A 114330-nucleotide genomic window follows, 5' to 3' on the forward strand; every position below is an offset into this window, starting at 1 on the left:
CCGGCGCGATGCTGGCGGCGACGGTTTCGATGGCCGCCGATTTGCCCACCTTCAAGCTGGAAATGAAGGATGGCGTCCTCAATCCGGCGCGGATCATGGTTCCTGCCGGCCAGAAAATAAAAATCGAAGTCCACAACACCGGACAGTCGGCGGTTGAATTCGAAAGCGTCCAGCTGCGCAAGGAAAAAGTGCTGGCGCCGGGCGCGCAGTCGTTCGTGGTGATTGCGCCGCTGCAGCCGGGCGAATACAAGTTTTTCGATGATTTTCATGCGCAGGCGCAGGGTGTGATTGTCGCTAAATAAGAGGCTGCCGCCGGCCGTTTGCGGCGGCGCTTGTGTTGGTTTGATGGAGTCATAAAAGATGGGGCAGATTTTGTTCATAGTCTGGCGCGAGAGCGTCGAGGCGTTGCTGGTAGTCGGCATTTTGCATGCGTGGCTGAAGAACGGCGGCGAAGCTGCACGCCGCGGCTTGCCTTATCTGTGGAGCGGCGTCGGCGTCGGCATCCTGGGCGCGATCGGCCTCGGTGCGGCGCTGCTGGGTTTCAGCGAGCTGCTGTCGGGAGACGCCCAGGACTATTTCCAGATCGTGATGGTGATACTGGCCGCGATACTGATCGTGCAGATGGTGTTCTGGATGCGCAAGCACGGCCGCACGCTCAAGCGCGAAATGGAAACCTCGCTCAGCGCCAACCTGCAAACCGCGAACTGGTGGGGCGTATTTGCGCTGGCGGCATTGGCGATCGCGCGCGAGGGCAGCGAAACCGTGATCTTTCTTTACGGACTGGGCCTGGCGGACAAGGGTGACTCGGCCGGCGCGATGGTGCTGGCCGCGGCGCTCGGTTTTGCGCTGGCGTTCCTGACCTTCTATCTGTTGCAGCTCGGCGGCAGGATTTTTTCCTGGCGCCGCTTCTTCCAGGTCACCGAAATCATCTTGCTGTTCCTCGCCGCAGGCCTGCTGCTGACCGGCATCGAGCGGCTGATGTCGTTGGATATCATCCCGACGCTGGTCGATCCGGTCTGGGACAGCTCGCGCCTGCTCGACGACACGACGTCATTCGGCAACCTGGTTTCCACGCTGACCGGCTATCGCGCGCAGCCTGCGCTGATGAGCTTGCTGGTGTATGTGGCATATTGGGTGTGTGTATTGTTATTCCTCAAGCGAGCCAGGCCGCAGCCGCAGTCAGTCACAGCCTCAGCCAAATAAACCAATGAATACTTGTGCAATTCCTCAAACGCAAACACGACTTTCCCGCACGGCTGACTGGATGCGGGACCATGCGAAGCTGATTCGCTGGGTGCAGTGGGGGATTGTGCTGGTGTACGGCTTCCTGATCCTGGTGCCGATCTTCCTGCCGCTGCCGGACGAAACCGCGCACATCTGGTCGAACCTGACCCTGATCGCGCAGTTTGCCTTCTGGGGCATCTGGTGGCCGTTCGTGCTGATCAGCATGGTGCTGATGGGGCGGGTCTGGTGCGGCGTGCTATGTCCGGAGGGCGCGCTGACCGAGTTCGCCAGCCGCCACGGACTCGGCAAAGCCATTCCGCACTGGATGCGCTGGGGCGGCTGGCCGTTCGTGGCGTTTGCGCTGACCACCATCTACGGCCAGATGGTGAGCGTGTACCAATATCCTAAAGCGGTGCTGCTGGTGCTGGGCGGTTCTACCGCCGGCGCCATCGTGGTCGGCTACCTGTATGGCCGCGACAAGCGTGTCTGGTGCAAATACCTGTGCCCGGTGAATGGCGTGTTCGGCTTGCTGGCCAAGCTGGCGCCGTTCCACTACAAAGTCAACGAAACCGCCTGGCGCGCTTCATACGGCACCCACAGCCACACCCAAGGACGCACCGTAATTCCCGTCAATTGCGCGCCGCTGGTGCCGCTGCGGGCCATGAAGGGCGCTGCCGATTGCCATATGTGCGGACGCTGCAGCGGGCATCGCGACGCCATCGAACTGACCTGGCGCGCGCCGGCCGAGGAAATCGTCCGCCATGGCGAGCAGCACAACAACCTGTGGGAAAGCGCACTGGCCTTGTACGGCTTGATGGGAATCGCAATCGGCGCCTTCCACTGGTCGGCCAGCCCATGGTTTGTGCAGGTCAAGCAAGCGATAGCAACCTGGCTGATCGACCGCGACATCATGTGGCCCTTCGATACCCATGCGCCGTGGTGGGTGTTCACCAATTATCCGGCGCAGAACGATGTCTTCAGCTGGCTCGACGGCGGCCTGGTGATCGCTTATATCCTGACTACCGGGCTGGTGCTCGGCACCGCGCTGACGTTGCTGTTCGCACTGAGCAGCCGTGTGCTCGGCGGCTGTGACCGCAAGCGTTTCAACCATCTGGTGCAGTCCACCATTCCGCTGGCCGGTTGCGGCGTATTTGTCGGCTTGTCGGCCACCACCATCAGCCTGCTGCGCGGCGAGCACCTGCCAGTGTTCTGGGCCAACGACTTGCGCGCCATCCTGCTGATCGCGACAACCTTGTGGAGCGTGTGGCTGGCCTGGCGCGTCACCGGCCGTTATACAAGCGCGCCGGCACGCCGCCTGCTGAGCATGGCGCCAGTGATTGCCGGTCTGGCCCTGGTCAACTTTGCCTGGCTGCTGATGTTCTGGTTGTGGTGAATTTTCATCATTTACCGGAATTTTGTCGCGGTTTTATCAATTTCCGGTCGGTACCCAGGCGTTAGTGCGTAGAATGAAGGTTGTTGTCCCGTCTATATTTATCTTGCCGCTCACTGTCAAAAGGGGCGGTGACGGCGGCGGGGAAGCTTTCTCCAACTCTAGCCTACGTTTCCTATCATGGTCCGCCCACGCTTTTTGCCCGACAACTTCACGTTGTTGCTGGTTACCACGGTTCTGGTCGCTAGCCTGTTCCCGGCCAAAGGCCAGGTCGCGGTCTCTTTCAACCTGATCACCACGCTGGCCATCGGCCTGCTGTTTTTCCTGCATGGCGCCAAGCTGTCGCGCGAAGCGGTGGTGCAGGGTGCGCTGCACTGGCGCCTGCACCTGACGGTGCTGCTGGCCACTTTTGCCCTGTTTCCGTTGCTGGGCCTTATATTCAAGCCGCTGCTGCTGCCGCTGGTGACGCCGGACCTGTACCTAGGTATCCTGTTCCTGTGCACCTTGCCGTCCACCGTGCAATCGTCGATCGCATTTACCTCAGTGGCGCGCGGCAACGTGCCGGCCGCCGTGTGCAGCGCATCCGCCTCCAACCTGCTCGGCATCTTCCTGACGCCGGTGCTGGTCGGCCTGGTGGTGGTGACGCATGCCCAGGGCAAGGGTTCTTTCGATTCCATCCTGAATATCGTGATGCAGCTGTTGCTGCCGTTTGTCGCCGGCCAGATCGCCCGCCGCTGGATCTGCAAATGGCTGGACAAGCACAAGATCATCTTGAAGATGGTGGACCAGGGTTCGATCCTGCTGGTGGTCTATACCGCGTTCAGCGAAGCCGTGGTGCAGGGCTTGTGGCAGGAGCTGCCGCCGCTGTCGCTGGTCGGCCTGATTGTGGTGGTGGCGCTGCTGCTGTTCGTGATGCTGAGTCTCGCCACCTGGATCAGCCGCCGCCTGGGTTTCAGCAAGGAAGACGAAATCACGATTGTGTTTTGCGGCTCGAAGAAGAGCCTGGCGAGCGGCGTGCCTATGGCGAAAGTCCTGTTTGCAGGACATACCGTCGGCATGATCGTGTTGCCTTTGATGCTGTTCCACCAGATCCAGCTGATGGTGTGCGCGGTACTGGCACAACGTTATGCCGCGCGTCCGATCGAGATCGTCGCCGGCGGCCCGGCGCCGGTCTGGTCCGATGTAAGCCCGGAAGACTGAGCCGCCGGGTTTCAGGGAGCGGGGTTGGGCTGGCTCAGGTGGATTGCTTCGATCTCGCGCAAAATTTCTTCATCCAGCGTGATATCGATGCTGTCGAGATTGCTTTGCAACTGCTGCAGCGTGGTGGCGCCGACGATATTGCTGGTCAGGAAGCCGCGGCTGTTGACGAAAGCCAGCGCCATCTGCGCCGGATCCAGCCCGTGTTTTTTCGCCAGTGCCACGTAATCGCCAACCACCCGGTTGACCTGTGGATTGGTGTAGCGGCTGAAACGTTCAAACAGCGTCAGGCGGCCGCCGGCCGGCCGCGCCCCATCCAGGTATTTTCCCGATAGCACGCCGAACGCCAGCGGCGAATACGCCAGCAGCCCGACCTGTTCGCGGAATGCAAATTCCGAATGGCCGATTTCAAACGTGCGGTTGAGCAGGCTGTACGGATTCTGGATGCTGGCCACGCGCGGTAAATCGAATTTCTCCGAAGCGCGCAAGAACTCCGAAATGCCCCACGGCGTTTCGTTCGAAATCCCGATGTGGCGCACCTTGCCGGCCTTGATGAAGTCGGCCAGGATGGTCAGCGTTTCTTCAATCGGCACCGTCTCTTCATCCGGAATATGGCTGTAGTTCAGCGTGCCGAAACAGTTGACGCTGCGGTCCGGCCAATGCAGCTGATACAGATCGACGTAATCCGTCTGCAGGCGCTCCAGGCTGCCGTGCAAGGCTTCGCTCAATCCCTTGCGGTCGAAATTGTTGATGCCGCCGCGCACGTGGCGCGGATTGTGCGGCTTGCGTGCCGGGCCGGTGGCCTTGGTGGCGATCATGACTTCGCTGCGCTTGCCGGATTTTTTCAGCCAGCTGCCGATATAACGTTCGGTCGAACCCTGGGTCTCGGCGCGCGGCGGCACCGGATACATTTCAGCGGTGTCGATCAGGTTGACGCCGCGCGCCAGCGCCAGGTCGATCTGCGCATGTGCTTCTGCTTCCGTATTCTGTTCGCCCCAGGTCATGGTGCCGAGCGTAATCAGGCTGACCTTGAGCTTGCTGTGTCCGAGTTCACGATATTGCATTGTCGCTTCCTTTGCGGCGGGCGCCTAAAAATGGTGGTGATGGTTTGACGACCTGGACCGCCGTGTGCGGCAACAGGCAATCCGCCCATGGATACAGGACGATTGCCGTTGGCTGCCGAGGGCTAAGAGTATAGCCGGATCGCCGTTTTGCTGCAGAGCGGAGCTCCTCGCCGGACGCCCTGGCAGTCAGGTGGTTGTTGGGGTTGCAGGCGACGGCGGCTGGGCCGGCGGATTTGGCGCGGCAGCAGGATTGACCAGCTTATCCAGGCCGAACAGGGTGGGGAACAGGCGTATCCACAGCAGCACCACGACCACGGTGCCGACGCCGCCCAGCAGCACCGCCGGCACCGGTCCCAGCCAGGCCGCGGTGACGCCCGATTCGAATTCGCCCAGCTGGTTGGAAGTGCCGATGAACACCGAGTTGACGGCGCTGACGCGGCCGCGCATGTGGTCCGGCGTTTCCAGCTGCACGAAGGAAGAGCGCACCACCACGCTGATCATGTCCGACGCGCCAAGCACCACCAGCGTCGCCAGCGACAACACAAATGAACGCGACAGGGCGAACACGATAGTCGCCACGCCAAACACCGCAACCGCAATGAACATGCTGCGGCCGACGCGCCGGCTCAGTGGCCGCCGCGCCAGGAAAATTGCGGTCGACAAGGCGCCCACCGCCGGCGCCGAGCGCAGCAGGCCGAGGCCGAGCGGGCCGGTGGCGAGGATGTCGTGCGCATAGATCGGCAGCAGGGCCGTGGCGCCGCCCAGCAGCACAGCGAACAGGTCGAGCGATATGGCGCCGAGAATCGCCGGCCGGCTCTTGATGAAGGCAATCCCCGCCAGCAAGGAGCTGAGCGTGGCCGGTTCGCGCCGCGGCAACACGCTTTCGATGCGGATCAGCGATACCAGCAGGCTGGCGCCGATGAACAGCACGCTGCTGCTGGTGTACACCGTGCTTGGCCCCAGCACGTAAATGAAACCGCCCAATGCCGGACCGATGATCACCGCCGTCTGCGTGGCCGATGCCGCCCAGGCCACGGCGCGCGGCAGCAGGCGCGCCGGCACCAGGCCGGGCACCAGCGCCTGCAATGTCGGCGATTCAAAGGCGTGGGTGGCGCCGATCACAAACACGATGGCGAAGATGGCTTGCTTGTCGAGCCAGCCGTAAATGCTGCCGATGGCCAGCGCCGCCGCCGCCAGTCCTTTGATGAACAGGCAGATGCGGGCAATCTTGCGGCGGTCGTAGCGATCGGCCACATGGCCGACCAGCAGCGCCAGGAACAGGGCCGGCAGGAACTGCACCAGGCCGACCATGCCAAGGTCGAAAGCGCTATGCGTAAGTTGATAGACTTGCCAGCCGACGGCGACGATCTGCATCTGGTTGGCGATGGTGGAAGCTACCCGTGCGCCCCAGAACAGGGTGAACGGACGATGGCTCAGGACGGATTCGGATGCGGGGCTGGCAGAGGCGGGGGCGGTCATGTGGCGCAGGAAAATCGGGGCAAGGCCATAGAATATGCTTTTCCCATGAAAAAAGCCGCTAACTTCAGCGGCTTTTTTGTAGCGATGTGGCTTATTCAGGATGGAACTGGTAGGCGAAAGTAAATTCGTCGGTACGCGGCGTGTACTTCAGGCCCTTGCGCAGCGCCCAGGTTGCGTATTGATGATACAGCGGGATCAGCGCGTAATCGTTGAGCGCCACCACGGCGCCCTGGCGGGCGAAATCCTCGCGCTGTTTCTGGTCGACCGAAGCCAGCGACGACTGCACCAGCTGGTCCAGTTTCGGATTGGTGTATTTGCCCCAGTTCCACGAACCCCAGCCGGTATCCGGGTTGGTGGTGCCGAGCAGGGTGCGCAAGCCGAAATCGCCGGCCAGCGTGCCCCAGCCCAGCAACGCGGCGCTATATTCGCCGGCGCGCGCCTTGCCGAAATAAACCGCCAGCGGCAGCGTCTCGACCTTGGCCTGGATCCCGACCCGGTTCAGGAATTGGGCGACGGTCTGCACCACGCGCTCATCGTTGATGTAGCGGTTGTTCGGACCATGCAGCGTAATGCCGAAACCGTTGGGGTAACCGGCCGCCGCCAACAGTTTCTTGGCGCCTTCCGGATCGTATTTCTCTACTTTCAGCGTATCGGCATAACCCAGGATGCCGGGAGCGATGATGTTCGATGCCGGCACCGCCAGTCCTTCCAGCGTGCGGTCGACCAGCGCCTGGCGGTTGATGGCCTTGGAGATCGCCTGGCGCACGCGCACATCTTTCAAGGGATTCTTGTCTAGCGGCTTGCCGGCCTTGTCGGTAATGTCAGGCGACTTGTCGCGTGACTGGTCCAAGGTCCAGAAGATAGTGCGCCAGGAAATTTTCTGCGCCAGCTTGAATTGCGGATTGGTCTTCAGCTTGGCCAGGTCGGCCGGCGGCACGTTTTCGATGGCGTCGACTTCACCGGCCAGCAAGGCCGCCAGGCGCGCGCCGTCGGAAGTCAGGATACGGAAGGTGACTTTGTCCCAGGCCGCTTTCTCGCCCCAGTAGGCATCGTTGCGCAGCAGTTCGATACGGTCGCCACGCTTGAAGCTGGAAAATTTGAAGGGACCGGTGCCGACCAGCGCCTTGCCGCTGTTGAAATCGTCGGTGGTGGCGTTTTGCGCCGCTTTCTTGGAAACGATGAAGATGGTGCTGACATCCAGCGCCAGCGGTCCGTATGGGGTGGCGGTCTTCAGGCGCACGGTATAGGGATCGACCACCTGCTTGCTGACGATCTGCTTGGTGTAGCTGGTGAACGGGCCGGGGCTGTTGGTCAGCGTGGCGGGGCGGTCCAGCGAAAATACAACATCTTCCGCGGTCAGTTCTGAGCCGTCGCTGAATTTCACGCCGTGGCGCAGCTTGAATTCCCAGGTGAGCGGATCAATTGCCGTCCAGGAAGTAGCCAGGCCCGGGATCAGGCGGCCATTCGGGTCGACATTGACCAGCGCATCGAACAGGTGCGACGACAGCGAGATGTTCGGTGCAATATTGTTGAAGTGGGGATCCAGGGTGGATACATCGGCAAACAGGCCGATTTTCAGGTCTGCGGCATGGCTGGGCCCAGGCAGGGCGCTCAGGCCCACCGACGCCACGGCGCTCAGGCCGGCAAAAGCCAGGCTCAGTATTTTCTTTCTGGAAAGCTGGAACATGCGATCTCCCAATCGTGGTGAATAAGGTAAAGGTTAATTCTATGGGGGCTTATATAATTATCAAAACACAATAATTGCTTTTTATTATGTGTTTTAGTTATATAGGCTAAGGTAGGGTAAGATGCGTGCCTGAGATAGCAAGCGGCAGGATGGCAGGTTGCACAGTCAAAAATGCAACTCTTTCTCTCGACGCAACTTTTATTTGCGCACCCGGTGTTTTAAATAAAATTATCGGTTATAATGCGACATCGTTTAAGATTCGAGCTAGTAGTGCAGTATTAGTCTGTCATTTCTTTCTTGCTTCAAACGATCTAACGGGCGACAGCCCAACTTAACTGAAATAGGAAATGTAATGGCAACTGGTATCGTAAAGTGGTTCAATGATTCGAAGGGTTTTGGTTTTATTACTCCTGACGAAGGTGGTGAAGATCTGTTCGCGCACTTCTCCGCAATCAATTCTTCCGGCTTCAAGTCGCTGCAAGAGAACCAACGTGTTTCTTTCGAAGTTACTGCCGGCCCAAAGGGCAAGCAAGCTTCGAACATCCAAGCTATCTAATATATAGCTGACGACTCAGTTGAAATAAACTGGGTATCGCAAAAATCCCTGGCTTGCCGGGGATTTTTTTCGTCTGTAGCAAACGCAGCCGCCACGTGTATTCACCATGCGCAGTTATGATGCGCAGTTATGATGATATAAGAGCGGAAAGACGGACTTGTCAGGAAGCTGTAAGGGTGGCCTGAAATGCTGGGGCTGTCTGCATGCCAGATGACATCTGTGCATAAGCGGGGAAAGCGTTTTACACTAAGAATGCGTCTTGGCATCCATGCCGGCGCCAACCAATATAAAAACACGGAGGAGACGACATGAACACAATAATCAAGGCATGCGTGGCAACGGCATTGGTAAGCTGGACGCTGGCGGCGGGGGCGGCGGAGCCGATCAAGATCGGCGTCACCGGGCCATTTACCGGCGGTTCCGCGCCGATGGGCGTATCGATGCGCGACGGCGTCAAGCTGGCGGTGGCGGACATCAACGCCAAGGGCGGCGTGCTGGGCCGCCAGCTGCAGCTGGTCGAACGCGACGACGAAGCCAAGAACGAGCGCGGAGTCCAGGTTGCGCAGGAACTGATCAACAAGGAAAAAGTGGTCGGCACGGTCGGCTTCATCAACACCGGCGTCGCCCTGGCTTCGCAGCGCTTCTACCAGGAAGCCAAGATCCCGGTCATGAACAATGTCGCCACCGGCAGCATCGTCACCAAACAGTTCGTCGGACCGGAAAACAAGGATAACTACGTGTTCCGTAATGCGGCCAACGACACCATCCAGTCGGCCATGATCGTCGACGAAGCGGTGGTGCGGCAGAAACATACCAAGGTCGCGATCCTGGCCGATTCGACCAACTATGGCCAGCTCGGCCGCGAAGACCTGGAGCGCACCCTGGCTGCCAGGGGCATCAAGCCGGTCGCGGTTGAAAAATACAACCTGAAAGACGTCGACATGACGGCGCAGCTGCTGAAAGCCAAGCAGGGCGGCGCCGAAGTGGTGCTGACCTACGGCATCGGCCCGGAACTGGCGCAGATCGCCAACGGCATGGAAAAACTCAACTGGAAAGTGCCTATCATCGGCAGCTGGACTTTGTCGATGGGTAATTTCATCGACAACGCAGGCAAGAACGGCGACGGCGCGCGCATGCCGCAAACCTTCATCCAGGACGCCACTACAGCCAAGCGCAAGGCCTTCATAGAAGCCTACCAGAAAGCCTACAAGATCGACCGCATGCCGTCCGCCGTTTCAGCGGCCCAGGGCTATGATTCGGTCTACCTGCTGGCGGCGGCAATCAAGCAGGCTGGCAGCACCGACGGCGTGAAAGTACGCGAAGCGCTGGAAAACCTCAACGGCACCGTGGAAGGGGTAGTCACCACCTACACCAAGCCGTACAGCCATGACGACCACGAAGCGATCAAGCCAAACATGGTGGTGATCGGCGAAGTCAAGAATGGCCGTGTGGTATTAGCCAAGTGATAGGAGGCTGGCGCGTGGCGATACTGCGCGCCGGTCAAACATCCGTTTGAGCGATATCGGTCCAGTCTGCGCAGGTATACAGGCTGGATTTGTTTCGTCAGACGGCAGCGTTGCTTTGCCATATTTATGGCTGTCGCAGTCTCTTGGATCGATATCATGGAAATTCTGCTGCAACTCGTCTTCAGCGGCATCGCGCTAGGCATGATCTACGCGGTGATCGCTTTCGGTTATCAACTCACGTTCGCCACTTCCGGCACTCTCAATTTCGGCCAGGGCGAGGCATTGATGCTGGGCGCGCTGGTGGGCCTCAGCCTGGTCGGCAACATCCATGGCGGCCCTTACCTGAATTACTGGCTGATGATTCCGGTGGTGATCGTGTTCGGCGCGCTGCAAGGCGCCGTGGTGGAATGGATCGGCGTGCGCCCGGCGCTCAAGATCAAGTCGGAATTCGGCTGGATCATGTCGACCATTGCGCTGGCGATCATTTTCAAGAACGTCGCCGAAAACATCTGGGGCAAGGATGACCTGACTTTCCCTTCGCCCTTGTCGTCGACCCCGTTCCAGGTATTCGGCGCCAATGTCCAGCCGATGCAAGTGGTGGTGGTGCTGGGCGCGCTGGCGATGATGCTGGCGGTCGAATTCTTCAACCGCAAATCGATTTACGGCAAGGCAGTGGTGGCAACCTCGAACGATCGCGACGCCGCCGGCCTGATGGGCATCAACACCAGCATGGTGATCACTTTTTCTTACGCCTTGTCCTCTGCCACCGCGGCGTTTGCCGGGGTGCTGGTGGCGCCGCTGACCCTGACCGGTGCGACGATGGGCGCGGCGCTGGGCCTGAAAGCCTTCGCGGTGGCGATTATCGGCGGCCTGACTTCGGGCATGGGAGCGGTGGTCGGCGGCCTGATCCTCGGCATCGCCGAGACGCTGACCGGGTTTTACATCTCGACCGGCTACAAGGAAGTGCCCGGCCTGGTGCTGTTGCTGCTGGTGCTGGCCGTCAAGCCGGCCGGCCTGTTCGGCAAGACAGCCATCAAGAAGGTGTGAATATGAATAAAAAGCTATTTGCACTGGCGGTAGCCGGCATCCTGCTGCTGCTGGCGTTTCCGCAGGTTTTTCCGAATCCGTATTACATCCACCTGGCCGAAACCATCTTGATCTACGCCATCCTGCTGTTCGGCCTGGACATCGTGGTCGGCTACACCGGCCAGGTGTCGCTGGGGCACGCCGGCCTGTTCGGCATCGGCTCCTACACCACCGGCGTGCTGGTGTTCAAGCTTGGCTGGCCGTTCCTGATCGCGGCCCCGGCCAGCCTGGCGGTGACAGCCATCTTCGGCGCCGTCCTGGCGCTGCCCGCGCTGCGGGTGACCGGGCCTTACCTGGCCATGGTGACGCTGGCGTTCGGCACCATCATCCAGATCCTGATCAATGAAATGAGCTTCCTGACGGAAGGGCCGATGGGGATCAAGCTGAACAAGCCGAGTTTCTTCGGCCATCGCCTCGACGAGGTGGAGTATTTCTACCTGGTGGCGGCGCTGATGGTGCTGTCGCTGATCGTCGTGCACCGGATCGTCAAGTCGCACCTGGGGCGCGCCTTCCAGGCGCTGCGCGACAGCCCGATCGCTTCCGATTGCATGGGCGTCTCGGTGTATCGCTACAAGGTCTATGCGTTCGTGATCAGCGCTGCGCTGGCTGGCCTGGCGGGGAGCCTGTATGCTTATTCGGAAGAATACATTTCGCCGAATACCTATAATTTCGAGCTGACCATCCTGTTCCTGCTGGCGGTCATCATGGGCGGCCGCAAGAGCCGCACCGGCTCGCTGATCGGCGCCCTGATCGTGGTCATGCTGCCGAGCCTGCTGGCAGACATTGAACTGTTCCGCCAGATCGCCACGGTGGCTGCCGTGGTCGCCGTGCTGGCGACGGCCTTCCTGTTATGGAAAAAACGCAAGACCCTGCGCGAGGTAGCGGTGCCGGTGGTGGCGACGGTCGGCATGGCGGTGTTTTCCTATAAGCTGGAAAACATCACCGACTGGCGTCTGACGGTATTCGGACTGATGACGCTGTTCGTGGTGTATTACCTGCAGGACGGCATCGTCGGTTTCGCCCGCGGCCTGCTGGGCCAGAGAGTGCTTGTCCGCAGCGAACCGGCAAGCGTCGCCGCCAGCCCTGAGCGCGCCTGGGCTTCGGTCGGCGGCAGCGTTGCCGCCGGCGCTACCTTGTTGAGCGGACAGAAGATATTGATGCAGTTTGGCGGCCTCAAGGCGCTCAACGAAGTCAACCTGGATATCGTCAAAGGCAGCGTGCATGGCTTGATCGGCCCCAACGGTTCGGGCAAGAGCACCATGATGAACGTGCTGACCGGCATCTACAAGCCGACCGCCGGCAAGGTCGAGTTCAACGGCAAGACCATTTCCGGTTCGACGCCGGCGGCGATTGCGCTGGGCGGCGTGGCCCGCACTTTCCAGAACGTGCAGTTGTTCGGCGAAATGAGCGCCACCGAAAACGTGCTGGTCGGCCTGCATCACACCTTCCGCAGCAATGTGCTGGACGTGATCTTCCACACCCCGCGCTACCGGCGCGAGGAACTGGCGGCACGGGCGCGCGCCGCCAGCATCCTGCAGTTTGTCGGACTGAGCGGACTGGCCGCGGAGGAGGCGCGCAACCTGCCTTACGGCAAGCAGCGCCTGCTGGAGATCGGCCGCGCGCTCGGGCTGAATCCGGAACTGCTGCTGCTGGACGAACCAGCGGCGGGCCTGACTGCGCCCGACATCAAGGAACTGATCGCGATCATCCACAAGATCCGGCAGCATGGCATCACCATCATCCTGATCGAGCATCACATGGATGTCGTCATGTCGATTTCGGATACCGTGACGGTGCTGGATTTCGGCCAGAAAATCGCCGAAGGCAAGCCGGCCGCGGTGCAAAGCGATCCCAAGGTGATCGAAGCCTATCTCGGCGGCAGCGTCGGTGAAGCAGCCGATCATGGCGCCGAGGGCGCGCCGTCAACTTCCAACGCAGCGGGGTCATAAGATGCTCTCGATTTCCAATTTGCATGCAGCGTATGGCAAGGTTGAAGTACTGCACGGTATTTCACTGGAGGTGCCGAAAGGCAAAGTAGTGACGCTGATCGGCTCCAACGGCGCCGGCAAAACCACCACCATGCGCGCCATCTCCGGCATGATCAAGGCCAAGGCCGGCAGCGTCACCCTGGCCGGGGTCGACGTCACCGGCCTGGCTTCGCACAAGATCGCGCGCGCCGGGCTGGCGCATTCACCGGAAGGACGGCGCGTGTTCGCCACCATGAGCGTGGTCGACAATCTGCTGCTGGGCGCATTCCCGCGGTTTACCCGCCTGCGTCCGCGCGGCGACATCAAGCACGACCTGGAGCAGGCGCTGGAACTGTTTCCGCGCCTGAAGGAACGCCGCAGCCAGCTGGCCGGCACGTTGTCCGGCGGCGAACAGCAGATGCTGGCGATGGCGCGCGCCATCATGCTCAATCCAGAAGTGATCCTGCTGGACGAGCCGTCGATGGGGCTGGCGCCGATCCTGGTGGAAGAAGTGTTCCGCATCATTTCCCGGCTCAAGGAGCAGGGCGTGACGATGCTGCTGGTCGAACAGTTCGCCGCCGCGGCGCTGAATGTCGCCGATTACGGCTACGTGCTGGAGAACGGCAGGATATCGGTGCATGGTCCTGCTGAAAAACTGAAAAACGACCCCGCAGTCAAGGCGGCATACCTAGGCGGCGGACAGCATTGATGAACCCCCATTTGTTGATTTTTGGAAATATTTGTTGCGATAAAACGTTTAACGACGATTAATAATCATTAAATAGGCACAAAAAATGGCGTTGTGATTGGGGTTTAGTTTTCTACTCTGTTCCGAACGTGAGAATCTGGCAATACCGTGATGCAGCGCATGCATAAAGCGGTCAACCATGTTTTCTACTTCGGAGCACTCAAATGAAGCAAGACCACACAATCAGCACCTCCAGCCAGGCAGCGGCAGGGAATTTCATTCCCTTATCCTTGTCGACCGCCGCGCTGCCTGAACAGCGCCTGCCGTTCACCATTCGCATCGTCAACGACGAGCAGGCCTTGCAGAAGGCGGTCGGGATCCGCCATGCAGCTTACAGCCGGCACCTGCCCGAGCTGGCGCAAAACCTGCTCCGGTTCGAGCAGGCCGATCTGGCGCAAGATACCATCGTGCTGCTGGCGGAGTCGAAGCTGGACGGCTCGTCATTGGGCACCATGCGTATCCAGACCAACAGTTTCCAGTCCTTGGGACTGGAGCAGTCGGTGACATTGCCGGACTGGCTGCAGGGCTGCAGCCTGGCGGAGGCGACGCGGCTGGGCGTCATTTCCAGCCAGATCGGCAAGATCGTCAAGACCTTGCTGTTCAAGGCCTATTTTTTGTATTGCGTCGAACATGGCATCGACTGGATGGTGATTACTGCACGCTCCCCGTTGGACCGGCAATATGACGCCTTGCTGTTCCAGGATGTCTTTGGGGGGTCGGAATTTATCCCGATGCTGCATGTCGGCAATTTGCCGCACCGTGTCATGGCGTTTGAAGTCGCCACTGCCCGCGAACGCTGGGCTGCCGCCGGCCATCCGCTGTTCGGGCTGATGTTCGAGATGCAGCATCCTGACCTGATTCTCGAGCAGCCGCCCAATGTGCTGGCGGATCAGTTCGAACTCCGGGACAGCCAGGCAGGGGAGCGAGAGGCGCCATTGAAGTAGATGTTTAATCCGGTGTTGCCGAAACCAGATATTGAGAGGGTGTTATTGTTTGTTGTTAAAAGGAATATTGTCTCTTTTTTACAGTACAGTAGAACCCTCTCACTCTACGGATACGATGTCTATGTGGCTATTTCATGCCGATACGTCGAAAAGCTTTAATCACAACCTGAAGCCTCAAGACTGGGCGGTGTTTTATTTTTCGGTCGTATTGGTGCCGGTGCTGGTGATAGTGTTTACGATCGTTGCCTTCGCTACGCTCAACAGTCGCTTCGGTCATAGCGATCCGAGCCCGTCGCCGTTCCAGGTGTTGAGCGACCCTGGGCAGCGCTTGCAGCCGGCGCAGGCATTCCAGGCGCTGGCGGCAATGCCGATGCTGACCTACAGCAGCACGCAATTGCAGGAAACGCCGTTCTGGTTTTCTTTTCTGGTGCCGGCAGCTGCAGATTCGGGACTGACGGAAGTTGAGCTGCCATCGCGCCATGCACAGCAGGTGAGCTGCTGGGCGGGCGCCGGCGAGCGCCTGCTTGGCACGGCCAGCCGCGACGGAGTCGAAGGCCAGATGAAAGCCGAAAAAACCGGTTTCATCTTGTCGCTGCAGGCCGCCGCGCTGCCGCTGAACGTGTTGTGCAAGGGCGTTTTTTCCGGCCCCGCGCGCATCTCGGTGCGGCAATGGACGCGTCCCGATTTTGTACAGTCGCAAAAGGAGTTTTATCGCGGCATAGGTTTGATGGAAGGCGGGCTGCTGACGCTGACCTTGTTCGTGCTGGTGGCAGCATTGATCAACCGCGAATGGATGTACGTCTTGTTTGCGGTGTGGCTGCTGGGGAATCTGCGGCTTGGCGCCAATGCCATGGGCTGGGATGTGCACTGGCTGATATGGACTATCCCGAATCAATGGCTGCCTTGGGTGCGCAAGCTGACGTTCGCTACCTACTACATCGTCACCTTCACCTTGTTCGGCCGCCTGTTCCAGAATGAACTGAAGCAGATCGGCTTCGTTTTCCTGCAAAACGTATTGCGCTGGATGGGGCTGGTGCTGCTGGTGGCCGCCATGCTGCTGTCGTACCAGCATTTTCTTCCGGTGCTATGGTGCTGGACCGTGGTCGGCATCGTGATCCTGGTGTTCCTGCTGGCGCGCATCGTCTGGAAGGCGCGCACCCGCGCGGCGCTGTGGTATTGCGCGTCGATGTTCGTGGTGTTGTTTACGCGGATCGACGAGGTTGTCGCCGCTGCGTTCGGCATCAAGACCCTGGATGAAGTGCCGAACAATGTGATCGTGGCTTTGCTGTCGAGCCTGATGGCGTCGTTTGCCTTTGCTGAACAGATGCGCGCCGGCAAACGCGAACTGGCGATGGTCCAGGCCGAATTGCGGACTACTTATGAAGTCACGCCGGTGGGTTTGTTTACCCTGGCCGCCGACGGCAGTTTCTTGCGCACCAATCCCGCCCTGGAAAAAATCCTGGGCCATGATCCCGGCGCCGAGTCGGTGAAAAAATTTGATGATTATTTTGAAGCCGGCGCCCGCGAAAAACTGCTGCGCATCGGTTCCGGCAGCAGCGGCAACGAAGCGGAATTGCGCGGCGTCGCCGATGCCAGCGGCCGCAGCAATTTTTACCTGGTGACTGCCACTTTCGCCAACGGCCGTATCGAAGGTTCCTTGCAAGACATTACCGACCGTTCCCAGGCGATCGAACGCTTGCGGTTTTTTGCCGAGCACGATCCGTTGACCGGCGTCCTCAACCGGCGCGGCATCGAAATCATGCTGGAGCAGGCGATCGAGCGCCAGGCCGGCGACCGGCCGCTGGCATTGGCCTATCTTGACCTCGACCGCTTCAAGCTGATCAACGACCTGTTCGGCCACCAGTCGGGCGACGAAGTACTGAAGCAACTGTGTTTCCGGGTGCAGCAGCTGCTCGGCGGCGATTGCCATATCGGCCGCATCGGCGGCGACGAATTCATCTTGCTGTTCCAGGATGTCGAGATTGGCGCGGCGACTGCCATCTGCGGCAACATCATCCAGAAAATCAGCTATCAGTCGTACAATATCGGCGCTCGCGCGTTCCAGGTAAAAGGCTCGATAGGACTGATTGAAGTCGATGCCGGCATGCGGGTGCAGGACGCCATCTCCGCCGCCGACCGCGCCTGCCGGGAAGCCAAGAAAGCGCACAACGAACATATCGTGGTGTACCCGAAGAATGCGCCGGTATTCCGCGAGCGGCTGGAAGAACTGAGCCTGATCGAAAGGCTGGGCGGCGAATTCCTGCCGGCCGGCCTGTTTGTCGAAATGCAGCCGATCATGTCGTTGCGCGAACCGGAAGCTTCGCTCAATTTCGAAGTGCTGCTGCGGCTGCGCGACGCCGACAACAAGGTGGTGCCGGCCACCAAGGTGATCGCGGCGGCGGAAGAAAACGGCAACATCGCCGTGATCGACCGCTGGGTCATGAGCACGGTGCTGGAATGGCTGGCGCAGCACCAGGCGCAACTGCCGCTGACAAAGTTCGTCTGCGTGAATTTGAGCGGGGCTTCGCTCAACGATGAGAAATTCATCCAGGATATCTTCGTGATCCTGGCCCGCCATCCGCAAGTGGTGCCGATGCTGTGCATTGAAATCACGGAAAGCGTGGCGCTGCACGACCTCGAACACACCAGCCGCATCATCCAGCGTTTGCAGGCCTTGGGAGCCAAGATCGCACTGGACGACTTCGGCGCCGGTTATACCTCGTTTACCTACCTGAAGAGCTTGTCGGCGGACGCCTTGAAGATAGACGGTGCGTTCATTCAAAGCATGAACACGCATCCAGCCAACGAAGCGATCGTCGAAGCCATCGTCGAACTGGCGCGCAACCTGGGCATGAAGAGCATCGCCGAATGGGTGGAAGACTGCGCCATGATCGAAGCATTGGCGAAATTGGGCGTCGACTACGTGCAGGGTTATATCGTGGCCAAGCCGCAGTCGCCGCAGGCGATACTGGAAGCCAGTTCCGCCGCCAGCTTCATCACCGATCCGGCCTTGGCGCGTTTTGTGGCGAGCCGGCGCGTCGATGGCCGCCCTTGGGTGGGAGCGGGGGATGACTTGCCGCCCGCAGGATTGCATTAAGGTCCCGCTAGCGCTGTGGAAGCGATGGTATGATTTCGATTTCATGACGTATTTATGAACGCTGCAATTTCCGGTTTTTCCCTCGGTCTTTCGCTTATCCTCGCAATCGGCGCACAAAATGCCTTTGTCCTCAAGCAGGGGCTCAAGCGCGAACACGTTTTCCTGGTCTGCCTGACATGCGCCGCTTCCGATGCCATCCTGATCCTGCTGGGCGTGATGGGGCTGGGCATCATCATCGAACAGGCGCCATGGCTGATGCCCGTCATGCGCTACGGCGGTGCCGCTTTCCTGCTGGCGTACGGCGCCAGGAGCTTTATCACTGCCTGGCGTTCGTCGGACGTGCTGCTGCAAGCCGAACATGTCAAAGGCGCTTTGCTGCCGACCTTGCTGACCTGCGCCGCGCTGACCTGGCTCAATCCGCACGTCTACCTGGATACGGTGCTGCTGATCGGCTCGATCTCGACCCAGTTTCCCGGCCAGAGAGGTTTATTCGCCGCCGGTGCGATGCTGTCTTCGTTCGTCTTCTTTTTCTCGCTGGGTTATGCCGCCGCCTGGCTCAGGCCGATTTTTGCCAAGCCGGTCTCGTGGCGCATCCTGGAAGTTGTCGTCGGCATCACGATGTGGGCAATCGCCTATAAGCTGCTGAGTGAATAAGGCGCCCAGCCTGTCGGGCCGCCCGGGCAGGTAAAATAGCGGCTGGCGGCTGGATTGCGCCATTTATTCATTAGCGAACCGAGAACCTCATGAGCGTGACACTGAAACACATCGTATTCTGGAAACTGAAAGAACATGCCGAAGGCGCCGACAAGGCCAGCAATGCACGGCAGCTGAAAACCCTGCTGGACAGCTGCGCCGGTATCGTACCGGGCATGCTCAGGTTCGAAGCGGCGATTGCCCAGCCTGGGCTGGAGGCGACTTACGACGTGGTGCTCAATTCTGAATTCGCTTCGGCGGCGGCGCTGGAGGCTTACCAGAATCACCCGGCGCACCTGGCGATCAAGCCGTTTTTCGGCGCGGTGCGGGAGTCGCGCCAGTGCATGGATTACTTTAGCTGACTGCGGCCATGTTTCCTTCCCATATTTTTCCTATCGATAATCCCTTCCTGACCTACCTCGGCGTCGAGTTCGTCGAGATGGGCGAGGGCGCGGCCGAACTGGCTTTGACTTTGCAGCCGCACCACATGAACAGCTGGCAGGTCACCCATGGCGGCGTGTCGATGACCATGCTGGATGTGGTCATGGCGCTGGCCGGCCGTTCCCTCTATCCGCAAGCCGAAGCGGCGGTCACGGTGGAAATGAAAACCAGTTTCCTGCAGCCGGCCGGGCAAACCGGCGCGCGCATCGTCGCCAAGGGCCGCGCCTTCCACCGTTCCACCACCATGTGTTTCTGCGACGCCGAACTGTGGCACGGCGACCATCTGGTGGCCAAGGCAATGGGCACATTCAAATATCTCAGGCATCACCGGGCCGCGCTGAAAATCAAGCCGGGCTGAGCCAGCAACTTAGAAGAGACAACATGAAATTTCACCTGACGGTCGACAATTGGGCAGCGCAGAAAACCGACGCCCGCGCAGTGCGTTTCGACGTATTCGTGATCGAGCAGAAAATCCCGGTCGAGCTGGAGTGGGACGATATGGATGAGCACTGCCTGCACGCTGTTGCCTATAACGAAGCCGGTTATGCGATAGGCACAGGCCGCCTGCTGCCGGACGGCCATATCGGCCGCATGGCGGTGCGCGCCGCCGGCCGCGGCCAGGGTGTGGGCGCAGCCATCCTGCAAGCCTTGATGGCGCAGGCGCGGCAGCGCGGTGATGGCGAGGTGGTGCTGAACGCACAGACCCAGGCCGAGGCGTTTTACGGACGCTACGGTTTCAGCCGCGACGGCGAGGAATATTACGAAGCCGGGATCGCGCACATTTGCATGCGCCATGTATTTGCCTGAGCTGTCACCAGCTCGGCGCGTCGCTGCCTAAAGGCACGGACGGCCGGCTCCAGTGCGCCGGCGTCAGCGACAGCTTGCCGGCATGGCTTACTGCAGTGAGCCGGCCGAAGCCGGATTCGCTGTGTTCCAGCAGATCCTGGATTTGTTCGAATTCAATCTCGGCCGCCGCCAGGCCATTCTCGACCCTGCCAAGCTGGCGCAGCCAGTGGCCGGTCTGCGCCAGCGATACCCGCACATGCCAGCTGCCGCCCTCGGTGACCCGGCGCGCTAGCGCCGTCATGGCGCCGGCCGCCATCAGGTAGCCGGCGGCATGGTCCAGCACCTGCATCGGCAGCGGTTTCGGTTTGTCGCTGTGCGCGGCCTGTGCTTCGGCATGGTTGAAGCCGCTGGCGGTCTGCACCAGCGAATCGAAGCCGCGGCGCTCGGCCCACGGTCCCACATGGCCGTACGCCGATAGCGATACGTAGACGATGCCGGGACGCTTTTTTGCCGCCGCTTCGGGGCCGAAACCCAGCGCATCGAGGCCGCCCGGACGGTAGCCTTGAACCAAGATGTCCGTGTCATGCAGCAAACGGCTTAGCGTCCGATGGTCGTCGGCTTGCCGCAAGTCGAGCTGGCAGGAGCGTTTGCCGCGTCCGGTGTCGATCACCAGCGGGCCGATCGCAGGCAGCTGCGGCGCCGTCACCAGCATGACGTCGGCGCCGTGCGCTGCCAGCGTGCGGCCGCAGACCGGGCCGGCGATGATGCGGGTCAGGTCGAGTACGCGCACGCCGTCCAGCGGCCGTTGTTCAATCGGTGCAGGCAAGGCGCGCGGCGCCGTATCGCCGATTTTTTCTATGGTCAGCAGCGGCAACGATTGCACTGCCTGTCCTTGCGGATGACGGTCCCATTCCTCGAATGAGCGCATGGCGGTGACTACCAGCCCGGTATTGGCGGCAGCGTCCTCGAAATCTTCGGCCGTCCAGCTTTGCAATGCCTGCTGTACGCTTTCAACCGTATGTTCGCACTGCAGCAGGCGGAGCACACCGTCTCGATGGTGCGGAAAATTGGTGTGCAGGCGCAGCCATTTGCCGTCGCCGCAACGATAGGTGCCGGCGATCTTGTCCCAGATTTCGTCGCTGCGGGCGCCGTTGACCCGGAAGTAGCGCTCGCTGCGGAACTCGGCTGCGGCATGGCGCATGTCGACGCTTACCTGTTGCTGCTGCCGGCTGCGCAACTGCCATAGCTGTGCAGCCGACAAGGCCGCTGCCGCAATGCTGGCCTGGGCCGCGGCGCCGACTGCGAACGAGGACGGCAGCACCGGATCGCTGCCGCTCAGCGACAGCTGCGACAACGCGCCATCCGGCTGGCCGAGGGTGCGCCACAGCTGCTGAATGATATCGGACGGAGACAACATGTTCTGCTCCTTGAATAGCGTGCGGCGCCGCCGCCGTCACGGCATGGGCGTCAGCGCGAACAGCGGGATTCGGATGGCGATGCCGGATGCGTGTGTATTGGCGAAGAAGGGCAAAACGGCGGCGCTACTCGTTCATGCAGCATGGCGCTGCCATTGGCCTTGATCCTGACCAGGGTCGAAGCGCGCGTGCCATAGTCGGGCGACTGGATGAATACCGCCGACAGTACGCGTTCCAGCTCGATGCCGACGCCGGTCGACGGCAGCCGGCAATCGCCCGAGCGGGTAGTGTCGCTCAGCATGTCGAAGAAGCAGGCGTCGGGCGCGCCCTGGCACAGCAGGCTGGCGAACTGCGCCTTGGTGCGCACCACCTTGGGCCAGCAGCCGTCTAGCGAAGCGTTTGACAAGCCGTAGATGCCGGCAGGCAGCGGCTGGCCGTTGCGAGCATCTTCTTGGTGCTTGTTCGAATACCAGATCAAGTCCTTGCCGTCGCCGACCAGCAGGTTGAAGCCGTTGTATTTTGCAGCGTCGTCGGAAATTTCCGCGACGTATTCTGCCGCCGTCTTTTGGCCGCCGAGGAAATCCGACACCAGCGTGCCGCGGGTGGGCGCATCGGTGCGCCGTTCCGCCGGCGCTCGCACATTGGTGATGGCGGCAAAGCGGCCGCTGCGGGTGATGCCGATCCAGGTGCCGCCATCCTGCAGGTCGCGCCCGGCGTAGATGCCGGGTCGGTCTTCCCACCAGCCGGCAGGCGCGGTCGGGCGCGCATAGAACTCGTCGCGGTTGGCGGCGGCTATCAACGGTGAGCCAGGAATCACTTGCCACGCAAAAACGATCAAGCACATGATGAAATATTCACAAAAAATTCCGTATGGCGGGGACCATCGATCAAGGCGGCGAGGCCGTGCTCGGCAACCGCCTGATCGATGATTTTCTCAAAATCCGGCGGCACCGAAGAATACACTTCCATCCAGGTGTGATGTTCATCCTTGATTTCGGGACTGCGTTTGAGGGCGCTGGCGACCTGGTATTGCAACGACAGTCCGGCTTGCATTTTTGCTGCCGCCTGGTCGAACTGCTGGGCATTGCCGGCGGCCACGCGGTAATAGATGTAGAGATCGGAGCTCATCTTGCGCTTACGCCGACAGCTCAGCGTCGGTGACGTCGACGATCGAATAGGGCAGCGCCTGGAACTGCAGTTGCGGGCCCGCGGTCGAACCCAGGTGCACCGTGCCGTTCTCCAGCGCGGCCAGCTTGATCTCCAGCAGGCAGCGGCTGCTGCCGGCGCTGTCGGCTTCTGCATTGACGATCATGCCGCAGGGCTGGTCCGGATCGGCGCTGGAAAAGACTTCGGTGCCGGCGGCGATGCCGGTGGCGGCGACGCTTGCCAGCACTGCACGGCGCTTGAGTTTGCCCAGGTACTGGCTGCGGGCGACGATTTCCTGTCCCGGATAACAGCCTTTCTTGAAATTGACGCCGCCGATTACTTCGAAATTGATCATTTGCGGCACAAACTGTTCCTGTGTCGGCAAGGTGATTTGCGGCACGCCGGCCAGGATATCGCCCAGGCGCCAGGCTGACGCCGCTACCGGCTGCAGGTTCTTGCCCAGTTGCGGCCAGGCGGCGATGGCGTGCTCGGGGCTGGTGATCCATTGGTAACGCGGGACTGAACCGGTCCCGGTATCGGCATCGGCGACGCGGATCAGGGTGCCGTGTTCATTGTCGAGCTTGGCATAGGGTTCTGCCGGCAGGGCCGGGAACCAGGGCGCCAGTGCGGCGCCGGCGGCATTGCCGGCCAGGCCGAGGATGATTTGCGTATCCGATACGTCGGCCGGCTTGGCCTTGGCGCGCATGACAAACATCTGCAGGCGCTTCTGGATCGCTGCCTGCAAGCTGCGCGGCAATTGCAGCAGGATGCTGTCGCCGCTCTTCCACATCAGGAAGGTGGCCAGCAAGCGTCCTTTCGGTGAGCAGTAGCCGGCCAGCCGGGCTTGTCCTGCGGGCAGGTTCTGGACATCGTTGGTCAGCTGGGTATGCAGGAAACTGGCGGCGTCTTCCCCGCTGAATGCGATCAGGCCGAGATCGGTCAGCGGTGCAACAAAAGACGCACCGGCAGTGGCCGTCGCCGGCAGCGCATCGAACGATTGCTGTTGTGAAAAATCCAGCCAGGTACTTGTCATTTCATTCATAAATTGTAGGCATTCCCGAAACAGCGATTATCATATTGGGTTGATTATAGAGTTGTCGCAAAAAAAGCGTTGGAATCGGCCGTTTTTGCGGGATGCATGAAAACCAATCGGAGCGGACCGGACTTGTTTAAAAAACTATTGTTGAGCGTGATCTTGTTAGGCGGCGCAGCCGCCGGCGGCGTGGCTTACTGGGCGCAGCAGCCGATTTTCGAAGACGGCCCGGTGCGGCCGTTCACGATCAAGCCAGGCAGCACGTTGGCCAGTTCGGCGCAGCAGATCGACGAAGCCGGGGTCGGCGTCAATCCCCAGCTGCTGGAATTGCTGGCGCGGGTGACCGACAAGGGCAGCAAACTGAAAGCCGGCAGTTATGAACTGAAACCGGGCGCCACGCCGCTGCGTTTGCTGACGCAACTGGTGCGCGGCGAGTTTGCGCAGGAATCGCTGACCGTGATCGAAGGCTGGACTTTCCGCCAGATGCGGCAGGCGGTGGCGGCGCAGCCGGCGCTGAAACACGATACCGCGGCGCTGTCGGACGCCGAACTGCTGGCAAAAATCACGCCCGACTACGCCATGCCGGAAGGCCTGTTCTTTCCCGATACCTATTTGTTCGCCAAGGGGTCGAGCGACCTGCAGGTGTACAAGCAGGCGCATAGCCTGCTGATCAAGCGCCTGACTCAGGGCTGGGAGGGGCGCGATACCTCGTTGCCGTACAAGACGCCGTATGAAGCCCTGATCATGGCCTCGATCGTGGAAAAAGAGACCGGCAAGCGCGCCGACCGCAGCACGATTGCCGGCGTGTTCATCAACCGCCTCAAGATCGGCATGCTGCTGCAAACCGACCCAACCGTGATCTACGGCATGGGCGATCAATACCAAGGCGCCATCCGCAAGCGCGACCTGACCACCGATACGCCTTACAACACCTATACCCGCGCCGGCCTGCCGCCGACGCCGATCGCCTTGCCGGGCGCGGAATCGATCAGCGCCGCCATGCATCCGGCGCAGACCGACGCCCTGTATTTTGTCGCGCGGGGCGACGGCAGCAGCCATTTCTCGAATAACCTGGGCGAACATAACCAGGCGGTGAATCAATATCAGCGATAATTGGCATATTCGGGACATTCGGCAACCCAACAGATAAGGCAATGGCAAAATTCATCACATTTGAAGGCATAGACGGCGCCGGCAAGTCGACTCACATCGCTTTTGTCGCCGACTTGCTGCGCGCGCAGGGCCTACAGGTCATCACCACCCGCGAGCCGGGCGGCACCACGCTGGGCGAAGCGCTGCGCGAAGTATTGCTGCACCAGAAAATGCACCTGGAAACCGAGGCGATGCTGATGTTCGCCGCCCGCCGCGAACACCTGGCGCAGGTGATAGAACCGGCGCTGGCGCGCGGCGACTGGGTCATCTCGGACCGCTTCACCGACGCCACCTTCGCCTACCAGGGCGGCGGCCGGCAACTGCCGCTGGCCAAGCTGGAAGCGCTGGAGCAATGGGTGCACCCGCATTTGCAGCCGGACCTGACCCTGTTGTTCGACGTGCCGCTGGAAGTGGCGCGCACGCGCCTGGATGCGACCCGCACACTGGACAAGTTCGAACAGGAAAAAGCGGATTTCTTCGCCGCCACGCGCGCCGAATACCTGCGCCGCGCAGCGCAGTTTCCCGAGCGTTTCCGCGTCATCGATGCGACCCGGACGATTGCCGAAGTCCAGCAAGAGCTGAAGCAAATCATTTCAAGCCTGCCAAGCCAGCCCGGCGGCAAGCAATGAGCAACTCCTTGTTCCCGTGGCAGGACGGTGTCTGGCAGCAGCTGCAGCAGATGCGCGCGCGCCTGCCGCACGCGATCCTGTTCCATGGCGCCGAAGGCATAGGCAAGACCGTGTTCGCCGAGCAGTTCGCGCAATCGCTGTTGTGCGAGCAGCCGCAGGCGGACGGCCATGCCTGCGGCGTCTGCGGCTCTTGCGGCTGGTTCATGCAATACAATCACCCGGATTACCGGCGTGTGCGGCCGGAAATCCTGGACGGCGAAGATGCGGCCGAGGGCGACGGCGCGGAGGATGGCGACAAGGGGAGTACAAAGTCAGCAGCCAAGTCGGCCAAGGCGCCGTCCAAGGAAATCAAGATCGACCAGATCCGCGTCTTGTCAGGTTTCATGAATATCTCCACCCACAGGCAAGGACAGCGGGTGGTCTTGCTGTATCCGGCCGAAGCGCTGAATACCGCTGCCGCCAACGCCTTGCTGAAGACATTGGAAGAACCGCCGCCGAACACGGTGTTCCTGCTCAGTTCAAACAGCCTGGACCGGCTGTTGCCGACCATCTTGTCGCGCTGTCGCAAATTCGCCATGCCGCTGCCGTCGCACCAGCAGGCCATGGCCTGGCTGCGCCAGCAAGAGGTCAAGGATGCCGACGTCTGGCTGGCCGAACAGGGCGGGGCGCCGCTGACTGCCTATGCGCAGTCGCAAAGCGAAGGGCGCGAACTGATCGACGAGTTTTTGCAGCATCTGACCAAGCCCGGCATAGACGGCGCCCTGAAATGCGCCGAACATTTGCAGAAAACCCCGGTCGCCGAGCTGGTGGGGTGGCAGCAGCGCTGGCTGTACGATCTGTTTTCCTTTAAATTAAGCGGCACAATCCGGTATTATCCTCGTTATGAAAAAGCGCTGGCAGGATTGGCCGCCAAAGTTGAAACCGGCGCCTTGCTGCGAGCCCTGAAAAGCAGCAACGAGCGCCGTGCAGTCGCAGAACACCCCTTGTCGGCGCGCCTCTTCATCGAAGAGATGCTGCTCGATTACGCTGCAATGTTTGCTTGAATTTTGAGCTTGATTTTTGAGGATGAAGATGGCTGAAAACACCACAATCCCGGCTGAACCGGTCAAACTGTCCCGGCCTTCGGTCCTGTCGCTGGTGATCAAGGAAAAATCGGCCCTGTACGCCGCGTACATGCCGTTCCTGACCAATGGCGGCATCTTTGTGCCGACCAACAAGAGCTATCACCTGGGCGATGAAATCTACCTGATCCTGAGCCTGATGGACGACGGCACCAAGTACCCGATCGCCGCCAAGGTGGCCTGGATCACGCCCAAGAACGCCAACAACAACAAGGCGCAGGGGGTCGGCGTGCATTTCCCGGACGACGACAGCGGCCAGCGTCTGCGCAAGCGGATCGAAGAAGTGCTCGGCTCGGCCTTGGGCTCGGCGCGCCCCACCCATACTTATTAAGTTATCAAGGCTGGCAACACCAGCAGCATCTCGATGAATCAGACGAACTACAGTTTCAGGATCGCCGGCCAGCAGGATTTGCCGGCCATCGTCGCTATCTATAACAGCACCGTCGCTTCGCGCGAGGTGACCGCCGATACCGAGCCGGTCACGGTGGCGTCGCGCCAAGGCTGGTTCGACCACCACAACGCCGAACGCCGGCCGCTGTGGGTGGTGGAGCAGCAGGGCGCAGACGGCCAGCCGGCCATCCTGGGCTGGTTGTCGTATTCCGACTTTTATGGCCGCCCGGCCTATGCCGGCACCGCCGAGCTGTCGATCTACATCCACGAACACGCGCGCGGCAAGGGCATGGGCCGTTACCTGCTGGGGGTGGCGATCGAGCGCGCCCCGAGTTTCGGCGTACATACCTTGCTGGGTTTCGTATTCGGCCATAACCAGCCGAGCCTGAAGCTGTTCGACGCCTTCGGTTTCGAGCGCTGGGCCAATATGCCGCGCGTCGCCACGCTGGACGGCATCGAGCGCGACCTGGTGATCCTGGGCAAGCGCGTAGCTTAATTCGTTTTAGTCGCTGGTCCGACGTCAATTTCTACCGGTGCTAAAGTACCGGCTTTCTCCTATCTTGTTTCGAGTTGCTCATGTCACGCACCCTGGTCCTGGCCTCCAATAACGCCGGCAAGTTAAAAGAATTCAGCTCTTTGCTGGCGCAGATCGACTTTGAGGTCCGCCCGCAAGGCGAATTCGATGTTCCGGAAGCGGAAGAGCCGTACCTGACGTTTGTCGAAAACGCCCTTGCCAAGGCGCGCCACGCTGCGCGCCTGACCGGCTTGCCGGCGCTGGCCGACGATTCCGGCGTCTGCGTCAACGCCCTGGGCGGCGCGCCCGGCGTATTGTCGGCGCGTTACGCCGGCGAGCCGAAATCCGATGCAGAAAACAACCGCAAGCTGGTCGCCGAGCTGGCGCCGCACGCCGACAAATCGGCCTATTATTATTGTGTGCTGGTATTCGTGCGCCATGCCGACGATCCGCAGCCGGTGATCGCCGACGGCCGCTGGAACGGCGTCATCATCGATGAGCCGCGCGGCGCCGGCGGTTTCGGCTACGACCCGTATTTCCTGCTGCCGGAGCAGGGCAAGACCGCGGCTGAATTCAGCGCAGCCGAAAAGAACGCCATTTCGCACCGCGGCCAGGCGCTGCGTGCCCTGGTTGAAAAGCTGCGATGATCCCGATCAAACCGATAGGCATGCCGGGGCAAGCTAAAAGTCAGGCCGCCGACAAACCTTCCGCCGCCGCCCAGGCCGCGCTGGCGTATCTGCAGCCGGGCGCGCTCAGCCTGAGCGCCTTGCCGCCGCTGTCGCTGTATATCCATTTCCCGTGGTGCGTGAAGAAATGCCCGTATTGCGATTTCAATTCGCATGAAGCCAAGGGCGGTTTTCCGGAAGAAGAATACCTGGCGGCTTTGCGGCTCGACCTGGAAGCGTCGCTGCCGCTGATCTGGGGCCGCAAGATCTACACGATCTTTATCGGCGGCGGCACGCCCAGCCTGATGTCGGCGGCCGGACTGGACCGCCTGATGTCGGATGTGCGTTCCCTGCTGCCGCTGGACGGCGCCGCGGAAATCACGATGGAAGCCAATCCCGGCACCTTCGAGGTGGAGAAATTCAAGTCCTACCGCAACAGCGGCATCAACCGCCTGTCGATCGGCATCCAGAGTTTCAACGGCCGCCACCTGCAGGCGCTGGGCCGCATCCACGACGATGGCGAAGCGCGCCGCGCGGTCGAGATCGCCCATGCGACTTTCGACAATTTCAACCTCGACCTGATGTATGCCTTGCCGTCGCAAACATTGGAAGAGGCGCAGCAGGACGTCGCTACCGCCATCGGCTTTGCACCGCCGCACCTGTCGCTCTATCACCTGACGCTGGAGCCGAATACTTACTTCGCCAAGTATCCGCCGGTAGTGCCGGACGACGACGCCAGCGCCGAAATGCAGGACATGATCAGCGCCCACACCAGCGCCGCCGGCTATGGACATTACGAAGTGTCAGCCTATGCGCAAGCCGGCCGCCAGGCACGCCATAATCTGAATTACTGGCAGTTCGGCGACTACCTCGGCATCGGCGCCGGCGCCCATTCCAAGCTGTCGTTCCCGCACCGCGTGATCCGCCAGATGCGCTACAAGCAACCCAAGGCTTACCTGGAGCACAGCCGCCTGGGCAACGTAGTGCAGGAAGAAACCGAAATCGGCCGCGACGACCTGGGTTTTGAATTCATGCTGAACGCGCTGCGCCTGAATAACGGTTTTGAGGTGAACCTGTTCAGCGAACGTACCGGACTTGCACTCAATACGATAGAAAAATCCTTGAACCAGGCGGAAGCCAAGGGCTTGCTGTACCGTGATCACAAGATCATCCGGCCGACCGAACTGGGCCGGCGCTTCCTGAACGATCTGCAGCAAGTGTTCTTGCTGGATTGAGCTGTTTCCTTGCCCAATCTGGGTGAATTCCGGGAAAAAGCGCGTCAGGTATCGTTAATTTTCTGCAAAATTGGTATAATTACGACCTCTCAGGAAGTGTGGCCGAGTGGTTGAAGGCACTAGTCTTGAAAACTAGCGACGGTTTATCCCGTTCGTGAGTTCGAATCTCACCGCTTCCGCCAGATCCAAGCAAAACGGCCCTCTTTGGGCCGTTTTGCTTTTCCAGCAATGATTGCTTGCTTTTGATTCGGGCGCTATCTACGGCAATCAGCAACTGCATCACGAATCTGTCGATACGCTGTGTGCGTGGATGGGAATGCCTACTCTGATGATTGTTCCTTGATCCGGCATGCTGGAAATTTCAACGTTACCCTCCAGCATCAGCACCCGCTCGCGGACGCCAATCAGGCCAAACGATTGTTTCTTTTGTAATAGCGAGTCGAATCCCTTGCCGTTATCGCGCACCTCCAGCAGGTAATGGCTTTCTTTTCGATCCAATGCAATCTGGACTTCCGTTGCGTCCGCATGACGGCTGATATTGGTCAGCGATTCTTGTGTAATCCGGAAAATTTCGGTAGCGCGTTTTTCATCCAGATGGATATCCTCTTCAACCACGCGCAATATGCATCGTATACCGGGGTGCACACGGTTGAATTCTTCCGCCAGCCATTCCAGCGCAGGCACAATCCCCATGTCAAGCGCTGACGGGCGCAACCACGTCACCAGGTTGCGTACTATTTGAATCGTGGAATCGACCAGCGTTATCATGCGCTGAATTATTGCTTGCGACGAGGAATGATCTTCATTGTATTGAAGCTCGAGGACCGACGACATGCCCATGCGCAATGCCGACAGGCACTGTCCCAGTTCATCGTGAATTTCACGCGACAGGTGCCGACGGTCATCTTCTCTTGCGGTTTCGTTGTGCGCAGCCAGTTGACGCAGCAGTAGTTGCGATTCTTCAAGGCGGCGCTGAGTTTCTTTCAAGACGGTGACGTTTTTGCCGATCGCTAGCGCGCCGATCACTTCACCGTCCGGGTTGCATTCTGCCACGACATGGAAGGCATAATCGGCAGTTTGCAGATTCGCTTTGGTCCCTCTGAGAAAAATCTGTGCAGGAATCTGGGTTTCCATGACTTTACATAGCGTCGCGTTGAATTCTTCGCCCGAGATGCCGGTCCGCCATTTTGCATCCGGCGTTTTATGCATTGATTGTCTTGCCGGAATGCCAGTTTCCTGTTCATAGGCCGGATTGACGTAGGTGCGCCGGCAATCGCGATCGTATCGCACGACCAGATCGGGCAGGTTTTCAGCAAGCGTACGGAATTCCTGCTCGCGCTTAAGCAGCAATTCATCCGCCTGCTTCCGTTCGGTGATGTCGCGCCCGATCGCAAGCACGCCGATGGTTTGTCCGCGCCCGTCCTTTTTGGGGATAAAGCGTATTTCAAAAAAGCGTTCCCCGTCTGGCGTCATCCATTTATTTTCGATTGCATGGGGCGCACCTAGCCGGATGGTTTCTTTGATGTGCTTCTCCTGTTGCCCGTCCGGATCCAGATGCAATTCGCGCATCGTTTTACCGACAAAATGTTCGGAGGTTCGACCGTAAGCCTTCGCGACGGATGGATTGACGTAGGTATAGCGGCCCAGCAAATCAAAACGGGCAATAAAATCGGGCAGATTCTCAACCAGAGTGCGCAGTCTGATTTCGCTTTCCTTGAGCGCGGTGATGTCCCGACCCAGCGCCAGCACGCTGACTATTTGCCCGTTCGGAGCTCGTTCCGGCATCAGCTGGATTTGAAGGCAACTGGTTTTGCCGTCGGGGGAGTGCAGGAAGAGTTCAATTTCCTGTTTCACGCCGTTCTGCAAGACTTGCTGTATTGCGTGCTGATATTGCACTGTCTCGCCATAATTCAGCTCAAATCCGACAGGAGTTTTACCCAGCATTTCCTGCGCTGGGATACCGGTGACACGTGTCAGTGCCGGATTGACATACATGCGTCGGCATTCCCGATCGTAACGGACAATGGTGTCGGGAGAGTTTTCCACGAGGGCACGAAACTCCTGTTCTCGCTTATGCAAAAGCTCTTCCGTGCGCTTGCGTTCGGTAATGTCGCGCACCAGTGTGACGTTGTAACCGCGTCCATGGTATTCGAAATATCTGGCACTGACTTCTACCGGGAAAATGCGTCCATCCTTGGCCTGATGGCGAGTTTCGATTTTTTTGGAGCCGTGGATTTTGATGTGATCGAAGCATTCAGGCCAGCGCGCCGCCGGCCAGTCGGGATCGATATCGGGTACACCCATGCCAAGCAATTCGGCACGGCTGTAATTGAGCGCTCGACAGGCTGCATCGTTGGCGTAGTGAAAGCGGCCGTGCTGATCGATCAGTAGCACGCTGTCATTGACTTGATTCAGGGTGAATTCGTTCAGCGCCAGATGCTGCTCTGTTTCCTTGCGCCGGGTGATGTCGCGAGCATAGCCTACGCTGCCGCGCAATTTGCCGTCCGCATCCCATACCGGCGCCTTATAAATTTCGAACCATTTGCGGACGCCCTGAACCTCAATGATTTCTTCGTATATCTTCCGGTCGCCGCTGCCGAGTACTTCCTGATCGTCGTCCCGGTATTGCTGCGCCAGGTCCTGCGGGTAGATATCCTGGTCCGTTTTGCCCACGAATCCATCGGCGGCTGCGAGGCCGAAGGCGTCGGCAAATGGCTGGTTGACGGCGAGAAAGCGGCTTTCCGTATCTTTAAGCCAGGCCAGGAATGGAAAATTGTCGAACAATATGCGCTGTTGATTATCCTCGCTCAGGCCGCCATTCTTTGGCGAGGCCAGCGCGCTAGTGTCGATAAGCTGAGCGAAAAAATACAGGAACCCGCCATGCGCGTCGCGCACGGGCGAGAGGTGTAGCGTCCGTTGGATGATTTGGCCGTTCTTGCGTATATAGCGCGACTCAAGGCATAGATCGCCGGTCGTTTCATGCGTCAATCGATCATCAAATGCATTCAGGATCAAAAGCTGATCCTCGGGATGCAGGATGTCTGCAAAATGCTTGCCGGTCAGTTCTTCTGCTTCATATCCGAGGATTGCATGCGCTGCGGTGTTCACTGCCAGGAAAATCCTGTCTTGGCCGATGATCGTCATTGCAGTTGCCGACCGTTCGAAGATATCTTGGAAAAAATCTTTCTTCTTGGGTAGCAAATTCATGGCAGGCTCGTCTCGCATAGAGGACATTTGAGTTTCTTTACGGTGCAGATCGGAGTACAGCAGTCAGAAAATCTCAAAATAAGATGCTGTGGGCAGGTCGCCAAGACGGTTCCGGTGCGTCACGGGCAAGCCTGGCAGTGTACTGCAGCCGCTCGTGGCTTGCTGACGACGCCGTGCGACTCGCGCGTCGTGATCATAATGCATGCTGCGCTTTAATCTGGGGAGCGGTACGCCCCCCAAATGACCAGGCAATAGCCGACAAAAGCCAGATGGCGGGAGAGCGACGGCCATGGCCAATGGACTGTCACTGTACATACCGGTGAGCTCCTTGTCGGCACTCTCCCATATCGCAGAAAAAGGATTTTTGGTGCGAAGGCATTGTCGGATTCTTTCCAAATCTCGCGAACGAACACGGTTTAGCCACTGGTTGACTGTTCTTGCGAATGAACCGACGTCGCTTTTCTTGTACTCAAGATAAATCAAGAATTTTTTTTGCCGAGGTAGTTGACGAAAATGTGGGTAACTTTACGCATGGGAAGCGCCGATATAGGCACAGTGACCAGTAGCGATATGTCGGAATTGCGTGCTTTTATTTTCCAATTGCGAATTCAGGATGCCTATTTCCTTCAAAGATGTGCGGACCAATTATGGCTAGGACTGCTTCGGGCAAGGCCATTTTTTCTATCTGCCAATATGAGTAAAGATAAGCAATGTCTGGCAAGCTGGGTATCAGGAGATCTTGCTATTGCTGTAGGGATGGCCGCATCTGCTGTCGGAAATCACCTGGTTTTCTATGGATTGAAGAATTTTTGTTGCCATAAGGAAATCCTTACGGGCTTTTGGGGATTGTCTGATTGATGTTTAATCTGAATTTTCAGATCATTGACAAAGCAATAAGGCGAGTTTGCGTTAATTAAAAACGGCAAAAATCGGCGGCCCATATTTGCCATATTGCAATACTGAGTTCGATGAGAATTTAATCCCACGACGCATATGAAAATTCTCTTCGTTCACCAAAATTTCCCTGGCCAATATCTCCATCTTGCCCGTCACCTGGCATCCATTTCAAGCAACGAAGTCGTCTTTATTACCCAGCGCCAGGACGCATCGATTCCCGGTGTGAAGAAAATTGTCTACAAGCCCCGGCGAGCTATAACCCCGGGCATCCATCAATATTTGCGCGAGACCGAAGCCGGGATACTAAATGCGCAGGAAGTGGCGCGCGTTGCGATGGAGTTGAAAAATTCCGGGTTCGTGCCAGACGTAATGCTCGGCCACAATGGTTGGGGAGAAATCTGGTATCTGAAAGATGTCTTTCCGAATACGCCATTATTGGGTTATTTCGAATTTTTCTATAAAGAGCACGGTGCCGACGTCGGCTTTGATCCGAATGATCCTCCCACACCGGATAGGCCGCCACGCTTGCGAACCAAAAACTTCGGCAATCTGCTGGCGTTAGAGTCGGTCGACTGGGGGCAATGTCCGACAACGTGGCAACGATCCGTCTATCCGCTACGCTATCAGTCCATCATCAGCGTTATCCACGAGGGGATCGATACCCAACTGGTTAGACCGAATGAGAAGGCTAGTTTTAACATTCCAGGCACTGATATTGTCTTGCAACAGGGCGATGAGGTAGTCACCTATGTTGCGCGCAATCTGGAGCCCTACCGCGGATTCCCGAGTTTCATGCGCAGCCTTCCTGTCATTTTGGCTCGACGTCCAAACGCCCAGGTCTTAATAGTCGGTGGCGATGAAACCAGCTATGGCCCTGGTTTACCGGGCGGATTGACCTTTCGGCAGCGTTTGCTGGATGAATTGGGAGATGCGATTGATCTCAGTCGTGTCCACTTTCTTGGCAAAGTGCCTTATTCATCTTTCCTCACGATTCTGCAGATATCGCGCGTCCACGTTTATCTCACCTTCCCATTTGTGTTGTCGTGGTCGATGCTGGAAGCCATGTCGGCGGGGTGTCTTGTCGTTGGTTCCAGAACGGCTCCAGTGGAAGAAGTGATTCGAGATGGCGTAAACGGCATTCTGGTCGACTTTTTTTCATCAGGCGAGATTTCACAGCGCGTTGTCGAAGCACTGGAAGATGCACGCGCGCATGCACAAATCAGACACAACGCTCGCCGCACCATTGTCGACAGATTCGATTTGCGGACAATTTGCTTGCCGGCGCAGTTGGGCCTGATTGACAAACTAGTTTTGTAGCGTTCTGACAGTACAAGGCGTTGTATAGGGAATGGGTAATTTTTATATGTTCAATCGCAAGCCGTTGGGTGCCGAACTCTTGATCAAGCAAATTCTTTCTCATTTCTCAAACGATTCGCTGACCTATGCCTTGCGGGAGCTGGGATTGCCAGCGCACGATTTGAGTGACGACCATTTGCAGCGTACTAGAGCGAGCCAATGAAGCGCATCCTGTTGACGTGGGAAATCGGCTTAAACACGGGGCACTTGGTGCGATTATTGCCAGTGGCGGAGCAACTCAAGGAGCAAGGACATGCGGTATTAGCTGCTGTCCGCGATATACCAACGGCCGCGGCCGTTTTTGGCCCAGCAAACATTTCTTTTGTTCAGGCTCCGATACTTGCCCAGGGGCGGCAACTACGTCATCGCCAGACCGGTTACGCCGATATCTTGCTATCTCAAGGCTGGGCGGAAAATTCCGTCTTGTGGGGACTGGTACAAGGTTGGATCAATCTTTTCCGGATGTTCAGACCTGATGTTATCGTCGCGGATTTTTCGCCGACAGCCTGCATGGCTGCTCGTATTACAGGTGTACGCGTCTTATTGCTGGGAAATGGTTTCGAATTGCCGCCGGCAACCGATCCGTTACCGCCATTCCCCGGATTCTCATGGGCGACGCAAGAGCTTGCCGCCAGATCCGAGGCCATTGCCGTCGAAACCGCGAACACGGTGATACAAGCATTCAAGGGCAAGAAGCTTCAAGCATTACGGGATCTGTTTGATCCGCAAACATGCCTGCTGGCCACGTTTCCTGAGCTTGACCATTACGGTGCGCGACCCAATGTCCGTTATATCGGTATGCTGCGCGGACAGCCCAAGGCAGAAGTAATTACATGGCCGGACGAGGGCGAACACCGTATTTTTGCTTACTTGAGACCCGATACCGAACATGTCGACGCAATCCTTGGTGGTTTGCGTGAGAGTGGGACCAGTGTCGTATGCGTTGCGCCAGGATTCGACAAAGAGCGACTCAACAAATATCGAAGTGCGCGGATCACCTTTACGACTCGACCTGTTGCGTTGGAACAGCTTGCAAGCAGTGCGCATGCTTGTGTGTCATATGCGGCGGAAGGTACGGTAGCGACTTTTTTGTTGAAAGGCGTGCCGCAATTGATGTCGCCGCGATTAGTTGAAGGGCATATGACGGCAAAGAGGGTCGTTCAGCTAGGTGCGGGCCTGATGGTGCCCGCCGGAGCCACCGATCAAATCGTTGCGACAATGCTGGACCGACTATGCCGAACATCCGAATGCACAACCAAGGCTATGTCTATTGCAGACCGACATCGAGGTTTCGATGTCAATGCTGCGGTCGAGGAGATTGTTGGTTTTGTGAATATTCTTACTGAGGACATTCTGCCTTCCCACAAATTGTTGGCTGGTATCTCGGTTGAACAGGAAAGCGATGATCGACGATGAGTAAAGAAAAGATCGTGCGATGTCTTGTCTTAGGCGGAGCTGGCTTTATCGGGACAGACTTGGTGGAAGGTCTGTTGGATGAGGGCTATGCCGTACGTGTTTTTGATAGAAAGCAATCTCCAGTTCTTGCTACCCTTTTGTCAAAGGGCGACATCGAGTGTATCCATGGCGATTTCGGCGATAAGGAGCTTCTTTCCAATGCCATCCAAGGATGCGATATCGCTTTCCATTTGATTGGCAACACACTTCCAAAAACATCGAATGACGATCCCCTTGCCGACATAGAGTCGAATTTGGTGGGGACGGTTCAGTTTTTGGAGTTGGCTCGATATTCCGGACTTAAGAGAATAATCTTCATGTCTTCCGGCGGCACTGTTTATGGCGAGTCTACGCAGCTGCCAATCGGCGAAGACCATCCTGTCAATCCGATCACCTCGTACGGGATCGTCAAATTAGCCATCGAGAAATATCTTGAGCTTTATCGCCATCTTTATGGCCTGGAGTACGTTGTGTTGCGTGCGTCCAATGTGTACGGAGAGCGTCAAATGGCGACCGCGACTCAAGGGGCAGTTGCCGCATTTATGCAACAGGCTCGCAACGGCGAACCAATTGAAATTTGGGGGGATGGCTCTGCTGTCAGGGATTATGTCCATGTATCCGACGTTGTGGATGCATTGATTCGCTCAGCGCGATATACGGGACGATCTGCAATTCTCAATATCGGATCTGGTCACGGAACCCGGATCGACGAATTGGTAGACATCATTGAAGTGGTTACCGGGAAGACAGTTGTGCGAAACCCTGGTAGAGAACGAGCCTTTGACGTCAAGTCGAATATCCTCACCTGCGATCGAGCGTATGTGGCATTGGGATGGTTGTCCAAGGTCGGCCTGCGCGAGGGTATTGGCAAGATTCATGGGAGTTTTAAAACTTAGTTATTTATCAAGAAAAAAATGCTAGTGAAAGAAAAGGGGTTTCACGCCATGATTTCCGATAGCGAAACCAAGTGATTTTTCTATGTTGTAGTTAGAGTGTTTTTTATAAAAATAATGCGCCGTCGAATATTAAAACTGGTCAACCTAGGTCTTGTCTCAGGGCGAAAACAACCTGCTTCGACTCATGCGTTTTCCGTTCATGATGTGATCTGGGCGATGGGGAGTTTTTGTGGGTTGAACGGAAAACCGTTTGACAGCAATCTGCTGCTACAGCAATTTCCACCCCCCTACGGTGCCGACTCGATTGTTCATGCCGGACGTGCTTTAGGCTTCAAGATCAAGCGCAAGGACTGCGATAGCAAGGCGTTAGCTGTATTGCATCTACCATGTCTGGTCATCATGAATGGCCAGGAGGTCGACAATCAGCTCTCCAATGCCTCGGCAAAAGCGGCTAACGATGTCGATATCGAACCAGCGCCAAGAACAAGCCGCCCTGCAATCATCGTTCAAATCAATGATGGCAACGTCGTCTTGTTCGAAGCCGGAAGCAATACGCCCAAGACCTTGACCCAGGACGAATTCGCGGCTTCCTATGCTGGAACCGTGTTCCAACTCGCGCTGAATGCCAAAATAATCAAGGATCCAGACGGTGCGCAAGCCGCCCAGAGCAAATTCGGTTTCAACTGGTTTATCCCCGAACTTCTCAAGCACCGGCGCGTATGGCGCGACGTGCTGATTGCTTCGCTGATTATTCAGTTACTGGCGCTTGGTACGCCACTATTTACGCAAGTCGTTATCGATAAAGTAGTAGTGCATCGCACAGAAAGCACGCTGATTGTCATCGCCATCGGCCTGGGTGTCTTCATGCTGTTCTCGGCGCTGTTGTCGTGGGTGCGCCAGTATCTGGTTCTGCACACCGGAAACCGGGTCGACGCCGTCCTGGGCAGTGCGGTTTTCGATCATCTTTTCAAGCTGCCGACACGCTATTTCGAACATCGCCCGACCGGCGTCATCGCTGCACGCTTGCATGGGGTGGAAAGCATTCGTGAATTTGTCGCCAGTGCCGCCGTGTCGTTGATTCTTGATTTACCGTTCTTGCTGATCTTCGTCGGCATCATGTTCTATTACAACGTCACCTTGACCCTGGTTGCCTTGTCGCTGATCGGCGCCATCGTCGTGCTTAGTTTAATCATGGCGCCAGTGTTCCGCGATCGCCTCAATCATCAATTTTTGCTGGGTGCGCGTAACCAGGCATTCATTACCGAATATGTGTCTGGCCTGGAAACCGTCAAGAGCTTGCAGATGGAGCCGCAACTCTCAGCACGCTACGGCGACTATCTGGCCGACTACCTGCAGGCGGGTTTCAGGATGAAGCAGATCGCCAATACTTATAACGTGGTAGCCAACGGCATCGAACAATTCATGTCGTTGATGATCCTGGTAGTCGGCGCGTATACCGTGATGCATAACAGCGATTTCACGATCGGTATGCTGATCGCCTTCCAGATGTTTGCCGGCAGAGTCTCGCAACCGATGCTGCGCATCGTCGGTTTGTGGCAGCAGTTTCAAACGGCGAATATGTCGGTGCAGCGCCTGGGCGACATCATGAATGCGCCGAAAGAACCGTATTCGATCCTGCCTAGTCGCCTGCGTGAGAGCAAGGGGAGCATTGAAATCGACAATCTGAGTTTTCGGTACGGCGAAAATTTGCCGTATCTGTATCAGAATTTTGGCTTAAAGGTCAGCCCCGGCAAAGTGATTGCGATCATGGGGCCTTCCGGTTCCGGTAAGAGCACGCTGACCAAGCTATTACAAGGTTTTTATGTTCCATCAGACGGCCAGATCAAATTAGACGGCAACGATATCCGCTATCTCTCCGCGAATGAATTACGCCATTACTTCGGCGTTGTGCCGCAGGAGACCGTCCTGTTCTCCGGCACTATCTACGACAACCTGTTGATGGCGAATCCGCATGCAACCTTCGACCAGGTTGTCCATGCCTGCCGCATGGCGGAAATTCACGACACTATTGAGCGTCTTCCACAGGCCTACCAAACCGAGATCGGCGAGCGTGGCGTCGGGCTATCCGGTGGCCAAAAACAGCGGATGGCGATTGCCAGAGCCTTGCTGAAACAGCCGAAGATTCTGGTATTCGATGAAGCTACCAGCAGTCTCGATTCAGCGACCGCCGAACATTTTGCGGGGACGATCAATCAATTGAAGGGAAAGGTAACGATGCTGTTTATTACCCATGCATTGCCGAGGAATTTATTGGTAGATGAAGTAGTGAGGATTGGTGGCGGGTTGATACAGGCGCCCTTGGAGCGAGTGTCATGATAAAGGAAAATAGAATGGGCATTAGATTAATCCAGCGGTTTTTCGCTGTAAGTGTTGCACTGGTCCTGGGAATGGGCGTCGGTGATCAAGTGGCATATGCCGTAGATAGTCCGCAACCGCCGCTGATGCGGTTGGATGCACCGGTGACACTTACCAATTCGGTCCTATTCGATTTTGGGTACGGGCAGATTTTGCGCGTTCCAAAAATATTGTTTCCTCCATCGATCATTCCGAAAGACCCACATCAACCGCTTAAGGCGCAGATGTTGTCGATGACTTTTCAATTTCCAGACATGGTGCAAGGTGGTTATTCGAGTGGCATGGATACTATCTTTGACATGCAGGCTGGCCGGCACGTTCGGAACCCGGATCGATTTCCGGTCAATATTGTGTGGATGTTTTACTCCGACGAAGAAATGGCGAATCTACCCTGGGAGCGTAGGGCGGAAATACCATTTTTAGACGTCCGGCCCACGAGAATGTTCCGAAACCAAGTACAGGGAATCAGTGACTTTGCTCAATATGAGCATCGCTCTTTTGTGCCGCCAACGATCGTCGACTCGAAATACAAGGGGCTTAGAGAGGTGCATTTCGCGATTCTTGACCAAGCTTACTATGACAAACAAGTCAAGCTGGCAAAGGAACGTGGTGTTAATTGGGAGGCGGCACAACGGACTACTTACATCGAAGGAGTCGGCAGTCCATACGAACTCCTGATGGAGTGTGATCATCCTAGTTCACTCAAATGCCAGGCCTATGTTTACAGTAAGAGTAGTCATTTCCAGTACCGGATGATCTTCCCGCCGGAAGCGGTTGCCCACGCTGACGAACTCATCAGAACAATCAACAGAATGGTCGATGGCTGGATTCAAAAATAAGTCGGTTTACGGATTTTCATTAATTTCAATCTTATCTTGGTTCACAAATGACTGATACACACACACCCTCGCAAATGCCGTTTGACGCCGGTCAACTACAGAAAATACGAACTCTACTGAAACAACAAGGTTTATTGGATGCTAATGGAAAAGTCGTAGACACGTTGGCGACGTTTGGAAATAGCCCGCCGAAAGGCGCCTTCGCACCGATCTATGCCGAAATTTCTAAGATTATTAGCGCAGTCGGCTCAACGGTAGACCCCAAGATTCAGTACTGGTTTTCAAAGGCCGCTGACATCAACAATGATGTTACGAGTGACCCGGCAGACGATTACATTCGCGGCGTCACGCAATATGGTCTGGCAATGCGGCATAAACTCGATGGACTGTCTCAATCAGCAATCGACATAGGGTTACAGCAGACCTCCAACCTGATAGGTGAAAACGTCATCAATGAAATATTGGGTGATGGTGGAATACCTGATTTTGGGTACATGATCTCCGGGGATATCAGCGCTGCGATCGGAAATGACGCCTTGGGTAGATTTCAGCAGGATGCAGGTGGTTGGGGAGGCTCCTTTTACTATTGGAATGCGCCGCTGAACTACGGGACTACGCTTCCGGTAATAAGCGTCGGCAATGTCATTGCCAATGGTGGCACGGTGTTGACGAACGGTGCCGCGGTAACCTACCCATCTTCGCTGAAGGAATTCTATTACGCCAACAGTAATGCATCGGCTGATTTTGCGATTCCGGAAATCAGTACGGTTGCGGCCTCCTCGTCCGTCGGCGGCATTTTGGGGACTCTTATCACGCAAGGTGGGCTTCCAAATTTCCCCAAAGCCGTGAACGATGCATGGGTCGCAGTTTTATCGGGATCGCAGGCCCAAACACCAATTATGGTTAAGGCGAAGCTGTTTGCTGACACTATCGAGGTTTTAATTGGTCGTTTTCTTACGGGTAATTTCGTACCGGGCCCCCATTCGACCGGGCAGCCGACGATTTTGGTGTCCAATAACGCGGTCACGACAACCTATAGTAACAACGGTATTATTACTCAGAACTTCGGATCGAGCGGAAATGACTCTCTGCAATGGCAAAATGCTGCTGGTGTCATCGGCAATGTCTCCATTGATGCCTCTGGTGCTATTCGTATCGATGCGAACAATGCCACTGAAGTAGCTGTCATTGACTCCGATAGCCGGATTGATTACGTGAAAGGGAGCGGTGCACGTATCGTTGGCTCCAGCGGCGATCAGGACACGCTCTACGGTGGTGTCGGCAGCAGCACCTATGTGCTACAGACATTAACGACTGGTATCAAAGACACTATTGACGACCAAGACGGGCTTGGCTCTCTTTACGTCGGTTCGAACCTCATCAATGGCAAGGGTGCGCAAACTGGGCAACAAGCCAATTCCTGGAGCGATGCCAATGGAACCTTGTACCAATTTGTCCCCTTGTCCGCAGATGCCCAGATAGGGACAATGTTGATTTCAGGCGGTAACTTCATTGGCCCGGGCCAGATTGCCATCAATGATTTTGATCTGGGCAAAGCGGTAACGGACGCAAACGGCGATCTCGGTATTCATCTCAGCCAGGAGATCGGCCTCACAGCCGACACTAGCGAAACAAATCTTTTTGCCAATGGCATGCCGGCCAATCAAAAAGCCGATGTTGCTCTAGGCAATAGTCAAACTTTCACCGTCCATGCGTTGGCCGATAGTACAGCAGCACAAACCATCCAACTGGCTCTATCAGGCGGTGGCTCGTACGCTCTATCTACCGGCGCCACTCAGACTGCATTCAACGGCAAGATATCGGTCACGATTGCTGCAGGTCAGGATTCAGCAACGTTTTCATTAATCGATTTATCCAATACCAATCAAGCTGACGCACCGACGCTCACCGCCACGTATACAGATACCAATGGCACCGTCACGAGTAACACTCTCGCAATTACCTTTGACCATCCCGCTGCCGATCCAAGCACGCCACCCACAGTCGTCGGCACCGTTTCCACAGCCCCGGTATCGATCGACGGCAGTAAGTACAACTACACCGAATTTAATGGAGATGGCCTCGTCACCGGGAATAGTGGCGGAAACGGAATTTTAACTGGTGACGGTAACAGCGTCATCAACGGAAGTGGCGCGTTGGATGTCATTATTGCAGGGAATGGCAATAACCAAATTTATGCAAATGTACAAACAGATGTTGCCACAGCTCTTACACAAGCTAAAGCTGCCCAGGCTTCGGGTAAAAGAGGGGATCTCATCTCGGTCGGCAATGGAAACAATACCATTGTGGGTGGCAATGGTAATGATGCGGTTTTTACGGGATCGGGAAACAACACCCTGATTCTTGGATCTGGGGCCGTTACAGTCACAGGGGGAGTAATCGTACATTCACCTATATCGGGTGAAGGAGTCGCGAACTGGGCTTCATCGACGGAATTTTCTTCCGATGTGGGGGCGGAGACCACTGACACCGGTGGAATTGTAAGAGACAGCACCGGTTTCAATGCACCCAATCCCTATTACGCTAACTACATTAGTGACACCCCCGTTGGTATTGGCAACGACACTATTTTTGGAGGAACCGGTAATAGCGTGTATTACCTGTCGAATGGCAATAACTACCTGGATGCAGGCGGTGGCAATGATTTCATTGGGGCAGGTGTCGGTAACAACACTATTTTTGGCGGGATAGGTAACGATACGATCAGAGGGGCCGGCGGAAATAATTACATTAACGCTGAGTCTGGCAATGATTTGATTGCAGCCTATGGCGGGAACAACACCATCGTCGGTGGTACGGGCAACGATACGATTTTTTCTGGCGACAATACGTCTAATTGGGCAAGCTCAATCACGACTGAGAATAATTATATTAATGGTGGTTCCGGTAAGTCAGTGATCTATGGCGCAGGCGGCAACGATACGTTGATTGGCGGTACTGGCAACGTCACCATCTATGGCGGCGACGGCACCGAGGACATTACCGGTGGTTCAGGCCACGACGTGCTGTATGGCGGATCCGGAACAGACGTCATTCATGCCGGTGACGGCGGTACGGCCGATAGTGCGACCAGTATCTATGCTGGAAGCGGTAATACGACCATATATGGAGGCGGCGGCACTGACGTCATCTATGGCAGTAGTGGAACCGAAGTCATTTATGCCGGGGATGGCGGCAATGCTACTGCAGCAACACAAATTCATGCCGGGAATGGCAATGTCACCGTATATGGCGGATTGGGAACCGACCAAATTGCCGGTGGCTCCGGGACCGATGTGCTCTATGCCGGTGATGGGGGGACTGCTGATGGTCCGACCACGGTATTTGCCGGCACTGGCAGCGACACGTTATATGGTGGTGCCGGAGTTGATATATTAGATGCCACAAATGGTAACAACGTATTGCTGGTGGCCGGTAGTGGTGATGCGACCTTGCTCGGTGGTAGCGGTGACGATACGTTAATAGCGGGGGGCGGCACTGACAAGCTCGTAGGTGGCGCAGGTAATAATGCCTATGTGTTTAACGCCGGATTCGGTCAAGCCGAAATTTCCTCGACAAGTGGTTCTGACGTTATCCAGTTCGGTGCTGGCATTTCCGCCAGTGACCTGACTGTTACTGCCGCTCTGGCTGCCGATGGTTCGGGAGTGTTGGAGATCGAGGGTGCCGGCACCATTTTGGTCGACAGTGGACTAAGTAGCGCCGTGAGCGCAGTAAATTTCGCTGATGGCACTTCCTTGACCATAGCGCAGTTGATTGCACAGACCGGCGCTCAGTCTGAGACGATTGCTGGTGCCACTGGCAATATTTTGTTCAGCACCGGGGCGGGCGATTCGGTCCAGGGCGGCAGCGGCAACGACACGCTGTCAGCTTGGGGCGGCAAGGCGACCCTTACCGCAGGAAGCGGTAACAATGTCTTGTATGCCGGGGGCGGGAACGACCTGTTGGTGGGTGCTGCCGGCAACGACACACTGATAGCCGGTGCTGGTAACGACACATTGATTTCAGGAACCGGTGCCGACACATTGGTGAGCAATAGTAGCGGCACTACTTTTGTCGTGAATAATGTCCAGGATGTGATCCAACTACCGTCTTCGCAGAATCAAAACGACACAATTGTCTCGTCAGTCGACTATGTGCTGCCTGATGCGATTACAACCTTGACACTGACCGGTTCAGCCAATCTAGCTGGGACTGGGAATACATGGAATTCGGTCATTACAGGAAATGCAGGTAACGATATATTGACCGCAGTGTCAGGGGAAACGACGCTGATTGCAGGGGCCGGCACGGATACCATGATCGGCAGCGCCGGCGATACGGTCTTTGTGGTCAATAGTTTGAATGACGTGCTGGTGGAACAGGCCGTACATGGTACCGCTACAGTACAGACGAATCTCAGTTACACGCTGGCGTCGAATTTCGACAATTTGATACTGACTGGCAGCGCCAATCTGGTCGGTACCGGTAATGATCTAAACAACCAACTCACTGCAAACGGTGGCAATGACACGCTGATTGCCGGCGGCGGCAACGATACCTTGCTTGGTGGAAGCGGAAATGACCGGTTGATCGCCGGCAGCGGGAATGACAGTCTGAATGGTGGCGCAGGGATCGATACCCTGGTTGCAGGCAGCGGTAACGATGTCATGAGCGCTCAAACTGGCAGTACCTATGTATTTAATCAGGGATTTGGTCAAACCGAAATCTATAATGCGGCGGGCAGCACTTTACAGTTTGGTGCCGGTATTGCCCCGTCCGACCTGACATTGAGTTTGACACTCTATGGCAATACACCATCAATTATCCTTACTGACAGTGCTGGTGGCACAGTCACTGTCGATGGCGGACTATCCACTGCAAATAATACAACTTATGCATTTGCCGATGGCGCCACTCTCAATCTGAACCAATTGATTGCCCAGACACAATCCACACCTGTCACGCTCGCCGGCCAGGAAGGTAATTTGGTTTTTGCAGCGCACGGCAATGCATCGCTGGTCGGCAGCAGCGGTAACGACACGCTATATGGTTGGGGCAATAGCGATACCTTGGTTGCCGGCTCCGGCAACAACACACTGTACGGCGAGGATGCGAATGATATTCTTGTTGGCGGAACGGGACTTGATACCTTGTACGGCGGCACGGGTAACGACACGATGATTGCCGGTACTGGCGAGAATACCTTGGTAGGTGGTCAGTCCAATGATACGTTCATGCTAACAGAAGGTGGCGTGACGACTATCAATTCCAGTACCCAATCCGGCATCGAGACGCTCTGGTTGCCGGAAAAAATGCGCCTTTCCGATTTCTTCGCGGTACAAGTTGGGCAGGATCTTTATATCAACTCCAACTCTCTGGACACAACGACGATTATTAACGGGTATTTCAATACGCAACCGCAAAGTGTCGGCTGGGTACTGGGCGGCGATAATGATAGTCCCGTCTTTTTACAAACATGGGTAGCTGCACAGCAGGCCAATTTGACTGGTGGCGCAATTGACTACAGCAGCAAGATCAGCGCGTTGGAGCAGGCGTATAAGGCGCAGTTGAACGCTGATTTGACATCGATAGGCAAGAACGGCACTTGGTTAGATGACAGTGTTGGCCGCGCCAATGTCGGCGATTACTATAGCAACAACGCTAGTGGAGTTGCCGGGACGGTGGTGAACTATCTCTTTAATGGCGTCAGGCTCGACAAGCTTACCGTTAGCGGCGGGAACTTGACACTCAGTTCGATTGACGACAATGTTGATACGACACAAGTACATGAGACCACCGTTACGGGATTTAAGACGGTGCCGGTTTATAAGTTGGTGCAGTTAACTACTGGAACTGTTGTGGATATGGGGCCGCCTTCCTCTACTGGAGGAGGGAGCAATCTCTCATCTGATGAACTCAATTTACTACCGAATGGAGACGTTGGATTTATTGTGCCGGGTCTGATGCGAGAAGTTCAAGCAGGCACTATAAGCCAGGCATATACCTATCAAGCCTCCACCGTCGACGTGCAACGTACCCTGAACACCTATGCCATCACCGGCGATGGCGGTAACGACGTCATTATGATGGTATCAAATGACGCATCAAACGGCATACAAAGCGCCTCGTTCATGGGGACCGTCAATACTGGGGACGGTAATGTATACGTGAATCTCGGCACGACCAGCAGTATTAATCCCGATTTCGGGGCGGGACAGGATTACTCTTCGCCGGAACCAAGCTCCGATCGCTCCTTTATTGTCGCCGGTGCTGGAAACGATACGCTGATTGGGACCGATGGTGCCGACACGATAGTTGGCGGCTCCGGTTTCGATTACATGGACGGAGGTTTAGGAACAAATACCTATTATGTATCGATGCATGGCGATGCTACCGACATTATCGATGACACAGGGGACATGGAAAATAGCTGGCAAATTCAGGAAGGTTACGGCGGTGTCGTCCCCAATAAGACGTTGGTGATGCCCGACGGACTGCTTGCGAAGGATCTTAACTATCGCATAGTGCAGGACCCCGCTTATCCAGGATCCAGCATTCTCCAGATTAACTATGGCACATCGAATGTTTGGGTGGTATATCAGGAAGGTATTTTGGAGTCGACTATGTATGGCTCGAACCCGGCGGTGTTGTCTATCGGCGTCAATCGCATAGCGTTTTCCGACGGCAGCACCATGACGCTGGACCAGTTTATGGCCGCCGCACACCAGATGGCCGATGACTATACGCCTTCGGTAAGCGCTTCCGATCAGGTTCTTCAATTGAATCAAACTGTTGCTGTATCCGGCCTTTTCACTGCCAGCGACACCGGCAGTAATGCGATTACTTGGTACAGGGTATCGAATAGCGGAATCGACTCAGGCTACTTTACGTTGAACGGCAAGCGGCAATCGTCAGATGCACCTATTTACTTGACTAAGCCGCAATTGAGCGGGTTGCAATATGTGACTGGTGCTACAGCTGGCGATGATTTGATACAGGTCAGCGCATTTGACGGTGCGGCCTGGAGTGTGGTGGCGCCGATCAGTATCGTCACCACTTCAAACAACGTCCTGCAAGCAACGTCGAGTAATCAAGTGTTAACCGGCACTGCTGCAGCGGCGGACGTGTTGATCGGTGGTTATGCCAATGACACCTTGGTTGGTGGCGGGACGCAAGACACGTTTTTCCTGCGTCGCGGCGATGGCAATGTCGTTGTGTCCGAAGCGTCAGATACAAATGGCAACAATACGTTGAGATTTGGCGGTGGCGTCACGTCAGATGACCTGCAACTGACTCAGCAGGGGAGCGATGTGCTGGTCAAGTATGGAACATCTTCAGATAGTGTTCTTGTGAAGAATCTTGACACTTTTAGTGGGACTGCGACGATTGATAAATTCCAATTCGCTGACGGCAGTCACAGTGCTTATTCGAGCAGCGGTCAGGGCGATTTTCTGGTTACCAACTATGACAGTACCGGTAATAAGACCGGCGATCAATGGCAACACACCGACGGCACCACAGGATTTGATCGGGTGGCCAGCGACGGCACGACGGAAACAGCAGTGACCACCACCAATAGCGATGGGTCGACTTACAGTACCGATCAAATTGCTTACGCGAATGGCACTTCGCAACAAAGCTGGAGCCGCAGCGACGGCGCTGCCGGCAGCACCAATACTAATACTGCCGGCGTTGTAAAGGGTAGTAGCTCAGTCAGCATCAACGGCAGTCAGGAGATCGACAGCGGTAGCGGGCATGTATTGGTTGGCAGTCCCGGTGCCGACGCCATCAGCGGCAGCGATGACAATGCCTTGTTGATAGGTGGTACGGGCAACGATACGATCACGACCGGGACCGGTGGCAACGTGATCGGTTTTAACCTGGGCGATGGTCAGGATACCGTTGTTGCCAATGCAGGGGACAGTAATGTGCTTTCTCTCGGAGGAAAATTCAGCTACGCCGATCTTGCCTTTCAGAAAAACGGCAACAACCTGATCCTGGATGTGAGCAGCAGCGATGCCATCACACTTCAGGATTGGTACGCTTCGTCTGATAATCAGCAACTGGTTACTTTGCAGGTCATTGAAGCTGCAACTGCAGACTATTCATCGAGATCGATAGATACGCTGAAAAACACCAAGGTGGAAACGTTTGACTTCCAGCAATTGGTAGAGGCTTTCGATCAAGCGCAAATCGATAATCCGACGAGGGGTGCGTGGAGCCTCTCCAGCAGCCTACTTGATGCTCATCTGAGCAATAGCGACACAACGGCATTGGGAGGGGATTTGGCTTATGAATATGGTGTTCGGGGCAACCTTACCGGCTTCAATGTCGCTGCTGCCGAAACTGTCATTGCCAATACGCAGTTTGCAACTTCACCTCAGAATTTACATCCATGGGGGAGCGTTAGTGGAACGGCCGCGCAGATACGATGAAGCGTTCGTGTTTGAGTTGTCAAGGTCGAGGTTATGCTGATGAACGATAGGAAATCTGTGCTATCGCCAGAGGCGCTGGACTTCGCACCGGGTCTGTTGGCCATTCAGGAAAGTCCGCCGGCGCGGCTGCCACGTACAGTCATGTACATGGTGATCGTGCTGTGTGCGATCCTGATGCTCTGGTCGATTTTCGGCAAGCTTGACATTGTGGCCAGCGCCGAGGGTAAGCTGGTGCCGCAAAGTTATGTGAAGATCGTGCAGCCTGCCGACGGCGGGATCATCCAGGACATTCTGGTGAAGGAAGGGCAGACGGTCGCTGCAGGCCAGGTGCTGATCCGTATGGATGCGAAAGAAGCGCGGGCCGACGAAACCAGTCTGCAGACTCAACTCATCATGCGCTCGCTTCAATTGCGCAGGGTCGATGCGGAATTAGCCGGATCGCAATTGGTAAAAAAGGCCGATGATCCCGCTGATCTATATACCCAGGTAGCTGCGCAATACGGCGAGCGTAGACGTGCCTATACCGATGCCCTTGGCGGCGCACAAGAGCTGCTCAAAAAAAGTCAGCGCGACTACGATGCGGGTAAGGAGGTGTTGGCAAAGCTGCGTGAAGTAACGCCGATTCTCAAGCAGCAGTCCGATGCCTACACCGATATGGGTAAGGACGGCTACGCGCCGTTAGTGACCGTGCGTGACAAGCAGCGGGAATATGTCGAAAAACTAAACGATTTACGCGCCCAGGAATCAACCTTGGCAAGCCTGGGCGCCGCGGTTGATGCAGCTGGCAGGCAAGTGGCGCAGGTGACCTCCAAATATCGCAGCGATTTGCAGAACGAAGAAGTGGAGGCGCAAGGTCAATATCGCAAACTGCAGCAAGACAGCATCAAGCAAGAACATAAAACCGGCTTGCTGGAACTGAAGGCGCCGCAGGCCGGCACCATCAAGGATCTCGCGACCCATACCATCGGTACTGTTGTGACGCCTGGCACGGTCTTGCTTTCTCTTGTCCCGGAAAACGAGCCGCTGATCGCCGAAGTCATGGTCAGCAATGATGATGTGGGTTTTGTGTATCCGCAGCAAAAAGTCAAACTGAAGCTTGCCGCTTATCCATTTCAAAAGTACGGGATGCTCGACGGCGAAATATTGACGATCGGTGCTGATGCCAATGAAGGTCAAAGCCAGCAGCAGGATTCCGGTAAAGATCCTTCCGCGAAGAATAGGCCCAACGTAGCGACAACCTACAAAGCCTTGCTGTCCTTGGGCAGCCAAGCGCTGGGGGCGCAAGGAAAGAAATACAAACTGGTGCCTGGCATGCAAGTGACGGCTGAAATTAGCGAGGGGCGCCGCACGGTGATGCAATACCTGTTGTCGCCGGTACAAAAGGCCTTGCAGGAAAGTGGTCGTGAACGATGACGGTATTATTAGTTTGCAGAAAAACGTTTTACATTCACGTATCCTGCGTCATATTCACCGCCAGTGCTTTGGTACCTGCTCACGCCACCGATATCATTGACGCCTACCGGTTGGCGCAAAGCAGTGATCCTGTCTTTGAGTCTGCGCGTTATGCGTTAGAGAGCGCCCAGCAAAAGATTCCGCAAGCGCGCGCCGGATTGCTGCCAGCCGCCGGAGTTGTCGGCAACAAGGGATATACGCGTGCCGATACACGCTTCACTGGCGAAGATCCCGTCGATCGCCATATGAAATCGTGGGCGTGGAATTTGCAGTTGACGCAGCCGCTGGTCCATGCGGGAAGTCTCTACGCCTACCGTGAATCGGAATTGCTCGTCGAACAAGCCGCCGCACAGTACGCAAAAGCGGAGCAGGATATGTTGCTACGGGTTGCTGAAGCGTATTTTGGCGTGCTCGTCGCGCAGGAAGCAATCGCAGCGGCCGACGCGCAAATCAGCGCGTTGGACGAACAGCTCGGGCAGGTAAAACGTGGGTACACACTGGGTATCCATTCCGTGACCGATATCGATGAAACCAGATCACGTCTGGGTTCGGCAAGGTCGCAAAAGGTGGCAGCGCTGAATGATCTCGTCAGCAAGCGCGCCGACCTGGAGAAGGTGACAGGGCAGGAGCTGGCTCAGCTTGCCGTATTAGGCGCTGCGGTCACGTTGCCAGAACCGGTTCCGATGGATGCGCGTACCTGGATGGATCAAGCCCGTACAGATAATGCCACCGTACGTGCACAAACTGCGGCCTTGGCAGCCGCCAAAGTGGATATCAAGAAAAATCGGTCCGACTATCTGCCGACGATTGATCTGACCAGTTCTTACGGCAGCAACTATGCCTCGAATAGCCTGACCACGCCGAACGACTATGCGACACGATCGAAATCGCTTCAGATTGGCTTGCAAGTCAATATTCCGCTTTATTCCGGTGGGATGACCAATGCGAGAGTCAGCGAAGCTGTCGCCAATGCGGGTAAGGCACGGGCCGACTTGGAGGCGGCGAGCCGACAGGCTGCTACCGATGCACAGCAGGCGTTTGCCGGCGTCGTCAATGGTGTGGCGCAAATTGAAGCATTAAATTCTGCGGTCGAGTCAGGAGTGAATGCAGTAAAAGGCAATCGTGCGGGATACCGCTTGGGAATTCGGATCAACCTTGACGTACTTAACGCTGAGCAGCAGCTTTACGCCGTTAAAAAGGATCTGGCAAAAGTCCGCTATGACACCTTATTGCAAGGGTTGAAATTGAAGGCGGCGGCGGGCACCCTGGAAGAGGCTGATTTATCGGGGATTAACGATTTGCTTGTGCACGAACGGTAACCAGTTGATTGGCACAAACGATGAGTCTCTGGAAGAGGTTGAGCCAGTAACCGATTAATTCAATAACGCAATACCTAGACGGCCATGACAATACAAAACATGAACATCGCATCGGCAAAAGAATTGCATCATCAAATCGAAGTAGCTATCGAAAAAATCAATGCGAACAAAAAACCAAAAATTCTAACTTGGAATGGGGAACGGATTGTCCTCACGCCGATTGACGGACTGCGTGCCGCCAGGTTGATCGGACAGTGGAACTGTTTGGGTGTTTACGGCGTCGATGCCACTTCAGAGCAGATATTGGATGATTTATGCGTCGTTATTGAGGAAATGAAGCGGTGAAAGAACATCGTTGTGCATTGGCTGTTGATTTGTCTGCCAGATTCGCCCCAATTGTCATTGGTCGCAAAAACCGGTTGTTCGCCGGCAGCCTGCGCATGGCCAACGTGCCGTGGCAGCGAGGAGCCTGATCCATCGGCCAGGCTCATGGTCACGATGGCCGCGATCATGTCTGCTACGACTGGCAGCACTACGTCCCGCTGGTGCAGCGCTCCGCAACGACACCCGTTTGCCAGCGGAGACGTCGAAATAATTGATCGAGCATCTGCGGCAAGCCGAAAACACAGACCGGGCCGTGCGATCAGTGCGCCACCCGTTGCCATCGGCCCTTGCCCGCTACAGTAACTGACCTGCAGGCATCGCCTGGCAGCCCACCCCGGACGAATCTGGAAAATAAAGTCGTAGACAATCGAGCTTAAAGACCGCTGCCCAAGCCATTGGGCAACGCGGTGATGCTACCGGGATCGTAAAAGACACCACCGATAAGAAAATGGATATCAATCCGACGCAACATGTGATTGGCTTCGTGAAATAATGATTGTTAATATTGCCCAAGGACAATCTATTTGGGCGACGGCGATAGTCGGGCTTGTGTAGAGGTTGATTCTGGCGCCCGAACTGAATGCTCTCTCCAGCGTTAATTGTTCGGTGTAGGTGGTCACTAGAAGCCCAGCAAAGAAAGAAAAGAAGAAATGTCTGCTGCTCAAAAAGTGTTCTCGGGATTTTGCATGGTTGTCGCGGCGTGCCTGTGCTTTTACCTGTTGATAGGCGCTGATCAACCAGACGGCGCCGAGCTCACGCTGACAAGCGCCCGGCAGTCGGACGGCGCCATGCCATTGGCGTCGCCCGACGCCAAGTTCCAGACAACGGCGGATTCTTCAGATGGCAAACTGCGTTGTGCCGATATGGCGCTAAGCAATCCATACGGGCGGGGCGCCTCGAGCTGTTTGAATGATCCGGAACCGTTGATCCCTACCGCGGATGGAGACGCGAAGAGCTTGCGCGCCAAACTGGATCTGGTATGGCCATGCCAAGGAGTCCAGCAACCGAATGCGGCATCGTCTGAATGCACCAAGATCAACGCCGACGCGGCAAGTCTGGTCAGGCAGCTCGAAACGCTGGCAGAGCGGGGCGACAGCCAGGCAAGCACCGATCTGTCGAATCTGGTGCATAGCCGGAAAAAAAGCGCTACCGGTGAATATTTAGATGCGCTTGCCCATGCAGAAGCCCGGATCTCGCACAGGTCGATCAGTGGCGGAATAGAAGCGGAGAAACAGATTTCTCGGCCGCCCCCGGCTTCCGCCGACGGTGCATGACTCATGGACGACACAAGGGTATTTCGCTTACCTGAGACCAAGCTGACGCGGTCCGCTCAAGCCGGGGTGCGGCGGGTTTGCCGGCATCGGCTCACTTCATCGACGTTCACATTATTAGGCACTCAGCACAATACGTTTTTGCCGCAATGGATTTTACGGGGCTAGAAGTAATGGCCTGTGGAATGGAGTGTCGAGAGACATGGTATCGAAGTAAATAACTATGGAGACTGAAATGAGAAATCATTGCATGCAGTTGAGGTTGAATGGGCACCGTTCGTTGAGTAGGCATGCCGTAGGTACAATAAATCGCTTTTTAGTGCTTTTGGCGGTTATGGTATTTTTCAGCGTGGGTATGTTGCCAAAGGCTTCGGCCGCCACAAGTACTTGTGATATTTACGCTACGGGAGGTACGCCGTGCTCTGCGGCCCACAGCACAGTGCGAGCCTTGTTTGGGACGTATAACGGCAAGCTGTATCAGGTCAAGCGCGCCTCTGATGGCGCCACCATGGATATTGGCACATTAACAGCCGGCGGTATTGCCAATGCTGCCGCACAGGATACTTTCTGTGCTGGTTCTGTATGCACCATCGCAACGATCTATGACCAGACCGCAAATGGAAACCACTTGACTGTTGCGCCGGCCGGGGGGAACGGTAGCGCAGACATCACAGGCAGTGCCACCGCATTGAAGGTGACGATTGGCGGAAAGTCTGCTTATGCGGTCTATATCTCCGCGGGCGTCGGGTATCGGCGTAACAACACCACAGGCATTGCAACCGGCAGCGCATCAGAAGGCGTATACATGGTTACCAGTGCTACCCATGTGAATAATGGATGCTGCTTTGATTATGGTAATGCCGAAACAAATAACAATGATACTGGCAATGGGCACATGAATGCGGTCTACTTTGGCACTCTGTGCTGGTTCGCATGTACCGGATCTGGCCCCTGGGTCATGGCAGACCTTGAGAATGGTCTGTTCCTGGGTGGCAACGGAAGCAATACGAATAATACTGGCCGCAATACCACTTTTGTCACGGCCATGATTAAACAAGACGCCACGACATATTCCATCAGGGATGGCGATGCCCAAACTGGCGCGTTAAAAACCGATTATGCGGGACCGCTACCTACTACGTCAGGGTATGTGCCTTTCCACAAAGAAGGTGCCATTATTTTGGGTATTGGCGGCGATAACAGCAAGGGGGCAGTCGGTAATTTCTATGAAGGCGCAATGACAGCAGGCAAGCCTTCTGATACCACCGAAAATGCCGTGCAGGCCAATATCGTTGCAGCGGGTTACAGCGGAAACGCCCTGAGTTCTTATAAAAAACTCGTCAACCAAAACAGCAGCAAGTGCGTGGACGTTCAGCAACCCAACACCAGTGCGGGTAGCAATGTCGACCTCTACGGGTGCAATGGATTTGCCTGGCAGAATTGGCAAATGGTGGACTTGGGTAACGGATACTCTAGTATTTATAGCGAGAACAGTGGCATGTGCCTGGATGTCAGCGGATCTTCCACAGCCAATGGCGGCAACGTGATCCAAAATACCTGCGGCAGTAGCACCAGTCAGCAATGGCAGGTAACAACGACCACCGCTCCCTGGTTCCGCCTGACCTCGCGCAATAGCGGAAAAGTGTTGGATGTTGCCAACTGCGGCACGGCCGACACCACCAATATCCAGCAATGGGACTGGCTCAATAATGCTTGCCAACAATGGAAGTTGCAATAACTATTCTTTTATGAAGAATGGATTCGACTAATATCCGGTTGAACTAAGCCAGGATGCGGTGGCTGGTCCTCATGGGCCGCCACCGCTTTTTATTGACCCTCCGATCCCGTTTCGCCAGGTTTCAGCAGCCGTACGCCTTGCGTCCGTTAAGCCACTGGTAACGTCCGCCGCGCGGCCCGGTATGGCAAGTTGCGTCTTGCGAGGTGCGGCGCCGGAACTGCCAGGGCGCCACCGGATGCGGGGCGGACCATAATCCTCTCCTGCTGTTGCGCGCCATTGTTTCAAGTACCTTCAATGCGCTGTCGTTGCGTGCAGAAGCCCAGGCCATGCCGCGCTCCACCTGCGTCCGTCCCGCATCGATGCCATTGCAGCGCACCGTGGCGACCGTGCGGCCGAAGCGATCGATGGCGATTGCGTCGTACTGCGCATCCTTGCCGGAGCATAGCTGGCGCAGCGATTGCCCGGCCTGGCGGCCGAACGCCTGTTTTATTTCCGGGGCATCGATGCCGGCCAGGCGCAGCTTGAGCCGGCTTCGTCCGACCTGCACAGTCATGCTGTCGCCGTCGGCCACGCTGATGACCCTGTATGCGTGCGCCGCCAGCGGCGCGACCAGCAAAAAAACGGCAAGCAATATTCTCATTTACACTGAAGCATGGGAAACAGGAGTGACACACGACTGATCCGACAGTTTACAGAGGAACGGCAATGAAAAATATAAGAGGCATCGTATTCGATCTCTACGGCACGCTATACGATGTGCATTCGGTGGCGGCAGCCTGCAACGCCTTTCATCCGGGCCGGGGGCGCGAGATCAGCGTGGTCTGGCGGCAGAAGCAGCTTGAATACACCTGGTTGCGCAGCCTGATGGGCGACTATGCCGATTTCGAGCAGCTTACCCGCGAAGCCCTGGTGTTTACCTCCGGACAGCTGCAGCTGTCGCTTGACGATGCGGCGCTTTCAGCGCTTTGCGCGGAATATCTCAGGATTGCGCCGTACCCGGAAGTGCCGGCGGCGCTGGCCAGGCTGCAGGCAATCGGGTTGCCGCTGGCGATCCTGTCCAACGGTTCGGCCAATTCAATCCGCAGCGTGGTGACGGCGTCCGGGCTGGAGCAGCGCTTCGCGCACCTGATCAGTGCCGATAGCGTGCGCATCTTCAAGCCGCACGACAAGGTCTACCAGCTGGCCGAACAGCAGATGCACTGCGATCGTTCGGAACTGCTGTTCGTCTCCTCAAATGCATGGGATGCCTCCGGCGCGCGGCATTTCGGTTATCCGGTCTGCTGGATCAACCGGATCGGCAACACGTTTGACGAGTTGGGGCAATCGCCTGACCATATCGTGCAGGGACTGGACCAGCTGGCGGACTGGCTGCAAACGCGGCAGCCTGCTGCTTGACCGCATCCAGTCCAAGATTCAGCTCAACAGGCGCTCACGCTTCTGTTCTTCGTCGAAAAACAGCCGCGACGGTTTGATCAGGTCGCTGCGGCTGATGATGCCGACCAGGCGCCGGCTTTGCAGGTCGCTGACCACCGGCAGCCGCTCCAGATGATGGGTCGCCATGCGCGCGGCCACGATGCGGCAGGTTTCCGACGGCAGTGCGACCAGGGCCGCCGATTGTTCCAGGTAGGCGGGATTGAACAAGGTCGTCAAGGCATTGCTGCCGTCGGCTTGCGGGCTGAAGCTGCTGCGTTCGACCATGCCCATCAACCCCTGGTTGATGTCGACCACCGGGTAGCAGCGGTGCACTTGCTGTGCGCCGAAATGGCGCTCCAGCGTTTCAGCGATGGTGAGGCTGGCAGGAATCGCGGTTACCGCATGCGTCATCACTTCATCCACATGCTGTCGTTCCAGCGGATCGACGCCGTATTCGCGATAGATGTGGTAACCGCGCCGGGCGATCTTTTCGGTCATGATCGAGCGTCGCATGGTCAGCACGGTAACACCGTAGGCGACGCCGGTGGTGAGCAGCAGCGGCAGCAGGGCATTGGTGTCGTGGGTCAGGCCGAAGGCGAACACGGCGGCGGTGAGCGGCGCGCCCAGCACGCCGGCCAGCACCGCCGCCATGCACACCAGCGGCCACAAATGCACATCGCCGCCCGGCAGCCAAGGCGCCAGCACCGTGCCGAGACCGGCGCCGATGATCAGCAGCGGCGCCAGCACGCCGCCGGAAGTGCCGGAACCGAGCGCAATCACCCAGATCACGGCTTTCACCAGCAGCAGGCTCAGCGCCAGCTGCAAGGCCAGGTTGCCGTTGAGCAGGTCGCCGATCACATCGTAGCCGACGCCCAGCGCCCGCGGCTCGAAATAACCGCCTATGCCGACCGCGATGCCGCCCAGCGCCGGCCACCACATCCAGTGCAGCGGCAGTTTGCCGAACAGGTCTTCGACCCGGTACAAGGCAGTCGACATCAGCGCCGACAACGCGCCGCCGAGGATGCCGGCGACCACGCAGGAGAACAGGGCGCTGAGGCCGATTTCCGGCGTCTGCAAGGGAAACAACGGGCCGGCGTCCAACAGCAGCGGCCGGGTGAAACCGGCTACCGCGCAGGCGACGATCACCGGCAGCAGGCTGCGCGGCCGCAATTCGAACAGCAGCAGTTCCACCGCCAGCAGCACTGCCGCCACCGGCGTGCCGAACACCGCGGTCATGCCGGCCGTTGCCCCGGCTACCAGCAAGGTCTTGCGTTCGGCCGCGGTCAGGTGGAAATGCTGGGCGATCAGCGAACCGATGGCGCCGCCGGTCATGATGATCGGGCCTTCGGCGCCAAACGGGCCGCCGCTGCCGATCACGATGCCGGACGACAGCGGCTTGAGAATGGCGACCTTGGCCGACATCTTGCTTTTGCCGAACAGGATCGCTTCGATCGCTTCGATCGCTTCCGGAATCCCGTGGCCGCGGATTTTTTCCGAGCCGAAGCGCGCGATCAGGCCGACGACCAGGCCGCCGACGACCGGCAGCACGATCACCCAGGCGCCGAGATGATGATCGGCGGGCGAGCGGTTGGCGAAAGACAGCGTCTGGTAGAAGAACAGGTTGGTGAACAGCCGGATCAGGTTCAGCAAGGTATATGCCGCCAGGGTGCCGAAGCCGCCGATGAGCACCGCGATCAGGGAAATCCTGAGCAGCCGTGTGTCGGAGGCGAAATCGCGTTTGTGGGAATGCTGTTTCGAAGACATGGCGGAGTTCTCAGGTATTGATGGTCGGGACGCGGAAGATGTCAGCCAGGGTGTTCAGCTCGGCATGGTGCAGTTCAGCCAGCTTGGCGAGGCAGCGTTCGCCGGCCGGCAGCAGGTGGATGTTGACCTGGCGGCGGTCGACCTCGCTGTTGCGGCGCTGCACCAGCTTGAGTTTTTCGCAGCGCGACACCAGCGCCACCACGCTGTGGTGCTGCGACTGCAGGCGTTCAGCCAGCTCGCCGACGCTGGCCCAGTCGCGGCCGGGAGTGCCCTTCACGTGCAATAGCAGCAGGTATTGCTGGGGCGTGACGCCTTCAGCCTGGGCCGCTTCTTCGCTGAAGCGCAGGAATTTGCGCAGCTGGTAGCGGAATGTCGACAGGGCTTCAAAGTCTTGCTTGGAAAGAGTGTGGGATGGCATCTTGCGACCGCTTTTTTGGGATGACTGGATTCGTGAGACCGCAAATATATCACAATACGATATATATTTCCCGAGGCCTGCATCGATCTGTGAAATGGGGAAATAGTAATAAAATGCAACTTCCATCAATGCAGGAAGAGCAGATGAATCCGGATCGCAGCAAGGTTGCAGAATTGCCGACAGAACTTTTCGGCCAGCAAAAGGATTGGACCGCATGGCTGAAAAAGAACCATGGCAAGTCGCCCGGGATCTGGCTGCGGCTGGCGAAGAAAAATTCTGAGCAGGTCTCTGTTTCCTACCAGGAGGCGCTGGAGTCGGCGCTGTGCTATGGCTGGATCGACGGCTTGAAAAGGGCTGAAGATGCAGATTACTGGGTGCAGAAATTCACGCCGCGTTCCGCCAGGAGCATCTGGTCCAAGATCAACCGCGACAAAGCCTTGCTGCTGATAGAGAGCGGCCGGATGGCGCCGGCTGGACTCAAGGAAATCGAACGCGCCCAAAGCGATGGGCGCTGGGACGCTGCCTACGACTCGGCCAGCATGTCGACCGTGCCGGCCGATTTCCAGGCAGCGCTGGACGCCAGCCTGCGGGCGCTGGCTTTTTTTGCTACCCTCAACAGCGGCAATCGGTACGCGCTGCTGTTCAGGATCCAGACCGCCAAGAAAGCAGAGACGCGCGCCAAGCGGATTCAGGATTTCACCCTGATGCTCGAAAGGCACGAGAAATTCCATCCTTGAATCCTTGCTTCCTGGCGCCACGGTTCAGCTGACGATCACCGTGCCGGTCATGCTTTCATGGCCGGAGCCGCAAAAGATATCGCAGTGAAACGGAAATTGTCCAACCTTGTCCGGCGTGAAGCGGATCCGTGCGGTAGTCCCCGGCAGGATGTCGGCACGCAGCCCAAATTCGGGCAGGGCGAATCCCATCACCACATCCAGCGTGGTGAATTCGAGCGTCACCGGTTGGTTCTTTTTCAGGCGGATTTCGCCTGGCGTGAAATCGAACTTCTTTGCCACCACCTTGATGACGCGTTCCTGGGTCTGGGCGATCACCGCCGCGGCGGTGATCGCCAGGCCGCCGGCGCCTGCTCCGGCCAGCAGCAGGCGCCGTTTATTGTTGATGGCCATGGTCATCCTTTCTGCAGCGGCAATTCAACGATCTTGAAATCCGTCTTTGGCGCGGCTTCCGCTTCGATTTCACGATAACCGAGGCCGCGATAAGGATAAGCGTCGTCCCAGGCCAGCGGCGTACGTTTCGGCTGCGAACCGGGCGCCGGCAGCGGGAAGATCAGCGATTTGGCGGCATGATGCGCGATGTGGCCGGTCATGTGGTGATGTTCCTGGTGGATATGGCCGTAGAACACGGTCACGTTGGCATGCGGCATCAGCAGTTCCACCGCCTTGGCGCCGTCGCGGGTGGCCCAGTCCCATTGCGGATACAGGTCGAACAGGGGGCGGTGTGTGAACACCACGATGTTGGCGTCGGCCGGCAACGGTTGCAGCTCGGCGGCGAGCCAGGCCAGTTGCGCCTCGCCTATGCTGCCGGCCGGATCGGAGACATTGTCGAGCACGATGAAATGCACGCCTTTATGTTCGAAGCTGTAGTGGGTCTTGCCGAAAAATTCCTGATAGGCGGCGCCGTTGTCGAGCGAAGCGTCGTGCTCGCCCGGCATGAAGCGGACATCCTTGACCTTGAGATCGGCGACGATCTCCTTGAATTCGCGCAGCCTCTTGCGGCGTTCCTGCGGATCGTCGGTGGTGTGCGTCAGGTCGCCGGTGAAGACGATGAAATCCGGCTGCTGCTCAAGGCTGTTGACGGCCTTGACCGCTTTCTGCAGCGTGCCGTGGGCGTCCGGATTGGGCGCTCCTTCGAAGCCCCAGTGGGTATCGGACAGCTGGACGAAAAAGAAGTCCTGGTATGCGCTGCCTGCTGTGGCGGCGGCGCTGGCCCAGCCGCTCAGGCCGGAAACGTAGATAGCGCCGCCCAGTCCGGCCAGCTTGAGGAAACTGCGCCGTTTGATGGCATGGTCCATGATATCTCCCGTGGTTACCTTGGTTATTGCGATCACTTGATCGACAAAACCCTATACCGGTGTACCCTGTGATTTATTCCCGCATAAATCACTTTTTTTCGGGAATAAATTCTTCGCATCAGCGGTCTTGTGTCGCATGAACCCTGGAAACGCGTGAATGATAGTTCCGACCAAAAAACAGCGATTCCAAACCAACGTACTGCCGCACTTGAACTCCGCGTTCAACCTGGCGTGCTGGCTCACGCGCAGCCGCCAGGATGCGGAGGACGTGGTGCAGGAGGCTTACTTGCGCGCCTTCAAGTTCTTCGACGGTTTTCACGGCGACGACAGCCGCGCCTGGCTGCTGACGATCGTGCGCAACACTTTCTACACCTGGTACCAGGAGCAGCAGAAGCAGCGGCAGGAGACGGCGTTCGACGAGGACATGCATGATTTCAGCGGCGTCGGCGTGGCCGGCATGGCATTCGCCGACAACAATCCGGAGACGCTGCTGATGCAGAAAGACAGCGAGCGCCAGTTGCAGCAGGCGCTGCACGCCTTGCCGCTGGAATTCCGCGAGGTGATGGTGATGCGCGAACTGGAAGAACTGTCCTACAAGCAGATTGCCGCCATCGTCGGCATTCCCATCGGTACCGTAATGTCGCGCCTGGGGCGCGGCCGTAAATTGCTGGCGGCAATCCTTGCTCCGGCCAGGCAGGAGGCATGATGGATCATCAGGAAACACTGGAGCTGTTGCCGGCTTTCGCAGACCAGGAACTCGGCATAGTCGAAGCGCAGGAGGTGCAGCGCCATCTTGACAGCTGCGCCGATTGCCAGCGCGAGTATGCCGCGCAGCGCATCGTCAGCGCCCGCTTCAAGAAGGAGGCAGTGTACTTCGATGCTCCGCCGCACCTGGCGCATCGCATCAGCAGCGCCTTGCCGCCGGAGCCGGTACGCGCCGGTTCCCGGCGTTTCAGCTGGATGAGCCTGGGCGGCGCCCTGGCAGCCGGGCTGGCGCTGGTCTGGAGCCTGGGTTTGTATCTCAACCTGCCATCGGACCAGGAACGGCTGACCGATGAGGTGGTCGCCAGCCATGTGCGTTCGCTGCAGGTCGATCACCTGTCGGATGTGGTTTCAAGCGACCAGCATACGGTAAAACCCTGGTTCAACGGCAAGCTGGATTTTTCTCCGCCGGTGGTCGATCTGGCGCCGCAAGGTTTCCCGCTGGTCGGCGGCCGCCTTGATTATCTGGCCGGGCGGCCGGTAGCCGCGCTGGTTTATCGGCGCGCCAAACATCCCATCAACTTATATATCTGGCCGAGCAATGAGCGCGACGCCGCGCCGCAGTTGCAAAATCATCAAGGCTACCACCTGGTGCGCTGGACCTGGGACGGCATGAATTACTGGACGGTGTCTGATCTTGCGGCAAATGAACTGGATAATTTCGTGGGGCTGGTGCGCTCTACGGTGCGTCAATAAGGGCGCGCAGCATGAGAATCGAACGGGAGCAAAACAGGAGCTAAACCAGAGCATCTTTATTTCCTGAGAGAACCGGTGTTGATCTTGCAACACGGTACAATGCCTGCCGTTGCAAGATGTTGTCCTTTATCTCACTTTCTGGAAAATATTGATGAAAAAGCTTTTTTTGGTTGGCATGCTGGGCTACGGGGCAGCCGCGTTTGCCAGCACCGGCAATACCTTGCTGGAGGTGCCGGTAACTTATCATCCGGATGCCGGCGTAGTTGAAAACGTCAGGAAAGAATGCCAGATAGAAGATATGCTGTCGCATCGGGTTGCACCGGTGCTGGCGAAACTGAACAAGGGCGGCGACGGCACCATCGCCGCCGGCTCGGACGCCGCCGATGCGACCCTGCTGCGCTTGCAGATCACCCATGTCCTGGGCGTCGGCGGCGGCGCCTGGAGCGGGCCGAAAGCCATCACGGTGACGGCGGACCTGTTCGACCCAAGCGGCAAGCTGCTGCGCCATACCAAAATCAACCGCTGGTCGGTCGGCGGCGTGTTCGGCGCCTTCAAGGGCACTTGCACCATCCTCGACCGCAGCGCGGCGGCGATCGGCAAGGACCTGAGCCGCTGGGTGCGCGACCCGGCCTACAAGATAGTCGAAGAGCCGGCGCCGAAAGAGGCCGAAGCAGCGCCTGAAGCCGCGGCCGTGCCGGAGCAGGTGCAGTAGCCTCTCGCCGGCGGCCGCTCCCTCGTCGATAAAAAGCCCCGTCATATCGGGGCTTTTTTACGGGCGCGAACAAAGCAATAACATTTTCTTCTTTGACAGATGTCGGTTCGTGGACAACAGTGAATAGGTCCGGAATGGCAATCACGCCTGCTTGATCAGGGCGTTGCCGCGGATTTGCAGGAATATGCAATTAACTGCCACTATTGACAGTTCAAGAAGGATCACCAAAAGCGTACTATCAAGGGGATGGAGCGGGCTTTATGCCCGGTGCGCCGCTATTGCGGCGGAGCCGGGTATTCGGTATTTTTCCTGCACGATCGGCAATGTCCTTTCCGTAGCAACGGAAAGTCGATGGTTTTGCCAGGCAGGATGTTCTTTGTCTTTCGACATTAGGCTAAGGAGATTGCAATGGTTAGGCTGAATGAAGCTACCGTCATTTTTAAAGGACTGGCTTACGAATTCGACAGCACCGCGGAGGCGGCGGAATTCAAGAAGCGCCTGGAAGCCGGCGGCGATCCGAAACGTTATGCTGATGCATTCAAATGTATTGACATCTATTCAAGCCCGGCAAAGCGCGAGGTGGAAGAGGCCTGATGTAAACGGCCTTTGCCGGCGCCGGTAAGCGGCGACTGCGTCGGCTTGATGTGTGCTAGGATTTCTCTCCGATAAATTCAATGCGCCGGCTGCCGAGCAGACGATCTTCTGCAGCGCTGGACCGTCACAGGAGAACCTATGCAGCTCATCGGCATGCTCGACTCGCCCTTCGTCCGCCGCGTTTCGATTTCCCTGCAATTGCTTGGCATCCCATTCGAGCACCAGTCGGTCTCGGTGTTCAGCACCTTCGAACAATTTCGCCAGATCAATCCGGTCGTCAAAGCGCCGTCGCTGGTGTGCGACGACGGCCAGGTGCTGATGGATTCGAGCCTGATCCTGGATTATGCGGAAGCGCTGGCTGCGCCGCGTAGCCTGATGCCGGCCGCCATCGGCGAGCGCCAGCATGCGTTGCGGGTGGTCGGGCTGGCATTGGCGGCTTGCGAAAAAACCATACAGATTGTCTACGAGCGCAATTTGCGGCCGCCGGAAAAACAGCACGAACCTTGGGTGGCCCGGGTCCAGGGCCAGCTGTTTGCGGCTTACCAGGCGCTGGAGATTGAACTGCGCAACAAGCCGCTGGCAGTGAGCAGCAAGGCCATCAACCAGGCCGGGGTGAGCACGGCCGTTGCCTGGTCGTTCACGCAGATGATGCTGCCTGAAATTGTCATCGCGGCCGATTATCCGGCGCTGCAGGCATATTCCGCGCAGGCCGAACGCCTGGCCGAATTCATCGCCGCGCCGCCGGTATAAAACTCAGGGAACCGCAACGGCTCCCGAGCCCGGCGTCTTCTATTGCTGATGTTTGGTATTGTGGGCAGCGCCCGTGTCGTCGCACCAGGACGGGCGGGCATCGGGATCGTCGCATTTCAGGTTCGGATAGGCACAGCCGGCCAGCAGCGAAATCAAGGCAAGTATTCCTAGTGCTGTTTTCATGAGAACCGCCTGTGGCCTGGATTTAATTCATCATGCGGCACTGCCGCTGTTCACATTTGTAGAGCTGCTGCTGGCCGTCCTGGCAGCTGACCTGGTAAGTCTCGACGGCACCGGTCTTGGCGATCAGCGTTGCGCCGGGCTGGGCCGGAAGGCAAGCTGTCTTGCGCGCCATGCGCTCCACGGTGTCGGATAATTCGCCTCCTTTCCGGCCGGAAGACTGTTGCGGCACGTCGATCACTTGTTCGGACGGGCTCAGCGATTCCGATAGCGATACCGGCGCCGGCGCGCTGCTGCGCTGCGGCGGCGTGTAGCTGCGGACGTTGGGTTGCAATGCGCTGCAGCCGGCAAGAAGGATGGCGGCGAGAAATAGAAGTGGATTTTTCATGCGTCTCCCAATAAAAATGCATTAAATTGGTGCTGGAACCACCTGTGTCAAATGTATCATCTTTTGGGTAAACATAGCTTGGTTTTAAGTGTAGCCCGGGATGGCGAAAAAAGGAAACCGCAAGCCAGTGCTTGCGGTCGCGGGCGGTCGAACTGCGCGCCGGTCAGTCTTTGCCGGGACTCTTGATGAAACGCCAGACCAGCAGCGCCGCGCCGCCGTAGGCGATGGCGATCGCGCCGAAAGCCAGCGGGATGCGCAGATCCCAGTCCGGCGCCGCGTGCAGGATGCTGCCTATGATGGCTACCCCGACCAGGGCGCCGATCTGGCGGTTGGCGTTCAAGGCCGCGGCGGCGCTGTTCGCATGGATTCGTCCGGCGACCTGCATGACGGTGGTGGTCATGGCCGGCACTGCAATGCCGACTCCCCAGTTGGCGATGGCGGCCGCCATCGCGAACAGCAGATAGGAAGTATGCGGCCGCATGCCAGTCAGCAGCGCGGCCAGCAAAGCCGCCAGCAGCAAGCCGCCCAGCATCGGAAGGCGGGCGCCCCAGCGCGCCGTGATGCGTCCCGACAGCAGGTTCCCGACTGAAAATACCGCCATCACCGGCAGCAGCTGCAGGCCGGTGTGCAAGGCATCGGCGCCGCGCGCCTGCTGCAAGAACAGGCTGAGCAGGAACAGCTGGCCGAAGGCGCCGAAGTTGATCAGGAAGCCGATCGCATTGGCGGCGGCAAAGCGCGGCGTGGCGAACAGTGCGCGCGGCAGCAGCGGCTCCGCGCCGCGCCGTTCGCGCCGCACCAGCAGCATCAGCGCAATTACCACCAGCGCCGCGGTCGCCAGGATAGGCGAGGAAGTCCAGCCGTACACCGGCCCCTCGATCAGGGTGAAGCACAGGCTGGCCAACCCTGTGATGCCAAGCGCATGGCTGGCGGCGGGCAGCGGCCGCCAGTGCCTGGGCGCCGCCGGAATTACGGTGTGCGCCAGCAGCAGGCCCAGCAAGCCGACCGGGACGTTGATCAGGAATACGCTGCGCCAGCCGAAACCGTGGACCAGCACGCCGCCGACCAGCGGACCCATGGCCGCCGCCACCGCCACGATCGCCGACCAGGTGCCCAGCATGCGGGCGCGGACGCGGTCGTCTTCGTAAGCATGGGTCAGCAGGCTGAGCGAACTGGGCATGAACAGGGCCGAGCCGACGCCTTGCAGCATGCGCGCGGCGATCAGGGTATTGCCGTCGGGCGCGGCGCCGCACAGCAGGGAGCCGAGCATGAACACCACCAGCCCGCTCAGGTAGATGGTCTTGGCGCCGTAACGGTCGGCCAGCGCGCCGCCCACCAGCAGCAGGGCGGCAAAGGTCAGCGTATAGCCGTCCACCACCCACACCAGGCCGCTCAGCGGCACCGACAGATTAAGGGAAATATCGGACAAGGCGACGTTGACGGCGGTGACGTCCAGCATCGCCATCACGAAGCCGATGGCCAGCGTCAGCAGCGGCAGCAAACCGCTGGGCGCCATGCGGGCGTCGTTGGCGACGGGGGTGGGACATTGGGCGGACATGGTCAGTTTCTCCTGTTGTGCCGCTGCGTCTGCGGGCAAGGCTCTATGGTAGTCCGCTCCGATGATGTAATAAATCAGTATAATTTCATCTGTCTGATGCAAAAATGCATCACCACAGCCAATGGAGGATTGATGGATTGGGACAGCGCCCGGATTTTCCTCGGCATATACCGCGCCGGCACGCTGCGCGGCGCTGCTGCGCTGCTGCAGGTGGACCAGGCCACCGCCGGCCGCCGCCTGAACGGCATGGAGCAGGCGCTGGGGGCGCGTTTGTTCTTGCGCACGCCTACCGGCTATGTGCCGACGCCTGCGGGCGAGCTGGCGTTTGCCGCGGCGGAGCGGATGGAGCATGCGGCCGACCAGCTGCAGCGGCAGATGCAGGGCATCGACGATCGTTTGTGCGGCGTGGTGCGACTGGCCACGACCGACACTATGGGCAAGCATTTTCTGATGGTGGCCATGCAACGGCTGCATGCGGTGCATCCGGATATCCGGGTGGTGCTGAGCACTTCCACCCAGGTCTCGAACCTGACCCGGCGCGAAGCGGACCTGGCGGTGCGCACCATACGTCCCAGCAGCCCGGACCTGATTTCGCGCCATCTGACGCGCCGCGAAGTCGGCCTGTATGCGGCAAAAAGCTACCTCAAACTGCGCGGCGAGCCACTACCCGATACCGCACTGGCCGGCCACGACCTGGTGATCTACCAGCGCAGCATTTCACCTTCCCAAGGCGTGGCCTTGTGCGGCGAAGCCGTCGGCAACGCCAGGGTGGCGATGGAAGTCAACTCCGGGCTGATGATGATCGAGGCGGTGCGCGCCGGACTTGGCATCGGCGAGCTGCCGACCCACATGGCCGACAGCGATCCGCTGCTGGCGCGGATCTGGCCGCAGCGCGCCGAAGCCTACGATATCTGGCTGGTGCTGCACGGCGACCTGAACCGCACGGCGCGGGTACGTGCGGTGGCGGATGCGATCGTCGAAGTGTGCAGCGAAATGTGACGGCGCCGGAAAAATCAGGCGCTCAGAATTTCAAGGCATTGAGATAGCCGGTCAGCTCCAGGTAACCGCGCCCGGCGTGTTGGCCATTGCGATTGACAGTCACCGCGCCTTCCCAATACACCGATCCGGTCGACAGCCGCGAGTCGAGTTCCTGGTCGTCCTGTAATGGCGCCAGCGACCATTCGACAGCGCCGGTATGCAGCAGCTGCTGCACCGGATAACTGGCGTCGGTGCGCGGCGAACGCCAGCTGCGCTGCGGCTGGAAGCTGACCTGCTCGGGTGCGAACTGGGTGACCTTGCCGGCGGCGTCGCGCAAGGCGGCGTGCGCCCACAGCTTGCTGCCGTCGCGGCTGCGGATCTGGAACGCCATCAAGGCGGAACCGTCGTCCAGGTTGGCGCCCAGCCAGTCCCAGCCGACGGCGTCGGCGTCCAGCACGCTGGTCGACCATTCGTGATCGAGCCAGGCGCTGCCGCTGACCTCTTGCGCGCGGCCGGCGCGAACCAGCTTGCCGCTGACCTGCAGCTGCGGTTCGCTATAGTAATAACTGGCTTGCGCCGCTTGCGGTCCCTTGCGCGAATAGCCGTGCTGGCCTTGCAGCATGGGCGGCTGGCTCGGTTTGAGCTTCAACTGCAAGGTGAATCCGTCGGCGGCGACGCTGGCCTGGTAGCTGCCGTCGGCGCCGCGCAGCAAACGCCAGTCGTCCAGCGTGACATCGGTATTGCCTTCCTTGGCGTAGGCCAGGCCGAAACCTGCGCGCGCGCTTTTTTGCGCATGCAGGAGTTTGCCCAGGCTGGGGTCGGACAGCGCCGCATGGGCGATGATCAGCTGGCTGGGCGCGAAGGCGCTCGGATTGGCGCGGTCATGTTCGGTAGCGGAACGGAAGAAGGTGACCTGGAAACCGATAGGCTTGCCGTCGGGCGTCGCCAGCCAGCCGGTGGCGTACCACCATTCGGTACGGAAATCGGGATGGGCGCCGCTGTCTTGCGGCAGCGTCACCGTCCGCTCCGGCGTCACCTGCGCGAAGCGCGGCGGCGCGGCGAATTGCGGCGGCGCCGCCAGCAGCAAGGCGCTCAATAGCCACAACCGGCAGCAGCGGAAAAACATCACCAATCCTCCCGTACCGAATGCAGCACATCGACAGACACCGCGCGCAATCCCGCCAGCAAGGCCGTGGCGCCGGCCGACAGCAGCAGCAACAGCGCCACTGCCGCCAGTTCCTGCCATGGCATGTGCAATTCCATGGTCCAGTGAAACGATTGCGGATTGACGATGAACACCAGGATCAGGCTGATGGCCCAGCCCAGCAGGAAACCGACCAGCATGCCGAGCGCGGTCAGCAGGCCGCCTTCCAGCGCCAGCATGGACAGGATCTGGCGGCGCGTGACGCCGACATGGCGCAGCATGCCGAATTCGCGCGCACGGGCCAGGGTCTGGGCGGAAAAGGTGGCCGCCACGCCAAACAGGCCGATCACGATGGCGACGATTTCCAGCAGGTAGGTGACGGCAAAACTGCGGTCGAAAATCTTCAGCGTCTGCGCCCGGATTTCTCCTGGCTGGGAAATTTCCAGCGCTGCGCCGAACGGCAATTTGCGCAAGGCCGCCATCACCGCGCCGGGATCGGCGTCGCGCTGCAGCCTGAGTGCGGCGTCGGTGACTTCAGTATCGCCGCTCAAACGCTGGTAGTCTGGCAGCCGCAGCTGGATGGCGCCAGATTGCCGCGCATAATCGCGCCAGACGCCGGCCACCGTGAAGCGATAAGGATGGCCCGCCAGCGGCAGCGTGACTTGCTGCCCGAGACGGTAGCCGTAGAGGTCGACCATGGCTTCCGAGACCCAGATCGGCAAGCTGCCGGCGGCAACCGCGCTGGCCGGCAGCAGCGGGCCGACCAGCGGCAGCGTACGGGCCGGATCGGCGGCGTCGATGCCGCGTGCGATCAGGATCACCGGCGGCCGCGCCGGGTCCAGCGTGAGCGTCGAGGTACGCAGGAAATCGGCGCGCGCGACGCCGGGAACCGCCGCCAGCAAGCGCTGCTCGGCCGGCTGCATGGCGCCGGTTTCGCCGCTGGTGGCGGAGCGCGCATACAGGTCGGCCGACAGCAGCTGCTGCATCCAGTCGTCCACCGATATGCGGAAACTGGCGACCATGATCGCCATCGCCACGATCAGGCTGAAGCTGGACAGCACGCCGCCGAGCGCAATCGAAGCTTGTCCCGGCACATTGGCCAGGCGCGCCAGCACCAGGGTCGCGATGAGGCCGCGGCGGCCTTCCGGGCTGAACCCTAGGCTCAATCTTTGCAATGCAGAGAACACCAGCGCCGCCGCCCGCGGCATCAATGTGATGCCGCCGATCAGCAGCAGCGCCACCGCGACATAACCGAAGATAGGCAAGCCGAACAGCGGCGGCAGCCGTGTCAGCAACGCGCCCAGCAGCAGGCAGGCCAGCGCCGGCCAGGGTGTCGCCAGCCGCGCCAGCGGGGTTTCTTCGCTGCCGGACTTGAGTGCGGCGGCTGGTTGCGCGCGCGATGCTTCCAGCGCCGGCGCCAGGCTGCCGAGCAGGGCGATGCCGCTGCCGAGCGCGAAAAAAACCAGCGCCGCTGGCAGGTCGAATTGCACGCTGGCCTGCACGCCGCGAAAATAACCGCCGCCCAGGTCGCCGCCAAAAAAATGCAAGGCGGCCGCCGCCAACGCATATCCCAGCGCCAGCCCGAGCAGCGCTCCCAGGCAGCCCAGCAAGGCGCCTTCCAGCAATACCTGGCGCAGCAATTGGCTGCGCCGCCATCCGAGTACGCGCAGCAGGGCAAACTGCGAGCGGCGCCGGATCACCGACAGCGCCTGGGTCGAGAACACCAGGAACGCACCCGTAAACAACGCCACCAGCGCCAGCACATTCAGGTTGATGCGGTAGGCGCGCGACATGTTGTCGTTGCTGCTTTCCTGGTCCTGGCTGGCCGAGACCTGCAGGCGTTGCGCCCACTCGGCCTGCAGCGCGCGCCTGAACGCTTCGCGGTTGACGCCCGGCTGCAGCTTGAGGTCGATGCGCGACAGCTTGCCGATGCGGTCGAAGCGCCATTGGGCGGCGCCGATATCCATCACCGCAATCCGCTGCCCGGCGCGGGCCCGCACCAGGCCGCCTGCCACCCGCAGCTTGACGATGGCGGTGCCGTTGCGCAGCGCCAGCGTCTGCCCAGGCTGGACCTGCAGCCATTGCTGGGCCGCCGGCGACAGGAAGATGGCGTCGTCGGCCAGGGTATCGAACTGGCGGGCAGGATCGGCTACGCCGGTCAGGTCGGGCGTGATGTGGGCGGCGCGGAAGGTGTCGACGCCCAGCACTTTCAGCGCGCTGGCCTGGCCCGGCACGGTGACGTTGAGTTCCAGCACCGGGCTGGCGACCGCCACGCCCTCGCGTTTTGCCAGCTGCGGATAGATGGTCTCGTCGAACAGGCTTTGCATGCCGCGCAGCTGCAGGTCGGACTGGCCCGACAGGCTCCTGGTGGCGGCCGAGAATTCGTTGAACGCGGCGCCGTTGATCAGGTCCACCGCATAACCGAGGGAGACGCCGAGCGCGATGGCGGCGATCGCCACCAGCGCCCGCACCGGATGCGCGCGCCATTCGCCCAGCAGCAGCCAGCGCGCCAACGCCGGAGCCTGCTGCAGCGGATTGCCTGTGCCCGCCATCGACGTCATTGCGGCTGCAGGCCGTCTGCGCTCATGACCAGGACGCGGTCGGCGCTGGCGGCCGCGGCGGCGGAATGGGTGACCACGATGGCCGAGGCGCCGTTGGCCTTGATTTCCTGGCGCAGCAGGGCCAGCACTTCATGCGCGGTATCGGGATCGAGGTTGCCGGTAGGTTCGTCGGCCAGGATCAGCTTGGGGCGGTGCACCAGGGCGCGCGCAATCGCCACCCTTTGCATTTCACCGCCCGACAGCTGGCGCGGGAAATCGTTGCCGCGGCCGGCCAGCCCGACCGCCGCCAGCAGTTCCAGCGCGCGTTCCAGCGGCGCGCCGTTGAGCAGCAGCGGCAGGGCGACATTCTGCTGCAAGGTCAGGTGCGGCAGTACATGGAAGGCCTGGAAAATGAAGCCGAGTTTCTGCCGGCGCAGCAGGGTAGCGGCATCGTCGTCCAGGCTCGACATGCTGACGCCGTCGATCAGTATCGAGCCGCTGTTGGCGCTGTCGAGGCCGGCGATCAGGTTGAGCAAGGTCGACTTGCCGACGCCGGAATCGCCCATGATGGCGACGTATTCGCCGGCCGCCAGCGAGAAGTCGAGATGCGCCAGCACCACCCGGCCATGCGCATAAGACTTGCGCAGGCCGCGGCATTCCAGCGTGGGGACCAGGTCGGGGATGAAATCGGATGTCGTTTCGGTTGTGGTGTGCATGCAGGCCGGTCGCTTGAACAAAGTTGGTCGCCAACAGTGTAGAGGATTTGCGCGATGACCGTGCTTCACACTCATCGGCTGAACTTATAATAGGCATGGTTCACGCGAAAACCGCGTGGCCGCATTATTTTTGGCACTTTGGCACTTTGGCACTTTGGCTCTATACGCGCCCTTAGCGATTCTTTGCGGACATCCATGAACCCGGAACACCTACAACTGCTGGTCACGCGCCAGATGCCTTACGGGAAATACAAGGGACGCCTGATCGCCGACCTGCCGGGCGATTACCTGGCCTGGTTCGCGCGCGAAGGTTTTCCCACGGGTGAGCTGGGCGGGCTGATCGCCTTGATGTATGAGCTGGATCACAACGCGCTGGCGCACCTGCTTGAGCCTTTGCGCCAGCGCTGAAGCAATAAAGTTATCTGTCCACCTTCCTTTCAGCGATAGAATCCGTCTCATGGCTACTCCACTCAATCCTTCCGAACTGAAACAATCCGCCAGGAACATCAAGGCGCGTTTCGTCGCCATCTCCTGGCGCGACCTGGCCATCAGCTTTGGCCCGATCGCCTTGCTGGTGGTGGTCGCCATCTGGCTGGCGATCTGGTTCATCCATCCGGCGCCGCCGAACAGCATCACGATGATCACCGGCCCTGAACATAGCAATTTCTGGAATACGGCGCAGAAGTACCAGAAGATTTTGGCGCGCAACGGCATCAAGCTCAAGATCGTGACTTCGGAGGGCTCGCTGGATAACCTGAAGAAGCTGAACGATCCGAATTCCGGCATCGACGTCGGTTTTGTCCAGGGCGGGGTGGCGGGCGACCTGCCGATCGACCAGCTGGTGTCGCTGGGCAGCGTCTCTTATGTGCCGGTATCGGTGTTTTACCGCGGCAAGGAAAGGCTCAACCGCCTGTCCGAACTGGCGGGCAAGCGGGTCGCCATCGGCATGCAGGGCAGCGGTTCGCGGGTGCTGGCCTTGACGTTGCTGAAAGCGAACGGCATCGAAGCCGGCGGCAAGACCGAGCTGCTCGACATGGGCGGCGACGAAGCCGCGCAGGCGCTGACCGACAGCAAGATCGACGCCGCTTTCCTGATGGGCGACTCGGCCTCGCCGCCGACCATGGGCAGGCTGCTGCACACGCCCGGCATCCGCCTCCTCGATTTCTCCCAGGCCGGCGCTTATGCGCGCCGCTTCAGCTACCTGAACGAATTGAATATGCCGAAGGGGGTGTTCGACCTGGGCCAGAACATTCCCAGCCGCGACATCCGCCTGATTGCGCCGACCGCCGAACTGATCGCTCGCGAAGACCTGCATCCGGCGCTCTCCGACCTGCTGATCGACGCCGCCAAGGAAGTGCACAGCGGTCCCAATGTACTGCAGCGCGCGGGCGAGTTCCCGGCGCCGCTGGCCCATGAATTCCGCATCAGCGACGACGCTACCCGTTACTACAAATCGGGCAAGGGGTTTTTCTATCGCACCTTGCCGTTCTGGCTGGCCAGCCTGGTGGACCGTACCTTGGTGGTGCTGCTGCCGATCATCCTGCTGCTGATCCCCGGTTTCAAACTGGTGCCGCTGCTGTACGGCTGGCGCATCAAGTCGCGCATCTATCGCTGGTATGGCATCCTGATAGCGCTGGAACGCGCCGCCGTGGTCGACACCGACACGCCGGAGCAGCAGGCGCAGCTGCTGAAGAAGCTCGACCATATCGAGGATTCGGTCAACCGGATGAAAATGCCGCTGGCGTTTGCCGATCAGTTTTACGTGCTGCGGGAACATATCGGTTTCGTGCGCAGCCGCCTGCTTAATCGTAGCTAAAATCGCGTAGCTGAATCGCGTAGCTGAATCGCGTAGCTGAATCGCGCAACTGAGTCGCGCAGCTGAATCGGCCCATTGCAGGCGGCCCGCGCACCTGGCGCATTACTAGCACATTACAATTGGCAATAACAGATGTGGCCGTTAAAACATCTTTTCAAATTGCTGCGCAGCATCGGTTATGATTTCCCGGATATTTTGTCAATCGAGCAGAGGTGAGCCATGAGATTCCCCGTTCCTGTCATATGCGCGTTGCTGTTTGCGCAATCCGCGCCGGCGTTTGCGGCGCTCGGTGCGGCTGCCGGCCCGGCCGCCGGCGCTCCCCCCCAGGCCCAGGCTGACGCCGCACGCGCCAAGGCCAGCGCCCGCGTGACCAGCTACAGCGGTTATACGGTCAGTGAAGTAGTAGAGCCTTCTGGCACCACGGTGCGCGAGTATATCGGCGCCGACAACGTGGTGTTTGCCGTCAGCTGGCAGGGGCCGAGCATGCCGAACCTGCAGCAGTTGCTGGGCAGTTATGCCGATCAGTACGTGGCGGCCGCCAGCGAGCCGCATCCGGGCCGGCGCGCCGTCGCGATCCAGTCGGATCAGCTGGTGCTGCGTTCCGGCGGCCACATGCGTTCCTTTGCTGGCAACGCCTATGTGCCTTCCTTGCTGCCGCAAGGCGTGACCCCTGACAACATTCGCTGACCGGAGACCACCATGCGCTTCCTGACGTATCTGCTTTGCCTGTTCAGCACACTGTTCCTGTTCGCCTGCGGCGGCGGTGGCGGCGGTTCCGACAGCGGCCCGACGCCGCCGACGCCGCAGCCGGTCCAGAATGTCCAGGCCCTGGTGATCGACAACGGTCCTGCGGCCGCTTCCGGCTCGGTCAACGCGCCGTATGTCTCGTTGACCATCTGTCAGCCCGGCAGCGCCACGCAATGCCAGACCATCGACCATATCCTGGTCGATACCGGTTCGAGCGGCCTGCGCATCATGTCTTCGGTGCTGGCCTCTAACCTGGCGCTGCCGTCGGTGGCCAGCGCCAACGGCAGTCCGTTAGCCGAATGCGCGCGTTTTGCCGACGGTTATAGCTGGGGTTCGGTGAAACAGGCTGACTTGCGCATCGCCGGCGAAGTCGCCAGCGGCATTTCGGTGCACATCATCGGCGACAGCGCCTTTCCGTCGGTGCCTAACGGTTGCTCCGGCAGCCTGGTGGCGGAAAACACGGTGGCGGCGTTCCATGCCAACGGCGTGCTCGGCATCAGCACCTTTATCCAGGATTGCGGTTCTGCCTGCGCCAGCCAGGCGCTGGAAGGCTGGTATTACTCCTGCCCGAGCAGCAACAACTGTACGGCAACCACGTTGGCGGTGAACCGGCAAGTCGGCAATCCGGTAGCGGTTTTCCCGCAGGATAACAATGGTACGGTGATACAGCTGCCGTCGGTCGGCGCCAACGGCGCCTCCGGCGTCACCGGTTCGCTGATTTTCGGCATCGGCACGCAAGCCAACAATGCGCTGGGCAGCGCCAGCATCTATACCTTGAACAGTTCCGGCAACCTGAGCGCCTTGTACCAGGGGCAGGTGATGCAGGCGTTTTTCGACAGCGGTTCGAACGGCCTGTTTTTCGCCGATACGAGCATCCCTAACTGCACCAGCAGCAAAGGGTTTTACTGTCCGTCGTCCACGCTTAGCCGCAGTGTAGTGAATACCGGCCTGAACGGCCGCAACAGCACCGTCAACTTCAATATCGTGAATGCCGATACGCTGTTCCAGGCCAATCCGAACAACACCGCCTTCAACAACATCGGCGGCGGCGCGGCTTTCGCTTCGTTTTTCGACTGGGGACTGCCGTTCTATTTCGGGCGTTCGGTCTACACCGCGCTTGAAGGGGTCTCGGCGGGCGGCACGACCGGGCCTTACATAGCCTATTGATCGATGCGGGTAGGGTGGGCACAAAAGCGTGCCCACCCTACCGGCTTGGCAGATAGCGGGACGGGTCGACCGGTTTTCCCTGGCGGCGGATCTCGAAATACAGCTTGACCGCGCTGCTGTCGGACTTGCCCATTTCGGCGATCTTCTGGCCCTTGCTGACCATCTGTCCTTCCTTGACGACGATGGTCTTGTTATGGGCATAGACCGACAGCAGGCTGCTGTTGTGCTTGATGATGACCAGGTTGCCGTAGCCGCGGATGCCGCTGCCGGAATACATCACCTTGCCGGCGGCGGCCGCCATCACCGGCTGTCCCAGCTGGCCGAAAATGTCTATCCCCTTTTTGCCCTGGCCGAGGCCGCTGCCGGATTGGCCGCTGGCCGGCCAGGCCCAGTCGATCGCATCCTTGTCGTCGCTGGCGGCGGGCGCCGTATCGGCGCTGTCCGTGCTGCGCGGTTTGGCGGTGCTGCCGGAAGTTGCGGCGGCGCCTTGCGGCAAGACCCGCAATACCTGGTCGACCTTGATGTCGTTCGGGTCCGACAGCCGGTTCCAGGCGATGATGTCGCTATTGCTGCGCCGGAATTTGCGCGCGATGCTGGACAGGGTGTCGCCTTTTTGCACGGTGTAGTAGCCGGGGCCGCTCGGCTGAGCCGGGCCGGAGCCGGACGGCGTGCCGCAGGCGGCGAGGGTGGCCAGCAGGATCAGCGCGAGGCTGAGGTTCCTGATTCTGTTGCGTTTTTTCGGGCTGGATGCTTCGGTATTCAGGACCAACAATGTCATTCCTCTGATCAATCGATCTCGCTTTAGTTAGGTAATGGCCGGCGCCGTCGGGCCGGCGCCGCATCTTCTGACCTTGTCAGGCTTAACTAGTTGCGTGTTTCGCATTCATGGGCGGTGTTGCCGTTTTTTCTAGAGGCTTGAGGATATCCCAATTGTGCCGGCGGGGTAAAGGCAGCAATCCGGCTCTTGAGAAGGCCCTGTTTTGGTGTCAATAAGATAATTGATTGTACCCGTTTCGTGTCCGCTGTTACGTTACATGTAACGTATCAATTGCGGTCCGGCGACGCCAGCCAGGGATGAGCGCGGTTTTGCTGAAAATTCTCTTAGCCTTTGATTTATAAGGATTTATTTCTTGCAATAATAGAAAATGTGGATATGTTTTTTTCATTTATTCAAAGCTTTTCCGGTTGGCATGTTCTTTGCGGAATAGACAAGCAGGAACAACCGGTTCGAACTTTCAATAAAAGGGGAAACACATCATGAAAACATCAAAAGGTGGTTTGATTGTCGCATCGCTGTTATTGACCAGTTTGCTGGCCGGTTGCGCCAGCGGCGGCACCATCGGCAAATCGTTGGGATCGGGCAGCGGCACTGGCCAGGGGGCTGGCGGCGGTGCGGGCGGCGGCACTGGTGATGGTGGTGGAACAGGCGGTGGCGGCGGTGGAACCGGCGATGGTGGCGGCACAGGTGGCGGCGGAACAGGCGGTGGTGGAACAGGCGGTGGTGGAACAGGTGGTGGTGGAACAGGTGGTGGTGGAACAGGTGGCGGCGGCACAGGTGGCGGCGGCACAGGTGGTGGCGGCACAGGCGGTGGCGGCACAGGCGGTGGCGGCGGCGGCGGTGGTGGCGGCGGTGGTGGTGGCGGTGGCGGTGGCGGTGGTGGTACAGGCGCTTCGGCCAACTTCCTCTCCAACGTCGGCACTACCGTTTCCGGCACAGGCGCTGCGCTGGATGCGATAGGCAATACCGTGATCAATAACGTGCCGCTGCTGTCGACCGGGGCTAAGGGCGGCCTGGCCGGCGTGGTTAACAACGGCACCGGCATTGTCTCCACCTTGGGCGCCGGCATTACCAACGGCCTGGGCCAGCTCGGCACCAATCCGAATGCACTCGGCACTACCCTCGGCAGCACCGGCAACGTGGTTACGGGAGTGGGGAATACTGTACAGAGCGCCGGGCAGCTGGTGTCTGGTCTGGGCAGCGGTCCGCTGGCGCCACTGGCTGTCGTTACAACGCCTGTGGGCGGCCTGGTGACTCAGGTCGGCGCTGCAGTCTCCGGACTGGGAGCACCGCTGACTGCTGCCTTGACTACCGGCCCGGTGCAGCAGATTACTCAGACCGTGACCCAGGCAATCGTACCGCTGACCAGTACTGTGACGACGTTGACACAGACAGTCGGCAATGCGACCGGCCTCAACCAGCCTGTGAACACCTTGCTGGTGACAGCGGGCGGCGGCGTTTCCAGCCTGGGCGGTGCATTGACCGCGGCTAACGTGCCGGTAGTCAGCAGCCTGGGCGGCGTAGTGAGCAATGTCGGCGCCACGGTAGCCGGACTTGGCACCAACGCCCTGGTCGGCACCGGCCAGCCTCTGCTGGGCAACAAGACAGGCGGTTTGCTGCAGCCTTTGAATAATGTGCTGACCGGCGTGGTGGGCGGAATAGGTGGCGTAGGCGGCGGCGCCGGCGGCCCATTGGCGCCGATCACCGGCTTGCTGGGCGGCTTGACCGGTGCTGTCGGCGGCGCAGGCGGCTCGGCCGGCGGTCCGCTGGCTCCTGTCACCGGCTTGCTGAGCGGCCTGACTGGCGCGCTCGGCGGCGCCACAGGTTCAGCAGGCGGTCCATTGGCTCCCGTCACCGGCTTGTTGAGCGGCCTGACTGGCGCAGTTGGCGGTGCAACCGGCGCAGGCGCCGGTCCCCTGGCTCCAGTAACCAACCTGGTCGCCGGCTTGACTGGCGCGCTCGGCGGTGCAACCGGTTCGACTGCGGCCAGCCCTCTGGCTCCAGTCACCAACCTGGTGGCCGGCCTGACTGGCGGCAAGCCAGCGACGGGCACCACCAACGATCCGCTGGCCCCGGTGACAGGCCTGCTGAACGGCCTGCTGGGAGGAGCTGCTAAGAAATAACAGCCATGTAGTGCAGTAGTGCAGGGAAGCGCTGGCGGCGCCAGGCTTCCTTGTTCCAAGGCTGGATGCTTAGCAACTTCTGAGGTGGGATCATGAGAGCCGAACAAATAGTCGATCTGATCGCTTGCGCCAGCCCACAAGCGCAGGTACCGGGCAACGATCTGCTGATCGGAATGCTGGCTCGCGAAATTGCGGCGCTGTCATACAAGCTGACCGAGCAGGAGTTGTATCGCCTGATAGCCGTTGGTTCGCTGGTATACGAACGCGGGCGGCGCGGCAGGGTGTGATTGTTATTGTCTAACGCGGATCGGCGCTGGAGCAGACACGGTTGCGGCCGGCTGACTTTGCTGCATACAGCGCCCTATCTGCCGCCTGGATCAACTCAAATGGAATATTGTCGTCACGGACCGGGACGAAAGCATCGACCCCGGCGCTGACAGTGACCAGACCGAAAGTACTGCTTGGATGTTCAATGTGCAGATTGCAGATGGCGACCCGAATTTTTTCCGCCACCGCCACTGCTCCCGCCAGATTGGTGTCGGGCAGCAGCACTACCAGCTCTTCGCCGCCGTAACGCGCCGCCAGGTCGCCCGGGCGGTTCTTGCTGGCCTTGACGATTTCACTGATCTGCCGCAGGCATTCGTCGCCGGCCAGGTGTCCGTAAATGTCGTTGTACTGCTTGAAGTAGTCGACATCGATCATCACCAGCGCCAGCGAATTCTCGGTGCGCATGGCGCGGCTGAATTCGTCGCGCAGCGCATTGTCGAACTGGCGGCGATTGGCGAGGCCGGTCAGGCTGTCTTGCAGGGCCAGCTGCTCCAGGTGGCGGTTGAGCATCCGCAGCGATTCCTGGACGCACAGCAAATCGTTTTCCGCCAGCAGGCGCAACCTGATCTGGTGGATCAGGCGCCAGCCGAGCAGGCCCAGCGCCAGCGTCAGCAGCATGGCGCCGAACAGGTGCAGGTAGGTATCGGCGCGCCATTCGGCCAGCACCTCATTCTTGGAACGCGCGACCGTCACGAACAACGGGTATTGCTGCAGGTGGCGATAAGCGATCAGCCGCTCGATGCCATCCTGGTCCGATTTCATGATGGCGGTGCCGACTGCGCTCCTCGATGCGTAATCGCGGTAGATCGGATAGTTGGACAGGTTCTTGCCGATGGTGTCGTCCATCATCGGCCGCCTTACCAGCATGGTGCCGTCATTCAGGCTGAGGAAAATCGAGCCGGCGCGGCCGATGTCGAAACTGTCGTAATACTTCTTGAAGTAATCGATATTGATGGTGCCCAGGACCAGGCCGGCGAAACTGCCGTCGGCATGGTTGTAGCGGCGCGAGACGGTCACTATCCAGGCGCCGGTGGAGCGGCTGCGCACCGGCGGCCCGATATACGGTCCGCGCCCGGGATGGCTGCGGTGATAGCGGAAGTACTGGCGGTCTGAATTGTTGACCAGCGGGACCGGTCCGGTGCGGGCATTGGCCAGCCATAATCCGGTTTCGTCGTAGATCGACAGGTCGTTCAGCTGCGGCAATTCGGCGATATGGTGGATCAGCAGCGCATGTAGCCGTTCCAGCGAGGCGCTGCCGGTGCCGTCTACTTCCAGCCGCTCAACCAGGCCCACCAGCACGGTGTCGGCTTCTTTGATGGTGTCGTCGGCATGCTGCGACAAGGCGCGCGCCAGGTTGGACGTGGCGATTTCGGTTTCATGCAGTTCGATATTGCGCGCGTTCCAGCTGCGCCACACTTCGACCGACATCAGCGAAACGCACACCAGCACCACGAAGACGGTCGCAAGATAAGTGATCGGCAAAGACTTGAGGGCAGGGCGCGCTGGCCGCGGCGCTATGGCGATGGGAATGGTCATCGTTGATCCAGTAGCGCGCTGGCCTCGGTTTCAGGTTGGTCGTATTCCCTTGCGATATTCCGTGGGTGAAGTCCACATGTGCTTGCGGAACAGCTTGGCGACATGCTCGCCGCTGAACAGGCCGCAGCGCCGCGCTATCTTGTCTACCGGCAGGTCGGTCTCGGTCAGTTGCTGGCGCACCGCTTCCAGGCGCAGGTTGAGCAGGAAGTCATGCGGCGTCTGGCCGGTTTCGCGCTTGAACTGCCGCACGAAATTGCGCTCGCTCATGGAAACGAAATTGGCGGCGTCGACCACGCTGATGGAATCGGCCAGGTGTTCGACAAACCATAACGAGGCGCGGTGGATCTTGCTGGTCTTGACCGGATCGCCGGCCGCCGCAGCCTGGTTGGCCGGCGGGGTGTCGCGGCGGCGCTGGCAGACCACCAGGCTTTGCGCCACGCGCCGTGCAACCGCCGGACCGAGATCGCTTTCCAGCAAGCGCAGCGCCAGGTCGGTGGCCATGCCGACATCGCAAGAGGTGAAGATGCCGTCGTCTTCGCTGATCTGCGCTTCGCGGTCGATCTTGATCAACGGGAATTCGCGCGCCAGTTTGTCAAGCAGTGCCCAGTGCGTGGTGGCGCGCCGGTTGTTCAGGAAGCCGGCGGCGCCGATCACGAATACGCCGGTGCAGATGGCCGCGATGCGGCGCACGCTGCTGCGCATCTGCTGCAGCCAGGCGATCAGGTCGGGATCCCGGTAAGCATCGAAGTTGCCGGTGCCGCTGGCGATGAGCAGGGTATCGAAATGGTGCTTGCCGAACGACGCCAGCGACGAGGTCATGATCTGCACCGAGGCCGATGACATGATCATGCCGCCGGCGATGGAGAGAACCGAAACGGCGTAGCGCGTGGTGCCAGGGAATACCGTGGAAATCAGCTTGTCGCCGATGCCGAAAACATCTGCCGCGCCGACGACGTCAGCCAGTACGACTCCCTCAAAAACGATGATCCCTATATGCCTGGTTGAGCTGCTATTGTCTATCACCTCAAGTGTCTTTGCGCACTCGATATCCATGTGATTCTCCCCGCTAGCGATTTACCTTTGTGCATTGCCGGAACGCAATTTTTTATTGGTAAATTACTATTCCCCATTCTGCTACAAAATTAGATTTTGTCCAGAAAATGATTGTTAAATATAGTCATTTGTGTGGCGCGTTTACACTAGTTTTTTACGGCAACAAAAAATCTTCATACTGAAACCCGTTGTGTCCTTGAATGTTAATTTCTGTCTGGCATTTAATTAAAGCGCGATGCGTGCCGTATGCGGCTCATCCTGCGCCGCAGCTTTTTTTTATGCGCGATGCTAGCTTCAATTCGACGAGCTGTAGTGCTCATGCTTGCTTTTCTTGTCGTCCAGCGCATCTTGCAAACGCGAGTTTTCCAACGTCAGTTCGGCCACGATCTGCTTCAGTTTGGCGTTCTCTTCCTGCAGACATTTCAAGTCGTGCGGATAAGCTTGCAGGCCGCCGTACTGTTTCTTCCAGTTGAGGAAGGTGCGTTCGGTGATGCCGGCTTGCCGGATCACGTCGACCAAAGGCATGCCGAGCTCTTCCTGCTTGAGCGCGGCGGCAATCTGGTCGGTTGAGAACGGAATACGTTTCATGGCATCCCCCTCGCGTCTTTTTTAGCGGTCTTTTAACGCCGACAGTTCAGGCAGTTTGTCCAAGCCGAGCCGTGCCCGTATTACCGGATCCTTGTACTGGTCGCCGATGGTGTTGATGCTGTTTTGACCGATGACGCCGGTTGACGCTGCAGTAGGCGGCACCGGTGCGGCAGGCACGCCGGCTCTTTCCATGCCGGGGCAGGAACGTCCGGTCGATTCGACTGCCTTGCGGTTGGCTTCGCTTTGGCACAGCAAGGCAAGCGCAACGTCGTTCAGGCCCATGGCGCGGAATTCCCTGGAATCGAGGCGGCGTACGCAAGCCTGGTCGACCATGGTGGTGCCGCCGGTGGCGCCGAAGCCGGTGAAGGACAGGCCGAACGAGGCCGAGCCCATGCAGGTATCGGACAAGGTGGTGGTCAGCGAAGGCGCCACGATGTTCGGCACGGTCTTGACGGTATAAGTGCCGCCGTATTCGACCGTGGCCTTGGTATTGTTGGGGCTGCTGCCGGGTTCGCCTGCCGCTGCGCTGCTGCCGGTGGCGCTGCTGCCGGTGGCGCTGCTGCCGGTGGCCGACGCCGATTCAGCCGGCAAGGTTACCGATACGTTCACGTTGGAATTGCCGCCCGCGGATGTCGAGCGCGAATTGCCGCCGGTCGAGGTCGAGCGCGATGAGCCGCCGCCGATCGCCGTCGAGTTCGAGCCGCTGGTGGAGCCGCTCGATGAATTGCTGTTGGTGCCGATATTGTTGTTGCTTGAACCGGCGCCCTGTGAAGTCGAGGTTGATGTCGAACCCGATGTCGAACCTGAATCCGATGTGGAGCCCGAGATGATATCCGCTTGCGCCAGATTCGCCGCCGAGAGAGCGATCAAGAGCGCCGTTGCTTTAATTGCGCATTTCATTTTTTTCTCCTAGCGGGGCTACTCGGAACTTGCGTTCCTTTCGCCCCTTACGAACGGTTGGCCTGGAGCTAAGACTGGATAGTCGTCAGCACTGGTCTCAAGGGAAAAAGTGGAAATTCCACATGCTGCTTTGTGTGCCGGCACCAGCTGTTGCGCCGGTAGTCGATCCCGAAGTGCCGCCAGCACCCGATGCACCGTTGCCAAAGCCGCCTGCAGCGCTGGTGTTGGTGGATGTCGAGCCGGTATTCGAAGCTGTGGCGACGCCTGATGGGCCGAACACGGCAGCAGAGTTGGCTCCGCCGACGCTGGTGTTGGTAGTTGTTGCTGCATGGTAGCCGTTGCCGATGCTGACTGCACCGGAAACGCCGCCGGAAGTCGAGCCGGACGAAGATGTAGCGCCGGCGCTGCCCGACGTTTGACTGCCACCTACGGCACCGGCCATTGCAGCATAACCACAGAGAACGGAAGCCAAAACTACAAGGGTTGTCTTGCGTAACATTTTGATTCTCCTTAAGGTAGGGGCGTCATTCACCGTGTTGTCTCGTCTATATACGCCCCGATCAATAGACAAGAATTGCGAAAACTTTTCCTGTTCGGCGCCAGCCGGCGGTGTCTCTTTTCGACAAGCCTGCTTGTGATCAAAAACTGCGTGAATGGCTTTGATCAACGCGTCGGTGAGAGGTAGTGCTGGTTTGCGTTGATCTGATAATAGGAGTGCAAGTCGAAGTGTTTATGACAAAACCTTGTCAGCTTCGGACAGCGAAGATGGCCGATATGGCTATTGTTTTTCCGTGCTGCATCATGTGAGCGCTAACAAGAAATGCTAAAAAAATCAGCCCATTCACAGGTACGGCAAAGGTCTCTGGCCGATTAGTGGCGTACGGAAAATAAAGCGCCGATGCGTGATGTCCGTTTTTGACAAGACTGAAAATATCTTGTCGTTGCGCGGCGCCTCGATCGGCGATGGTGAGTCTCTGGTCGCGGCCGGAGCTTTTGGGCGGGCAGGATTGCGCATCGATTTCATGCGCATTTTTTTTGAAATTTTCCGCTCGCGCAGCGAGAAGTTTTTACGTGAGCGCCTTTAATCGGATATATTGCCGCATGTTAATTTGTGTGCGGGAACCTGCGTTGTCCCTGCCGCCTAATCCAATTCGAAGAATCCATCATGAACATCGCTGAATTGTTTTTGCTCGCCGCCATCTGGGGTGCGTCGTTTCTTTTCATGCGCGTCGGCACGCCGGAATTCGGTCCGGTGCCGCTGATATTCCTGCGGGTGGGCATCGCCGCGCTGGTATTGCTGCCGGTGCTGCGTTCGGCCGCCGCGCGCAGCCACTTGCGCAGCAAGGCCTGGCCGATGCTGGTGGTCGGCGTCACCAATTCAGCCATACCGTTTTCACTGTTTGCGTATTCCACCTTGTATGTCAATGCCGGTTTCGACGCCGTGCTGAACGCTACCGTGCCGCTCTGGACCGGTCTGATTGCATTCGTATGGCTGAAGGCGCCGATGAGCCGGGCACAGGTGATCGGCATGCTGGTGGGCATGGCGGGCGTGGTGGTCCTGGTGTGGGACAAGATAGGCGAAGGCCAGGCCGGCGTCTGGCTGGCGACGGCGGCGGTCCTGCTGGCCACCTTGTGCTACGGTTTCGCCATCAATTATTCGAAAACCCGCCTGGTTGGCGTGCCGCCTTTTGTGGTTGCCGGCGGCAGCCAGCTGGCGGCGACCCTGGTGTTGCTGCCGCTGGCGTTCTGGTATTGGCCTACTGCAACGGTTTCCGCCACGGCCTGGTATGCGGTGCTGGCGCTGGGAGTGGTCTGCACCGGGCTGGCCTATGCGATTTTCTATCGTTTGCTGGATCGCGTCGGTTCCGCCTACGCCGCCTCGGTAACCTTCCTGATCCCGATATTCGGCGTGATCTGGGGCGCCATTTTCCTCAAGGAAGAGGTGACGCCCGGCATGGTGCTGGGCTGCGTGATCATTCTGCTGGGCACGGCCCTGGCGACCGGCAAGCTCAATTTGTCGGTTTTTTTGCGCGACAAAACGGCTAAATAAGCCGCCAGATAAGCAGCTAAACAGGCGACCGGATGGGCCGCTGAATGATTTTGCTCGGCGGCGGCGGGAACGGGCCTTGCCAGTGAATATATGCAACACCACAGGCCGAGTATGTGGTTTTCGGGGCGTACAAGCGTATTGGTGGCCTGCTTCTATGGCATAATCAAGAGCTAAATTCACTGTTTAGCGCAGCCTCGAAGCTGCCCCGGATCATGCTTAAAACGCTCTACGATAAACTTTGGGAATCCCACGTCGTCCATACCGAACAGGACGGCACGGCGATTCTGTATATTGATCGACATCTTTTGCATGAGGTCACCAGCCCTCAGGCTTTCGAAGGGCTGAAGCTGGCCGGCCGCAAGCCATGGCGGCAGGCCGCCAACCTGATGGTGGCCGACCACAACGTGCCGACCACCGGCCGCGCCAACGGCATCGCCGATCCGATTTCGCGCCTGCAGGTGGAAACCCTGGACGCCAACGCCAAGAGCTACGACCTGACCTATTTCGGCATGAACGACCACCGCCAGGGCATCGTCCACGTGATCGGCCCTGAGCAGGGCGCGACCCTGCCTGGCATGACCGTGGTCTGCGGCGATTCGCATACCTCGACCCACGGCGCTTTCGGCTGCCTGGCGCACGGCATTGGCACCTCCGAAGTGGAGCATGTGCTGGCTACGCAAACCTTGCTGACCAAAAAATCGAAATCGATGCTGGTCCAGGTCGACGGCGCGATACCTGCCGGCGTCACCGCCAAGGACATCGTGCTGGCCGTGATCGGCCGCATCGGCACCGCCGGCGGCACCGGTTATGCGATCGAATTCGCCGGTTCGGCGATCCGCGCGTTGTCGATGGAAGGCCGCATGACAGTCTGCAACATGGCGATCGAAGCGGGCGCGCGCGCCGGCATGATCGCCGTCGACGACACTACGCTCAACTACGTCAAGGGCCGGCCGTTCTCGCCGGCCGGGCCGCATTGGGAACGCGCCGTGACCTACTGGCGCACCCTGCATTCCGACCAGGGCGCCAAATTCGACATGGTGGTGACCCTGGGCGCGGCCGAGATCAAGCCGCAGGTTACCTGGGGCACTTCCCCCGAGATGGTGGTGGCCGTGGATGGCCGCGTGCCTGATCCGGACAAGGAAAAAGACGCCACCAAGCGCGACGGCATGGAAAAGGCGCTGGCTTACATGGCGCTGAAACCGAACACCGCGATTGAAGACATCCGTATCGACAAGGTATTCATCGGCTCTTGCACCAATTCGCGGATCGAAGATCTGCGCGCGGCGGCGGCAGTGGTGCGCGGCAAGTTCCGTGCTTCCAACGTCAAGCTGGCGATGGTGGTGCCGGGTTCCGGGCTGGTCAAGGAACAGGCCGAGCGCGAAGGCCTGGACAAGATTTTCAAGGACGCCGGTTTCGAATGGCGCGAACCGGGCTGCTCGATGTGCCTGGCGATGAACGCCGACCGGCTGGAGCCGGGCGAACGTTGCGCGTCCACTTCGAACCGCAATTTCGAAGGCCGGCAGGGCGCGGGCGGACGCACCCACCTGGTCAGCCCGGCGATGGCCGCCGCCGCCGGCATCGCGGGCCATTTCGTGGATATTCGTTCCTTATAAATTATTACCGAAGGATAAAGATGAAGAAAATAGTCACCCTGTGCGTTTTGCTGGCTAGCGCTTATGCGCTCAGCGCCTGCAATACTTTCCACGGCTTTGGCAAGGACGTGGAACACGTCGGCGAGAAAATTCAAGGCAAGTGACCGGCTCGCCGAGGCGAGCAGTGGATTGGAATAATGCGTGAAATGATGCGTGGAATAATGTGATGAATAAATTTACTGTAGTGGATGGCTTGGTGGCGCCGCTGGACCGCGCCAATGTGGATACCGATGCGATTATCCCGAAGCAGTTCCTGAAGTCTATCCAGCGGACCGGCTTCGGCCCGAACCTGTTTGACGAATGGCGTTACCTGGACCATGGCGAGCCCGGCATGGACAATTCGCGCCGTCCGCTGAACCCGGATTTCGTGCTGAACCAGCAGCGCTACCAGGGCGCTTCGATCCTGCTGACCCGCAAGAATTTCGGCTGCGGCTCGTCGCGCGAACACGCGCCGTGGGCGCTGGACCAGTACGGTTTCCGTGCGGTCATCGCGCCCAGCTTTGCCGATATCTTCTTCAATAACTGCTTCAAGAACGGCTTGCTGCCGCTGGTGCTGCCTGAAGCGCAGATCGACCGCCTGTTCGATGAAGTCAAGGCGTTCCCGGGTTACCGCCTGCAGATCGACCTCGATAAGCAGCTGGTCAGCACCGCCAACGGCAACGTCGCGTTCCCGTTCGAAGTAGGCGAATTCCGCAAATACTGCCTGCTGAACGGGCTCGACGACATCGGCCTGACTTTGCGCCAGTCAGACAAGATCCGCGATTTTGAAGAGCGCCATCTGTTTGCCCAGCCTTGGCTGAGCAACACCATTTAAGCGGCTTGCCTGTAACTGACTTTTTGAATTATTCAATCCAGGAAAAAATGAAAATAGCAATTCTGCCAGGTGATGGCATCGGTCCGGAAATCGTTGAGCAAGCGGTCAATGTGCTGCAGGCGCTGGGCGAAAAATTTGAACTGGAAACGGCGCCGGTAGGCGGCGCCGGTTACGCCGCGCACGGCCATCCGCTGCCGGACGGCACCTTGAAGCTGGCGAAGGAAGCCGACGCCGTGCTGTTCGGCGCGGTCGGCGATTACCAGTACGACAGCCTGGAACGTTCGCTGCGCCCGGAACAGGCGATCCTCGGCCTGCGCAAGAACCTCGGCCTGTTCGCCAACCTGCGTCCGGCGATCCTGTACCCGGAACTGGCCGGCGCTTCGACGCTGAAGCCGGAAGTGGTGTCCGGGCTGGATATCCTGATCATCCGCGAACTCACCGGCGATATCTACTTCGGCCAGCCGCGCGGCGTGCGTACCGCGCCGGACGGCGCTTTCAAGGGCGAGCGCGAAGGTTTCGACACCATGCGCTACGCTGAATCGGAAATCCGCCGCATCGCCCACGTCGCGTTCCAGGCCGCGCAAAAGCGCGACAAGCGCCTGACCAGCGTCGACAAGGCCAATGTGCTGGAGACTTTCCAGTTCTGGAAGGATATCGTGACCGAGGTGCACAAGGATTATCCGGATGTCGCGCTGGAGCACATGTATGTCGACAACGCCGCGATGCAGCTGGTGCGCGCGCCGAAAAAATTCGACGTGATCGTCACCGGCAACATGTTCGGCGACATCCTGTCCGACGCCGCCGCCATGCTGACCGGTTCGATCGGCATGCTGCCGTCGGCTTCGCTGGACGCCAACAACAAGGGCCTGTACGAACCGTCGCACGGTTCGGCGCCGGACATCGCCGGCAAGGGCATCGCCAATCCGCTGGCGACCATCCTGTCGGCCGCCATGATGCTGCGCTTCTCGCTGGACAAGGCGGAGCAGGCGGAGCGTATCGAAAATGCGGTCAAGCAGGTGCTGGCGCAAGGTTTGCGCACCGCCGATATCTACGAAGCGGGCACCACCAAGGTCGGCACCAAGGAAATGGGCGCAGCGGTAGTGAAGGCATTGGGCTAAAAGAATTAGGCAGATGGGTCTGCCGTAATATGGAGTGCGGGGCTTTTCCCGTTCATTGTTAGGGAATCATGATGAAACTGGTTGGTTTGGTCGGTTGGCGTGGCATGGTGGGTTCGGTCTTGTTGCAGCGTATGCAGGAAGAGGGCGATTTCGCCCATATCGAACCGGTATTCTTTTCAACTTCAAATGCCGGCGGCAAAGCCCCGGCGCTGGCGAAAAACGAAACAACGTTAAAAGACGCCACCGATATTGAAGCCTTGAAAAAATGCGACATCATTATTACCTGCCAGGGCGGCGACTACACCAGCGAGATTTTCCCGCAGCTGCGCGCCGCCGGCTGGAACGGCTACTGGATCGACGCCGCGTCGACCCTGCGCATGAAGGATGACGCCATCATCGTGCTGGATCCGGTCAACCTGGATGTCATCAAGGACGGCTTGCAGCGTGGCGTCAAGAACTACATCGGCGGCAACTGCACGGTCTCCTGCATGATGATGGGCCTGGGCGGCCTGTTCCAGCAAGACCTGATCGAGTGGATGACCTCCATGACTTACCAGGCAGCCTCGGGCGGCGGCGCGCAGCACATGCGCGAACTGCTGACCCAGTTCGGTTCCATCAACGCCGAAGTCAAGGCGCTGCTGGACGATCCGAAAGCGGCGATCCTGGAAATCGACCGCAAGGTGCTGGGCAAGCAGCATGCCATGTCGGCCGACGAGACCAAACAGTTCGGCGTGCCGCTGGGCGGCAACCTGATTCCCTGGATCGACAAGGACCTGGGTGAAGGCTTGTCAAAAGAAGAATGGAAAGCCGGCGCCGAGACCAACAAGATCCTCGGCCGCGGCGAGGGTTTCAGCAATGGCGGCAAGGTCATCCCGGTGGATGGCCTGTGCATCCGCATCGGCGCCATGCGCTGCCATTCGCAGGCCCTGACCATCAAATTGAAAAAAGATGTGCCGCTGGACGAAATCAATGACATCATCGCCGATAATAACCAGTGGGTGAAAGTGGTGCCTAATGACAAAGAGTCATCAATGCGCGACCTGACCCCGGCGGCGGTGACCGGCGGCCTGACAATTCCTGTCGGTCGTTTGCGCAAACTGCAGATGGGTGGCGATTATTTGTCAGCCTTTACCGTAGGCGACCAATTATTGTGGGGTGCGGCAGAACCGTTGCGCCGCATGCTGCGGATTGTGCTGGATACCTGACTTGTTGCGGTAGTTGTGATATTGTTGCCGACTTGCAATATGGCCCGCTAAGTATTTTCTTGAAGAAAGTCTTAGCGGGCTTGGCGTATCTGTTTGTATTTATAGAATGTTGTTACGCTAGCCAGCAAGAGCTTCATAAATGGGATCGCATTTGCGAAGCGCCAGACTAATGTCAATCTGGATATTGATTTTTAAAAAAACTGGGTACAGTATTTGCTTTCAGCAAGATTTGTTTCCTTATACGTCAACGGACAGTCCTTCATGCCACACAACATGCACCTGAATTCTTCGAATAAATTTATTTCCACCGGTTTAAAGACCCTTACTGCAGCCGTGGTCTCCACGCTGCTGATGGTGTCTAATGTCGACGCCGCCGGACTGGGTAAATTAACCGTGCTGTCCTCGCTGGGACAACCGTTACGTGCAGAAATTGAGCTTACCTCGGTAAGCGCGGATGAAGCCGGCGGCCTGGTGGCGAAACTGGCCAGTCCGGAAACTTATCAGCAGGCCAACATCGATTTCAACCCGGCCCTGATGTCTTTGCAATTTACCATCGACCAGCGCAACGGCCGCCGTTTTGTGCGGGTGACATCGACCCAGCCTATCAATGAGCCGTTTGTCGACATGCTGATGGAACTGGGCGGCACCAAGGCGCGCCTGGTGCGCGAATACACCTTGCTGCTCGATCCTGCCGGCCAGCGCCAGGCGCAGCCGGCCCAGATCGCCGCCGCGCCTGCGGCGCCGCGCGCCAGCACAGGAGCGCTCGCCGCTCCTCGTTCGGCCCCGACCCAGGCCCAGACCGGCCAGGTGCAGTCGCAAGGCGGCGGCGCCTCGACCATCACCGATGCTACCCGTGCCGCAGCCGCCAGGGCAGTCGCCGGCGGCGAGACTGCTCCCGCCAGCAGCGCAAGCAAGCCGGCGGTTTCAGCTTCAACCTCAAGCCCGACTGGCCAGGCCAAGTCCTCCAGCGCGGCGCCAGCGCCTGCGGGCGGCGATTACCAAGTCAAGAAGGGCGATACGCTGGCCCGCATCGCCAGCGAAAACCTGCCGGCCGGCATCTCGCTGGACCAGATGCTGGTGGCGTTGTATCGCAGCAACGAAGGCGCGTTTGTCGGCAAGAACATGAATCGCCTGCGCTCGGGCCAGATCCTGTCGATTCCAGATGCCGACAGCGCGCGCAGCGTCAGCAAGTCGGAAGCCCGCAACGTGGTGCTGGCGCAATCGAATGATTTCAAGAGCTATCGCAACAAGCTGGCCGGCATGGTCGAATCGGCCGCGCCAAATGCGGCGGCTGAATCCAGGCAAAGCAGCGGCGGCAAGATTACCGCCAAGGTGGAAGAGCAAGCCACTCCGGCCAGCGAATCCAAGGACAAGCTGAAACTGTCGCGCGGCGCGGCTGCTGCCGACGCCAAGGCCGCTGCTGCGGCAGCGACAGAAGAGAAGATCGCCCGGGAAAAAGCGGCCGCCGAAGCGGCATCGCGCGTCAAGGAACTGGAAAAGAATGTCAGCGATCTGCAAAAGACGCTGGAATTGAAGAACAAGAACCTGGCTGACCTGCAGAACCAGGCTGCCAATGTGAAGCCTGCAGCCCCCGCAGCAGCGCCTGTGGCGGCAGCACCGGCCGCAGCCGTGCCGGTTACCCCGCCGGCAGCAGTTGCGCCTGCGGCAGCGGTTCCCGTCGTGGCTCCGGCGCCGGCGGCTGCCGTGCCTGCTGCGGCTGAACCAGCCGCCGCCAGCTCGGCTCCTGCCACCATCGTCGATACGGGCGTCGCCGGCGCTGCGCCGATCGCTGCGGCTCCGGTTGCCGCCGCGCCGGTTGCAGCCGCACCGGCGCCGGCCAAGCCAAAGGCAGTTGCACCGCCAGAGCCGAGCGTCATCGAAAGCATTACCGAAAATCCATTGCTGCTGCCGGTTGGCGGCGTCCTGGTAGCTCTGCTGGCCGGTCTCGCCCTGTTCCGCTATCGCCGCAATCGCGCGCGCCAGCAGGCTTTTCTGGACAGCAGCGGAGCGCCGATGACAAATACGGGCCTGAAGGGTAACTCCCTGTTCGGCTCCACCGGCGGACAAAGCGTCGACACCAAGAACAGCATCTTCAATTCGAATTTCGTGCCGTCGGTCAGCCACCTCGACACCAATGTCGATCCGGTAGCCGAAGCGGATGTGTACATCGCTTACGGACGCGATGCACAAGCCGAGGAAATCCTGAAAGAAGCCCTGCGCAACCAGCCAAGCCGCAACGCGATCCGCGTCAAGCTGCTGGAAATCTACGCCAACCGCAAGGATCCGCGCTCGTTTGAAATCCTGGCCAGCGAGCTGTACAGCCTGACCCGCGGCGAAGGCGAAGACTGGCAGCAGGCTGCCGCACTGGGCCTGAATGTCGATCCGGCCAATCCTCTGTACGGCGGCGGCAAGCTGCAAGACCAGGTGATCGCCAAGGCGGATGCAATTACCGCGCCGACCCAGCCGATGGACGGCCTCGACTTCAATTCCCTGACCGCGCCGACCGAGCCGCACGCTGTTGCGCCGATTCCTGAACTGGTGCACCCGGCCGCGCCGGCCCAGCTGCTGGCGCCGTTGACCGCAACGGAACTGGGCAAGCACGGCAGCCCAGCAGCCGCGGCGCCAGCGGCTGACATGGATTTCGACCTGGAAGAACTCGGCAGCGAAACTTCCGGCAACCAGAACACCGTGTTGCTGTCGGCTTCCCACGACGCCGGCAAATCCATGCTCGACGCCCTCGATTTCGAATTGGACCACAAGCCGGCAGCCGCACTTGCAGCCGCACCGAAAGCCGTGGAAAAGAGCGTGGCGCCAGCAATGACGTTCAGCTCGCTGGAACTGCCGGCAGGCGGACAGCCTTCGAACTACGAACCGGCCCATGCCCATATCGATATCCCGGCAGAAACCAAGCCAGCCAAGGCGCCAGTGGCGCCTTCGTATGCCCAGCATGCGGAACCGATGGTGGCGCCGCTGGAATTCAACCTGGCCGGCATGAACCTGGACCTGGACAGTGCGATCCACGCACATGCGCCAGCCGCCAGCGCAGCGCCGACCGCGGTTGATGCTGCCATATCCTCGACAGCCAATCCTGAAATGGCGACCAAGCTGGACCTGGCCGTCGCATACAAGGAAATCGGCGACAAGGAAGGTGCACGCGAACTGCTGGAAGAAGTCTTGAAGGGCGGTAGTGCGGAGCAGGTTGATGCGGCCAAGTCGTTGCTGACCAAGCTGTAATGTAACGAGGGCCTGTTGCCCTATACAATACCCTTAGCATTTTGCTTTTGACGGGCGCGGCGTTATGCTGGCGCCCGTTTGCTTTTTTTGAGATTGGAACCGGGTTTGAATCCGAATTTGAATCGTATTGTTCTCGGTGTGCAATACGACGGCACACCTTGGCAAGGATGGCAGACCCAGCCTAGCGGCAAGACCGTGCAGGACAGGCTGGAAGCCGCCTTGCAGAAATTCGCGCAGGGCGCCATCGACACCACGTGCGCCGGCCGTACCGATTCCGGCGTGCATGCGCTGGAGCAGGTGGTGCATTTCGATACTGCCTTGTCGCGCGAAACATTCTCCTGGGTGCGCGGCCTGAACGCTTTCCTGCCGCCGTCGATCGCTGTGCGCTGGGCGCATCAGCTGCCTCTGCTTGCCGAAGGTGAAGATCAATTCCACGCGCGCTTCAGCGCCACCGCCCGGACCTATCACTACCTCTTGTACAACAACCCGGTCCGTTCGCCGCTGCTGGAAGGCAAGGCCGGCTGGGTGTTCCGGCCGCTGGAGCTGGAGCTGATGCGCCAGGCCGCGGCGCACCTGGTCGGCACCCACGATTTTTCGGCCTTCCGCGCGGTGGAATGCCAGGCCAAGTCGCCGGTACGCACCATGGAAGAGATCCGCATCGAGCGGCGCGGCGACCTGATCGTGTTCAGCTTGCGCGCCAACGCTTTCCTGCATCATATGGTGCGCAATATCGTCGGTTCCCTGATCTATGCCGGCAACGCCAGCAAGCCGCCGGAATGGCTCGCCGAATTGCTGGCCCAGCGCGACCGCGGCCGCGCGGCGCCGACTTTCATGCCGGACGGCCTGTACCTGGCGCAAGTGGCTTATGATCCGAAGTGGCGCTTGCCGCAGCAGCCGGCTGGGGTTTTGCCCTGGCTGTAGGGTGGGCACTCTGTGCCCAGGCGTGACCTGAATAGGCGTTGCAGGGTTTTGCTGTCAATTCGCCATGCTTTAAGATGATATATTGCGCTTCCTGATGTTTTTCTGACCAGACCATGAGCCACCGTACCCGAATCAAGATCTGCGGCCTGACCCGCGAGCAGGATGTGCAAGCCGCCATTGCGGCGGGCGCCGATGCGCTGGGTTTTGTGTTCTATCCGAAAAGCCCGCGCTACGTCACGCGGCAGCAGGCTGCCGGCCTGATCGCCAAGGCGCCGCCGTTCGTCACCACGGTCGGCCTGTTTGTCAACGTCGAGCCGGCGCAGCTGCAAGAGATTGTGGCGCAGGCGCCGGTATCGCTGCTGCAATTCCACGGCGACGAAACCGTGGAGCAGTGCGCGGCGCTGGCGCAGGCGGTAAACCGGCCGTTTATCCGCGCCATGCGCATCGGCAGTGCTACAACGGCCGCCGATTTGCTAGAATACGCTCAGGCATATCGGAGCAGCAGCCATTTGTTTGCAGGATTGCTGCTTGATACCCTGGTTGAAGCTTATGGTGGCAGTGGAAAGGTATTTGATTGGTCTCTCATCCCAAAAGAACTCGCGCCTCAGGTCGTTTTAAGTGGTGGCTTGAGCGTGCACAATGCGACTGACGCGGTAAAACGCGTACGTCCCTTTGCGGTCGACATCAGCAGTGGCGTCGAACAAGACAAGGGCATCAAGGACGCCGCCAAGATTCGCGCATTCATTGCCGCGGTACGGCAGGCGGACGTCGATCCAGCCGGACTCTAGCAACAGTTTCGAGGTCCGGCCGGCAAGTCAGACAATACTGAGAGATACCAGAAAGATACGCCATGAAAGAATTCACACCCCTCGAGCAGTACGCCGAGCGCCAGCCGCTCGCCAATACCACCTTGCGCCAGAGCGCCCAGTACAATCTGCCGGACGCCAAGGGCCACTTCGGCATGTACGGCGGCAGCTTCGTGTCGGAAACCCTGACGCTGGCGCTAAGCGAACTGCAGCAGGCTTACGCCAAATATCAGAACGAACCGCAGTTCCTGGCCGAATTCCACAGCGAGCTGAAACATTATGTCGGCCGTCCCAGTCCGATCTATCACGCCAAACGCTGGTCGGAACAGATGGGCGGCGCGCAGATCTACTTCAAGCGTGAAGACCTGAACCACACCGGCGCCCACAAGATCAACAACGTCATCGGCCAGGCTTTGCTGGCCAAGCGCATGGGCAAGCCGCGCGTGATCGCCGAAACCGGCGCCGGCCAGCACGGCGTGGCGACAGCTACCATCTGCGCCCGCTTCGGCCTTGAGTGCGTGGTGTACATGGGCAGCGAAGACGTCAAGCGTCAGATGCAGAACGTGTACCGCATGAACCTGCTGGGCGCCAAGGTGGTGCCGGTCGAATCCGGCTCCAAGACCTTGAAGGATGCGCTCAACGAAGCCATGCGCGACTGGGTCACCAACGTCGAAGACACGTTCTACATCATCGGCACGGTCGCCGGCCCGCATCCGTATCCGATGATGGTGCGCGATTTCCAGTCGGTGATCGGCAATGAGTGCCTGGTGCAGATGCCGGAGATGACCGGGCGCCAGCCGGATCACGTGGTCGCCTGCGTCGGCGGCGGCTCGAATGCGATGGGGATTTTTTATCCCTATATCAATCATCACGACGTCGCCCTGGTCGGGGTCGAAGCTGCCGGCGAAGGCCTGGCCAGCGGCAAGCACTCGGCTTCGCTGACGCTCGGCTCGCCCGGCGTGCTGCATGGCAACCGCACCTACCTGCTGCAAGACGCCAACGGCCAGATCATCGAGACCCATTCGATTTCGGCCGGCCTCGATTATCCGGGCGTGGGTCCGGAACACGCATGGCTCAAGGACTGCGGCCGCGCTACCTACGAAACCGTGACCGACGACGAGGCGCTGGCGGCGTTCCATACCTGTTGCCGCATCGAGGGCATCATCCCGGCGCTAGAATCGAGCCACGCCCTGGCGTATGCGGCCAAGCTGGCGGCAACCTTGCCCAAGGATAAGATTGTCCTGGCCAATCTGTCGGGTCGCGGCGACAAGGACATGCATACCGTTGCCGAGCGCCTGAAGCTCTAAAGCAAGCCAAGAGCAGGGCGGCGCTCCCGCCCTGCAGTCCTGATCACCTCATTCAATAGATACCATGTCCCGAATCCAGACTACCTTGGCAGCGCTCGCTGCAAACAATAAAAAAGGCTTGATCCCTTTCATTACCGCCGGCGATCCGGCGCCCGAGTTGACCGTGCCGCTGATGCATGCGCTGGTCAGGGGCGGCGCCGACATCCTCGAGCTGGGCGTGCCGTTTTCCGATCCGATGGCAGAAGGCCCGGTGATCCAGCGCGCTTGCGAACGGGCGCTGAAATTCGGCGTCAGCCTGCATGACGTGCTGGCTTATGTGCGCGAATTTCGGCAGAGCAACAACAGCACGCCGGTGGTGCTGATGGGGTACGCCAATCCGCTGGAACGGATGGGCGTCGATGCATTTATTGCTGCTGCGAAAGAGGCCGGAGTCGACGGCAGCATCGTGGTCGACTATCCGCCTGAAGAGTGCGAAGAGTTTGCCGAGAAGATGCAGGCCAACGGCATGGATCCGATTTTCCTGCTGGCGCCGACTTCGACCGAAGAGCGGATTATGCAGGTGGCCAAGGTCAGCAGCGGATTCACGTATTATGTGTCCTTGAAGGGCGTGACTGGCGCCGCCAACATCGATACCGGCGAAGTCGCGGCCCGGGTGGCGGCGATCCGCAAACATGTCAAATTGCCAATCGGCGTCGGTTTCGGCATCCGCGATGCGGCCACTGCCAAGGCCGTGGCGCAAGTGTCGGACGCGGTCGTGATCGGCAGCCGGATCATCCAGGAACTGGAAAATACGCCGCGCGAACAGGCTGTAGCTGCTGTGGAAAGCTTCTTGTCGGGGATCAGGAAAGCGCTGGACGAGTGATTTTTGTATCAAAGTGACAAATATTTCCTGAATCGGCCGGCTTGAATAGCTATTTCGCCGATTTGGGGATGAAGGTACAATTCGGCAGGAAAAAAATCTGAAGGAGGTCGCTCTATGAGTTGGCTAGAAAAATTACTACCCCCACGTATTCAGCGCAGCGACTCGGCAACCCGTAAATCGATCCCCGAGGGATTGTGGGTCAAATGCCCGTCGTGCGAAGCGGTTTTGTATCGCACCGACCTGGAGTCGAACATCCATGTTTGCCCGAAGTGCAACCATCACATGCGGATACGCGCACGCGAACGCCTGGACGCCTTGCTGGACGCCGGCGGCCGCTATGAGATCGGCCAGGAAACCCTGCCGATCGACACCCTCAAGTTCAAAGACAGCAAAAAATACCCCGACCGCCTGAAAGCTGCGATGGACGCCACCGGCGAAACCGATGCGCTGGTGGTGCTGGGCGGTTCCATCATGACGCTGCCGGTAGTGGTGGCGGCATTCGAGTTTGAATTCATGGGCGGTTCCATGGGTTCGGTGGTGGGCGAGCGTTTTGTGCGCGGCGCCCAGGTGGCGCTGGAGCAGAAGGTGCCGTTCATCTGCATCACCGCCACTGGCGGCGCGCGCATGCAGGAAGGCTTGCTGTCGCTGATGCAGATGGCCAAGACTACTTCGATGCTGACCAAGCTGTCGGAGAAGAAGCTGCCGTTCATCAGCGTCCTGACCGACCCGACCATGGGCGGCGTGTCCGCTTCGTTTGCCTTCATGGGCGACGTCGTGATCGCCGAACCGAAGGCGCTGATCGGTTTTGCCGGCCCGCGTGTGATCGAGAACACCGTGCGCGAGAAGCTGCCGGAAGGCTTCCAGCGCGCCGAATTCCTGGTCACCAAGGGTGCGGTCGACATGATTGTCGACCGCCGCAAGATGCGTGAGGAAATCGCGCGTTTGTTGGCGTTGTTGCAAGACCAGCCAGTCGAATCCATCGCTTGATGTGAATTTCGCCCCTAGGGCCTGAACTGTTGCGGTTCAGGCCTTTTGTTTTTAGTTGGATGTCAAAATGTCAAATATTCCCGCCAAGCCCGTGACGCTTGCCGACTGGCTCTCCCTGCTGGAGTCGCGCCATTTCAAAACCATCGACATGGGCCTGGACCGGGTGGTGCAGGTGAAAGAACGGCTGCAGCTGCAATTCGACTGTCCGGTGATCATGGTGGCGGGCACCAACGGCAAGGGCTCGACCTGCGCCATGCTGGAGTCGATCCTGCTGCGCGCCGGCTACAAGGTCGGCCTGTACATCAAGCCGCATTTCCTCGATTTCAACGAACGCGCCCGCATCGGCGGCGAATCGGCCTCGGATGCGGCCCTGATCGCCAGCTTCGAAGCGGTGGAAGCGCAGCGCGGCGACATTTCCCTGACGTATTTCGAATTCACCACCCTCGCCATCATGCACTTGCTGGCGCAGGCAAAGCTTGACGTGGTGATCCTCGAAGTGGGCCTCGGCGGGCGCCTGGACGCGGTCAATATCGTCGATGCCGACGTCGCCATCGTCACCAGCGTCGATATCGACCACGTTGAATACCTGGGCGACACCCGCGAGAAAATCGGCTTTGAAAAGGCCGGCATCTTCCGCGCCGGCAAAACCGCGGTCTGCAGCGATCCGGTGCCGCCGCAATCCCTGATCGACCACGCCAACGCCATCGGCGCCGACCTCTGGCTGCTGGGCCGCGATTTCAACTATACCGGCGACAAGCAGCAGTGGAACTACGGTGGCCGCGGCCAGCGCCGCAATGCGCTCGGCTATCCCAGCCTGCGCGGCGCCAACCAGCTGCTCAATGCGTCGGCGGCGCTGGCGGCGCTGGAAGCCTTGCGTGACCGCCTGCCGGTCAGCGCGCAGGAAGTGCGCAGCGGCTTCGTCATGATGGATTTGCCGGGCCGCTTCCAGGTCTTGCCGGGCCAGCCGCTGGTGATCCTGGACGTCGCCCACAATCCGCATGCGGCGGCCACGCTGGCGCAGAACCTCGACAACATGGGTTTCCATCCCTATACCTATGCCGTGTTCGGCGCCATGCTGGACAAGGATATCGAAGGCATCGTCGCGCAGCTGAAGACGCGCATCGACCACTGGTGTCTGACCTCCTTGCCGCTGCCGCGCGCGGCCAGCGGCGAACAGTTGCAAGAACGTTTGCTGGAAGCGGGTGTCCATGCAGAGCCGGGGCCGGATGCGCAAAGCAGCATCCTTTCCTTCGATTCTCCCGAGCTGGCCTATGCAAATGCATTAAGCAGGGCAGGCGAGAATGATAGAATTGTGGTTTTCGGATCGTTCCTGACCGTGGCTGGCGTAATGGCAGCCAGGAAGTCTGGATTCCACTGACGATTGATCAGCCTGCGCCTATGGCGCCGGCTCACTAGCTAGCTAAAAATATCGCATGGGTTTGTTCTCTTTTCTTCGCAAAAACAAGCAGCAAACCGACCCTGACCAGGGTGTTTATCGTTCCAAGGCCGATACCTTCGGTCCCGGCGCCGAGCAGGCCGAACTGCCGCTGCGCAGCCGCAAAGCCAAGGCAGGCAAGGCCGGCAACCAGTCCAATGAAGCGGTAGATCCGGTCCTGCCGGAAAAGAAGCGCGCCCGGCGCCGCCTGGTGGGAGCAGTTGCCCTGGTGCTGGCGGTCGTCATCATATTGCCGATGATCCTCGATTCAGAGCCGAAACCGCTGGCTGACGATATTGCGATCCAGATTCCGTCGCGCGACAAGCCGGGCGCTGGCGCCAGCGCCTCGGCCAGCGCGGCGGCGCCGGTCAGCAATAGCAGCGGTCTCGACCAGCAGGAAGAAATAGTCGATCCGGCCAGCACCCCGGCCATGCCAGCTACGCCGGCCGTGCCGCCGGCAGCCGTCGCCAGCAAACCGCCGGTCACCGGCAATACGGCCGCGACTACCGCGCCGCCACCCAGAGTAGCTGCAATTGTGCCTCCTGAAGCTGCGCCAAAGCCGGAACCCAAGCCTGAGCCGAAACCGAAGCCGGAAGCCAAGCCGGAAGCCGCGCCAAAACCGGAATCGAAGCCGGCTCCGGTCGCGGAAAAGCATGACGATGCAGCGCGCGCGCAGGCAATCCTGGAAGGGCGCGCCGACGCCGCGCCGGCCGCCGCCGACAAGAAACCGGCGAAATACGTGCTGCAGGTCGCCGCGCTGGCGTCGCAGGACAAGGTCGATGAGCTGCAGGGCAAGCTGAAAGAAGCCGGCATCCGCTCCTATACGCAAAAAGTCCCGACCCAGGCGGGTGAGCGCATCCGTATCCGTGTCGGCCCGTTCGGCAGCAAGGAAGAGGCTGAAAAGGCCCGCGCCAAACTGGGCAAGCTGGGGCTGAACGGCAGCCTGATCCCTGGTTGACCGCGGGCGGCTTGATTCGGCCGTATTCGGCGCCATATAGACCACTGACCAGGGAAATACAGGCAGCGTGACAATTTTCGACTATCTGGTGTTTTTTGTACTGATCTGCTCGGTCGTGATCAGCACCCTGCGCGGCCTGGTAAAGGAAATCCTGTCATTGGCGAGTTGGGTCATCGCCTTGGTGGTGGCCAACGCGTATGGTGAAAATCTGGCAAAATTGCTCCCCGACGCGATTCCCGGGAATGTAACGCGCTTAATCGTGGCTTTCCTAGCCCTGTTTATTGGCGTAAGGTTATTAATGATGTTGTTGAGTTCGGCGCTTGACGCCGTGGTCAAGGCCAGCGGTCTGGGGGCGGTGGACCATGGGCTGGGCGTGCTGTTCGGACTGGCGCGCGGCCTGGTGCTGGTGCTGGCGGCGGTCCTGGTGTGTGGTGCTACGGCAATTCCGCAACAGCCTTTCTGGCGCGATGCGATGCTGAGCCCGCTGGCGGAAGCTGCCGCGCGAACTGTGATTCCCTATTTGCCGGGACAGTTCGCCAGCCACCTGAAGTTTTGAATTTGTTTGACAGGACTTGCGCAGGTTTCGTAGCAAAGCGCGTGGAGAAATCGCAAGTCCCTCGAGTACCGGATTGTTTATCGTTTAGGAGTCCACCATGTGTGGCATAGTCGGCATCGCTTCCCATAACCCCGCCAATCAGCTCATCTATGACGCCTTGTTGCTTTTGCAGCATCGCGGCCAGGATGCAGCGGGGATCGCAACCAACCACGGCAACGGATTTTTCATGCACAAGGCCAACGGCCTGGTGCGCGACGTTTTCCGTACCCGCAACATGCGTTCCTTGCCAGGCAACTACGGCATCGGCCAGGTGCGTTATCCAACCGCGGGCACCGCCAGCGCGGAAGAGGCGCAACCGTTTTACGTCAATGCGCCGTTCGGCATTATCCTGGCGCACAACGGCAACCTGACCAATGCCGAGCAGCTGAAGATCGAGATGTTCAAGAACGATCGCCGCCATATCAACACCGATTCCGATACCGAAGTGCTGCTCAACGTACTGGCGCACGAGATCCAGCAAGAAACCCGCGGTTATTCGCTCGATCCGGGCGTGCTGTTCAAGGCCGTGGCCAATGTCCACAAACGGGTGCGCGGTTCTTACGCCGTGGTGGCGCAGATCGCCGGCCACGGTTTGCTGGCTTTCCGCGATCCTTACGGCATCCGGCCGCTGTGCATCGGTCTCAACGAAACCGACAAGGGCACCGAATACGTCATCGCCAGCGAATCGGTCGCGCTGGAAGGCCTGGGTTTCCGCTTCCTGCGCGACGTGACGCCCGGCGAAGCGATTTTCATCGACATCGACGGCCAGATGTACAACCAGCAATGCGCCGACAATCCGACCCTGAATCCGTGCGCCTTTGAATTCGTCTACCTGGCCCGTCCCGATTCGATCATCGACGGTGCCTCGGTATATGCTACCCGCCTGAAAATGGGCGAGTACCTGGCCGACAAGATCAAGCGCGAATTCCCCAGCGGCGACATCGACGTGGTCATGCCGATTCCCGATTCGTCGCGTCCGGCCGCAATCCAGCTGGCGCTCAAGCTGAATATCGAATACCGCGAAGGTTTCATCAAGAACCGTTACATCGGCCGCACGTTCCTGATGCCGGGACAGGCGATCCGCAAGAAATCGGTGCGCCAGAAACTCAATGCGATCGGCTCCGAATTCAAGGGCAAGACCGTGCTGCTGGTCGACGATTCGATCGTGCGCGGCACCACCAGCCGCGAGATCGTACAGATGGCGCGCGATTCCGGCGCCAAGCGCGTGATCTTCGCCTCGGCCGCGCCGCCGGTGAAGTTCCCCAACGTCTACGGCATCGACATGCCGACCCGCGGCGAGCTGATCGCCTACGGCCGCAGCGATGAAGAAGTGTGCCGCGAAATTACCGCCGATGCGCTGGTGTACCAGGATATCGACGCCCTCAAGCGTTCGATTTCCGACATCAATCCATTGCTGAGGAATTTCGAGGCTTCCTGCTTCGACGGCAACTACATCACTGGCGATATTTCGCGCGACTACCTCGACCGCATCGAGTTCGCACGCAACAATCCCAAGCCTGAAAGCGAAGACGCGGTGCGTTCGCAGCTGAACCTGAGCCTGGCGCAAGTCGACTAGTTTTACTCAGTGCGGGACTGCAAGGCAGGGTGGCCAGATGTTTGCCCACCCTGCGCGCGCCGAAGCTCCCAGATAAGTATCGATCAAACATGACTCAAAAATACGGCTTCACCACCACCATCCTGCACAGCGACCGCCAGAAACCCATCGAGCACGGCGCTCCGCACAAGCCTATCCATACCTCGGTGACCTGGGGCTACAGCGATGCGCGCCAGCTGGCCGATGTGTTCCAGGGCAAGCAGTCAGGTTATCGCTACGGCCGCCAGGGCAACCCGACTGTCGCGGCGCTGGAGGACAAGGTCACCAAGATGGAGGGCGGCCTGGCTACCATCTGCTTCGCTTCCGGCATGGCGGCGATCGGCGCGGTGATACAAGGCTTGCTGCGCGAAGGCGACCATGTGGTGTCGTCGGCATTCCTGTTCGGCAATACCGCCAGCATGTGGCAGACCTACGGCGGCCAAGGCGGCAAGGTGACCATGGTCGATGCTACCGACGTGGCGCAGGTGGAAGCGGCATTGACGCCGGCGACCCGTGTCGTATTCGTTGAAACCATCGCCAATCCTCGCACCCAGGTCGCCGACCTCAAGCGCATCGGCGAGCTGTGCCAGGCGCGCGGCATCCTGTTCGTGGTCGACAACACCATGACGTCGCCTTATCTGTTCCAGCCCAGGCTGGTAGGTGCCGGCCTAGTGATCAATTCCCTGACCAAGTCCATCGGCGGCCATGGCAACGCCCTGGGCGGCGCAGTCACCGACACCGGCTTGTTTGACTGGAGCCGCTTTCCCAACATCCTCGACGGCTACAAGCGCAATCCGCAGCCGCAGTGGGGTCTGGCGCAAATGCGCGCCAAGAGCTTGCGCGATTTCGGCGCTTCGCTCGGGCCCGAAGCGGCGCACCATATTGCGGTAGGCGCCGAAACCATCGCGTTGCGCATGGAGCGCAGCAGCGCCAGCGCGCTGGCGGTGGCGCAGATGCTGGAGGCCGATCCGCGGGTAGCGGCGGTGCATTACCCGGGACTGGCTTCGCATCCGCAACATGCTTTGGCAGCAGACCTGTTTCGCTCGAACGGCTATCTGTTCAGTTTTGAATTGAAGCAGGATATCGATTGCTTCGATTACCTGAACCGGCTGAAACTGGCGATTTCCGGCACCCACCTGGGCGACAACCGGACCCTGGTGATCGCGGTTGCGCATACCATTTTCTACGAGATGGGAGCAGAGCGCCGCGCCGCCATGGGCATCAGCGAATCGCTGATCCGGGTATCGGTCGGGATTGAAGATACGGCAGACCTGGTGGAGGACTTCAGGCAGGCGCTGCAAGCTTAAGCCGGCAGAACCATAACTATGCGGGGTGGACAGGGTCCACCCCGTTTGCATTTCAGATGGTGTTGCGGTCCAGCCATTTCGGCACCAGATGCGGCACAAACGACTTGAAGCGTTGCAGCAGTTCTGCAGCGTGCGCTTCCGCGATCAGGATTTCTGCCTGCTCGCCTTTCAGGAAACGCTGCGACACCATATGCTGGATGAACTGCAGCAAGCCGTCGTAAAAACCGTCGACGTTCAGCAGGCCGATCGGCTTCTGGTGGAAACCCAGCTGGGCCCAGGTGAATACTTCGAACAATTCCTCCAGCGTGCCTACGCCGCCCGGCATCGCAATAAAGCCATCCGAGAGGTCCGCCATCATTGCCTTGCGCTCGTGCATGTCCTTGACGATATGCAGCTGCGTCAGGCCCTTGTGACCCAGTTCCTTTTGCAGCAAGGCCTGCGGAATCACGCCGGTGGCGCGGCCGCCCAGGCGCAGCACTTCATCGGCAATGATGCCCATCAGGCCGACGTTGCCGCCGCCGTATACCAGCGCGATATCCTGCTCGACCATGGCTTGCGCCAGCCCGCGCGCCGCTTCCGCATAAACCGGAGTAGCGCCGGGAGAAGAGCCGCAATAGACGCAGAGAGATTTGATTTCTTGCATAGGTAGAAAATATAGAAAGATGATGTGACTGCAGCGGCAGGGCGCCGCTGCACCGGTCAGGCGTTGGTTTGCAGGTATTTTGTTTTCAGCTGCTCGAAATGCAGCAGGGTTTCGCCGCGCAGGTAGGGATGCATGAGCGACAGGACCTGGTAGCAGCCGCTCGCCAGTGCGTGCTCGACGACCGCCTGTTCGGTGTACTGGCGTGGATTCAGGACGTACTGGTAAGACAGCCAGTAGCTGGCTACCACCACCATGTTCGATGACAGGGCGTCGATCTCGGCCGGGCTGGCCTGCAGCGTCTGGTCTTCGTGCAAGCCCTGGCACAGTTCTTTGACCACCGCTATCTTGTGGCCGAAGATTTCCTTGAAGTGCAGCTCCAGGGTACGGTTGCGCGACAGCAGGTCGTTGAGGTCGCGATAGAAGAAGCGATAGCGCCAGATCAGCTGGAACATATGGTGCAGATAGTGCCAGACGTCGTGCATGGTGGGACGCTGTCCTTGCGTCATGGCCAGCATGCGGCTGATTTCTTCTTCGAAGGTGACGAAGATCGAATTGACGATATCGTCCTTGTTCCGGAAATGGTAATACAGGTTGCCAGGCGAGATCTTCATCTCGTCGGCGATGATGGTGGTGGTGATGTTGGGTTCGCCGAACTCGTTGAAGAGCCGTAACGACAGGTCCATGATTTTTTCGCGGGTACGACGCGGCGCCTTTTGCTCCATGACTTTATTTTCTTTCTGATATCCAATGCACAATGCTGCAATGCTGTTTTACCAATTGGCAATCATGCTCACTAAGATTGTATATTGCTTCGCGCCTATCGTCGTGAATGTATTGCTGAAATGATAGTAATTGCAGTTGCCGGCATCGCCACGATCATCCTGCCGCTGTTATAAAATGGAGGGCCGGCATCTGTTCTCGACTTGCCCGGTCTCAACCGCAGCAACGCTTCACATTTTAAAAGGTCAGCATGTCACAGTCTCCCTCGCAACGTCCCGATACACCCTGCGTGGCAGTCTGTTCCACCACTTTCGACGATGTCTGCCGCGGCTGCGGCCGTACCGTCAATGAAGTGGCGCACTGGGTCTTCATGACCGAGGAAGAAAAGACCAAGGTATGGGAACGGATCACCGCCGAGGGCTACCCGCGCCGCCAAGGTTAACAGGCCCTAATTATCGCCATAACCCTGTGGATTCTCGCTGTGCCAGCGCCAGTGGTCGGCGCACATGTCCGCCAGGCCCTTGCTGGCGCGCCAGCCGAGCAGTCTTGACGCCTGCGCCGGGTCGGCATAACAGCTGGCGGTATCGGCAGCGCGGCGCGCCCTGATTTCATACGGGATGCGGCGCACGCTGACGGCTTCGAAAGCATCCAGCATTTCCAGTACGCTATACCCGCGCCCGGTGCCCAGGTTGACGGTGAAGCCGCGCCTGTTGCCGAACAGGTAGCGCAGCGCTGCGATATGGGCATCCGCCACATCAGTCACATGGATGTAGTCGCGCACCCCGGTGCCGTCGGCGGTGGGGTAATCGCCGCCGAATATCGGCAGCATGGCTTGTTGTCCCGACGCGACACGCGCCATGGCCGGCAGCAGGTTGTTCGCCATGGTGCGCGACGCTTCGCCCATGATGCCGCTGACATGCGCCCCGACCGGGTTAAAGTAACGCAACACGCCAATCGCCCAACTGCTGTCCGCGGCGCCCAGATCCGCCAGCACCTGTTCCGCCATCAGTTTCGACTGGCTGTACGGATTGCTGGCGCGCAGCGCGGCGGTTTCCGCGATCGGCACAGCGGCCGGCGCGCCGTACACCGCCGCCGACGAGCTGAATACGAAATTCCTGACCCCATGCTGCTGCAAGGCCTGCAGCAGGGTTACCGTGGCGCTGACGTTGTTGTGGAAATAGCGCAGCGGCTGTTGCACCGACTCGTTCATGTTCTTGAGTCCGGCGCAGTGGATGACGGCGTCCACGCTATGCGCCTGCAGCAGGCGGTCGAGGGCGGGGCGGTCGCCGAGGTCGATCTGGTGGAAATCGATCTTGCCATCGCCGCAACGTTCCGCCCGGCGTATCGCCTCCAGCGAACTGTTCGACAGGTTGTCGACGGCAAGCACGGAGTATTTTTCGGACAGTAGTGCGGCGCAGATATGGGAACCTATATAGCCCGCGGCGCCGGTCACCAGGATTATGTTGTTTTTGATCGTCAAAGCGACTGTAATTTATTAGAATTGATCGGTTTTAGGCCTTACTTTGTGTATTTTAATGCTAAAACATACTGTAACTTACTGTATATTCCGGCCTAAAAACCACCGTGTCGTGAGAGAGTGGCAGTAAAGGTTAAAGATCGTAATACTGTGAGATTAAGAACGTTTCTCTGCGGCATATACTTTATAATGCCGCCAAAAATCCAGGAATTGCCATCGGCTCAACTCCCAAGATTGCTGGCAGAAAATAAAATAGATTTGATGGGTGTTGGAGAATGGTGAGATGAAACTCGGGGGAGTTCGGTTTTCAATTGTATCTGATGCAGCATGGGCGCCCGGGCTGGATACGGCCGCCGCATGGCTGGGCTGGGCGGCGCAGCCCTATGCCATCGAAGGCAGCGGCGATGCAGCCGTTGCGGCCATGCCCGCGATGCTGCGCCGGCGTGCCGGCGCCATGGGGAAAATGGCGCTGGAAGCGGCTTATCGCTGCCTCGACGGCAAGACCGGCGTGCCAACCGTGTTTTGTTCCCGCCACGGCGAGTGCGCACGCTCGATAGAGCTGCTGGCCGACCTGGCCCAAGACCAGCCCTTGTCTCCCACTTCTTTCAGCTTGTCGGTCCACAACGCCGCCGCCGGCCTGTTTTCGATCGCGCGCAAGGACCAGGCCAGCCATACTGCCCTGGCGGCCGGGCACAGCGGCGTCGAGCACGCGGTGATTGAAGCCTGCGGCTTGCTGGCCGACGGTGCGCCGGAGGTGCTGCTGGTGGTTTATGACTGCCAGTTGCCGGAACTGTTTCAAGAGTTCCAGGATTGCCTGGAGCAGCCTTTTGCCTGGGCCTGGCTGATGTCCGCAGAAAGCGTCGGATCCGGCCACCGCATGGCGCTGTCGTGGGACGGCGCTGGCCAAGATGAAACGAATGCCATGGCGCAGGAATCCAACAATGGCCGGCAGCCGGGCGGGCTGGATGTGCTGGCTTTTTACTTGCGCAGCGATCGCGAGCTGGTGCGGAACGCCGATGGGCGCCGCTGGTGCTGGGAGCGTCATGCGCATGATTAAACACGCCAACCGCTACTGGCGCGTGCTGGCGACCGGTTTCAGCTTCGTGCTGTTCGCGCTCGGCGGCCTGCTGCTGCGGATCTTGGTGTTTCCTGTCTTGAACCTGCTGATATGGGAAAGACAACTGCGGGTATTGGTGGCGCGTCGCGTGATCCGCTTGGTGTTTCGCGGTTTTGTCGGGTGCATGCGCTGGCTCGGGGTGCTGGATTACGATATCCGCGGACTGGAACGGCTGGAGCGGCAAGGCTTGCTGATCCTGGCAAACCACCCGACCTTGATCGACACGGTGTTCCTGATGGCTTTCGTCAAGCGCGCCGACTGCATTGTCAAAAGGCGGCTCTGGGACAATCCGTTTACGCGCGGACCGATCAGGGCCGCCGGCTATATCAGCAACGAGTACTGCGGCAACGAGCATGGCGGCGGGCTGATCGAGGATTGCACCCGCTCCTTGCAGCGCGGCAGCAACCTGATCATTTTTCCGGAGGGCACCCGCACCGCGGGCGACGGTCAGATCAATTTAAAGCGCGGCGCGGCCAACATTGCGGTGCGCAGCCTGTCGAACGTGACGCCGATAGTGATTCGCTGCCTGCCGCCGACCTTGGGCAAGGGCGTCAAATGGTGGCAGGTGCCGCCGATTGCCGCGCATTTCAGCATTGAAGTAAAAGAAGACATAGATGTCCACGAGTTTCTCGCAAAAGCCGGTAGCGAAGTGTTGGCAGCCAGGCATCTGACCGCCTATCTGCAAGATTATTTTAGAAAAGAAAGCCAGGGTTATGCAGCAGCTTGAAGAAGAAGTGAAGCAGGTCATCATCGATGTCCTGCAGTTGGAAGACATGACTCCCGCCGACATCGTCAGCGATGCGCCGTTGTTTGTCGATGGCCTCGGCCTGGATTCGATCGATGCGCTGGAACTCGGCGTGGCGATCCAGAAGCGTTACGGCATTTCATTGTCGGCCGATTCGGCCGAGACGCGCAACCATTTTGCTTCGGTACAGACGCTGGCTGCAATGATCGCCAGCAACAGAAAGAAATGACGGTGTGACATGACATTGACCAACTCAATGAGCAAGGAAGAAATCTACCTGTGGCTGGTGAACGTGCTGCATGAAATGTTCGAGATCGACAAGGACCAGGTGACGCCCCAGGCCAACCTGTATACCGACCTCGATATCGACAGCATCGATGCGGTCGACCTGGTGGTCAAGCTCAAGCAGCTGACCGGCAAACGCCTGCAGCCGGACGTGTTCAAGGCGGTGCGCACGGTGCAGGACGTGGTCGACGCGCTGGCGGCCTTGCTGGCCGAGGACGAAAAGTAAGGCCTCAGGGACATCGTGCTGAATTTTACCCGCTATATCAGGCGCTTTTTACCCACGGTAGTGAGCGTGCTGCTCACTTTGCTCTATCCGCTCGCGATCTGGCTCGGACACGGGCGGGTCGAGCCGCGCCTGCTGGCTTTGCTGCTGGTGCTGGCCGCGGCCAGCCGGCTGCCTGCCCTGAAACTGAGGCGCGGCAGCCGCTGGTGGCTGGCCGGCGCCTTGCTGCTGGCGGCGCTGGCGATATGGAACAACGCCTTGCTGCCTCTGAAGCTGTATCCGGTGCTGGTCAATCTCGGCATGCTGGCAGTGTTCGGCTACAGCCTGCATGCGCCGCCATCGGTCATCGAGCGCATGGCGCGCCTGAGCGATCCGGCCTTGCCTGCTTATGCGGTTGCCTACACGCGGCGGGTGACGCAGGTGTGGTGCGGTTTTTTTGTCGTCAACGGCGCGCTGGCCTTGCTGACCGCGGTCTGGGCTTCCGCCGCAGTCTGGTCGCTGTATAACGGCGTGCTGGCTTATGTGCTGATGGGCTGCCTGTTCGCCGGCGAATACCTGGTGCGGATTGTCGTCAGGCGTCGTCATCGCCGCCTGGAACAGCCGCCGGATGGACAGCATGTCTGATTCGCCTAATCTCCTGACTTTCTTGAGCGCGCCGCGCCAGCACGAGCAGCCGTTTGCATGGCGCGACGGCAAGCCGCTGAGCCATGCCTGCGTGGCAGCCCAGGTTGCCGCCTGGCGGCGCGTGCTGTCGTCTCAGGCGGGATCGTGTTTCGCCTTGTACTCCAGCGATAGCGCCACTTTTGCCTGCATCTTGCTGGGCGCGTGGCAAGCCGGCAAGACGGTCTACCTGCCGGGCGACGTGCTGCCCGCTACCTGCGCCAACCTGGGTAAGCTGGTCGACGGTTACCTGGGCGATTTCCCGCCGCAATATGCGCCGCTGACCGAGGCGCCATTGACTGCTGCCGAGGCGGATGGCGCCAGGCCCGCATTCAAAGCATTGTCGCCGGATTTCCCCGCGCTGGTGATTTACACCTCGGGCAGCACCGGCGAGCCGCAGGCAGTGCCGAAATTCCTGTCGCAGCTGGCCGCCGAAGTGGCGTCCCTGGAGCAATTGTTCGGCGGCAGGATGGGCGCTGCCGATATCGTCGCGACGGTTTCGCACCAGCACATCTACGGATTGCTGTTCAAAGTGCTGTGGCCCCTGACTGCCGGCCGTGTGATCCATGCGCGTCAGCTTGAATACCTGAACGAGTTCCAGCCGCTTAGCGGCAAGCAGATTGTCCTGGTCTCCAGTCCGGCCCATCTGAAGCGTTTGCCTGCCGCGTTCTCTTCAGATCAGGCTGCGGCGATCCGCGTCATATTTTCATCCGGCGGGCCGTTGCCCTCCGAAGTTGCCGCAGCAGCCGGGCGGGCGCTGGGGTCGATCCCGATCGAGGTCTACGGCAGTTCCGAAACCGGCGGCGTGGCCTGGCGCCAGCGCGTCGCCGGCGCGGACGACAGCTGGCAAGCGATGCCGGCGGTTGCCTGGCGCGTCGCCGCCAACGATGAGGTGCTGGAAATCAGCTCGCCCCATTTGCCCGACGCCGGCTGGCATGCGCTCGCAGACCAGGTGCAAGCCGTCGACCGCCAGCGTTTCCGCCTGAAGGGGCGTGTCGACCGCATCGTCAAGGTTGAAGAAAAACGGATTTCCCTGGATGGGCTGGAACGGTACCTGAAGGCGATCACGCTGGTGGCGGATGCGCGCGTAGTGTTGGTAGAGCAGCCGGAATTGCAGCAACGGCAGCGGATTGCCGCTTTCGTAGTGCTGTCGGCAAGCGGTTCGGAAATGCTTGCGGCGCAGGGCAAGCTGGCGCTGAATCGCCTGCTGCGCGAGGGCATCGCGCATGCGGTGGAAGCGATTGCGCTGCCGCGCAGCTGGCGTTACCTGGACGCGCTGCCGGTCAACGCACAAGGCAAGACAACGCGCGCCGACCTGCTGGCGTTGCTGGAACCGGCCGCTGGCGCCGGCCCCGCTCCTGCTCCGCGCAAACCTGGCGAGCGCCTGCTGGAGCAAGAACCCCAGCGCGTACTGCTAGAGTTGACGGTGCCGGCCGATCTCCTGTATTTCAACGGTCATTTCGAGGGCGCGCCGATTTTGCCTGGCGTGGTGCAGCTCGACTGGGCGATCAGTTACGGCCGCCGCTATTTTGCGTTGGCGCCGCACTTCCTCGGCATGCTCGGCCTGAAATTCCAGCGCGCGATCACGCCGGGCATGGTGGTGCAACTGGAGTTGCTGCATGACCTGCAAAAAAGCAGCCTGGCCTTTCGCCTGTTCTCGGTTGCGGGACAGCACGCCAGCGGCCGTATCACTTTTGGAGCCGGCCATGCCGCAAGCTGATCTGACGGCTGCGCCGGCGCAATTCAAGCCGTGTGCGGTGATCCCGGTCTATAACCATGAGCATGCCATCGGCTTTGTGCTGTCTGCAGTGCTGGCGCACGATCTGCATTGTGTGCTGGTCGACGACGCCAGCTCTGCTTCCTGCGCGGCAGTACTCGACGGGCTGGCAATAGCTCATCCCGAATCGGTTACCTTGTTGCGCCACGCCGTCAATCGCGGCAAGGGCGGGGCGGTATTGACCGGCCTGCGGCACGCCGCCGCAGCCGGTTACACCCATGCAATGCAGATCGACGCCGACGGCCAGCATTGCACTGACGATATCCCGCGCTTCCTGCAGCAAGCCGCGGCCCGGCCGCGCAGCCTGGTTACCGGCTATCCGCAATATGACGAGAGCGTGCCGCCGATGCGCCTGTATGCGCGCTACCTGACGCATGTCTGGGTCTGGATCAATACCTTATCGCTGGATATCAAGGACTCGATGTGCGGATTCCGGGTCTATCCCTTGCCGTCCCTGATGCGCCTGATACAGCGCAGGAAACTGGGCGAGCGGATGGATTTCGATACCGAAGTGCTGGTGCGCCTGCATTGGGACGGCGTGTCCATCGTCAACCTGCCGACCCGGGTTACTTATCCGATGGACGGTGTCTCGCATTTTCGCGCCGGCCTCGACAACCTGCTGATTTCACGTCTCCATGCCACCTTGTTTTTCGGCATGCTGTGGCGCGCGCCGCGCCTGCTGGGGCGGCGCCTGCGCTTGCTGCGGGGACAACCGTGAGCGACAGCCAGCGCCACTGGGCGCAAATCAACGAAGCCAGCTTTGTGGGCGGCATGCGGCTGTTGTTCGGGATATACCGGATCGCCGGCCGCTGGCCGTTCCGGTTCGCCTTGTATCCGGTGCTGGCCTGGTATCTGCTGAGCAAACCGGCGGCGCGGCGCGCTTCCATGGAATATTTGCAACGGCTGTGCGCTTTCGACCCCGCGCTAGCCAGGCTTAACCGGATCCGGCCGGACTGGCGCGGCGTATTCCGGCATTTTTCCTCTTTTGCCGAAAACATCCTCGACAAGATGCTGTTGTGGGGCGGCTTGTTCAAGACCGCCAACGTGGTCTCGTTCGGGCGTGAACAGATGCTGGAAAACATCCAGGCGCAGCGCGGCGGCCTGCTGGTTTGCGCGCACCTGGGCAATCTTGAGCTGTGCCGGGTGCTGTCGCGCCAGCGCCGCCAGCTGCGCATTACGGTGCTGGTGCATACCAGGCACGCCCAGGCGTTCAACCGGCTGCTGGCGAAACTCGATCCGGACAGCCAGCTGAACCTGATGCAGGTCAGCGAGATGACGCCGGCCACCGCGATGCTGCTGGCCGAGAAAGTAGGGCGCGGCGAATTTGTCGCCATCGCCGGCGACCGCATTCCGGTGTCGCCCATGCCACGCGTGGCGCAGGCTTCGTTCCTGGGCCGCACCGCAGCCTTCCCGGTCGGCCCTTATGTGCTGGCCAGCTTGCTGCAGTGTCCGGTCTACCTGCTGTTTTCAATGACAAAAAACGGCCACTCAGAATGTCATTTCGAACTGTTTCGAGAGTCGATTCACTTGCCGCGCAAAAGCCGCGATCAAGTCCTGCATGAACTGGCCGCCGCCTATGCGGCAAGGCTGGAGTTTTTCTGTCTGAAAGCTCCGCTGCAATGGTTCAATTTTTACGATTTCTGGCATTTATCCGGGTACAAAGATGCATCTCGCTGAACTGAAAAACCTGTCTGCAGCTACACCGGCGCCGGCGGCGCCGCTGCAACGCACCGTCTGCTTTGACCAGGGCCGCCTGACGATCGAAGATATTGTCGACCTGGCGTCGGGAGCGGCGCAGGCCAGCTTGTCCGCAGCGCCGGCCTTCCGCGCGGCGATCACGCGCGGCGCCGATTTCCTGGACCGCCTGCTGCGCGAAAGACGGCACCATCTACGGCGTGACCACCGGTTACGGCGATTCCTGCACCGTCACCGTGCCAGCCGAACTGATCGCTGAACTGCCGCATCATTTGTACACCTACCACGGCTGCGGCCTGGGCGAACTGTTCAGCCCGGCGCAGACGCGGGCCATCATGGCGGCGCGCCTGGCCTCGCTCAGCAAGGGCTATTCCGGCGTCAGCGTCGGCCTGCTGGAACAGATCGCACGTCTCTTGAAAGAGGATCTGCTGCCCTTGATCCCGTCCGAAGGGTCGGTCGGCGCCAGCGGCGACCTGACGCCGCTTTCCTACCTGGCCGCGGTGCTGTGCGGCGAGCGCGAAGTCTGGCGCGACGGCGTCAAGGTTAGCGCCGCCGAAGCCTTGGCCGCTGCTGGCATCACGCCGCTGCGCCTGCGGCCGAAAGAGGGGCTGGCGATCATGAACGGCACCGCGGTGATGACAGCCCTGGCTTGCCTGGCCTACGACCGCGCGCAATACCTGGTGCGCATCGCGACCCGCATCACGGCCATGGCCAGTTTTGCGCTGGACGGCAACGCCCATCACTTCGACGCCGCCTTGTTCGCGGTCAAGCCGCATGCCGGCCAGCAGCAGGTGGCTGCCTGGCTGCGCCAGGATTTGCCGGTGACCGATGCGCCGCGCAACCAGCAGCGCTTGCAGGACCGATATTCCATCCGTTGCGCGCCGCATGTCATCGGCGTGCTGGCCGACGCCTTGCCATGGATGCGGGAATCGATCGAAAACGAACTGAACAGCGCCAACGACAATCCGATCATCGATGCCGAAAATGAAAGGGTGCTGCACGGCGGCCATTTCTACGGCGGCCACATTGCGTTCGCCATGGACAGCATGAAAAACGCGGTCGCCAATGTCGCCGACCTGCTCGACCGGCAGATGGCCTTGCTGGTCGACAGCCGCTACAACCATGGCTTGCCGGCCAACCTGTCGGGTGCGGAAGGGCCGCGCGCCAGCATCAACCACGGCTTGAAGGCCCTGCAAATCAGCGCCTCGGCCTGGACTGCCGAAGCGCTCAAGCAGACCATGCCAGCCTCGGTGTTCTCGCGTTCTACCGAATGCCATAACCAGGACAAGGTCAGCATGGGCACGATTGCCGCCCGCGACTGCTTGCGCGTACTGCAGCTGACCGAGCAGGTGGTGGCTGCATTGCTGGTCAGCGTGCGCCAGGGCGTCTGGCTGCGCAGCCGGCTGGATGGCGATGCGCAGCCGCAGCAGAATCTGCAGCAGATGATGGAACTGCTGGCGGCCGATATTGCCGTAATACAGGAGGACCGCATGCTGGAACCCGATTTGCGCCGCCTGCTGGAACGCATACGCCTCCAGCACTGGTCTTTGTACGAGTAGGCCATGGCTGATTTACATAAGCACTTACATAAGCACCGCTGGTCGGCAGAACTGGAATTGCAGGTGCAGTTCTACGATCTCGATCCGATGCAGATCGTCTGGCACGGCAATTACGTCAAATACCTGGAAATGGCGCGCTGCGCACTGCTGGACAAGC

General features: G+C 59.2%; 105 protein-coding genes, 1 tRNA gene and 1 pseudogene (2 of these 107 cut by a window edge). 78 read left to right on the forward strand and 29 right to left on the reverse strand.

Annotation, left to right across the window (positions count from 1 at the left end):
- The 4 genes from CFU_RS09280 to CFU_RS09295 form a co-directional block, all read left to right on the forward strand.
- Positions 1–302 carry the 3' portion of a cupredoxin domain-containing protein gene (locus tag CFU_RS09280; RefSeq protein ID WP_041743201.1) on the forward strand. The gene continues 34 nt to the left of window position 1, outside the view, so 302 of the gene's 336 nt are visible here — the last part of the coding sequence; its start codon lies off the left edge, out of view; its stop codon occupies positions 300–302.
- A gap of 58 nt (positions 303–360) precedes the next feature.
- On the forward strand, positions 361–1203 hold the full coding sequence (locus tag CFU_RS09285) for an FTR1 family iron permease (RefSeq protein WP_014005784.1): 843 nt from the start codon (positions 361–363) through the stop codon (positions 1201–1203).
- Positions 1204–1264: 61 nt separating this feature from the next.
- Positions 1265–2617, forward strand: a complete 1353-nt coding sequence (locus CFU_RS09290; protein ID WP_041741626.1) for a 4Fe-4S binding protein — start codon at positions 1265–1267, stop codon at positions 2615–2617.
- A gap of 177 nt (positions 2618–2794) precedes the next feature.
- Complete coding sequence (locus CFU_RS09295) at positions 2795–3814, forward strand: bile acid:sodium symporter family protein (RefSeq protein ID WP_014005786.1); 1020 nt, start codon at positions 2795–2797, stop codon at positions 3812–3814.
- An 11-nt stretch (positions 3815–3825) separates the two neighbouring features.
- Here CFU_RS09295 and CFU_RS09300 read toward each other — a convergent pair whose 3' ends face one another.
- From CFU_RS09300 to CFU_RS09310, 3 genes are all read right to left on the reverse strand, one after another.
- A complete protein-coding gene (locus CFU_RS09300; RefSeq protein WP_014005787.1) occupies positions 3826–4875 on the reverse strand; it encodes an NADP(H)-dependent aldo-keto reductase in 1050 nt (349 codons plus the stop codon).
- A 186-nt stretch (positions 4876–5061) separates the two neighbouring features.
- Positions 5062–6354, reverse strand: coding sequence for an MFS transporter (locus CFU_RS09305; protein ID WP_014005788.1), 1293 nt, complete (start codon positions 6352–6354; stop codon positions 5062–5064).
- A 91-nt stretch (positions 6355–6445) separates the two neighbouring features.
- Entirely contained in the window at positions 6446–8041 is a 1596-nt protein-coding gene (locus CFU_RS09310) for an ABC transporter substrate-binding protein (RefSeq protein WP_041741627.1), read from the reverse strand.
- Positions 8042–8393: 352 nt separating this feature from the next.
- Here CFU_RS09310 and CFU_RS09315 point away from each other — a divergent pair, with 352 nt between their 5' ends.
- From CFU_RS09315 to CFU_RS09365, 11 genes are all read left to right on the forward strand, one after another.
- Complete coding sequence (locus CFU_RS09315; protein ID WP_014005790.1) at positions 8394–8597, forward strand: cold-shock protein; 204 nt, start codon at positions 8394–8396, stop codon at positions 8595–8597.
- 308 nt (positions 8598–8905) lie between these two features.
- The gene (locus CFU_RS09320; RefSeq protein WP_014005791.1) at positions 8906–10063 is read left to right on the forward strand and encodes an ABC transporter substrate-binding protein; all 1158 of its coding nucleotides are present in this window, start codon (positions 8906–8908) and stop codon (positions 10061–10063) included.
- Between the two features lie 156 nt (positions 10064–10219).
- A complete protein-coding gene (locus tag CFU_RS09325; protein WP_041743204.1) occupies positions 10220–11110 on the forward strand; it encodes a branched-chain amino acid ABC transporter permease in 891 nt (296 codons plus the stop codon).
- A 2-nt stretch (positions 11111–11112) separates the two neighbouring features.
- A complete protein-coding gene (locus CFU_RS09330) occupies positions 11113–13098 on the forward strand; it encodes an ABC transporter permease subunit (RefSeq protein ID WP_041741628.1) in 1986 nt (661 codons plus the stop codon).
- A gap of 1 nt (position 13099) precedes the next feature.
- A complete protein-coding gene (locus CFU_RS09335; RefSeq protein ID WP_041741629.1) occupies positions 13100–13825 on the forward strand; it encodes an ABC transporter ATP-binding protein in 726 nt (241 codons plus the stop codon).
- A 203-nt stretch (positions 13826–14028) separates the two neighbouring features.
- Positions 14029–14808 (forward strand): N-acyl amino acid synthase FeeM domain-containing protein, encoded by a 780-nt coding sequence (locus CFU_RS09340; protein WP_014005795.1) that lies wholly within the window; start codon positions 14029–14031, stop codon positions 14806–14808.
- Positions 14809–14929: 121 nt separating this feature from the next.
- Positions 14930–17905 carry a putative bifunctional diguanylate cyclase/phosphodiesterase gene (locus CFU_RS09345; RefSeq protein WP_148264794.1) on the forward strand — a complete coding sequence of 992 codons (2976 nt, stop codon included), beginning with the start codon at positions 14930–14932 and terminating at the stop codon, positions 17903–17905.
- A gap of 54 nt (positions 17906–17959) precedes the next feature.
- Entirely contained in the window at positions 17960–18559 is a 600-nt protein-coding gene (locus CFU_RS09350; RefSeq protein ID WP_014005797.1) for a LysE/ArgO family amino acid transporter, read from the forward strand.
- A gap of 89 nt (positions 18560–18648) precedes the next feature.
- Positions 18649–18960 (forward strand): Dabb family protein, encoded by a 312-nt coding sequence (locus tag CFU_RS09355; protein WP_014005798.1) that lies wholly within the window; start codon positions 18649–18651, stop codon positions 18958–18960.
- 8 nt (positions 18961–18968) lie between these two features.
- Positions 18969–19397 (forward strand): PaaI family thioesterase, encoded by a 429-nt coding sequence (locus CFU_RS09360; RefSeq protein WP_014005799.1) that lies wholly within the window; start codon positions 18969–18971, stop codon positions 19395–19397.
- Positions 19398–19420: 23 nt separating this feature from the next.
- A complete protein-coding gene (locus CFU_RS09365) occupies positions 19421–19846 on the forward strand; it encodes a GNAT family N-acetyltransferase (RefSeq protein ID WP_014005800.1) in 426 nt (141 codons plus the stop codon).
- 4 nt (positions 19847–19850) lie between these two features.
- Here the strand turns inward: CFU_RS09365 and CFU_RS09370 are convergent, their stop codons facing one another.
- From CFU_RS09370 to CFU_RS09385, 4 genes are read right to left on the reverse strand one after another with little or no spacing between them, the layout of a single operon-like run.
- Positions 19851–21242 carry a CoA transferase gene (locus CFU_RS09370; RefSeq protein ID WP_014005801.1) on the reverse strand — a complete coding sequence of 464 codons (1392 nt, stop codon included), beginning with the start codon at positions 21240–21242 and terminating at the stop codon, positions 19851–19853.
- Positions 21243–21292: 50 nt separating this feature from the next.
- Entirely contained in the window at positions 21293–22084 is a 792-nt protein-coding gene (locus CFU_RS09375) for an NRDE family protein (RefSeq protein WP_014005802.1), read from the reverse strand.
- Entirely contained in the window at positions 22075–22368 is a 294-nt protein-coding gene (locus tag CFU_RS09380; RefSeq protein ID WP_041741631.1) for a DUF4936 family protein, read from the reverse strand. The genes CFU_RS09375 and CFU_RS09380 overlap by 10 nt, the downstream gene beginning before the upstream one ends.
- A gap of 7 nt (positions 22369–22375) precedes the next feature.
- Positions 22376–23428, reverse strand: coding sequence for a YgfZ/GcvT domain-containing protein (locus CFU_RS09385; protein WP_014005803.1), 1053 nt, complete (start codon positions 23426–23428; stop codon positions 22376–22378).
- A gap of 96 nt (positions 23429–23524) precedes the next feature.
- Here CFU_RS09385 and mltG point away from each other — a divergent pair, with 96 nt between their 5' ends.
- The 8 genes from mltG to CFU_RS09425 all read left to right on the forward strand — a co-directional run bounded on the left by mltG (position 23525) and on the right by CFU_RS09425 (position 29307).
- Positions 23525–24532, forward strand: coding sequence for an endolytic transglycosylase MltG (mltG, locus tag CFU_RS09390; protein WP_041741632.1), 1008 nt, complete (start codon positions 23525–23527; stop codon positions 24530–24532).
- A 41-nt stretch (positions 24533–24573) separates the two neighbouring features.
- A complete protein-coding gene (gene tmk, locus CFU_RS09395) occupies positions 24574–25200 on the forward strand; it encodes a dTMP kinase (RefSeq protein WP_014005805.1) in 627 nt (208 codons plus the stop codon).
- Positions 25197–26243: a DNA polymerase III subunit delta' gene (locus CFU_RS09400; RefSeq protein ID WP_014005806.1), complete on the forward strand. Its 1047-nt coding sequence runs from the start codon at positions 25197–25199 to the stop codon at positions 26241–26243. The genes tmk and CFU_RS09400 overlap by 4 nt, the downstream gene beginning before the upstream one ends.
- 28 nt (positions 26244–26271) lie before the next feature.
- Positions 26272–26652: a PilZ domain-containing protein gene (locus CFU_RS09405; protein ID WP_041743208.1), complete on the forward strand. Its 381-nt coding sequence runs from the start codon at positions 26272–26274 to the stop codon at positions 26650–26652.
- Positions 26653–26685: 33 nt separating this feature from the next.
- Positions 26686–27207 carry a GNAT family N-acetyltransferase gene (locus CFU_RS09410; protein ID WP_014005808.1) on the forward strand — a complete coding sequence of 174 codons (522 nt, stop codon included), beginning with the start codon at positions 26686–26688 and terminating at the stop codon, positions 27205–27207.
- 80 nt (positions 27208–27287) lie between these two features.
- Positions 27288–27872, forward strand: coding sequence for an RdgB/HAM1 family non-canonical purine NTP pyrophosphatase (gene rdgB, locus CFU_RS09415; RefSeq protein WP_041741633.1), 585 nt, complete (start codon positions 27288–27290; stop codon positions 27870–27872).
- Positions 27869–29125 carry a radical SAM family heme chaperone HemW gene (gene hemW / locus CFU_RS09420; RefSeq protein WP_014005810.1) on the forward strand — a complete coding sequence of 419 codons (1257 nt, stop codon included), beginning with the start codon at positions 27869–27871 and terminating at the stop codon, positions 29123–29125. The genes rdgB and hemW overlap by 4 nt, the downstream gene beginning before the upstream one ends.
- A 92-nt stretch (positions 29126–29217) precedes the next feature.
- Positions 29218–29307 (forward strand) — tRNA-Ser (locus CFU_RS09425).
- 97 nt (positions 29308–29404) lie between these two features.
- On the opposite strand, the gene CFU_RS23260 is transcribed toward CFU_RS09425, so the two are convergent.
- A complete protein-coding gene (locus tag CFU_RS23260; protein ID WP_050808528.1) occupies positions 29405–32332 on the reverse strand; it encodes a PAS domain-containing sensor histidine kinase in 2928 nt (975 codons plus the stop codon).
- A gap of 570 nt (positions 32333–32902) precedes the next feature.
- On the opposite strand from CFU_RS23260, the gene CFU_RS24415 reads away from it, so the two are divergent.
- The 12 genes from CFU_RS24415 (at position 32903) to CFU_RS09485 (ending at position 54750) form a co-directional block, all read left to right on the forward strand.
- Positions 32903–33190 (forward strand): hypothetical protein, encoded by a 288-nt coding sequence (locus tag CFU_RS24415; RefSeq protein ID WP_238531422.1) that lies wholly within the window; start codon positions 32903–32905, stop codon positions 33188–33190.
- A 135-nt stretch (positions 33191–33325) separates the two neighbouring features.
- A complete protein-coding gene (locus tag CFU_RS09435) occupies positions 33326–34546 on the forward strand; it encodes a glycosyltransferase family 4 protein (RefSeq protein ID WP_014005812.1) in 1221 nt (406 codons plus the stop codon).
- Positions 34547–34744: 198 nt separating this feature from the next.
- Complete coding sequence (locus CFU_RS09440) at positions 34745–36001, forward strand: glycosyltransferase (protein ID WP_014005813.1); 1257 nt, start codon at positions 34745–34747, stop codon at positions 35999–36001.
- A complete protein-coding gene (locus CFU_RS09445) occupies positions 35998–36936 on the forward strand; it encodes an NAD-dependent epimerase/dehydratase family protein (protein WP_050808529.1) in 939 nt (312 codons plus the stop codon). The genes CFU_RS09440 and CFU_RS09445 overlap by 4 nt, the downstream gene beginning before the upstream one ends.
- A gap of 114 nt (positions 36937–37050) precedes the next feature.
- Complete coding sequence (locus CFU_RS09450; RefSeq protein WP_041741634.1) at positions 37051–39273, forward strand: peptidase domain-containing ABC transporter; 2223 nt, start codon at positions 37051–37053, stop codon at positions 39271–39273.
- Entirely contained in the window at positions 39270–40151 is an 882-nt protein-coding gene (locus CFU_RS09455) for a hypothetical protein (RefSeq protein ID WP_041741636.1), read from the forward strand. Before CFU_RS09450 ends, CFU_RS09455 begins: the two co-directional genes overlap by 4 nt.
- 47 nt (positions 40152–40198) lie before the next feature.
- Entirely contained in the window at positions 40199–48586 is an 8388-nt protein-coding gene (locus tag CFU_RS24170) for a beta strand repeat-containing protein (protein WP_014005815.1), read from the forward strand.
- Positions 48587–48619: 33 nt separating this feature from the next.
- Positions 48620–49999, forward strand: coding sequence for an HlyD family type I secretion periplasmic adaptor subunit (locus CFU_RS09465; protein WP_014005816.1), 1380 nt, complete (start codon positions 48620–48622; stop codon positions 49997–49999).
- Complete coding sequence (locus tag CFU_RS09470) at positions 49996–51357, forward strand: TolC family outer membrane protein (protein WP_014005817.1); 1362 nt, start codon at positions 49996–49998, stop codon at positions 51355–51357. Before CFU_RS09465 ends, CFU_RS09470 begins: the two co-directional genes overlap by 4 nt.
- A 99-nt stretch (positions 51358–51456) precedes the next feature.
- Positions 51457–51702, forward strand: a complete 246-nt coding sequence (locus CFU_RS09475) for a hypothetical protein (protein WP_148264796.1) — start codon at positions 51457–51459, stop codon at positions 51700–51702.
- A 689-nt stretch (positions 51703–52391) separates the two neighbouring features.
- Positions 52392–53015, forward strand: coding sequence for a hypothetical protein (locus CFU_RS09480; RefSeq protein WP_014005818.1), 624 nt, complete (start codon positions 52392–52394; stop codon positions 53013–53015).
- 232 nt (positions 53016–53247) lie between these two features.
- Complete coding sequence (locus CFU_RS09485) at positions 53248–54750, forward strand: arabinofuranosidase catalytic domain-containing protein (RefSeq protein WP_202946142.1); 1503 nt, start codon at positions 53248–53250, stop codon at positions 54748–54750.
- A gap of 121 nt (positions 54751–54871) precedes the next feature.
- Here CFU_RS09485 and CFU_RS09490 read toward each other — a convergent pair whose 3' ends face one another.
- Complete coding sequence (locus CFU_RS09490) at positions 54872–55390, reverse strand: thermonuclease family protein (RefSeq protein WP_081466448.1); 519 nt, start codon at positions 55388–55390, stop codon at positions 54872–54874.
- 65 nt (positions 55391–55455) lie between these two features.
- On the opposite strand from CFU_RS09490, the gene CFU_RS09495 reads away from it, so the two are divergent.
- A complete protein-coding gene (locus CFU_RS09495) occupies positions 55456–56145 on the forward strand; it encodes a haloacid dehalogenase type II (RefSeq protein ID WP_014005821.1) in 690 nt (229 codons plus the stop codon).
- 18 nt (positions 56146–56163) lie between these two features.
- On the opposite strand, the gene CFU_RS09500 is transcribed toward CFU_RS09495, so the two are convergent.
- Positions 56164–57927 carry a chloride channel protein gene (locus tag CFU_RS09500; RefSeq protein ID WP_014005822.1) on the reverse strand — a complete coding sequence of 588 codons (1764 nt, stop codon included), beginning with the start codon at positions 57925–57927 and terminating at the stop codon, positions 56164–56166.
- 10 nt (positions 57928–57937) lie between these two features.
- Positions 57938–58345 carry a MarR family winged helix-turn-helix transcriptional regulator gene (locus CFU_RS09505; RefSeq protein ID WP_014005823.1) on the reverse strand — a complete coding sequence of 136 codons (408 nt, stop codon included), beginning with the start codon at positions 58343–58345 and terminating at the stop codon, positions 57938–57940.
- A gap of 143 nt (positions 58346–58488) precedes the next feature.
- Between CFU_RS09505 and CFU_RS09510 the strand changes: the two genes are divergently transcribed.
- On the forward strand, positions 58489–59082 hold the full coding sequence (locus tag CFU_RS09510; protein WP_050808734.1) for a YdeI/OmpD-associated family protein: 594 nt from the start codon (positions 58489–58491) through the stop codon (positions 59080–59082).
- 24 nt (positions 59083–59106) lie between these two features.
- Here CFU_RS09510 and CFU_RS09515 read toward each other — a convergent pair whose 3' ends face one another.
- Together CFU_RS09515 and CFU_RS09520 are read right to left on the reverse strand one after the other, a co-directional pair.
- Positions 59107–59472, reverse strand: coding sequence for a cupredoxin domain-containing protein (locus CFU_RS09515; RefSeq protein WP_238531423.1), 366 nt, complete (start codon positions 59470–59472; stop codon positions 59107–59109).
- Between the two features lie 2 nt (positions 59473–59474).
- Positions 59475–60377, reverse strand: coding sequence for a metallophosphoesterase family protein (locus CFU_RS09520; RefSeq protein ID WP_041741640.1), 903 nt, complete (start codon positions 60375–60377; stop codon positions 59475–59477).
- Between the two features lie 157 nt (positions 60378–60534).
- On the opposite strand from CFU_RS09520, the gene CFU_RS09525 reads away from it, so the two are divergent.
- The 5 genes from CFU_RS09525 to CFU_RS09545 all read left to right on the forward strand — a co-directional run bounded on the left by CFU_RS09525 (position 60535) and on the right by CFU_RS09545 (position 63891).
- Positions 60535–61083: a sigma-70 family RNA polymerase sigma factor gene (locus CFU_RS09525; RefSeq protein WP_014005827.1), complete on the forward strand. Its 549-nt coding sequence runs from the start codon at positions 60535–60537 to the stop codon at positions 61081–61083.
- Positions 61080–61835 (forward strand): anti-sigma factor family protein, encoded by a 756-nt coding sequence (locus CFU_RS09530; RefSeq protein ID WP_014005828.1) that lies wholly within the window; start codon positions 61080–61082, stop codon positions 61833–61835. The genes CFU_RS09525 and CFU_RS09530 overlap by 4 nt, the downstream gene beginning before the upstream one ends.
- Positions 61836–61986: 151 nt before the next feature.
- Entirely contained in the window at positions 61987–62547 is a 561-nt protein-coding gene (locus tag CFU_RS09535; protein ID WP_050808531.1) for a hypothetical protein, read from the forward strand.
- 408 nt (positions 62548–62955) lie between these two features.
- On the forward strand, positions 62956–63141 hold the full coding sequence (locus CFU_RS09540) for a hypothetical protein (RefSeq protein ID WP_014005830.1): 186 nt from the start codon (positions 62956–62958) through the stop codon (positions 63139–63141).
- Positions 63142–63279: 138 nt separating this feature from the next.
- Positions 63280–63891, forward strand: coding sequence for a glutathione S-transferase N-terminal domain-containing protein (locus CFU_RS09545; protein ID WP_014005831.1), 612 nt, complete (start codon positions 63280–63282; stop codon positions 63889–63891).
- A gap of 39 nt (positions 63892–63930) precedes the next feature.
- Here the strand turns inward: CFU_RS09545 and CFU_RS24865 are convergent, their stop codons facing one another.
- The 3 genes from CFU_RS24865 to CFU_RS09555 all read right to left on the reverse strand — a co-directional run bounded on the left by CFU_RS24865 (position 63931) and on the right by CFU_RS09555 (position 66014).
- Positions 63931–64074, reverse strand: coding sequence for a hypothetical protein (locus tag CFU_RS24865; protein ID WP_014005832.1), 144 nt, complete (start codon positions 64072–64074; stop codon positions 63931–63933).
- A gap of 22 nt (positions 64075–64096) precedes the next feature.
- Complete coding sequence (locus tag CFU_RS09550) at positions 64097–64459, reverse strand: hypothetical protein (RefSeq protein ID WP_014005833.1); 363 nt, start codon at positions 64457–64459, stop codon at positions 64097–64099.
- Between the two features lie 163 nt (positions 64460–64622).
- On the reverse strand, positions 64623–66014 hold the full coding sequence (locus CFU_RS09555; RefSeq protein ID WP_041741644.1) for an MFS transporter: 1392 nt from the start codon (positions 66012–66014) through the stop codon (positions 64623–64625).
- A gap of 132 nt (positions 66015–66146) precedes the next feature.
- Between CFU_RS09555 and CFU_RS09560 the strand changes: the two genes are divergently transcribed.
- Positions 66147–67013: a LysR family transcriptional regulator gene (locus CFU_RS09560; RefSeq protein WP_014005835.1), complete on the forward strand. Its 867-nt coding sequence runs from the start codon at positions 66147–66149 to the stop codon at positions 67011–67013.
- A gap of 22 nt (positions 67014–67035) precedes the next feature.
- On the opposite strand, the gene CFU_RS09565 is transcribed toward CFU_RS09560, so the two are convergent.
- From CFU_RS09565 to CFU_RS09575, 3 genes are read right to left on the reverse strand one after another with little or no spacing between them, the layout of a single operon-like run.
- Complete coding sequence (locus tag CFU_RS09565; protein WP_041741645.1) at positions 67036–68118, reverse strand: lipocalin-like domain-containing protein; 1083 nt, start codon at positions 68116–68118, stop codon at positions 67036–67038.
- Positions 68118–70697 carry an FtsX-like permease family protein gene (locus CFU_RS09570; RefSeq protein WP_014005836.1) on the reverse strand — a complete coding sequence of 860 codons (2580 nt, stop codon included), beginning with the start codon at positions 70695–70697 and terminating at the stop codon, positions 68118–68120. The genes CFU_RS09565 and CFU_RS09570 overlap by 1 nt, the downstream gene beginning before the upstream one ends.
- On the reverse strand, positions 70694–71392 hold the full coding sequence (locus CFU_RS09575; protein ID WP_014005837.1) for an ABC transporter ATP-binding protein: 699 nt from the start codon (positions 71390–71392) through the stop codon (positions 70694–70696). The genes CFU_RS09570 and CFU_RS09575 overlap by 4 nt, the downstream gene beginning before the upstream one ends.
- 195 nt (positions 71393–71587) lie before the next feature.
- On the opposite strand from CFU_RS09575, the gene CFU_RS09580 reads away from it, so the two are divergent.
- From CFU_RS09580 to CFU_RS09595, 4 genes are all read left to right on the forward strand, one after another.
- A complete protein-coding gene (locus CFU_RS09580; RefSeq protein ID WP_041741646.1) occupies positions 71588–71800 on the forward strand; it encodes a DUF3820 family protein in 213 nt (70 codons plus the stop codon).
- Positions 71801–71849: 49 nt separating this feature from the next.
- Positions 71850–73208, forward strand: coding sequence for a TAXI family TRAP transporter solute-binding subunit (locus CFU_RS09585; protein ID WP_050808532.1), 1359 nt, complete (start codon positions 71850–71852; stop codon positions 73206–73208).
- Between the two features lie 219 nt (positions 73209–73427).
- Positions 73428–73895 carry a DUF2844 domain-containing protein gene (locus CFU_RS09590; protein WP_014005840.1) on the forward strand — a complete coding sequence of 156 codons (468 nt, stop codon included), beginning with the start codon at positions 73428–73430 and terminating at the stop codon, positions 73893–73895.
- A gap of 12 nt (positions 73896–73907) precedes the next feature.
- A complete protein-coding gene (locus CFU_RS09595) occupies positions 73908–75122 on the forward strand; it encodes a DUF3443 domain-containing protein (protein ID WP_014005841.1) in 1215 nt (404 codons plus the stop codon).
- 37 nt (positions 75123–75159) lie between these two features.
- Here CFU_RS09595 and CFU_RS09600 read toward each other — a convergent pair whose 3' ends face one another.
- Together CFU_RS09600 and CFU_RS25365 are read right to left on the reverse strand one after the other, a co-directional pair.
- Positions 75160–75900, reverse strand: coding sequence for a peptidoglycan DD-metalloendopeptidase family protein (locus CFU_RS09600; RefSeq protein ID WP_050808534.1), 741 nt, complete (start codon positions 75898–75900; stop codon positions 75160–75162).
- Positions 75901–76357: 457 nt separating this feature from the next.
- Complete coding sequence (locus CFU_RS25365) at positions 76358–76492, reverse strand: hypothetical protein (RefSeq protein ID WP_274377026.1); 135 nt, start codon at positions 76490–76492, stop codon at positions 76358–76360.
- Here CFU_RS25365 and CFU_RS09605 point away from each other — a divergent pair.
- Positions 76473–78023, forward strand: a complete 1551-nt coding sequence (locus CFU_RS09605) for a collagen-like triple helix repeat-containing protein (RefSeq protein WP_425304701.1) — start codon at positions 76473–76475, stop codon at positions 78021–78023. The genes CFU_RS25365 and CFU_RS09605 overlap by 20 nt on opposite strands.
- Before the next feature lie 92 nt (positions 78024–78115).
- Positions 78116–78310: a hypothetical protein gene (locus tag CFU_RS09610; protein ID WP_014005844.1), complete on the forward strand. Its 195-nt coding sequence runs from the start codon at positions 78116–78118 to the stop codon at positions 78308–78310.
- Between the two features lie 10 nt (positions 78311–78320).
- Here CFU_RS09610 and CFU_RS09615 read toward each other — a convergent pair whose 3' ends face one another.
- From CFU_RS09615 to CFU_RS09635, 5 genes are all read right to left on the reverse strand, one after another.
- A complete protein-coding gene (locus CFU_RS09615; protein WP_014005845.1) occupies positions 78321–79886 on the reverse strand; it encodes a sensor domain-containing diguanylate cyclase in 1566 nt (521 codons plus the stop codon).
- 30 nt (positions 79887–79916) lie between these two features.
- Entirely contained in the window at positions 79917–80939 is a 1023-nt protein-coding gene (locus tag CFU_RS09620; protein WP_014005846.1) for a GlxA family transcriptional regulator, read from the reverse strand.
- 294 nt (positions 80940–81233) lie between these two features.
- Positions 81234–81527, reverse strand: a complete 294-nt coding sequence (locus CFU_RS09625; protein ID WP_014005847.1) for a transposase — start codon at positions 81525–81527, stop codon at positions 81234–81236.
- 21 nt (positions 81528–81548) lie between these two features.
- Entirely contained in the window at positions 81549–82427 is an 879-nt protein-coding gene (locus CFU_RS09630; RefSeq protein ID WP_014005848.1) for a hypothetical protein, read from the reverse strand.
- 97 nt (positions 82428–82524) lie between these two features.
- Positions 82525–82869 carry a hypothetical protein gene (locus CFU_RS09635; protein ID WP_050808535.1) on the reverse strand — a complete coding sequence of 115 codons (345 nt, stop codon included), beginning with the start codon at positions 82867–82869 and terminating at the stop codon, positions 82525–82527.
- Positions 82870–83332: 463 nt separating this feature from the next.
- Between CFU_RS09635 and CFU_RS09640 the strand changes: the two genes are divergently transcribed.
- The 18 genes from CFU_RS09640 to CFU_RS09720 all read left to right on the forward strand — a co-directional run bounded on the left by CFU_RS09640 (position 83333) and on the right by CFU_RS09720 (position 103272).
- A complete protein-coding gene (locus CFU_RS09640; protein ID WP_041741648.1) occupies positions 83333–83512 on the forward strand; it encodes a hypothetical protein in 180 nt (59 codons plus the stop codon).
- A gap of 80 nt (positions 83513–83592) precedes the next feature.
- Positions 83593–84477 carry a DMT family transporter gene (locus CFU_RS09645; protein ID WP_041741649.1) on the forward strand — a complete coding sequence of 295 codons (885 nt, stop codon included), beginning with the start codon at positions 83593–83595 and terminating at the stop codon, positions 84475–84477.
- A 212-nt stretch (positions 84478–84689) separates the two neighbouring features.
- Positions 84690–86090, forward strand: coding sequence for a 3-isopropylmalate dehydratase large subunit (gene leuC, locus CFU_RS09650; protein ID WP_014005852.1), 1401 nt, complete (start codon positions 84690–84692; stop codon positions 86088–86090).
- A gap of 20 nt (positions 86091–86110) precedes the next feature.
- Entirely contained in the window at positions 86111–86233 is a 123-nt protein-coding gene (locus CFU_RS23265) for an entericidin A/B family lipoprotein (RefSeq protein WP_050808536.1), read from the forward strand.
- Positions 86234–86295: 62 nt separating this feature from the next.
- The gene (gene leuD, locus CFU_RS09655; RefSeq protein ID WP_041741651.1) at positions 86296–86943 is read left to right on the forward strand and encodes a 3-isopropylmalate dehydratase small subunit; all 648 of its coding nucleotides are present in this window, start codon (positions 86296–86298) and stop codon (positions 86941–86943) included.
- A 47-nt stretch (positions 86944–86990) separates the two neighbouring features.
- A complete protein-coding gene (gene leuB, locus CFU_RS09660; protein ID WP_041741652.1) occupies positions 86991–88061 on the forward strand; it encodes a 3-isopropylmalate dehydrogenase in 1071 nt (356 codons plus the stop codon).
- 71 nt (positions 88062–88132) lie between these two features.
- Entirely contained in the window at positions 88133–89266 is a 1134-nt protein-coding gene (gene asd / locus CFU_RS09665) for an aspartate-semialdehyde dehydrogenase (protein WP_041743231.1), read from the forward strand.
- A gap of 261 nt (positions 89267–89527) precedes the next feature.
- The gene (locus tag CFU_RS09670) at positions 89528–92500 is read left to right on the forward strand and encodes a FimV/HubP family polar landmark protein (protein WP_041741653.1); all 2973 of its coding nucleotides are present in this window, start codon (positions 89528–89530) and stop codon (positions 92498–92500) included.
- 117 nt (positions 92501–92617) lie between these two features.
- On the forward strand, positions 92618–93421 hold the full coding sequence (gene truA, locus CFU_RS09675) for a tRNA pseudouridine(38-40) synthase TruA (RefSeq protein WP_041743233.1): 804 nt from the start codon (positions 92618–92620) through the stop codon (positions 93419–93421).
- Positions 93422–93534: 113 nt separating this feature from the next.
- Positions 93535–94209 (forward strand): phosphoribosylanthranilate isomerase, encoded by a 675-nt coding sequence (locus CFU_RS09680; RefSeq protein WP_014005858.1) that lies wholly within the window; start codon positions 93535–93537, stop codon positions 94207–94209.
- 62 nt (positions 94210–94271) lie between these two features.
- On the forward strand, positions 94272–95534 hold the full coding sequence (trpB, locus tag CFU_RS09685) for a tryptophan synthase subunit beta (RefSeq protein ID WP_014005859.1): 1263 nt from the start codon (positions 94272–94274) through the stop codon (positions 95532–95534).
- Between the two features lie 64 nt (positions 95535–95598).
- The gene (gene trpA, locus CFU_RS09690; protein ID WP_014005860.1) at positions 95599–96396 is read left to right on the forward strand and encodes a tryptophan synthase subunit alpha; all 798 of its coding nucleotides are present in this window, start codon (positions 95599–95601) and stop codon (positions 96394–96396) included.
- A gap of 114 nt (positions 96397–96510) precedes the next feature.
- Positions 96511–97383: an acetyl-CoA carboxylase, carboxyltransferase subunit beta gene (gene accD / locus CFU_RS09695; protein WP_014005861.1), complete on the forward strand. Its 873-nt coding sequence runs from the start codon at positions 96511–96513 to the stop codon at positions 97381–97383.
- A gap of 67 nt (positions 97384–97450) precedes the next feature.
- Positions 97451–98761, forward strand: a complete 1311-nt coding sequence (gene folC, locus CFU_RS09700; RefSeq protein WP_041743234.1) for a bifunctional tetrahydrofolate synthase/dihydrofolate synthase — start codon at positions 97451–97453, stop codon at positions 98759–98761.
- A gap of 55 nt (positions 98762–98816) precedes the next feature.
- Positions 98817–99776, forward strand: a complete 960-nt coding sequence (locus tag CFU_RS09705) for an SPOR domain-containing protein (RefSeq protein WP_014005863.1) — start codon at positions 98817–98819, stop codon at positions 99774–99776.
- A 67-nt stretch (positions 99777–99843) separates the two neighbouring features.
- Entirely contained in the window at positions 99844–100332 is a 489-nt protein-coding gene (locus tag CFU_RS09710; RefSeq protein ID WP_014005864.1) for a CvpA family protein, read from the forward strand.
- 97 nt (positions 100333–100429) lie between these two features.
- On the forward strand, positions 100430–101947 hold the full coding sequence (gene purF / locus CFU_RS09715) for an amidophosphoribosyltransferase (RefSeq protein WP_014005865.1): 1518 nt from the start codon (positions 100430–100432) through the stop codon (positions 101945–101947).
- A gap of 89 nt (positions 101948–102036) precedes the next feature.
- Entirely contained in the window at positions 102037–103272 is a 1236-nt protein-coding gene (locus CFU_RS09720) for a cystathionine gamma-synthase family protein (RefSeq protein WP_041741655.1), read from the forward strand.
- Between the two features lie 52 nt (positions 103273–103324).
- On the opposite strand, the gene CFU_RS09725 is transcribed toward CFU_RS09720, so the two are convergent.
- A complete protein-coding gene (locus CFU_RS09725; protein ID WP_041743236.1) occupies positions 103325–103906 on the reverse strand; it encodes a TIGR00730 family Rossman fold protein in 582 nt (193 codons plus the stop codon).
- A 65-nt stretch (positions 103907–103971) separates the two neighbouring features.
- A complete protein-coding gene (locus tag CFU_RS09730; protein ID WP_041741656.1) occupies positions 103972–104637 on the reverse strand; it encodes a TetR/AcrR family transcriptional regulator in 666 nt (221 codons plus the stop codon).
- 248 nt (positions 104638–104885) lie between these two features.
- On the opposite strand from CFU_RS09730, the gene CFU_RS09735 reads away from it, so the two are divergent.
- The gene (locus CFU_RS09735) at positions 104886–105077 is read left to right on the forward strand and encodes a DUF1289 domain-containing protein (RefSeq protein ID WP_014005870.1); all 192 of its coding nucleotides are present in this window, start codon (positions 104886–104888) and stop codon (positions 105075–105077) included.
- Positions 105078–105083: 6 nt separating this feature from the next.
- Here CFU_RS09735 and galE read toward each other — a convergent pair whose 3' ends face one another.
- Positions 105084–106115, reverse strand: a complete 1032-nt coding sequence (galE, locus tag CFU_RS09740; RefSeq protein ID WP_014005871.1) for a UDP-glucose 4-epimerase GalE — start codon at positions 106113–106115, stop codon at positions 105084–105086.
- 280 nt (positions 106116–106395) lie between these two features.
- On the opposite strand from galE, the gene CFU_RS09745 reads away from it, so the two are divergent.
- From CFU_RS09745 to CFU_RS09790, 10 genes and pseudogenes are all read left to right on the forward strand, one after another.
- On the forward strand, positions 106396–107169 hold the full coding sequence (locus tag CFU_RS09745; RefSeq protein WP_041741658.1) for a beta-ketoacyl synthase chain length factor: 774 nt from the start codon (positions 106396–106398) through the stop codon (positions 107167–107169).
- The gene (locus CFU_RS09750) at positions 107162–107956 is read left to right on the forward strand and encodes a lysophospholipid acyltransferase family protein (RefSeq protein ID WP_041743237.1); all 795 of its coding nucleotides are present in this window, start codon (positions 107162–107164) and stop codon (positions 107954–107956) included. The genes CFU_RS09745 and CFU_RS09750 overlap by 8 nt, the downstream gene beginning before the upstream one ends.
- Positions 107943–108203 (forward strand): phosphopantetheine-binding protein, encoded by a 261-nt coding sequence (locus CFU_RS09755; RefSeq protein WP_014005874.1) that lies wholly within the window; start codon positions 107943–107945, stop codon positions 108201–108203. Before CFU_RS09750 ends, CFU_RS09755 begins: the two co-directional genes overlap by 14 nt.
- Positions 108204–108212: 9 nt before the next feature.
- Complete coding sequence (locus tag CFU_RS09760) at positions 108213–108485, forward strand: acyl carrier protein (RefSeq protein ID WP_014005875.1); 273 nt, start codon at positions 108213–108215, stop codon at positions 108483–108485.
- A gap of 15 nt (positions 108486–108500) precedes the next feature.
- The gene (locus CFU_RS09765) at positions 108501–109106 is read left to right on the forward strand and encodes a membrane protein (protein ID WP_014005876.1); all 606 of its coding nucleotides are present in this window, start codon (positions 108501–108503) and stop codon (positions 109104–109106) included.
- Positions 109099–110862 (forward strand): AMP-binding protein, encoded by a 1764-nt coding sequence (locus CFU_RS09770; RefSeq protein ID WP_041743244.1) that lies wholly within the window; start codon positions 109099–109101, stop codon positions 110860–110862. Before CFU_RS09765 ends, CFU_RS09770 begins: the two co-directional genes overlap by 8 nt.
- Positions 110849–111637 (forward strand): glycosyltransferase family 2 protein, encoded by a 789-nt coding sequence (locus CFU_RS09775; protein ID WP_050808537.1) that lies wholly within the window; start codon positions 110849–110851, stop codon positions 111635–111637. Before CFU_RS09770 ends, CFU_RS09775 begins: the two co-directional genes overlap by 14 nt.
- Positions 111580–112596: an acyltransferase gene (locus CFU_RS09780; protein WP_014005879.1), complete on the forward strand. Its 1017-nt coding sequence runs from the start codon at positions 111580–111582 to the stop codon at positions 112594–112596. Before CFU_RS09775 ends, CFU_RS09780 begins: the two co-directional genes overlap by 58 nt.
- Positions 112583–114173 (forward strand): annotated as a pseudogene (locus CFU_RS09785) (HAL/PAL/TAL family ammonia-lyase). The gene CFU_RS09780 and the pseudogene CFU_RS09785 overlap by 14 nt, the downstream one beginning before the upstream one ends.
- 3 nt (positions 114174–114176) lie before the next feature.
- On the forward strand, positions 114177–114330 hold the start of the coding sequence (locus CFU_RS09790; protein WP_014005881.1) for an acyl-CoA thioesterase. The gene runs 290 nt beyond the window's last position; the window shows 154 of its 444 coding nt (coding positions 1–154); its start codon is at positions 114177–114179; the stop codon falls past the right edge of the window.

Source organism: Collimonas fungivorans Ter331 (genome assembly GCF_000221045.1).
GTDB classification, from domain to species: domain Bacteria; phylum Pseudomonadota; class Gammaproteobacteria; order Burkholderiales; family Burkholderiaceae_D; genus Collimonas; species Collimonas fungivorans_A.

What these genes read in the sequence shown, in the direction of transcription:
- CFU_RS09285 (WP_014005784.1), top strand. Translation starts at nt 361, where the DNA reads ATGGGGCAGATTTTGTTCATAGTCTGGCGCGAGAGCGTCGAGGCGTTG.
- CFU_RS09290 (WP_041741626.1), top strand. Translation starts at nt 1,265, where the DNA reads ATGCGGGACCATGCGAAGCTGATTCGCTGGGTGCAGTGGGGGATTGTG.
- CFU_RS09295 (WP_014005786.1), top strand. Translation starts at nt 2,795, where the DNA reads ATGGTCCGCCCACGCTTTTTGCCCGACAACTTCACGTTGTTGCTGGTT.
- CFU_RS09300 (WP_014005787.1), bottom strand. Translation starts at nt 4,875, where the DNA reads ATGCAATATCGTGAACTCGGACACAGCAAGCTCAAGGTCAGCCTGATT.
- CFU_RS09305 (WP_014005788.1), bottom strand. Translation starts at nt 6,354, where the DNA reads ATGACCGCCCCCGCCTCTGCCAGCCCCGCATCCGAATCCGTCCTGAGC.
- CFU_RS09310 (WP_041741627.1), bottom strand. Translation starts at nt 8,041, where the DNA reads ATGTTCCAGCTTTCCAGAAAGAAAATACTGAGCCTGGCTTTTGCCGGC.
- CFU_RS09315 (WP_014005790.1), top strand. Translation starts at nt 8,394, where the DNA reads ATGGCAACTGGTATCGTAAAGTGGTTCAATGATTCGAAGGGTTTTGGT.
- CFU_RS09320 (WP_014005791.1), top strand. Translation starts at nt 8,906, where the DNA reads ATGAACACAATAATCAAGGCATGCGTGGCAACGGCATTGGTAAGCTGG.
- CFU_RS09325 (WP_041743204.1), top strand. Translation starts at nt 10,220, where the DNA reads ATGGAAATTCTGCTGCAACTCGTCTTCAGCGGCATCGCGCTAGGCATG.
- CFU_RS09330 (WP_041741628.1), top strand. Translation starts at nt 11,113, where the DNA reads ATGAATAAAAAGCTATTTGCACTGGCGGTAGCCGGCATCCTGCTGCTG.
- CFU_RS09335 (WP_041741629.1), top strand. Translation starts at nt 13,100, where the DNA reads ATGCTCTCGATTTCCAATTTGCATGCAGCGTATGGCAAGGTTGAAGTA.
- CFU_RS09340 (WP_014005795.1), top strand. Translation starts at nt 14,029, where the DNA reads ATGAAGCAAGACCACACAATCAGCACCTCCAGCCAGGCAGCGGCAGGG.
- CFU_RS09345 (WP_148264794.1), top strand. Translation starts at nt 14,930, where the DNA reads ATGTGGCTATTTCATGCCGATACGTCGAAAAGCTTTAATCACAACCTG.
- CFU_RS09350 (WP_014005797.1), top strand. Translation starts at nt 17,960, where the DNA reads ATGAACGCTGCAATTTCCGGTTTTTCCCTCGGTCTTTCGCTTATCCTC.
- CFU_RS09355 (WP_014005798.1), top strand. Translation starts at nt 18,649, where the DNA reads ATGAGCGTGACACTGAAACACATCGTATTCTGGAAACTGAAAGAACAT.
- CFU_RS09360 (WP_014005799.1), top strand. Translation starts at nt 18,969, where the DNA reads ATGTTTCCTTCCCATATTTTTCCTATCGATAATCCCTTCCTGACCTAC.
- CFU_RS09365 (WP_014005800.1), top strand. Translation starts at nt 19,421, where the DNA reads ATGAAATTTCACCTGACGGTCGACAATTGGGCAGCGCAGAAAACCGAC.
- CFU_RS09370 (WP_014005801.1), bottom strand. Translation starts at nt 21,242, where the DNA reads ATGTTGTCTCCGTCCGATATCATTCAGCAGCTGTGGCGCACCCTCGGC.
- CFU_RS09375 (WP_014005802.1), bottom strand. Translation starts at nt 22,084, where the DNA reads ATGTGCTTGATCGTTTTTGCGTGGCAAGTGATTCCTGGCTCACCGTTG.
- CFU_RS09380 (WP_041741631.1), bottom strand. Translation starts at nt 22,368, where the DNA reads ATGAGCTCCGATCTCTACATCTATTACCGCGTGGCCGCCGGCAATGCC.
- CFU_RS09385 (WP_014005803.1), bottom strand. Translation starts at nt 23,428, where the DNA reads ATGAATGAAATGACAAGTACCTGGCTGGATTTTTCACAACAGCAATCG.
- mltG (WP_041741632.1), top strand. Translation starts at nt 23,525, where the DNA reads ATGAAAACCAATCGGAGCGGACCGGACTTGTTTAAAAAACTATTGTTG.
- tmk (WP_014005805.1), top strand. Translation starts at nt 24,574, where the DNA reads ATGGCAAAATTCATCACATTTGAAGGCATAGACGGCGCCGGCAAGTCG.
- CFU_RS09400 (WP_014005806.1), top strand. Translation starts at nt 25,197, where the DNA reads ATGAGCAACTCCTTGTTCCCGTGGCAGGACGGTGTCTGGCAGCAGCTG.
- CFU_RS09405 (WP_041743208.1), top strand. Translation starts at nt 26,272, where the DNA reads ATGGCTGAAAACACCACAATCCCGGCTGAACCGGTCAAACTGTCCCGG.
- CFU_RS09410 (WP_014005808.1), top strand. Translation starts at nt 26,686, where the DNA reads ATGAATCAGACGAACTACAGTTTCAGGATCGCCGGCCAGCAGGATTTG.
- rdgB (WP_041741633.1), top strand. Translation starts at nt 27,288, where the DNA reads ATGTCACGCACCCTGGTCCTGGCCTCCAATAACGCCGGCAAGTTAAAA.
- hemW (WP_014005810.1), top strand. Translation starts at nt 27,869, where the DNA reads ATGATCCCGATCAAACCGATAGGCATGCCGGGGCAAGCTAAAAGTCAG.
- CFU_RS23260 (WP_050808528.1), bottom strand. Translation starts at nt 32,332, where the DNA reads ATGAATTTGCTACCCAAGAAGAAAGATTTTTTCCAAGATATCTTCGAA.
- CFU_RS24415 (WP_238531422.1), top strand. Translation starts at nt 32,903, where the DNA reads ATGTCGGAATTGCGTGCTTTTATTTTCCAATTGCGAATTCAGGATGCC.
- CFU_RS09435 (WP_014005812.1), top strand. Translation starts at nt 33,326, where the DNA reads ATGAAAATTCTCTTCGTTCACCAAAATTTCCCTGGCCAATATCTCCAT.
- CFU_RS09440 (WP_014005813.1), top strand. Translation starts at nt 34,745, where the DNA reads ATGAAGCGCATCCTGTTGACGTGGGAAATCGGCTTAAACACGGGGCAC.
- CFU_RS09445 (WP_050808529.1), top strand. Translation starts at nt 35,998, where the DNA reads ATGAGTAAAGAAAAGATCGTGCGATGTCTTGTCTTAGGCGGAGCTGGC.
- CFU_RS09450 (WP_041741634.1), top strand. Translation starts at nt 37,051, where the DNA reads ATGCGCCGTCGAATATTAAAACTGGTCAACCTAGGTCTTGTCTCAGGG.
- CFU_RS09455 (WP_041741636.1), top strand. Translation starts at nt 39,270, where the DNA reads ATGATAAAGGAAAATAGAATGGGCATTAGATTAATCCAGCGGTTTTTC.
- CFU_RS24170 (WP_014005815.1), top strand. Translation starts at nt 40,199, where the DNA reads ATGACTGATACACACACACCCTCGCAAATGCCGTTTGACGCCGGTCAA.
- CFU_RS09465 (WP_014005816.1), top strand. Translation starts at nt 48,620, where the DNA reads ATGCTGATGAACGATAGGAAATCTGTGCTATCGCCAGAGGCGCTGGAC.
- CFU_RS09470 (WP_014005817.1), top strand. Translation starts at nt 49,996, where the DNA reads ATGACGGTATTATTAGTTTGCAGAAAAACGTTTTACATTCACGTATCC.
- CFU_RS09475 (WP_148264796.1), top strand. Translation starts at nt 51,457, where the DNA reads ATGAACATCGCATCGGCAAAAGAATTGCATCATCAAATCGAAGTAGCT.
- CFU_RS09480 (WP_014005818.1), top strand. Translation starts at nt 52,392, where the DNA reads ATGTCTGCTGCTCAAAAAGTGTTCTCGGGATTTTGCATGGTTGTCGCG.
- CFU_RS09485 (WP_202946142.1), top strand. Translation starts at nt 53,248, where the DNA reads ATGAGAAATCATTGCATGCAGTTGAGGTTGAATGGGCACCGTTCGTTG.
- CFU_RS09490 (WP_081466448.1), bottom strand. Translation starts at nt 55,390, where the DNA reads ATGAGAATATTGCTTGCCGTTTTTTTGCTGGTCGCGCCGCTGGCGGCG.
- CFU_RS09495 (WP_014005821.1), top strand. Translation starts at nt 55,456, where the DNA reads ATGAAAAATATAAGAGGCATCGTATTCGATCTCTACGGCACGCTATAC.
- CFU_RS09500 (WP_014005822.1), bottom strand. Translation starts at nt 57,927, where the DNA reads ATGTCTTCGAAACAGCATTCCCACAAACGCGATTTCGCCTCCGACACA.
- CFU_RS09505 (WP_014005823.1), bottom strand. Translation starts at nt 58,345, where the DNA reads ATGCCATCCCACACTCTTTCCAAGCAAGACTTTGAAGCCCTGTCGACA.
- CFU_RS09510 (WP_050808734.1), top strand. Translation starts at nt 58,489, where the DNA reads ATGAATCCGGATCGCAGCAAGGTTGCAGAATTGCCGACAGAACTTTTC.
- CFU_RS09515 (WP_238531423.1), bottom strand. Translation starts at nt 59,472, where the DNA reads ATGGCCATCAACAATAAACGGCGCCTGCTGCTGGCCGGAGCAGGCGCC.
- CFU_RS09520 (WP_041741640.1), bottom strand. Translation starts at nt 60,377, where the DNA reads ATGGACCATGCCATCAAACGGCGCAGTTTCCTCAAGCTGGCCGGACTG.
- CFU_RS09525 (WP_014005827.1), top strand. Translation starts at nt 60,535, where the DNA reads ATGATAGTTCCGACCAAAAAACAGCGATTCCAAACCAACGTACTGCCG.
- CFU_RS09530 (WP_014005828.1), top strand. Translation starts at nt 61,080, where the DNA reads ATGATGGATCATCAGGAAACACTGGAGCTGTTGCCGGCTTTCGCAGAC.
- CFU_RS09535 (WP_050808531.1), top strand. Translation starts at nt 61,987, where the DNA reads ATGAAAAAGCTTTTTTTGGTTGGCATGCTGGGCTACGGGGCAGCCGCG.
- CFU_RS09540 (WP_014005830.1), top strand. Translation starts at nt 62,956, where the DNA reads ATGGTTAGGCTGAATGAAGCTACCGTCATTTTTAAAGGACTGGCTTAC.
- CFU_RS09545 (WP_014005831.1), top strand. Translation starts at nt 63,280, where the DNA reads ATGCAGCTCATCGGCATGCTCGACTCGCCCTTCGTCCGCCGCGTTTCG.
- CFU_RS24865 (WP_014005832.1), bottom strand. Translation starts at nt 64,074, where the DNA reads ATGAAAACAGCACTAGGAATACTTGCCTTGATTTCGCTGCTGGCCGGC.
- CFU_RS09550 (WP_014005833.1), bottom strand. Translation starts at nt 64,459, where the DNA reads ATGAAAAATCCACTTCTATTTCTCGCCGCCATCCTTCTTGCCGGCTGC.
- CFU_RS09555 (WP_041741644.1), bottom strand. Translation starts at nt 66,014, where the DNA reads ATGTCCGCCCAATGTCCCACCCCCGTCGCCAACGACGCCCGCATGGCG.
- CFU_RS09560 (WP_014005835.1), top strand. Translation starts at nt 66,147, where the DNA reads ATGGATTGGGACAGCGCCCGGATTTTCCTCGGCATATACCGCGCCGGC.
- CFU_RS09565 (WP_041741645.1), bottom strand. Translation starts at nt 68,118, where the DNA reads ATGTTTTTCCGCTGCTGCCGGTTGTGGCTATTGAGCGCCTTGCTGCTG.
- CFU_RS09570 (WP_014005836.1), bottom strand. Translation starts at nt 70,697, where the DNA reads ATGACGTCGATGGCGGGCACAGGCAATCCGCTGCAGCAGGCTCCGGCG.
- CFU_RS09575 (WP_014005837.1), bottom strand. Translation starts at nt 71,392, where the DNA reads ATGCACACCACAACCGAAACGACATCCGATTTCATCCCCGACCTGGTC.
- CFU_RS09580 (WP_041741646.1), top strand. Translation starts at nt 71,588, where the DNA reads ATGAACCCGGAACACCTACAACTGCTGGTCACGCGCCAGATGCCTTAC.
- CFU_RS09585 (WP_050808532.1), top strand. Translation starts at nt 71,850, where the DNA reads ATGGCTACTCCACTCAATCCTTCCGAACTGAAACAATCCGCCAGGAAC.
- CFU_RS09590 (WP_014005840.1), top strand. Translation starts at nt 73,428, where the DNA reads ATGAGATTCCCCGTTCCTGTCATATGCGCGTTGCTGTTTGCGCAATCC.
- CFU_RS09595 (WP_014005841.1), top strand. Translation starts at nt 73,908, where the DNA reads ATGCGCTTCCTGACGTATCTGCTTTGCCTGTTCAGCACACTGTTCCTG.
- CFU_RS09600 (WP_050808534.1), bottom strand. Translation starts at nt 75,900, where the DNA reads ATGACATTGTTGGTCCTGAATACCGAAGCATCCAGCCCGAAAAAACGC.
- CFU_RS09610 (WP_014005844.1), top strand. Translation starts at nt 78,116, where the DNA reads ATGAGAGCCGAACAAATAGTCGATCTGATCGCTTGCGCCAGCCCACAA.
- CFU_RS09615 (WP_014005845.1), bottom strand. Translation starts at nt 79,886, where the DNA reads ATGACCATTCCCATCGCCATAGCGCCGCGGCCAGCGCGCCCTGCCCTC.
- CFU_RS09620 (WP_014005846.1), bottom strand. Translation starts at nt 80,939, where the DNA reads ATGGATATCGAGTGCGCAAAGACACTTGAGGTGATAGACAATAGCAGC.
- CFU_RS09625 (WP_014005847.1), bottom strand. Translation starts at nt 81,527, where the DNA reads ATGAAACGTATTCCGTTCTCAACCGACCAGATTGCCGCCGCGCTCAAG.
- CFU_RS09630 (WP_014005848.1), bottom strand. Translation starts at nt 82,427, where the DNA reads ATGAAATGCGCAATTAAAGCAACGGCGCTCTTGATCGCTCTCTCGGCG.
- CFU_RS09635 (WP_050808535.1), bottom strand. Translation starts at nt 82,869, where the DNA reads ATGGCCGGTGCCGTAGGTGGCAGTCAAACGTCGGGCAGCGCCGGCGCT.
- CFU_RS09640 (WP_041741648.1), top strand. Translation starts at nt 83,333, where the DNA reads ATGTCCGTTTTTGACAAGACTGAAAATATCTTGTCGTTGCGCGGCGCC.
- CFU_RS09645 (WP_041741649.1), top strand. Translation starts at nt 83,593, where the DNA reads ATGAACATCGCTGAATTGTTTTTGCTCGCCGCCATCTGGGGTGCGTCG.
- leuC (WP_014005852.1), top strand. Translation starts at nt 84,690, where the DNA reads ATGCTTAAAACGCTCTACGATAAACTTTGGGAATCCCACGTCGTCCAT.
- CFU_RS23265 (WP_050808536.1), top strand. Translation starts at nt 86,111, where the DNA reads ATGAAGAAAATAGTCACCCTGTGCGTTTTGCTGGCTAGCGCTTATGCG.
- leuD (WP_041741651.1), top strand. Translation starts at nt 86,296, where the DNA reads ATGAATAAATTTACTGTAGTGGATGGCTTGGTGGCGCCGCTGGACCGC.
- leuB (WP_041741652.1), top strand. Translation starts at nt 86,991, where the DNA reads ATGAAAATAGCAATTCTGCCAGGTGATGGCATCGGTCCGGAAATCGTT.
- asd (WP_041743231.1), top strand. Translation starts at nt 88,133, where the DNA reads ATGAAACTGGTTGGTTTGGTCGGTTGGCGTGGCATGGTGGGTTCGGTC.
- CFU_RS09670 (WP_041741653.1), top strand. Translation starts at nt 89,528, where the DNA reads ATGCCACACAACATGCACCTGAATTCTTCGAATAAATTTATTTCCACC.
- CFU_RS09680 (WP_014005858.1), top strand. Translation starts at nt 93,535, where the DNA reads ATGAGCCACCGTACCCGAATCAAGATCTGCGGCCTGACCCGCGAGCAG.
- trpB (WP_014005859.1), top strand. Translation starts at nt 94,272, where the DNA reads ATGAAAGAATTCACACCCCTCGAGCAGTACGCCGAGCGCCAGCCGCTC.
- trpA (WP_014005860.1), top strand. Translation starts at nt 95,599, where the DNA reads ATGTCCCGAATCCAGACTACCTTGGCAGCGCTCGCTGCAAACAATAAA.
- accD (WP_014005861.1), top strand. Translation starts at nt 96,511, where the DNA reads ATGAGTTGGCTAGAAAAATTACTACCCCCACGTATTCAGCGCAGCGAC.
- folC (WP_041743234.1), top strand. Translation starts at nt 97,451, where the DNA reads ATGTCAAATATTCCCGCCAAGCCCGTGACGCTTGCCGACTGGCTCTCC.
- CFU_RS09705 (WP_014005863.1), top strand. Translation starts at nt 98,817, where the DNA reads ATGGGTTTGTTCTCTTTTCTTCGCAAAAACAAGCAGCAAACCGACCCT.
- purF (WP_014005865.1), top strand. Translation starts at nt 100,430, where the DNA reads ATGTGTGGCATAGTCGGCATCGCTTCCCATAACCCCGCCAATCAGCTC.
- CFU_RS09720 (WP_041741655.1), top strand. Translation starts at nt 102,037, where the DNA reads ATGACTCAAAAATACGGCTTCACCACCACCATCCTGCACAGCGACCGC.
- CFU_RS09730 (WP_041741656.1), bottom strand. Translation starts at nt 104,637, where the DNA reads ATGGAGCAAAAGGCGCCGCGTCGTACCCGCGAAAAAATCATGGACCTG.
- CFU_RS09735 (WP_014005870.1), top strand. Translation starts at nt 104,886, where the DNA reads ATGTCACAGTCTCCCTCGCAACGTCCCGATACACCCTGCGTGGCAGTC.
- CFU_RS09745 (WP_041741658.1), top strand. Translation starts at nt 106,396, where the DNA reads ATGAAACTCGGGGGAGTTCGGTTTTCAATTGTATCTGATGCAGCATGG.
- CFU_RS09750 (WP_041743237.1), top strand. Translation starts at nt 107,162, where the DNA reads ATGATTAAACACGCCAACCGCTACTGGCGCGTGCTGGCGACCGGTTTC.
- CFU_RS09755 (WP_014005874.1), top strand. Translation starts at nt 107,943, where the DNA reads ATGCAGCAGCTTGAAGAAGAAGTGAAGCAGGTCATCATCGATGTCCTG.
- CFU_RS09760 (WP_014005875.1), top strand. Translation starts at nt 108,213, where the DNA reads ATGACATTGACCAACTCAATGAGCAAGGAAGAAATCTACCTGTGGCTG.
- CFU_RS09770 (WP_041743244.1), top strand. Translation starts at nt 109,099, where the DNA reads ATGTCTGATTCGCCTAATCTCCTGACTTTCTTGAGCGCGCCGCGCCAG.
- CFU_RS09775 (WP_050808537.1), top strand. Translation starts at nt 110,849, where the DNA reads ATGCCGCAAGCTGATCTGACGGCTGCGCCGGCGCAATTCAAGCCGTGT.